The organism is Curtobacterium guangdongense (assembly GCF_049341845.1).
Taxonomy (GTDB): Bacteria; Actinomycetota; Actinomycetes; order Actinomycetales; family Microbacteriaceae; genus Curtobacterium; species Curtobacterium guangdongense.
Genome location: NZ_JBMPIT010000010.1, coordinates 56372 through 141341 on the forward strand (window position 1 = coordinate 56372; position 84970 = coordinate 141341).

Sequence of the window (84970 nt, forward strand, 5' to 3'; positions counted from 1 at the left end):
CCGGCATCGGCGCCGAGCGTGATCTGCGCGCCCGGCTCCGGCTGGTCACCGTCGCCACCGAGCTCGAGGACCACCGAGTCCGGCCCGTGCCACATCCAGATCTCGTCGCTCGTGACCCGGTGCCACGCGGACGCCTCACCCGGGGGCAGCAGGAAGTGGATGAGCGTCGCTGCCGGCCGCTCGCCCGCCGGGGTCGACACCGTCGCGGGCGAGGTCCAGGTGCGGACGTACCAGCCGCCCTCGGGGTGCGGCTCCATCCCGAGTGCCGCGGCCCGCTTCGGGACGTCCAGCCACTCGATGATCTCGCCGTCGACCGTCCGTCGTGCCATCTGCCCGTTCATGCCACCATCATCCCGCGTCCGGCACCCCGGACCCGTCCGGCGCCCGGGACGCCGTCAGGACGCCGACCGCGTCGATCTGACCGGACTGCGCCCGCACCACGCCCCGGATCACCGTCGCCGCGGCCCGTCCGGCGCCGTCCTCGACCAGCTCGGCGAGCGCGTCCGGCACCGTGCGGGCGTCGACGTCGAACACGGCGAGGTCCGCTCGGGCCCCCACCGCGAGGTGCCCGATCCGGTCCGGCCCGACGGCGAGCCCCATCGCGTGCGCCCCACCGAGCGTCGCCGCCGCGAGCAGTTGCTCGTGCAGGTCGTGGTCGCCGTAGCCCTGCGCGCGGGCGATCCGGTGCAGCGCGGTGACGTCGGCCATCAGGTCGAGCGACGGGGACGATGACAACGAGTCCGTCCCGATCGCGATCGGGCTCCCCTCCCGCAGGTAGTCGGCGACGGGCGGCGGGTCGAGGCCGATGACGGCGTTCGAGCGCGGGCAGAGCGCGACGGCGGTGCCGCGGGCGCGGAGCAGGGCCCGGTCGGCGGCGGTCATGTAGACGCCGTGGGCGATGTGGCAGTCCGGCCCGAGGACGCCGAGCCGGTCGACGAACGACGTCGCGCTCGCGCCGAACCCGAGCGCGCGCATCGCCCGGAAGGACGGCACGTTCGCGAGGTGCCAGTCCGACCCGTGCTCCGCTGAGGTGGCGAGACGCTCCCCCTCGAACGCCGCCTCCCCGAGGTGCAGGTGCAACCGGAGGCCGCGCTGCCGGACGATGTCGGGCAGTTCGAGGAGCGGCGCGACGTCGAGCGAGTACGGCGCGTGCGGCGAGAGGCCGGCACCGGGGGACGTCGGGATCCGGGCGAGTTCGTCGAGCACCTGGTCGCGCCCGTGCTCTTGCCACGCCGCGTTCTCCCAGTCCATCACCTCCCAGTAGGCGATCCCGCCGAGGCCGTACGTCTCGAGCGCGGTGGCCGCCTCGATGTCCGTGACGATGTCCGCGATGCTCGTCACCCCCGCCACGATCGACTGCGCAGCGCCCTCCGCGGCTTCGGCCCGCCAGTCGTGCGGCTCCGCGTACTCCTCGTTGAACGCCGCGGCCCAGTCCTCGAATCCGCTGTACTGGCCGCGTCCGACACTGGCCATGCCGGTGTACTGCAGGTGCGAGTGGGCGTTGACGAGCCCGGGGAGCAGTGCGCCCCTCCATCGACGCTCGGTGAACGTCGTGCCGTCGAGCTGGTCCACGACCCAGGCGCGCTCGCCGACGTGCAGGATGCGTCCGTCGCGGACCGCGACCGCGCCGTCGGCGATCGGCGGCGCGGTCATCGGCACGACGATGCGCGCGGAGTGCACGGTGGTCTGCTGGTCGCTCACGCGGGGTCTCCGAAGCGGTGGGTCCGGACGTCCGGCTCGCGTTCGGCGGGCTGCGCGGCGGGGCTGCCGGGAGGCTCGGCGCGCGTCCCGAACGCATCCAGCGCCGCGCGGGCGGTCGCCTCGTCCACCGCGGGGTCGATGGGCACGACGGCGCGCGCCAGCTCGTCGCCGCGCTCGAGCAGCATCCGCACGGCGCCGAGCTGCGCCGCGAACGAGAGGTCCATGATCTCGACGGGGTTGCCCTCGGCAGCGGTGATGTTGATGCACCCACCGTCGTCGAGCACCACGACGCCGTGGCCGTCCGGGAACGTGAACCGTTCCGCCTTCGGCCCGACCGTCAACCGGGTGGCACCGGCCGCGAGCGCGTCGTCGATCGCGATCTCCTGGTCGACGCCGCCGGCAACTGCGACGACCGCGTCGGGAGCGCAGGAGCGGAGGACGTCGACCGTGATCGTGTCGCGGACGCCCGTCGCGCTCATCACGAGGTCCGCGTCCTGCACGGCGTCGGTGAGCGGGGCGACGGTGTGTCCGGCGAACAGCGCCTGCAGGGCGCGGACCGGGTCCGTCTCGGTGACCGTCACGGTGAAGCCGAGCGCGCGGAGCACCAGGGCGACCCCCTCGCCGACGTGCCCGAACCCGGCGACCGTTGCCGAGCCTCCCGACCGGATCCGGTGAGCGATGGCGGACGGAAGCCCGTCGACCAGGTCGAGCGCCGCGAACACCGTCGACTGCCCGGTGCCGTACCGGTTGTCGAAGAACGTCTTCGTGCGGGCGTCGTTCACGGCGACCACGGGGATGCCGAGCCGCCCGCGCTCGGCCATCACGCGCAGGGGCCGGAGGCCGCTCGTCGTCTCCTCGGCGGCGCCGAGCATCGTCGGCAGCAGGTCGGGACGCTCCTGGTGCGCGAGGCGGATCAGGTGCGAGCCGTCGTCGAGCAGGATGTGCGGGCGGGTGTCGAGCATCGCGAGCGCGAGCGTCTTCTGCTCCCCGAGCGTCGCGGTGCTGCCGGCGTGGACCGTCAGTCCCGCGTTGCGGAGGACGTCGGCCACGGCGTCGTCGGTCTCGTCGGCGTGGGCGTAGACGGCGACCTCCGCGCCGGCGTCGCGGAGCAGCAGGCTGAGGACGGCGGTCTTCGGCTCGAGGAACATCGCGACGCCGATGCGGGTGCCACGGAGGAGCCCTCCGTCGCGGAGCTCGGCAGCGACCGCACGGGACACCGGCATCGAGCGGCGGGCCCAGCGCAGGCGGGCCTCGGCGGCGGGATCGGCTTCTGGGTCGCGGCCCGTCGAGACCAGGAACACGTCGTCGGAGGTCATCGGCACGCCGAGCACGCCGGGGCGGGCGGGAGCGACGGGGCCGAACGCGTCCTCGTCGACCGCCGGGGTGTGCCGGCCGGCGTCGATCACGATCAGGGTGGCACCGCGGGGCCGGTCGGACTCCCGCTCGATGACGGGTGTGCTCTGCTCCGGCGTGCCGAGGCACCAGAGGTGGTCGATCGGCTCGTGCTCGTCCGCGCGGCGCGCACCGAGCGCCGTCAGCAGCGCATCCAGCGCGGCGACGTCACCGCGCTCACCCCCGACGATCCGGAAGCGGCGTGCAGCAACGAGCATGTTGGTCGTCCGCGCGAAGTGCCGGACGGCCGAGGACGCCCAGGCCGCCGTGTCGGGATCGGAGCGCAGCGGCATGGTCCCAGGGTAGAGCCGTGCGGTGGCCGGTCGGTCCGTCTCAGCGGTCGCGGTCTCAGCGGTCGCGGTCTCAGCGCTTGCGGTCTCAGCGGAGCGCGTCGGGGCGCGGGGCGTCCGCCCAGCCGGGCGCGGCGGGGGCGCCGAACTGCCGCGTGCGCTTGCGGTAGTGCACCTGGACCCCGATCAGCACGGCGACGCCGATCGCGGAGACGATCGCCAGCCCGACGAGGTACAGCGTCGACGAGAGCCCCACGATCGACGCCGGCACCGCGCCGTTCTGCGCCACGGAGATCGGCGTGCCGGTGATGAGGAACGCGAGGAGGGTCGAGATCGTGGAGTTCGAGTCGTAGAGCCCGTGGAGCAGCGCGACGACGACGTAGGTGACGAGGACGCTCCAGGCCCAGCGGAACCGCGGCCGACCGTGCGCGGCACCGAACAGCACCGCCCCGAGGATCGCGGTCCAGAGCACGTGGCCGACCGGGGAGAGGATCGCGCGGAGGACCTCGGTCTGCAGCAGCGACACCAGGTCGATCCCCCGCGAGGTGATCGCGGCGTTGAAGGCGTACCCGGCGGACTCGAACGCGGCGAACCCGGCGCCGACGGTCGCGCCGAGCAGGGCTCCCTGCCGAGCCGTCTTCGGGCGGACGCGCCACCCGACGACCACCAGGAGCACGCCCTTGACGAACTCCTCCACGAACCCGACCACGACGTAGACCAGCGCGTTCTGCTGCAGGTCCGACTCGAGCAGCGACGCCCCGAGGACCCCGAGGATGCCGCCGACGAAGAACGCCGTGACGAGCTGCATCGTGCTGACTGTGCCGGTGACCCGCTCGATGACGAAGAGGACCACGGTGAAGGGCACGAGGAAGCTGCCGAGCAGGATGATCGTCGGCACCAGGTTGGTGTTGCTCGTGTACACGGTGACGACGATCGTCACCACCCACAGCACGAAGCCGACGAGCAGCGTCTTCCACCACCAACCACGGCGGTGGTGTGGGTGGGCGACGGGTTCGCTGGCCGTGGACATGGGACCATCGTGCATCGCCGGCCAGCGCCGTGCCCGGATCGGCGACCGACCTGAGGAATGTCTCCGGCCCGTCGGACGTAGTGTCTGGGTATGAGCGATGAGACCTTCGACCAGGTGACGATGTTCGGCGCGGACTGGTGCCGCGACTGCCGGCGCTCGAAGGCGCTGCTCGACAAGCTCGGCGTCGAGTACACCTACGTCGACGTCGAGGCGGAGCCGACGGGAGCCTCGCGTGCCGAGGCGATCAGCGGGCGCAAGAACATCCCCGTCGTGGTGCTGCCGAACGGCAGGCACTTCGTGGAGCCGTCCGACGCCGAGCTGCAGGCGGAGCTCGAGGCGTCCGGGGCCGTCTGACCGGGATCCTTCCCACGAAACACGCGGACATCGGATGAATCCGGCATGATGAGCGCGTGATCATCGACGCTCACCAGCACCTCTGGGACCCCGCCGACCGTGCGTACCCCTGGATGGACGACACCGCCGCGCCGATCCGACGCCGGTTCGACGCGTCGGACCTCTCCGCGGTCACGGCCTCGGCGGGCGTCACGGCGACGATCGTCGTGCAGGCCGTGCACGACCCGGGCGAGACCGCGTGGCTCCTCGCACAGCCGGAGCCCGTCGTCGGTGTCGTGGGATGGGTCGACCTGACCGCGCCGGACGTGGCCGATCGGCTGGCGGCGCTCCGCGCAGCCCCAGGAGGGGAGCACCAGCGCGGGTCGCACCCACCACTCGTCGGCATCCGACACCAGGCCCAGGACGAGCCGGACCCGTCCTGGCTCGCCCGCGAGGACGTCGCCCGCGGCGTCCGAGCCGTCGCCGCGGCCGGACTGGCGTTCGACCTCCTGATCCGCGGCGCCCGGGAGCACACGGCAGCGCTCACCCTCGTCGACGCGGTCCCCGACGGCGTCTTCGTGCTCGACCACGCCGGCAAACCAGCCATCGCCGGCGGGCCAGCCATCGGGCACGACGACTCGGACACGGCGATCGCCTGGCGGGCCAGGATGCGGGACTTCGCCGCCCGGCCGAACGTGGCGTGCAAGGTCTCCGGGCTCCTCACCGAGGCCGGCGACGACTGGCGGAACCGCCCCGTCGACCGGTACGTCCGGGACGCGGTGCACACGTTCGGCCCCGACCGCTCGATGTGGGGCTCCGACTGGCCGGTCTCCACCCTGGCCGCGGACTACGGCACGACCCTGCGCACCACGGCCGACGCCCTCGCAGACCTGTCCGAGACCGAACGCACCGCGGTGTTCGGTGGCACGGCGGAGCGCGTGTACCTTGCTGCCGCGCAGCCTCAGACATAGGATGTCTGCACTGCCGCTGCACCGGCGCAGCGCAGAAAGCGAGGAACGATGAAGTTCGCACGACTCGGCCCCATGGGACGCGAGATCCCCGTGGCCATCGACTCCGACGGCGAGGCCCTCGACCTCCGACCGATCACCACCGACATCAGCGGCGCCTTCCTGTCGTCCGATCCCGTCGGCCGCGTGCAGCACGCCCGCAGCGCCGGCGACCTGCAGCCGGTACCCGACGCCGACGGCCTGCGCCGCGGAGCGCCGGTCGCCCGCCCCGGCAAGGTCGTCTGCATCGGCCTGAACTACCGCGACCACGCCGCCGAGACCGGTGCGGACATCCCCACCGAGCCCATCGTGTTCATGAAGGACCCGATGACCGTGATCGGCCCGGACGACGAGGTCCTGGTCCCGCGGAACAGCACGAAGACGGACTGGGAGATCGAGCTCGCGGTCGTGATCGGCACGATGGCGCGGTACTGCGAGTCCGAGGACGAGGCGGCGACGCACATCGCGGGCTACGCCATCGCCAACGACGTCTCCGAGCGGGAGTTCCAGCTCGAGCGCGGCGGGCAGTGGGACAAGGGGAAGTCCTGCGAGACGTTCAACCCCCTCGGCCCGTGGCTCGTCACGCCGGACGAGGTGACCCCGGACGCCATCGCCCTGCGGCTCAGCGTGAACGGCGAGGTCCGCCAGGACGGCACGACCGCCGACATGGTGTTCCGCCCGGCGGAGATCGTCCGGTACCTCTCGCAGTTCATGGTCCTGTACCCGGGCGACGTCATCAGCACCGGGACCCCCGCCGGCGTCGCACTGGCCGGGCACGCCCCGTACCTGCAGCCGGGCGACGTGGTGGAGCTCACGGCGGACGGCCTCGGCTCCCAGCGGCAGACGATCGGGGCCGCCTGATGCCCGGCTCGCACGAGGGGCTCCGTGCGATCGTGACGGGCGGCGCCTCGGGCATCGGCGCGGCGATCACAGCGGCGCTCCAGGACCGCGGCGCGACGGTCGCCGTGCTCGACCTGCAGCCATCGGGCGTCGCCGACGGCACGATCGCCGTCGCGTGTGACGTCGGGAACGACGAGAGCGTCCGCGCGGCCGTCGCCACCGCAGTCGAGCAGCTCGGCGGACTCGACGTCCTCGTCAACAACGCCGGCATCGGCGCGCAGGGCACGGTCGAGGACAACCCCGACGACGAGTGGCGCCACGTGTACGAGGTCAACGTCCTCGGCGTCGTCCGGCTCTCCCGTGCAGCGCTGCCACACCTCCGCGCGTCGGGAAGCGCCAGCATCGTGAACACCTGCTCGATCGCCGCGACCGCCGGACTCCCCCAGCGCGCGCTGTACTCGGCGACGAAGGGTGCCATCGCCGCACTCACCCGCGCGATGGCCGCCGACCACATCCGCGAGGGCATCCGCGTGAACGCCGTGAACCCGGGGACCGCCGACACCCCCTGGGTCGCACGGCTGCTGTCGACCGCCGCCGACCCGGCAGCCGAACGCACCGCGCTCGAGGCGCGCCAACCCCACGGGCGGCTGGTCTCGCCGGAGGAGGTCGCCGAGGCCGTCGCGTACCTGACGAGTCCGCTGGCCCGGTCCACGACGGGCGTCGACCTGGCGGTCGACGGCGGGATGCAGGCACTCCGGCTCCGGCCCGCCTGATGCCGGAGGACACCGGTCGGGAGGCTCGGTGCCGGTATCGTCGAGCCATCCCGACCCAGCGTGGTCGGGTGGAAGGACCGCCATGGCTTCGCTGACCGACGACGCGATCGCGCGCATCCAGCAGATGATCGTGACCGGCGAGCTCAAACCCGGCCAGCGCCTCCCTCCCGAGAAGGAACTCAGCGAGTCCCTCGGGCTGTCCCGGAACAGCCTCCGCGAAGCGGTGAAGGCCCTCGAACTCATCCGCGTCCTCGACGTCCGACGCGGCGACGGCACCTACGTGACCTCGCTGGAGCCCTCCGTCCTGCTCGAGGCGGTGTCGTTCGTCGTCGACATGCACCACGACCGCTCGCTCGTCGACCTGTTGGAGGTCCGTCGCATCCTGGAGCCCGCGTCCGCCGTGCTCGCCACCGCCCGCGCCTCCGAGCAGCAGATCGACGAGCTCGCGACGCTCATGGGCTCGGTCGGCGAGGACACCGGCGTCGAGGACCTCGTCGCCCACGACCTGCTCTTCCACTCCACGATCGCGGGCATCGGCGGGAACCAGTACCTGTCCGGACTCCTCGACGCTCTGTCGAGCAAGACCGTGCGCGTGCGGGTCTGGCGCGGCCTCACCCAGAACGGCTCCGTCCAGCGCACCCTCGACGAGCACGCCGCGATCGTGGACGCGATCCGCCGCCGTGACCCCCAGCTCGTGCAGGCGCTCGTCGTGTCGCACGTCGAGGGTGTCGAGCGCTGGCTCCGCCGTTCCCTCGACTGACCTTTCGTCGGATCAGCCACTCAGCGCATTCTCGGGCGCGTCGAGCGGTTGACGTGTTCGATCGGATGTCGGCCCTGACTCCGGCAACCATGCCGCGGCAACCGCACCCACGAGGAGGAAACCGTGCTCGGTCTCATCATCAGCTTGATCATCATCGGACTCATCGCCGGCGCCATCGCGCGACTGGTCATGCCCGGCAAGCAGCACATCTCGATCCCGATGACCATCCTGCTCGGCATCGTCGGCTCGTTCGTCGGGGGCTTCCTCGGCTTCCTGATCTTCCAGCACGACCCGATGGACGGCTTCTTCCAGCCGGCCGGCATCATCGGTTCGATCATCGGCGCGATCATCGTGCTGTTCATCTACCTGCGCGTCACCGGCCGCAAGTCGGCTCGCAGCTGACCCCAGCGCACATCGCACAACGGAAAGCAGCCCGCACCACGGAATCTCGTGGCGCGGGCTGCTCTTCGTTGTGCGGGAGCGATCGGCGCCGTCAGGCGGGCAGCAGGGCCGCGGCCTCCAGGTCCGCCCAGAGCGCCTCCGGGACGACCGCGGCGACCCGAGCGGCGTTCTCACGCACCTGCGCTGCCGACTGGGCACCGACGGCGACCGTGCGGACCGCGGGAGCCCGGCGCGGGAACGCGAGCGCGGCCTCCGGGAGCGTCACGCCGTGCCGGGCGCAGACCGTGGCGAGTGCCCGAGCGCGCTCGACCAGCGACGAGGGGGCCGGGGCGTAGTCGTACGTGGTGCCCGGCGCGGGCAGCGGGTTGCTGAGCAGCCCCGAGTTGTAGACGCCGACCGCGACCACGTCGACCCCGAGCGACGCACACCTGGCGACGAGCGCAGCTGCCGGCTGCTCGAGCAGCGTGTACCGCCCCGCGAGCATGATCACGTCGCACATCCCCGTGTCCACGGCGGCGGACAGCGCCGACACCGAGTTCGACCCGACGCCGACGGCCTGCACGACGCCCTCGTCCCGCAGGCTCGCGAGCGCCGGCAGCGCCTGGGTCAGCCCCTCCGACAGCGAGTACACGTCGGGGTCGTGCAGGTACGCGACGTCGACGTGGTCGAGCCCGAGCCGAACGAGGGACTCGTCGAGCGACCGACGGACCCCCGATGCCGAGGGGTCCCACTGCCGCACGGGGTCGTCCGGAACCGCGAACCCGTCCGCGTCGACGCCGTCACCCGGGCCGGGCACGAGCAGCCGCCCGACCTTCGTCGACACCCGGTAGGAGTCCCGCGGCCGCCCGGCGAGCGCCGCCCCGAGCCGCCGTTCGGACAGCCCGACCCCGTAGTGCGGCGCGCTGTCGAACCCGCGCACCCCGACGTCCCACGCGGCGTCCACCGTGGCCCGGGCGTCCTCGTCGGAGACCTCCCGGAGCAGGTTCCCGATCCCGGCGCACCCGAGCCAGAACGGACCCGTGTCGAGGTCGAACGGCACGCTCACGGCTGGCTCGCCAGGGTCCACACGAGCGGGATCCCGTCGTCGTTCCCGGAGTAGTCGTCGTCGGCCTCGAGCAGCGGGTTGATGACCGCCTGCCACTCGGCGTTCACGTGGTCGTCCGCCAACGAGCGACGCATCGCCCGGTAGTCGGTCACCTCGATCAGGTGGACGAGGTCCCGCCCGTCGCGCCAGATGCTCCAGTTCGACACCCCGGCGGCGCGGAGCCGATCGGCCAGCGCGGCCGGGATCGCGGCGTGCACGCGTTCGTACTCCGCCTCCGCCCCACTCCGCAGTCGCGTCCGCGAGAGGATCCGCTGCATCAGTCGCGGAAGAACAGCTCGACGACGGGCACCGCCACGTCCGGCCGGACGATCGGCAGCGTCAGGGTCAGCGTCCCGGCCGGCTGCCCGCCGAGCCCGGTGTTCTGCGCACGGGTCCCCGGCGGGATCTCGCGGTAGTGGATCTCGGACGCGTCGTTCAGCAGCTGCGCATACTCGACCCGGCCGGCGAGGTCGGGCAGGTGCACGTGCTCGAACGGCCACGTGAACAGGTGCAGGTACAGCCGGTTGCCGTGCTGCGTGTAGACCGTGCCCGCCGGTGCCCGGAAGGACGAGGGCCCGGCGCCGTACACCGACCGTGCGTGCCGGTCCATCCACGACCCGATCTCGGCGAGCGCCGTCCGGGCGACCCCGTCGAACTCGCCGCGACCGGTCGGGCCGACGTTGAGGAGCATGTTCCCGTTGTTCGACACCCCGTCGACGAGCATCCGGACGAGCAGGTCGGTGCTCTTCACGTTCAGGTTGTCGCGGTCGTACCCCCACGATCCGTTGAGTGTCTGGCAGGCCTCCCACGGCACCTGGACCCCGTCGACCTCCATCGGCTTGTCCGGCTGGTACTGCTCCGGCGTGACGATGTCGCCCGGCAGGTCGAGCCGGTCGTTGACGATGATCCCGGGCTGCAGGCGCCTGGTCAGCGCCAGGAGCTCCTCGGAACCCCAGTCGTCGCGGCCCTTGCCGCCCCAGATGTCCTCGTGGTCGTTGTCCCGGTACGAGAAGTCGTAGAACAGGTAGTCGATCCGCCCGTAGTCCGACAACAGCTCCGTCACCTGGCCGTGCAGGTACTCCCGGTAGCGGGCCATGTCCCGGCCCTCGTTCAGCGCGGCGATCGCGGACTCGCCGTCGTCCCGCCGCGGGTGCACCCCGTCGATGGTGAAGTCCGGGTGGTGCCAGTCGATGAGCGAGTGGTAGAACCCGACCCGGAGTCCCTCGGCCCGGACGGCGTCGACGAACTCGCGGACGATGTCCCGGCCGAACGGCGTGTTCGTGGCCTTGTAGTCCGTCAACGCCGAGTCCCAGAGCGCGAACCCCTCGTGGTGCTTCGTGGTGAGCACGACGTACTTCATGCCGGCCTCCCGCGCACGCCGAGCCCAGTCGGCGGCGTCGAACAGGTCGGGTTCGAAGTGGTCGAAGTACTTCTGGTAGTCCTCGTCGGTGATCCGCTCGCGGTTCTTCACCCACTCGTGCCGGGCGGGCAGGGCGTAGAGGCCCCAGTGGATGAACATGCCGAAGCGGTCGTGGGTGAACCAGGCGGGCAGGCCGCTGGCGTCGGGCTCGACCTGCGGCTCTGCGGGTGCGGTGATGGTCATGGTGGCCAGTGTTCCTTTCAGGAGTGCAGCACGTCACCGGCCGCCGAGGCCGGAGGTGACGATGCCCTTGACGAGGTGCTTCTGGAGCAGGACGAGCAGGATGACGGTCGGCAGCATCGAGATGACCGACGCGGCCATCACGAGGTTCCACTCGGAGCCCTGCTGCCCGAAGAACTGCTGCAGACCGAGCGGGATGGTGCCGTGGGCCTCCACGTCGTTCACGACGACGAGCGGCCACAGGAACGAGTTCCAGTACGAGATGAACGAGAACACCGCGAGGACCGCCATCGTCGGGCGTGCGAGCGGCATCATCACCGAGAAGAAGGTCCGGACGGGTCCGGCGCCGTCCACCCGTGCGGCGTCGTCGAGCTCCTGCGGCACGGTGAGGAAGAACTGCCGGATGAGGAAGGCGCCGAGCGCGGTGAACGCCCACGGGATGATCAGCGCCTGGAACGTGTCGACCCACCCGAAGCCCTGCATCATCACGTACATCGGGATGACGAGGACGTCCTGCGGGATCATCAGCGTGACGAGGAACAGCATGAACACGGTGTTCCGCCCGCGCCAGCGCAGTCGTGAGAACGCGTACCCCGAGAGCACCGCCACGGCGACGTTGATCGCGGTACCGACCGCCGCGACGAACACCCCGTTGAGGATGAACCGCGCGAACGGCAGGTAGGTGAACGCCTGGACGTAGTTGCTCCACTCGAGCGACCGCCCCCAGAGCGTCGGCGGGGTGGTGAACACCTGATCGGCGGGTTTCAGGCTCGTCGCGACCATGTACACGAGCGGCGAGACGAACAGCAGCGCGACGAGGCAGAGCAGGGCATAGCCGATGGCGTGCCGCACCCGGCCCGGCCGCGGTGCGGTCTTCGTCCTGGCGACGGCTCGGGGGTTGACCGCCCGGTTCGACGTGGTGGCGAGGCCGCCCCGGACCGCTTCACTCATAGTGCACCCACCGCTTCTGCCCGAGGAACTGGACGGCCGTGATCCCGAGGATGATGACGAACAGCACCCACGCGCCGGCCGATGCCAGACCGAGCTGCTGGTTCTGGAAGCCCGTGTTGTAGATGTACTGCACGAGGGTCTCGGTCGCGGTGCCCGGCCCGCCCTTCGTGAGGACGAACGGCTGCACGAACACCTGGAACGAGGTGATCAGCGTCATCATCGTCGCGAAGAACACCGACGGCGAGATGAGCGGGAACTTGATCGCCCAGAAGGTCTGCCAGGCGTTCGCCCCGTCGAGCTGTGAGGCCTCGATCTGGTTCTCCGGCACCGCGTCGAGCGCCGCCGAGAAGATCAGCATGTTGTAGCCGAAGCCCTGCCACACGCTCATCGCGACGATCGCGAGCATCGCCCAGTGCTCGTCGGCGAGGAAGTTCGGCGCGTGCACCCCGACGGTGGACTGCAGCGTCGCGTCGATCGCCCCACCCGGCTGGTACAGCATCCGCCACACCACGACGTTCGCGACGATCGGCGTGATGGTCGGGATGAAGAACAGCACCCGGAAGACGTGTCGGCCAGCGATCCTCGGCGTCAGCCAGGCGGCGAGCCCGAGCGACACGACGAGGTTGAGCGGGACGTACAGCACCACGAACAGCGCCGTGTTGAGGGTGACCGTGCGGAACACCGGGTCGCCGAAGAGCCGCGCGTAGTTCTCGATGCCGGCGAACGACCGCGCACCGAGCGTCGGCCAGTTCATGAAGCTCACGACGAGCGACGCGATGATCGGGAACGCCGTGAACACGACGAGGCCGATGGAGTGCGGTGCGGCGAACGCAGCACCCCACCAGGTGCGGCGCCCGACCGGGCCGGGGTCGCCGCCCTGCCGGTTCGGCGTGGCCGTGCCGGCCGCCACGGCGGTCGCGACCGCCGGGACGGCCGCGGCGGCCGGTGGGTCCTGGATGGTGGTCATGCGACGACCTCCTCGTCGTTCGCGCGGTCCTGGGGGTGGGATGGGACGGACTGGAGGCTCGGATCGCGTCGCGAGCACGGCCTCCAGTCCGTCAGCCGGTCACTGGGTGCCGAGCTGGCCGGCGATCGAGGACATGGTCTCCTTGCCGGAGGTCTGCCCGTTCACCGCCTGGAGCGCGTACTGCGTGAACAGCTGGGACAGCTGGTCGCTCTGCTTGTTGCCGAGCAGCGGCGACGACTTCGCGAGCGCTGCCTTGAGGGCGGGCTCGGCGCCCTCGATGCCGGCGCTGGAGTACCAGGCGTCCTGAGCAGCGGTCCGACCGGGGAACGCGCGTCCCTGCTCGGCGAGCGAGGTCAACACCTTCTCACTGGTCATCGTCTGCACGGCCTTGAACGCCTGCTCCGGGTACTTGCACTGCTTCGAGACCCCGAAGCCGGATCCGGCCGCGAACGTCGACGGGCCGGACGTCCCGGCGGGGAGCGTCGTGACGCCGAGGTCGAACTTCACCTTGGCCTTCTGGCTGATCAGCGACCACGGACCGTCGGTGTACATCGCGACCTTGCCCGCGGCGAAGTCGTTGCCGGGTGTCGACGAGTCGGACGACGCCTGCGTCGCGTAGCCCTTCTTCACCAGGCTGGCCATCCAGTCGAGGCCGTCCGCGAACTTCGCGTTCGACGCGTCGAGCTTGCCGCCGGAGGTGATCACCCGGCCGCCGTTGTAGCCGTAGACCATCGACTCCAGGTTGAGGTCGGCCACGGTCGAGCCGTACTCGGTGATGCCCTTCGCCTTGAGCGCCGCTCCGGCCGCCTCGAAGTCGTCGACGGTCCAGCCGGGCTGCGGCTCGGTCACACCGGCCTGCTTGAAGAGGTCCCGGTTGTAGAACATCATGATGGGCCCGGTGTCGTACGGCAGCCCGTAGAGCTTGCCGTCCACCTTCATGCCGTCGAGCGCGGTGCTGTCGAACGCGGACAGGTCGGTGCCGTCCTTCTTGGCGAGGTCGTCGAGCGGCAACAGCGACTCGGTGTAGTTCGCCGCGCGGAGCGACTGCATGCTCACGACGCACTGGGCGCTCCCGGCGCTCAACTGCGTGCTGAGCTTCGTGAAGTAGTTCTCGAACGGTGCGCCCTGGATCGTCAGGGTGATGCCGTCCTCGCTCTTCACGGTGTCGGCGACCTTCTGCCAGGCGGCCTTGTCCTCCTTCCCGGCGATCCACATGGACCAGGTCAGGGCGTCCTTCGACTGGCCCTCGCCGGCACTGCTGCCGGAGGAGCAGCCGCTGAGCACGAGGGCCGCGGCTGCTGCCGCCGCGAGCCCGGCGATGATGCGTCGTCGTTGCATCGGAGTCTCCACTTCGTCGTGGTGATCGGGTGAGGGGGTGTGGTCAGGCGACGCGGACCGCGTCGCGTGGGGAGTCGACGGCCCAGACCGGGCCGTCGGGGAACTCGTACGTGTCGAGGGAGTCGCCGAGCATCTCGGTGCCGGCTCCGGGAGCGGTGGGGGGCCAGTAGCGGCCGTCGTGCACGTCGACCGGGATGACGAAGTGCTCGTGCAGGTGGTCGACGTACTCGATGCAGCGGGTGTCGAGGTCGCCGGAGAGCGCCACCGCGTCGAACATCGAGAGGTGCTGCACGGCCTCGCAGAGCCCGACCCCGCCGGCGTGCGGGCAGACCCGGACGCCGTGCTTGGCGGCGAGGAGCAGGATCGCGAGGTTCTCGTTGACCCCGGCCACGCGGGTGGCGTCGATCTGCAGCACGCGCATCGCCTCGGCCTGGATGAGCTGCTTCGCGATGACCCGGTTCGCCATGTGCTCCCCCGTCGCGACCGGGATCGGGGCGATGCGGCGGGCGATCTCGGCGTGGGCGAGGACGTCGTCGGGGCTCGTCGGCTCCTCGACCCAGGCGATGTCGAACGGTCGGAGTCGATCGATCCAGGCCACCGCCTCGTCGACGTCCCACCGCTGGTTCGCGTCGACGGCGATCCGGATGTCGGGACCGACGACGGCGCGGGCGATCCCCATCCGGCGGACGTCCTCGTCGACGTCCCCGCCGACCTTGAGCTTGATCTGCGTGAAGCCCTCGTCGACGGCCTCCCGGCACAGGCGGGCGAGCTTGTCGTCGTCGTAGCCGAGCCAGCCGGGCGTGGTCGTGTACGCCGGGTAGCCCTGCGCTTCGAGCCTCGCTCGACGGCCCGCGCGGAGCGGCTCGGCCTCGCGGAGCATCGCAAGCGCCTCGGCGGGGGTGATCGCATCGGTGAGGTAGCGGAAGTCCACCAGGTCGACGAGCTCCTCCGGCGCGAGGCCGGCGAGGTGCGCCCACAGCGGCTCCCCTGCGCGCTTCGCCCGGAGGTCCCAGAGCGCGTTCACGACGGCGCCGATCGCCATGTGCATGACGCCCTTCTCCGGGCCGAGCCAGCGGAGCTGCGAGTCGTGCACGAGTTCGCGCCAGGTGCCGCCCATGTCCGCCAGGAGTGCCTCGGCATCACGACCGACGACGTGTCCGTGGAGTGCGGCGATGGCGGCTTCCTGGACCTCGTTGCCGCGGCCGATGGTGAAGACGAAGGCGGATCCCGACAGCCCGTCGAGTGCGTCGGTGGTGATCTCGACGGTCGCGGCGGAGTAGTCGGGCGCCGGATTCATGGCGTCGGACCCGTCGTGTTCCCGAGAGGTCGGGAACCGGATGTCGCGCACGCGCAGACCGGTGATGCGGCTCATCGTGTCTCCTGCCCGTCCGGTCGCCGTCGACCGAACGAGGCAATCAAAACATCCGATGTCTACCGCGTCAAGCGTCTTTTTCGTCACGTTCAGGCGCGATCTCCCCCGCAACCACCCGATGACTGCCGTCCGCCCGCCCTCGTCCCCGCCCCGCGGCCCCGGTCGCGATGCCGTGATCACGGCATCTCGACGCGCTCCCACCGCGAGTCCTGGAACCTCGATGCGGCGCGGGCGGCGAGTTGCGGAACCACGGACGGCACCAGACGACAGACGCCACCAGACGACGGACGGGAGGCTCGTGGCGGCGCCGCCACGAGCCTCCCGTCCGGCGGGTGGTCGCCCAGGGCGACCGTCAGGACGCGGCGAGCCGCCCCATCTCGGCGACGACGCCACGGACCCGCGCGGTGAGCTCGTCCCGCGAGCCGACGGTCACGCGGTGCGCGGTCTCGATGACCGCGGCCATCACGAGGGTCGTGGCCGTGCGGGCGGTGTCCGTGTCGGTGCGCTCGCACGCGACCTCGTACACCGCGAGCCGCGCGTCGGCCATCCACTGCAGCATCGTCGGGACCATCTCGGGGCGGGCCTGGACGAGCGCCTTCATCCGCGAGCGGTCCTCCGGCAGGTCGACCGTGTGGGCGACGAGGGCGCAGAGGTCGTGGACGAGCTGCCCGTCCGAGGCGAGGAACGCCGCGCGCGCGTGGTCCGGGATCGCCGTGCCCGGCAGCCCGAGGGCGGCGTGGCCCTTCGAGGAGAAGTAGTTGAAGAATGTGCGCGTGGAGACGCCGGCCTCGGCGCAGATCTCCTCGACGGTGACGCCGGCGAGTCCGCGGTCGGTGACGAGGGCGAGCGCGGCTTCGTGCATGGACTGTCGGGTGCGTTGCTTCTTGCGCTCCCGGAGGCCGCAGTGGTCGTCGTCGGGAACGGTGGCGTCCGTGGCGGGCGCTTCGGTGGTGCTCACGGGTACTCCTGATGCGGGTCGGGGCCTCCCGCAGTGCTGCGGGAGGCCCCGATGGTGCCTAGTTCGCCGAACGCGGACCCTGGACGGGGATCGAACCGGTGGACGGCGCCGTCGGCGAGCCCATCGTGTTCGCAGCCTCGACGGCCTGGGCCTCGAGGTCGTCGGCGGTGTTGTCGGCGTCCGCCTGCTCCTGCAGGGCCGAGCTCTTGCGGAGCGGCGGCGCCTTGAAGAACCAGCTGAGGACGAACGCCAGCAGGATCACGGCGAACCCGACCCAGTAGACGGTCACGGCCGACGTGTTGAACCCGGTCATGAACGGCCGCGTCAGCGCCGGCGCCGCACCGTTGAGGTAGGACGTGTCGCTGGTGTCGGAGCTGCTGCTGCTCGAGGACGACGAGGCCTTGTCCATCTGCTGCACGACGCCCGGGACGACCTGGTCGACCCAGTACGTGCGCTCGGCATTGTCGGACCAGTCCACGACCAGCGCGCCGTTCTCGACCGTGGCGTGCGCCTTGTCGGCGGCAGCGGCGAGCGCCTGGCTCTCCGCCTGGGGCAGTGCGGCGGCGACCCGCTGGTCGATGATGCCCTGCGCCGCGGCGGCCGGGACGGCGCCCGCTGCGACCTGCTGCTGGACGGCAGCGGTCACCTGCTGCGTGACGGCCTGGTCGGCGGCCTGCTTCGCAGTGCTCGTCGCATCGGTCAACCCGGAGGCGACCTGCTGCTTGATCGGGGTGACGATCGGGTTCCAGATCTGGTCCATGACGCCCTGGTTCGCCTTCGCCGACGCGACGGTCGGGTTGAGCGCGGCGTCGAGCGCACCGGTCAGGTTCTGCTTGTCGGCCGTGGCGTGCACGATGTTCGCCGGCATGATCGAGAACAGGACGCTCAGGAGCACCGCGGTGCCGAGCGTGCCGCCGATCTGGCGGAAGAACGTCGCCGAGCTCGTCGCCACACCCATGTCGCGCGGCTGGACCGAGTTCTGCGAGGCGAGCGTGATGCTCTGCATGAGCTGACCGAGGCCGAGCCCGATGAGGAACATGCCGATCATCAGGAACCAGAGCGGCTTGTCGATCGTCATGAACGTCAGCACGACGTAGCCGATCGAGACCAGCGCGGTCCCGATGACCGGGAACTGGCGGTACTTGCCCGTGCGGGCGACGATCTGGCCGGAGGCGATCGACGCGATCATCAGGCCACCGATCATCGGCAGCGTGGCGAAGCCCGACTCGGTCGGGGTCAGCCCGGTCACGATCTGCAGGTACAGCGGGATGGTCAGCATGGCGCCGAACATCGCGAAGCCCACGAGGAAGCCGAGGATGGTCGCCATCGAGAACACGCCGGAGCGGAAGAGCTTCAGCGGGATGATCGCGTCGTCCTTCATGAGCGTCTCGATCACCAGGAAGGCGACGAGGCCCACGGCACCGGTCACGTAGCAGGCGATCGCGCCTGCAGAGCCCCAGCCCCAGGTGCGGCCCTGTTCGGCCACGAGGAGCAGCGGGACGAGCGTCACGATGACCGAAGTGGCGCCCCACCAGTCGATGCGCGGCTTCGCCTTGGCGTCACCGAACTTCGGGAGGTGCAGGAACGCGATGACCATGAGCAGCGCGCCGACGCCGATCGGGACGTTGATCAGGAACACCCAGCGCCATCCGGTGACACCGAGGATGCTCGACGCACCGGCGAAGAGCCCACCGATGAGCGGGCCGATGACCGAGGAGATGCCGAAGACGGCGAGGAAGTAGCCCTGGTACTTCGCGCGCTCCCGCGGGGCGAGGATGTCGCCCATGATCGCCAGCGGCAGCGACATCAGCGCACCGGCGCCGATGCCCTGGAAGGCACGGAAGGCGGCGAGCATGATCATCGACGTCGACATGGTCGACAGCAGCGATCCGAGGATGAAGACCGCGATGCCGAAGATGTAGAGCGGGCGACGGCCGAATACGTCGGAGAGCTTGCCGTAGATCGGCGTGGTGATCGTGCTCGCGATGAGGTACGCGGTCGTCACCCAGGCCTGCTGGTCGAGTCCGTGCAGGTCGTCGCCGATGGTGCGGATCGCCGTGCCGACGATCGTCTGGTCGAGCGAGGACAGGAACATCCCGGCCATGAGGCCGTAGATGACGAGGAGGATCTGGCGGTGCGTCATGATCGGCTTGCCCGGCGTGCTCGCCGGTGCTGATGATCGCCCGCGCTGCACCTCGACGGGTGCGGTGGCAGTTGACATGGGGGTCCTTCTGGAGTGCTGATGGCGGATCGGTGCGCGTCGGTGCGTGGTGGTCGCGAGGGACGCCGGGGCTTGCGCGGCGGGTCAACCTTGCAGACGCTGCAACTTTACACCAGCAGCACGTTTGCGGCCAATGCAAACTTTCCCATTGCGCACGTTTGGTGAACACACCTTCAGGTAGCGTCGACGGCCATGGGGCGGACAAGCTGGACCGACGTACCGGCGACGTTGCGGGAGCACGTCGAGGAACTGCTCGGGGGGCGGGTGGTCTCGGCCGAGTCGCAGGCCGGTGGGTACTCCCCCGGCGGGGCCGACCGGGTGGCGACCGACTCGGGTCGGCGGGCGTTCGTGAAGACGTTGTCGCGCAGGACGAACCCGGACGGGTACGGCTTCCACGAGCGTGAGGCAACGGTGATGGCGCACATCCCGCCGAGCGTGCAGGCGCCCCGTCTGCTCGGCACGCTGCGCGCCTCGGTGCACGACGACGACTGGATCGCCCTGGTGCTGGACGACGTGGACGGTGCACACCCCGGCAGCGCCGACGTCACCGCCGTGCTCGACGCGCTCGACACCCTGCCCGTCGCGGCCGGCCCGCTCGCCGACCTGCCACGCGCCGCACCGGACCTCGCCGAGGAGTTCGCGGCGTGGGACCGGATGCTGGCGACCGGGCTCGACGCCACGACGGCGGCCGGCGACCCCGTGGTCCCCTCCGACGTCGCCGCCCACGCCGCCCGCTTCGCCGAGGTCGCACGTGCCGGTGCCGCGGCGGTCGACGGCGAGCACCTCGTCCACCTCGACTGCCGTGCGGACAACCTGCTCGTCGACGCCGACGGCATCGTGTGGGTGGTCGACTGGCCGTGGGCGGGGATCGGCGCGCACTGGCTCGACCCGCTCACGTACCTGCTCGACGCCGTGGTGCGGGGCGACGACGTCGACGTCGAACACCACCTGGCGACGCATCCCGTGTTCGAGCGCGCGACACCGGAGGCGGTCGACGCGGTCCTCGCCGGACTCGCCGGGATGTTCTTCGAGAAGGCCGGTCGTCCCGCGCCGCCGAACATGCCGACCATCCGCGCGTTCCAGCGGGCGGAGGGCATCGCCGCCGCACGGTGGTTCCTGCGTCGGGGGCACTGACCGGAACGCGCACCCCGCTGCGCGGTCGTGCCAGAATCGCGGAGCCGGTGACGAGGCAGCACCGATCGGGGTACCTCGAGGACCCAGGAGACACGTCGGGCACGCGCGTACCGTCGCACCGATGAACGACGAGAACGGAAGCGATCGTCCGGAGGACGACGCCGCACGCCTGGGACTCGTCGTTGTCGGCGAGGCAGCAGCGCTGCACTCCGGTGACGAAGCCGCCTTGGACGCGAGCGAGGACAACATCCGCGAGACCGTGGACGACCTGGTCGACGAGCCCTTGACGGAACGTCAGGAGGAGGTCGTCCAGCGCCTCGCCTCCGCGGGCGGCACCATCGCCGCGGGCCTCAGCGGAGCACTCGCCGCACAGACCGACCGCTCGGTGGACGACGTCCTCTCGGGCGCCGCCCGCGCGGTCGTCTGGCAGCAGCGCATGACCGCGGAGCAGGACCGCCGGGTCGAGCGAGACGGCACCGACGAGGCGGCCGCACGCGCCGAGCAGGACGACCAGACCGAACGCGACGCCCACGCCGAGTACGACCGGGACGAGCACGGGGACCGTGGCGGCCGTGTGGACGCCGAGCGGAGCGACGCCGACGACCGTCGACAGGACGGCCGCCACCGCGACGACCGCTGACCAACCGGGCCCGAAACACGGGGTCACGAACGAGCAGTCATCGCGGGCCCTTCCGTAGCGTTGCGCCCATGCCGAAGCGACTCCTGCTCAACGTGTTCGAGATGAACTGCGTCGGACACATCACGCACGGCCTCTGGCGCATCCCGGGCAACAACCGGCACCGCTACAACGACATCCGGTACTGGACCGAGCTCGCACGCACCGCAGAGGCCGGCCAGTTCGACGCGATCTTCATCGCGGACGTCCTCGGCGCCTACGACGTGTACGGCGGCTCCGCTGCGCCCGCACTCCGCGAGGGTCTGCAGATCCCGAACAACGACCCCATGCTCGTCGTCCCCGCGATGGCCGCCGTGACGGACCACATCGGCTTCGGGATCACGTTCTCCACGAGCTACGAGCCGCCCTTCGCCTTCGCCCGGCGGATGTCGACGCTCGACCACCTGACGAACGGCCGCGTCGGCTGGAACGTCGTGACGAGCTACCTGCCGAACGCCGCCCGGAACTTCGGGCTCGCCACGGAGATCCCGCACGACACCCGGTACGAGATCGCCGACGAGTACCTCGAGGTCCTCTACCAGCTCTGGGAGGGCTCGTGGGAGGACGGCGCCGTCGTCCGTGACGCGGAGAACGGCATCTACACGGACCCGGACAAGGTGCACCCGATCGACCACGTCGGCGAGCACTTCAGCGTCGCCGGCCCGCACCTGTCCGAACCCTCGCTGCAGCGCACCCCGACGCTGTTCCTGGCGACGGGCTCCCCCGCCGGGATCGCCCGCGCCGGCAAGCACGCCGAGGTCGTGTTCACCGGCGGGCACGGCGTGCAGCGGACCGCCGACGCCGTCCGCAATGCTGCGCAGGGCGCCGGTCGCGACCGCGGGGACGTCAAGTTCGTCACGCAGGCAGCGGTCATCACGGCACCGACCCAGCGCGAGGTCGAGGACAAGGTCGCCCAGTACAGGGCCTTCGCGAGCGAGGAGGGCCCGCTCATCCACGGCAGCGTCCCCTTCGACGCCCTGTCGCACCCGCGGAGCCGCACGGTCCGCGACGCCCTCGAGGCCGAGGGCGTCGAGGGCGGCGAACGACTCGTCGGCCGGGTCGCGCTCGACGCCACGGTCGGGGAACTCATCGACCGTGTGAACGAGGCGTGGAACGGTGCCTTCTGGGCGGCCGGCGTGCCAGAAGCGGTCACCGAGCAGATCGAGGGGTGGCTCGACGACGACGGCATCGACGGGATCAACCTGCGCCAGTACCACTCGTTCGACACGGTGCGCGACTTCGGCACGTACGTCACGCCGCTGCTGCGCGAGCGCGGTCGCCTCCCCGAGCGCTACACGGACGGCGAGACGCTGCGCGAGCGCGTGACGGGAGGCCCGGCTCGGCTCCCCGCGTCGCACCCGGCCGCCGCGTACCGGCACACCAGCGTCCCCGCCTGAGCAGACCGGCGCGCGTCCGGCGCGGGCCCGGCGGGGTCCGCTCGGTCAGCGGCCGAGCAGCCGTCGGACCCCGTCCGTCACCACCAGCCGGGTGCGCGCACCGTCACGTCGTGCCTTGGCGCGGAGCGCCGCCCCCTCCCAGAGGTCGACGAGCTGCGCACCGACGAGCTCGGCATCCAGCGACCGCGGCACGTCCCCTTGCTCCTGCGCCAGCCGCACCGCCGTCGCGAGCTGCGCGACCCACTCGTCGAAGACCCCGTCGACGTGCGCCGCGACGTCGGGCTCGTCCGTCGCGGTGTCGATCGCGAGGTTCCCGAGCAGGCACCCGTACCGGAACTCGATCCCGGCCAGCCGCTCGAGCATCGCGTCGAAGTAGCCGGTGATCCGGTCGACGGCGCGCGGCACCGAGTCGTCGACGAGCATCCCGATCGGCGACGCCGCTGCGAAACGGTCGGCCGCCACGATCGCGAGGTCGGCCTTCGATCGGAAGTGGTTGTAGAACGAGCCCTTCGGTGCCCCCGCAGCGCCCGTGATGGCGGCGACGCCGGTCCCCGCGTAGCCGTGCTGGTGGAACTCGACGACCGCGGCGTCGACGATCGCGTCGCGGAGACTGGCTCGGGGCATGGGTCGATCTTCTCATCCCGGGAATAAGACGACCGGTCATATTGATCACCTTCACAGCGGCGCCGACCGGTGCCCCGACGGAAGGAACCTCCCATGACCGGACTCAACGGACAGATCGTCCTCGTCACCGGCGCGAACGGCGGACTCGGCACGGAGTTCGTGCGGCAGGCGCTCGAGCGCGGTGCGACGAAGGTGTACGCCGCAGCGCGACGCCCCCGCGACTGGGAGGACGCACGCATCGTCCCCCTGGTGCTCGACGTGGCGGACGAGGCCTCGGTCTCCCGCGCCGCTGCCGAGGCGAGCGACGTCACGGTGGTCGTGAACAACGCCGGTCTGCTGCGCACGGGCGGCCTGGTCGACGGCCCGATCGACGACATCCGCGCGCAGATCGAGACGAACCTGATCGGCCCGCTCCTCGTCACGCGCGCCTTCGCACCCCTGCTCCGCGCGGCGCACGGCACGGTCGTGAACGTCGCGTCGATCCTCAGCTGGCTCGCCGGCAGCGGCGCGTACGGCGTCTCGAAGGCCGGACTCTGGTCCGCGACCGACTCCACACGGCTCGAACTCGCGAGCGACGGCGTGCAGGTCGTGGGCGCCTACCTCGGGTACACCGACACCCCGATGACGGACGGCGTCGACGCCCCGAAGAACACGCCGGAGGACGTCGTCACGGCGGTGTTCGACGGCGTGGAGTCCGGCGAGCACGAGGTCCTGGCGGACGAGCTGACCCGGACCGTGCGCGCATCGCTCGGCGCGCCGATCACCGAGCGCTACACCGCACTCGCCGGCTGACGTTTCCCACCCACAACGCCCGCGATGGGAAGCGAAAACGCGCGTAGGAGGTCGGAAAAACCGACCACCTACGCGCGTTTCGACCTCCTACGCGGGAAAGGGCCCGCCAGAGCACCCGCGGCGAGCGCCCGCTAGCCGCGCCACCAGGTGTCGAAGGGGGTCGCGGGGACCTGGCGCTTGTGCTCGGTGGCGCGGTACCGGGCCTCGATCGCCTCGGCGACCTCGACCGGGACGTCGTGCCCCTGCAGGTACGCGTCGATCTCGGCGTAGCTCATGCCCAGGTTCGCCTCGTCCGTCTGTCCGGGGAGGTCGTCGAGCAGGTCGGCGGTCGGCGCCTTCTCGTACAGCCGGGCCGGGGCGCCGAGGTGCTCGAGGAGCTGCCGCCCCTGGCTCTTCGTCAGCCCGGTCAGCGGCGTGATGTCGACGCCGCCGTCGCCGTACTTCGTGAAGAAGCCGGTCACGGCCTCTGCCGCGTGGTCGGTCCCGACGACGATGAGCCCGCGCTGCCCGGCGACCGCGTACTGGGCCACCATGCGCATCCGGGCCTTCACGTTGCCCTTCACGAAGTCGCTGAGCTCGACGCCGGCGCCGGTCGTGTCCTGGACGACCCCGTCGACACCGTGCTCGATGTTCACGGTGATGCCCGGTTCCGCGGCGATGAACTGCAGCGCGAGCTGGGCGTCGTCCTCGTCCGCCTGCACGCGGTACGGCATGCGCACCGTGGTGAAGGACACGTCGTGCCCCTCGGCGCGGAGCGACTCGACCGCGAGCTGGCACAGACGACCGGCGAGGGTCGAGTCCTGCCCGCCGCTGATCGCGAGGACGAGGCCCTTCGCGCCGGTCGTCGTCAGGTAGTCGCGCAGGAAGCCGACGCGACGCGACACCTCCTCGGCCGGGTCGATGGTCGGCTGGACGTCGAGGGCCGCGGCGATGGCGGCTTGGAGTTCACGCACGTGCCCAGTATTCACCGTTGGGCGCGCGCCTTCACGGCCACGTCCTCCGGCCGCTTCTGCCGCCACATCCGAGCGGGCTGGTCCGGGCCGTCCCAGACCTGCACGGCGCCCCACGCCGCGGCGAGGAGCGGCACGGACATCACGGCGCCGGTGATGCCGGCGAGCACGGTCCCGGCGGTCAGGCCGACCAGGATCACGAGGCCGTGCAGCTTGAGCGTCCGGCCCATCAGCACCGGCTGCAGGAAGTTGCCCTCGAGCTGGTTCACGAGGACCACGATGCCGACCACGACGAGGGCCTGCACCGGCCCGAGCGCGACCAGGGCGACGAGCGCGGCGAGGATCCCGGCAGCGGTGGCACCGACGATCGGGATGAAGGCGGTGATGAAGACGACGACCGCCAGGGGCAGCGCGAGCGGGACGCCGACGATCGCGATGCCGACCCCGATGCCGATGGCGTCGACGGCCGCCACGGCCGCCGTCCCGCGGACGTAGCCGCCGAGCGTCGACACGACACGGTCCCCGACGCGACGGGCGCGCGCGTAGCCGGACCCGGAGAACGGACGGAGCAGGAACTCCCAGATGCGCGGGCCGTCCTTCAGGAAGAAGAAGAGCACGACGATCATCAGGACGAGCCCGGTGAGGAAGTTCGCGGTCGCGGACGCCCCGGCGAGCGCTCCGGAGCCGAACTGGGCGCTGGTGATGAAGTCGGTGACGGTCTTCGTGGCGTCCTGGATCTGCGAGTCCGAGATCGAGATCGGCAGCGACGTCACCCACCCCTGCAGCTGCTTGAAGCCGTCCACGGCGGAGTCCTGCAGGTCGGACCACTGGTTCTCGACGGCGACGACGATGAGCCAGCCGAGGAGCCCGAGCACGACGAGCACCCCGAGGAGCACCGCCAGCGTCGCGAGGACCGACGGCACCCGGTGCTTCCGGAGCCAGGACACGACGGGGTGCATCGCCGACGCGATGATGAGCGCGATCAGCACCGGGATCGTGACGACGCTGAGCGTGCTCGCGGCGAAGACGATCCCGGCGACGATGACGAGCACGATGATCGCTTGCAGGCAGCGCGTCGCGAGCCGGCCGAACGAGTCCGACCACGCCTTCCTGGGGCCGGCCACCGCTTCGACGGGCTCGGGTGCTGACGATCGGAAGAGGGGCATGGTGGTCCTTGTCGGTGACGTCGCTGACGTGCGGCGCGATCGGCGGTCGAACGCTCCCCCGATGATGTCAGGGTGTCGGTGGATACGCTCAGGGTCGTGACGACGACGTTCCCGCGCAGCACCCCGTCCACCCTCGGCATCGACGCCTCCGGCATCGACGCCCTCGTCCGTGCGCTGGAGGCAGCGCCCGACGTCGAGCCGCACAGCCTCATGGTGCTGCGGCACGGACAGGTCGCCGCCGAGGGGTGGTGGACCCCGTACTCCGCCGACCGGCCGCACCTGCTGTACTCCCTGAGCAAGAGCTTCACCGCGGCGGCCGTCGGCATCGCGAGCCGCGAGGGCATCCTCGACCTGGACAGCACCGTGATCAGCCACTTCCCCGAGCTGGACGCCGAGGTCACCGACGCCCGCAGCCGGTCCATGACGCTGCGGAACATCCTGGCGATGTCGAGCGGCCACCGCGAGGAGACCCTCGACCGGGCTCGTGCGATCGACCCGACGAACATCATCCGCGGCTTCCTCCTGCTCCCGCCCGACGAGGACCCCGGCACCGTCTTCGCCTACAACCAGCCCTGCACGTACACGCTCGCAGAGATCGTCCGCCGCGCGAGCGGTACCTCCCTCGTGGAGTACCTGCGACCGCGTCTGTTCGCCCCGCTCGGCATCGAGCAGGTGTCCTGGAAGCACGACGAGCACGGCAAGGAGCTCGGCTTCAGCGGCTGCTACGCGACGACGGAGTCGATCGCGAAGCTCGGTCAGCTGTACCTGCAGCGCGGCGTGTGGGACGGCGAGCGGATCCTCGACGAGGACTGGGTCGAGGCGGCGACCCGAACACAGGTCGCCAACCCGGACGAGGAGAACCCGGACTGGAGCCAGGGCTACGGCTACCAGTTCTGGATGGCCCGGCACGGCTTCCGCGGCGACGGCGCGTACGGCCAGTTCTGCGTCGTGCTGCCGGAGCACGACGTCGTCGTCGCGATGACCGGTCAGAGCAGCGACATGCAGGCGGTCCTCGACGCGGTCTGGGAGCACCTACTTCCCGCGATCGACCGCGACGGCTCGGCGGCCACCGTCGACCTGTCCGCGCTCGCGTTGCCTCCGGTGCGCGGCGGACGGCTCGGTCTGGAGGCTCGTGGCACGTACGCACGCGCGTCCCGTTCCGGGGTCCCCGGCCTGGAGTCGGTGGTGCTCGAGCAGGACGGCGAGCGGTGGGTGGTCACGCTGCACCAGGACGGCTCCGCCGTGCACGCCGTCCTCGGCGAGGGCGATTGGGCCGTCGACGGTTCGACCGCGGCGAGCGCCGCCACCGACGACGACGGACGTGTGCTGGTCGCCGTGCGGTTCGTCGACACCCCACACCTGCTGTGGCTGCGGCTGGACCCCGGGGAGCGGACGTTCGGCGCACGGTGGGCGACGGAGCCGCTGCACGACTCGGTCGCCACCCTGCACCGCCCGACGGCGGACTAGCGCGTCACCAGGGGACGACACCGCCGTCGTCGAAGAACCCGCCACGGGGACCGTCGTCCGGCAGGGTCGCGAGCCGGACGGCCGTCGCGGCACCCTGCTCGGGCGTCCGGTCGCCGGCGAACCCGTTGAAGTCGGTCGCGACGAGCCCTGGGCACGCGGCGTTCACGATGACCGGGGTGTCCTCGAACGCCCGCGCGTACTGCACCGTGATGCCGTTGAGGAACGTCTTCGACGACGAGTACACGCCCATCACCGGACCCGGCTGCCGCTCGAGCGAGCCCATGCTGCTCGACGTGTTCACGATCCTCGGGTGCTCCGATCGACGGAGCATCGGCAGCATCGCGTTCGTCACCCGGATCACGCCGTACACGTTCGTGTCGACGACGGTCCGGAGGTCGTCGAGGTCCATCGTCGTCGGGTCCTGCCCCCACGTGACGGGGTCGAACGGCCCCGAGATCCCCGCGTTGTTGACGAGCACGTCGAGCGTGCCGAACCGTTCCTCGAGCTCGCGTGCCGCAGCCGCGACGCTCTCGTCGCTCGTGACGTCGATCCGCACGCTCGTCGCGTCGATCCCCTCGGCGGCCAACCGGGCCGCGGCGTCCGAGCCGGCCGTCTCGTTCCGTGCGCCGACGACGACACGCAGGCCGAGCCTCCCGAGCGATTCCGCGATCGCGAAGCCGATCCCCTTGTTCGCCCCGGTGACCAGGGCGGTCGTTGCTGTTGTCATGCTCCGATCCTCGGTCCGCACCCACGCACCCGTCCAAGACCCGTTGGGTGTCTGCTGATGCCCGGCGGGTATCGGGCGACGTAGGCTCCGTGGCGTGGACGATCTCGAGACGCGCGAACTCCGGTACTTCGTGACCGTGGCCGAGGAGCTGCACTTCGGCCGTGCCGCCGCGCGCCTCGGCATGTCCCAGCCGCCGCTGTCCCGCGCCATCCGGCAGCTCGAACAGCGGATCGGGACTGAGCTCTTCGAGCGGAACCCCCGCGGCGTCACGTTGACGGCCGCCGGCACGGTCCTGTTCGGCGATGCCGGACCAGCGCTGGCGGCCGTGGCCGCCGCCGGCCGGCGAGCCCAGCGGGCGGGACGCCGGACGCGCCGCCTCGTGCTCGCGGTCAAGGCGGGCGCCGACCACGAGCTCCTGCAGGCGTTCCTCGACGTGCAGGACGCGGACCCGGACGCCCTGCCGATCGAGGTCGTGTTCGGCGAAGTCCACGAGCAGGCGGCGTTCCTCCGCGACGGCACGGCGGACATCGCGCTCATGCACCGGACGTACGACGACCTGACCGGCTTCGACGCCGAGGACCTGCGGACCGAGCAGCAGGTCGCGATCCTGCCGAGGACACACCCGCTGGCGTCACGGCCAGCGCTCTCCACCGCCGACCTGCGCGACCTGCCGGACCTGCCCGCCGCCCGGTGGCCCCGCGTCGACGGCACCTACCCGGACGGCCCGGGTCCGGAGGTCCGCTCGCAGGCCCAGCTCGCGCAGCTCGTCGCCCTCGGCCGGACCGTCATCGTCATCCCGCGGTCGAGCCGCACCCTGCAGTGGCCGGAGCACGTCGCGGTCCCGGTGCTCGACGCCGCGCTCGCGACGACCGTGATCGCGTGGCCAGCCGCCTCGACGTCGCCGGACGTCGCCCGTGCGGTGCGGAACGCGGTCAGTGCTGCGGAGACGTTCGCGGCGTCGCGGACGGCCTGAGCAGGACAGCCCGAGCAGGACGGCCCGAGCAGGCCGTCCCGCGTCAGATCTCCACGTCGCTGCCCATCGTCACGGTGCGCTGCGGCGGGAGCCCGAAGCGGGCTGCCGGGTCCGCCGCGTTGTGGGCGAGCCCGACGAAGAGCTTCTTCCGCCAGGACACCATGCCCCGGTTGCCACGCATCGGCCGCAGTGCACCGCGGGAGATGAAGTACGACGCCTCGGCCATGTCGTCCGGGTCGAGGTCGAGCACCTCGGACAAGCACGCCGCGTGCAGGGCGTGCGGCAGGTCCTGGTCGTCGGAGAACCCGAACTTCACGGTGATGTGCTCGATGCCGTCGTCGGTGTAGCCGAGGTCGTCGCGGACGAAGGCCTTCGCGTGCGGGACGTGCGGCACGTTCGCCGTGATGACGGAGACGATGATGACGTGCTTGTGCACCACGTGGTTGTGCTCGACGTTCGCACGGAGCGCCAGCGGCGTCGTGTCCTTGTTCGGGTGTGGGAAGACCGCGACGCCCCGGACGCGCGGCACGTGCTTCGTGTTGATCTTCTCGATGAACTCGTCGAGGGATCCCTCGCGCTCCTGCCGCTCCTGCTGCACGAGCTGCCGGCCCCGGCGCCACGTCGTCATGACCGTGATCACCGCGAGGGCGATGAGGAGCGGCACCCACCCGCCGTGGATCACCTTCGACAGGTTGCCGGCGAGGAACGTCAGCTCCAGTCCGCCGAACACGACCGCGGCGACGACGAGCTTCCACGTCGCCCAGTGCCAGAGCGGCTTCACCACGAGGAGCAGCAGGAGCGTGTCCGTGACGAGCGCCCCGGTCACCGAGACCCCGTAGGCCGTCGCCAGGCTCGCCGACGACCGGAACGCGAGCATGATCGCCATCACGCCGATGAAGAGCAGCAGGTTCACCGCCGGCAGGTAGATCTGACCGCCCTCCTCCTTCGAGGTCTGGCGGATCGTCAGCGGCGGCAGCAGGCCGAGCTGCACCGCCTGCCGGGTGAGCGAGAACGCCCCGGAGATGACCGCCTGACTGGCGATGACCGTCGCGGCCGTCGCGAGCACCACGACCGGGAGCTGCGCCCAGTTCGGGAAGAGCAGGAAGAACGGGTCCTTCGTCGCCTCCGGGTGCTCGAGCACGAGCGCCGCCTGGCCGAGGTAGTTGAGGACCAGCGCGGGGAACACCACGAAGAACCACGCGCGGCGGATCGGCACCCGGCCGAAGTGCCCCATGTCCGCGTAGAGGGCCTCGGCACCGGTGATCACCAGGACGACGGCGCCCATCGCGACGAACGAGATGAACGGGTGCGCGAAGACGAACGCGATCGCCCACGTCGGGGACAGCCCCTGCAGCACGCCGGGGTGCTGGACGATCATCGGGAGGCCGGCCACCGCGATCACGACGAACCAGAGCAACATCACCGGACCGAACAGCGTCCCGACCTTGCCGGTACCGAACCGCTGCACGAAGAACAGGATCACGAGGATGACCGCCGCGATCGGCACGATGAGGTGCCCGACCGCCGGCGCCGCGGTGCCGAGGCCCTCGACCGCGGACAGCACGGAGACCGCCGGGGTGATCACGGAGTCCCCGTAGAAGAGCGAGACCCCGACGATCCCCACGATGAGGAAGATCGTCGAGCCGCCGCGGCGCTTGGCGTACAGGCGACGGGCCAGCGCGGCGAGCGCCATCACGCCGCCCTCGCCGTTGTTGTCCGCGCGCATGAGCACGAGGACGTACTTGATCGACACGATGATCGTGATGCTCCAGAACATCATCGAGATCACGCCGTAGACGTCCTCGGGGATCGGCTTCACGATCCCGCCGTCGATCGTGAACACGGTCCGCAGCGAGTACAGCGGGCTGGTTCCGATGTCGCCGAAGACGACCCCGAGCGCGGCGAGCGCCAGGGCCGTCATGCCCTTGGGGCCGCCGTGTCCGGTGACGGCGTCGTCGCCGGGTGCGGTGTCCTGACCATGTGCGGCGTCCTCGCCGACAGGAGCCGCGGAGTGGGTGTCCGTCACGCTCGATCTCTCCACAATCCAGTCGCCAGGGAAGCGGCCAGCGATCATCCTGCCACCGCCCGGCGTGAACGCTCGCAGCCACGACCTGAGCGTTCAGCACGGGTGGACGACACCTGTTGTGTAACAGGCGTATCCTGCCGCCATGAAGGCTCTCCAGTACCGCACCATCGGCTCCCGTCCGGAGCTCGTCGACATCCCGAAGCCCGTCCCTGGCGCGTCGGAGGTCCTGCTCCGCGTCACCGCCGCCGGGGCCTGCCACTCGGACGAGTTCATCATGGGCACGTCCGCCGAGGACTACTGGTTCAAGCCCGTCCCGCTGACGCTCGGCCACGAGGTCGCCGGCGTCGTCGAGGCGATCGGCGAGGGCGTGCACGGCGTCGAGGTCGGCGAGTCCGTCCTGGTCTACGGGCCGTGGGGCTGCGGCCGCTGCTACGCGTGCGCATCGGGCGAGGAGCAGAACTGCGAGCACGGCATGCGCGCACCCGGGATCTTCAGCGACGGCGGCATGGCCGAGTACATGATCGTCGACGACGCCCGCCACCTCGTGCCGATCGGCGATCTCGACCCGGTCGCGAACGTCTCGCTGACCGACGCGGCGCTCACCCCGTACCGCGCCGTGAAGTCCGCGCTCCCCCGTCTGACCCCCGGCACCACCGCCGTCGTCATCGGCTCCGGTGGGCTCGGTCACGTCGCGATCCAGCTCCTCAAGGCGCTGACCCAGTCGACCGTCGTGGTGCTCGACGTCGACGACGACAAGCTGTCGTTCGCCGAGTCGGTCGGCGCCGACCACACCTTCCTGTCGAACCCCGACGCGATCGAGAGCGTCAAGGGCATCACGCGCGGCCTCGGTGCCGACGTCGTGTTCGACTTCGTGGGCATCCAGCCGACCGCCGACCTCGCCGCGGGCATGATCCGCGTCGCCGGGGACATCGTCGTCGTCGGTGTCGCGACGGGCGCCGTCCCGGTCGGGCAGACCACCGTGCCGCTCGACGTCAACGCGCGGGCGATCAACTGGGGGTCCCGCACCGAGCTCATGGAGGTCATCGAGCTCGCCAAGAAGGGCGCGATCTCCATCCACGTCGAGGAGTACTCGATGGACCAGGCGACGGAGGCGTACGACCGCCTGCACGCCGGCAAGGTGCGTGGCCGCGCCGTGGTGGTGCCGACCCGCTGAGCCAGGTGACGGACGGGAGGCTCGTGGCGGCGCCGCCACGAGCCTCCCGTCCGTCTGCTGCTCACTCCTCCATCTGGAGCGCCTTGCCGCGCATCACCAGCAGCGGATCGGGCGGTAGCGCGACCGACGGGTCCTTGTCCTCGTAGTCGAACTGCGCGAGGAAGTACCGCATCGCGTTCACGCGGGCACGCTTCTTGTCGTTCGACCGGACGATCGTCCACGGCGCGTACCGCTTGTCGGTGCGGCGGAACATCTCTTCCTTCGCCGCCGTGTAGTCGTCCCACACGCGGAGCGACGCGACGTCGTTCGGCGAGAGCTTCCACCGGCGAACCGGGTCCAGCTGCCGGATGGCGAACCGGGTGCGCTGCTCCTTCCGGGTCACCGAGAACCAGAACTTCGTGACGTGGATGCCCGAGTCGACGAGCATCCGCTCGAACGACGGCGCCTGCGCCATGAACGTCTCGTACTCCTCGTCCGAGCAGTAGCCCATCACACGCTCGACCCCGGCGCGGTTGTACCAGGAGCGGTCGAACATCACGATCTCCCCGGCGCTCGGCAGGTACTCGACGTAGCGCTGGAAGTACCACTGGCCCTGCTCGCGCTCGGTCGGCTTCGACAGCGCGACGACGCGGGACGTCCTGGGGTTGAGGTGCTCGGTGAACCGCTTGATCGTGCCGCCCTTGCCGGCCGCGTCCCGGCCCTCGAAGAGGATGATCGCGCGGCGGCCGTTGTCCTCGAGCCAGTACTGGAACTTCAGCAGCTCGACCTGCAGGCGGTACTTCTCGAACTCGTACTCGTCGCGGCTCATCCGCTCGTCGTACGGGTAGTCCTCTTTCCATGTGTAGATCGGGTTGCCCTGCGGATCGATCAGCTCCGGGTCGGGCGTGTGGGCGTTGTCGACCGTGTACCCGCGGGTCCGCAGGTCCTCGATGTACTCGCGCAGGTCCCCGATGGGGGCGGCATCCAGCACGGCGTCCTCCTCTGCCGGCGCGGGATCGGGTGCGCGGCTCCCACCGGTATAGCAACACGGCGTGAACGGCGGCCGACCGACAGGCGTCAGGTCCCAGCGGGTGTGCCACCGAGGAACGGCACGAGCTGATCGAGGAGCTCGCGCGGCCTGTCCAGGGGAACGATGTGCCCGCTCGTCGGGATCGAGACGCTTCCGAGGTGGTCCGTGATCGACTGCAGCTGCCGCGCGGTGGCGTCGCCGACCACCTGTGCGCCGATGGCCAGCGTCGGGACGCGCAACCGCAGCCGACGGCTCGCCTCGGCGATCTGCTCGGCATTCCGAGGCATCGCGCGGTAGTACTCGAGCCCGCAGCGGAGCGCCTCCCGCCCGCTGTACGCGCGGACGAATGCGTCGCGGATGGTCGCAGCCACGCCCGACTGATCCGCTGTGCCGGCGCGGAGGAAGAAGTCGAGGTACTCGGCTTCGTGGCCTTCGATGACGGTCTCGGCGAGGCCGGGAACCGCATGGAACCCGAACCACCACGGCGCACCGTTCCGGAAGAACCCCTCGGCACCGGGCAGCAGCCCGATGGTCGACTCCATCAGGACGAGCCGTGACACCCGGTGCGGATGTTCGAGTGCGAGCATGAACGCCGGTGGTGCGCCGGCATCGATCGCGACGACAGCCGCAGTGGGCGCGTCCATGGCGTCGAGGAGCCCAGCCATGTCGGCCGCCAGGTTCCGAGCGTCGTAACCCGCACGTTCGCGGTCGCTCCCGCCGAGGCCGCGGAGGTCGGGGGCGATGACCCGGTGCGATCGGGACAGCACGGGGATCACGTCGCTCCAGACCCGCCAGGTGTGCGGGAAACCGTGCATCAGGAGCACAGGAGACCCGGTACCGACGATCGCGACGTTGAGTCGGGTGCCGTTCGTCGCGACCTGGGTCTCGACGGTCGATGGGCTGCTGGTCATGGCGCTCCCTGTGGTTACCATTGGTGACCACATGATGGTAGGAGACCGCCCATGCACGGGAAAGACGGCACTTCGGCGAAACACGGTCACCAGCAGGTGACCGCCCGCTCGCCCCTGCGTCGAGGTGACCTCTTCGATCCGGCCTGCCCGACCCGGCAGCTCCTGGACCGGCTCGGCGGCAAGTGGACGTCCATGGCGGTGAAGGTGCTCGGCGACGAGCATCCCGGTGAGGTCCGCTTTGCCGAGCTGAAGCGTCGCATGCCCGGGATCTCGCAGAAGATGCTCGCGCAGACGCTCAGGAGCCTCGAACGCGACTCGTTGGTCGAGCGACGCGTCGAACCGACCACACCGCCGAAGGTCCACTACCGGCTCACGGCGCTCGGCCAGTCACTCACCGAGCCGATCGCCGCCCTACGGGACTGGGCGGAACGCCACATGGCGCGGATCGATGCCGCGGGACTCGCCTGGGACGCTGCCCGAATGGGACCGGACAACCACGGCGACGCGTGAGGCTTGGTGCCCCTGGAGGGACTCGAACCCCCAACCCTTTCCTTAGGACGGAACTGCTCTTCCATTGAGCTACAGAGGCCGGCCCGTCCACTCTAGCGGGACCGGCGGGCACCTAGTCCCGGAACGGCTCCAGGAACGCGACGAGCTCGGCCGCGTACGACTCCGGCTGCTCGAACGGGGCGAAGTGCCCGCCGCGCTCGGGTTCCGACAGGTACACGAGGTTCGTCGTCCGCTCGAGCCATTCCCTCGGCGCACGGACGAGGTCGCCCGGGTAGAGCGTGAACCCGGACGGTGCCTCCACCCGGCGTGCGGACTGCTCGGGCGGGATCGCCGCGTTCTCGTGGTACATCCGCATGGCGGAGCCGATCGTGCCCGTCGCCCAGTACTCGGTGACGAGCTGGAGCACCTCGTCCCGCGTGTACACCGACCACAGGTCGCCGTCGCAGTCGCTCCACGACCGGAGCTTCTCGACGATCCACGCGGCGAGCCCCGCTGGTGAGTCGTTCAACCCGACCGCCGCGGTCTGCGGCTTCGTCCGGTGCATCGACGCGTACGCGCCCTCGGTGTCCCGCCACCGGAACGTCGCCGCCACGAAGTCGCGCTCGGCGGGCGAGAGACCGCCGACGTCGATGCCGGGCCACGGCAACCCGCCGTCGATGCGGTGCACGGCGACCACGCGGTCCTGGTGGTCGAGCGCGAGGTACCGGGCGACGTGCGTGCCGATGTCCCCACCGGCGACCGCGAACCGGTCGTACCCGAGCTCGGTCATGAGCGTCGCCCAGAGCCCCGCGACCGCCCGCGCGTCGATCGGCGTCGGCGGCGCGTCCGAGAAGCCGTACCCGGGCATGTCCGGCACGACGACGTCGAACCCCGCGTCGACGAGCAGCGGCAGGACCTTCCGGTACCGCCAGGTCGAGTCCGGCCAGCCGTGCGCGAGCAGCAGGGGCGTGCCGCCGTCCCCGGCGTGCAGGACGTTGATGCCGATCCCGTCGATCTCGACGGTGCGGCTCGGGAGCGCGGCGAGAGCGTCGCGATGGGCGTCGAAGTCGAACCCGTCCGCCCAGTACTCGACGAGCTCGCGCAGTTCGGCGACGTCGACGCCGAGCGACCACCCCTGCACACCGGGTGCGTCGGGCCAGCGCGTCGCCCGCAGTCGCGCACGGAGGTCCGTGACGGTGTCGTCGTCGATCCGCATCTCGGTCATGGCCCGACGCTACGCATCCCCTCCGACAACCGTGCAGGATGGGCGGATGACCACGCCGAGGCCCGCTGTGCTCTTCGTCTGTGTCCACAACGCCGGCCGCTCCCAGATGGCCGCCGGCTACCTCCGGCACCTCGCCGGCGACCGGGTCGACGTCTTCTCCGCCGGCTCCGAGCCCGCCGATCGCATCAACCAGGTCGCCGTCGACGCGATGGCCGAGGACGGCGTCGACATCCTCGGTGAAGCACCGAGGATCCTCACCACGGACGCCGTCCGGCAGGCGGACGTCGTGATCACGATGGGCTGCGGCGACGCGTGCCCGGTGTTCCCGGGCAAGCGGTACGAGGACTGGGCGCTCACGGACCCCGCCGGGCTCCCACTCGACGCCGTCCGCCCGATCCGCGACGACATCCGCGACCGTGTCCGGACGCTGATCGCGGACCTGACGCCGAGCGCACGCCGGTGACGACGACGGACGGGAGGCTCGTGGCGGCCCCGCCACGAGCCTCCCGTCCGGAACCGGGAAACGGACACCGCACCACGCGACTGCGCGGTGCGGTGTCCGTTCCGTGGTGCGTGCCGCCGCTACGCGGCGATGAGGAACTCGTCCCACTCGGCCTGCGGACGCTCGACGCCGCGCACGACCCAGCTCGAACCGTGCGGCGCCTTCGGGCGGAACCGCAGGTGCCAGCCCATCTCCCGCGGGGTGCGGTCGCCCTTGGCGTTGTTGCACGCCAGGCAGCACGCGACGAGGTTCTCCCACGAGTCCTCGCCCCCGCGCGACTTCGGCTGCACGTGATCGATCGTGGTCGCGTGCCGGTCGCAGTACGCGCACCGGTTGGCGTCCCGGCGGAGCACACCGCGTCGGGACACCGGCACGAGTCTCGAGTGCGGGATGCGCACGTACCTCGTGAGGATGATGACGGACGGACGGTCGAAGCTCGACGTCGACCCGGTGACGGGGTGTTCGACGTCGGCGGCGACGATGGCGGCCTTCTGGTTCATGACCAGCACGAGGGCCCGCCGGAACGAGATGACCGCGAGGGGCTCGTAACCGGCGTTGAGGACGAGAGTGCGCATGGGTTCCCTTCCGACGTGCCTGGACGGCTTCCAGGCGGTGCGGGGCACCGGACCGGACGATGACGAACGGGTGACCGCGAACCCGGTCCCGGAACGAAGAAGAGCACCACCCCGCAGGGCAGTGCTCTCCATCACGCTGGGGCGTGCAGGTGCACGCAGGTCGTGGTCGACCATATGTCGACGTGCGCGCGCCGACCCATGGTGCGGGTCGTGCGTGACGTTGACATGGGGTCTCCTGTTCGGGCCGTGTCGGGCCGATGTCGCCAGGTTAACCCAGAAACCGGCCCAGCACGAGGAGTGCTGGGCCGGTTCTCCGGTTGTTCAGGTTCGCGTCAGGCCACGCGGGCGGGTCAGACGCCCATCCGGACGATGTGGTAGTCGCTCGTCCAGATCGGACGGATCGACACCGAGCCACCGGGCTTCGGGGCGTCCATGATCATGCCGTTGCCCATGTAGAAGCCGTCGTGCGCCTCGTTGTTGAAGATGACGACGTCGCCGGGCTGCGCCTCGGACTCGGGGATCGTGGTGCCGGCCTGGTCCTGCAGCGGCACGGAGTGCGCGAGGTTGATGCCGTACTGGGCGTACACGAACATGACGTAGCCCGAGCAGTCGAACCCGGACGGGTCCGCGCCGCCGAAGACGTACGGGGTGCCGATGTACTGCTTCGCGGTGGCGACGACGGCCGGCAGCGAGAACGGGGTGTTCGCGGCCGGAGCGGTCGTGGTCGTGGCGGCGGTACTGGACTTCGCGAGGTAGTCCTGCGCGGACGGGCCGGTGTACGACGCGTACTGCTTCGCGGTCGCGGCGCGGGCGGCGGCGACCTCGGCCGCGTGCTTCTCGGACGCGAGGGTCGCGGAAGACGTGGCCGAGTAGCCGTCGCGGCTGGTGTCGGCGAGCGCGGCGGCGTCGGAGACGGACAGCTGCTGGCTCTGGGTCGTGCGGATCGCCTGCTGCGCGGTCGCGGTGTCGGAGGCACCGGACTGCTGCGTCGTGGCGAAGGCGGCGGGGACGGCCATCGTGCCGAACATGCCGGCGGCGACCGTCAGCACGATCGGGGCCATGAACTTGCGCTTGCGCGAGCTCGAGGACGGCTTGTCACTCGGAGCGGCGGCGCGCGTCGCGACGGGCTTGGGCGCGTGGGTGCCGGTCGCGCGCATCGCACGGGTCGGGCTGGAGCGTCGGGAGGTCTTGGCCTCGGCTTCGCGAGCGGCCCGCCGGGTGAGCGGGGCAACTGCGTCGTCAGTCGAGTTCGTCGGGTTCGCGGGCGTCACGTCCGCGGCGGAACCGGTCTGCGTCAAGGTGTGGGGTCTCCGGCGTCTCGTCATCACCCGCCCGACCGGCCGTGGTCCGTGCTGGCCGTCGTGCGTGCGCAACCCCATCCGTTCGTCATCGTTTCCGATCGAGGCAGGAGACGGGTTCGAGACGTCCTGCCACGGGTTCCCGGGTCGCTGTCAGCCCGGGGACTCGTCGAGTGTACGGGCGCACCGTTACCTTGTCGAGACGAAAACGCCGGTTTGTAACGGAATGGTAAAGAAGTCCTGATCAGAGGCGGGATTTTCGCTCCACCCCAATTCGCGGGAGGCTCCTGGCGGATGTCCCCCGCTGACGTACCCCGACGGGCTACGCGGCGTCGATGTAGACGTGCTGCGCAACCTCTGCCGGGAGCTCGATCCCGGCGTCCTCGCCGTCGACACGCACCGCGACGTACGCTCCCGCACGCTGCACACTCGCGAGTCGACCGGGCATCACGCCGGCCGAGCGCAGCTGGTGCAGGAGTTCCGGCTCGAACTGGACGGGCTCGCCCAGACGACGGATCACACCGGTCGCGACGGCGTCGGTGCCCTCGGTCGCGGCGACGATGTTGCGGACGCCGTCGAGGAAACCGCCGGCGTCCGGGCCACCGATCTCGGCGAGACCGGGGATCGGGTTGCCGTAGGGCGACTCGGTCGGGTTGCCGAGCATCTCGAGCAGGCGGATCTCCACCTGTTCGCTCATGACGTGCTCCCAGCGGCAGGCCTCGTCGTGGACGAACGCCCAGTCGAGTCCGATGACGTCGGAGAGCAGGCGCTCCGCGAGACGGTGCTTGCGCATGACGTGGGTCGCTCGGGAGCGCCCCTCGTCGGTGAGTTCGAGGTGCCGGTCGCCGGAGACGACGACGAGGCCGTCACGTTCCATCCGCGCGATCGTCTGCGAGACGGTCGGTCCGGAGTGCCCGAGGCGTTCGGAGATGCGCGCACGCAGCGGGACGATCCCCTCTTCTTCGAGGTCGAGGATCGTCCGGAGGTACATCTCCGTGGTGTCGACGAGATCGGTCACGGTCCGCCTCTCCTGTACTGGGCCCAGCGCAGCCCACCCTACTTGCTCGGGCTGACATGGAATGACCAACACTTGCACGACTCAAGAACTCCGATGGGATACCACCTCGGTAGGATCGGTCCATGGCAGACATCGTCATCCCCGCCGAATTCCTCCCCACCGACGGCCGCTTCGGATGCGGCCCGTCCAAGATCCGCGGAGCGCAGCTCGAGTCCCTCGTGACCCGTGGGGCGACGATCCTCGGCACGTCCCACCGCCAGAAGCCCGTCAAGGACCTCGTCGGCTCCGTCCGCCAGGGCCTCGCCGACCTGTTCGACCTCCCCGAGGGCTACGAGGTCGTCCTCGGCAACGGCGGATCGACCGCGTTCTGGGACGCCGCCGCGTTCGGCCTGATCGAGCAGCGCGCCGAGAACCTGTCGTTCGGCGAGTTCGGCTCGAAGTTCGCCAAGGCCGCCGGTGCGCCGTGGCTCGATGCGCCGCACGTGGTCGAGGCTCCTGGTGGCTCGCTCGCCGCGCTCGAGATCGTCGAGGGCGTCGACGTCTACGCGTACCCGCACAACGAGACCTCGACCGGTGTCATGGCCCCCGTCGTCCGCGCAGCCGGCGACCCCGGCGCCCTGACCGTCGTCGACGCCACGAGCGCCGCCGGCGGTGCGGCGTTCGACGTCAGCGCGACGGACGTGTACTACTTCGCGCCGCAGAAGAACTTCGCATCCGACGGCGGGCTGTGGCTCGCGCTGTTCTCCCCCGCCGCGATCGAGCGCGTGGAGCGGATCGCCGCGTCCGGCCGGTACATCCCGGAGTTCCTGTCCCTCAAGAACGCCGTGGACAACTCCCGCCTGGACCAGACGCTGAACACCCCGGCGATCTCGACCCTGCTGCTCCTCGACGACCAGGTCAAGTGGATCAACGAGTCCGGCGGGCTGGCGTGGGCGGACACCCGCACCAAGACGTCGTCGTCGATCCTCTACGACTGGGCCGAGTCGGTCGACTTCGCGACGCCGTTCGTGACGGACCCCGATCACCGGTCGCAGGTCGTCGCCACGATCGACCTCGACGACTCCATCGACGCGAAGGCCGTCGCCGCGACCCTGCGGGCGAACGGCATCGTCGACACCGAGCCGTACCGGAAGCTCGGGCGGAACCAGCTCCGCGTCGCGACCTTCACGGCGATCGACCCCGACGACGTGCAGAAGCTCGTCGGGGCGATCACCCACGTGGTCGGCGCACTGAAGGGCTGACGCCCGTCGTCGAGACACTTCCGAACACACGAAACGCCGCCGGATCCGGCGGCGTTTCGTCGTTGCGGGGGCGTCTCAGCGGGACGGCGGGGTGTCGTCGAGTTCGTCGACGTCCACGCCCTCGATCTCGTCGTCGTCCGACTCGGCGAGGTCGTCCTCGTCGTCGTCGAAGTCGTCGTCGTCCGACTCGTCGTCGTCCGACTCGTCATCGTCCGATTCGTCGTAGTCGTCGGACTCTTCGTCCGAGTCGTCCTCGTCCTCGTCCTCGTCCTCGTCAGCAGCGTCGTCGGACTCCTCGTCGTGCCCGTCCTGCGCCGCGCGGTACTCGGCGAGCCGCTCGGACCACGGCACCCAGTCCGGCGCCAGGAGCGCCCCGTCGCCGGGCATCAGCTCGACCTCGAGCACGGTGGGTTCGTCGCCCTCGACCTGGGCGATGCTGACGGTCCAGCGCCACCCCGGGTACCCGGGCATCCGGTTGGCGAACAGGTACGAGACGACGCCGTCGCCCTCGTCCGTGGTCCCGGCAGCGCCGCCGACGGTCGACTCGGCGGTCACCTCGAGGAGGGCCGTGCGGGCGAGCGCGCGGAGCTCGGGGACCTCTGGGGGCGCTGGCAGCTCGGGTGGAGCCGGGAGCTCGTGGGGCTCGGTCTGGTCGGTCATGGTCATGCGTCCAATTGGTCTGCGACGTGCCGCAGGATCGCGGCGAGGCGTGTGCCGTTCTTCGGGTAGCGGCCGTGGCGGAGGTCTCCGCTGATCCGGTCGAGTTCCTTCACGAGGTCCTCCACGATGACGGCCATGTCGTCCGCCGAGCGGCGCGACATCTTCGCCAGCGACGGCTGCGGGTCGAGCAGGTGCACGGAGAGCGCCTGCGAGCCGCGCTTGCCCTGCACGACGCCGTACTCGAGCCGTGTGCCGTTCTTCACGGTGGTCACGCCGTCCGGGAGCGACGAGGCGTGCAGGAAGACCTGGTCGCCATCGTCGCCGGTGATGAACCCGAAACCCTTCTGGTCGTCGTAGAACTTGACCTTGCCGGTGGGCATGCGTGGACTCCTCGATAGGTCTGCGGCCGTGGTACGGATATCCTGGGTCGATGGCCAAGCCGACCCGATCCCCCGGGGACACGCGGAACTCCGCTGAACCCCCGGCGACGTTCAATCGTACCGAACGCGCCCTCGCGTTCATGGTGGGCGGCATCATCCTCTTCACGATCCTGTGCTTCGCCGCCATGATCATCGGTTGGCTGACGCTCGGCACCATCCCCGGCACGGGCATCTGGCCCGTCGTCCTGGGCATCCTCTACGTCGGACCGCCGATCGCGCTCGTGCTGATCCTCGTCCTGCTGGGGGTCACCTGGACCCGCAAGGCCCGAGCGAACCGGGAAGCCCGCTGACGTCCGCTCCGGACGCCGGCAGAGGACGATGACGACCACCGCCGACCTGGCCGCCCGGTTGCGGGCGATGCCGGACGACGACCTCGAACGGCTCATCGTCGCGCGCGAGCTCCCGACCGCGGTCCTCGGCGAGACCGGCCCGCAGAGCGTCACGGACTTCTTCGACCTCGCGGAGGCGTTCCGCGCCGACGCCGCGGTCGACGCCGCCGTCGAACGACTCCCCCGACGCACCCTCGTCGCACTCCGCGACGGCGCGGCCGGTCCCGACCTGGCCCCGGCGATCGCACTCGCCCTGGCAGCCGAGGACGGCAGGGTCGACGACGCGGTCGCGGCACGCGTGGCCGCCCACCCCGATCTCGTGGGTCTGATGGGAGGCCCAGTGCCCGTCCGCCCCGCGGGCTCCGGCACGGAGACGGCCGGGTCCACCACCGCGCGCACCACCGGCGCGGAGCACGCGTTCGCCACGATGACGATGCTCGCGGAACTCCTCCGCGCGGTCGACGACGGCGGAGTCCGTGAACTCGTCAAGGGCGGCATCGGCTCACCGCTCGCGCGTGCCCTCGCCGAGCGTTCCGGCGCCGACCCGGACGTCGTCCCCGGACGGCTCGAGCTGCTCGAACGCATCCGCTTCACCAGCACCGCCGACGGCGCCTGGTCCCTGACCGACGACGGGCTGGGCTGGTTGACGACGTCCTGGGCGGGTCGCTGGGCCGGGCTCGTCGCGCGCTGGCACGAGGGGCTCGACCCCGCAGTGGGCGAGGTCATCGCGGTGGCGGACGGCGACTGGCGCGACCTGGTGTCCCTCGGCCGCTGGGCCTACCCGGCCGGCGCGCGGTGGCTCGACGCCGTCCTGCTCGACGTCGCCGGCACGGCCGCTGCGCTGGGCGTGACGGTCGACGGCGTCGTGACGGACACCGGGCGCGTCCTGCTCGGCGACGACCGGGCAGCGGCCGAGCGTACAGCCGAGGCCGACCTGCCCGCCACGGTCGAGGGGGTGTACCTCCAGCACGACCTGACGATCATCGCGCCGGGACCGCTCGCGCCGGTGGACGACGCCGAACTCCGCACCGTCGCCGACCTCGAGGCGCCGGGGCTCGCGGCGCGGTACCGCGTCTCGGAGGACTCGCTCCGCCGAGCGCTCCGGTCGGGCAGCTCCCGGCAGCAGGTCGTCGACCTCTTCGGACGCATCGGACTGACCGGTGTCCCACAGCCGCTGGCGTACCTCGTCGACCAGGTCGCCGCCCGGGACGGCAGCATCGTCGTCGACCGGCAGGGCGACGGTGTCGGCACCGTCGTCCGCGGCACCGCCGACCAGCTCGACCTCATCGGCGTGGACGCCGAGCTGCGCCAGCTGGCGTGGGAGCGTCCGGACCTGACCACCCTCGTCTCCCGCTACCCGGCCCACGTGGTGCACGCAGCGCTGGAGGACCAGCGCTACCCGGCCGTGCTGCAACCCGGCGCTCGCCCCGAGACGCGCCACGAGCCTCCAGGCCGGCGCCGGACCGTCGGCCGGTCCCCGGAAGCCGCGGCCAGGGGGGTCGTCGAGCGGCTCCGGCTGACGACCCAGCGGGGCGACGCCGAGCCGGAGCAGGAGTGGCTGGGGCGGCAGATCGACCTCGCCGTCCGCGGCCGCACGCCGATCCGCGTGGTCGTCCGGATGCCGGACGGCAGCGAGCGCCCGTTCTCGATCGTGCCGACCTCGGTCGCCGCCGGACGCATCCGCGGGAAGGACATCGCGGCCGACGTCGAACGCACCCTGCCGTTGTCGCTCGTCGTGTCCGTCGACAGCGAAGCCTGACCCAGGCGTGCTCGGCTAGGCTAGAAGGTCATGAACGGACCGCTGATCGTCCAGAGCGACCGCACGGTACTGCTCGAGGTCGCGCACCCCGACGCCGAGGACGCGCGCCACGAGCTCGCCGTCTTCGCCGAGCTCGAGCGCGCGCCGGAACACGTGCACACCTACCGCATCACGCGCCTCGGGCTGTGGAACGCGCGCGCCGCCGGGCACGACGCCGAGTCCATGATCGACACGCTCGAGCGCTTCGCGAAGTTCCCGGTGCCGCAGAGCGTCACCGTGGACATCCGTGACACCGTCTCCCGCTACGGACGGCTCGTGATCCGTCGTGAGGACCCCGCGGACGCGCCGGTCATCGCGAACTCCCCCGGCGAGGAACTCGAGCGGCAGCCGACCCTCCTGCTCACGGCGACCGACCCGACGGTCCTCGCCGAGGTGGTCCGCTCGAAGCGCATCAAGCCGCTGCTCGGCGACAAGCGCTCGGACACCGCCATCGAGCTGCAGCAGTGGGCCCGCGGGCAGGTCAAGCAGGAGCTCGTGAAGATCGGCTGGCCGGCGGAGGACCTCGCCGGGTACACACCGGGCCAGCCGCACGCCATCGACCTCGACACCTCGTCATGGAGTCTCCGCCCGTACCAGGAAGACGCCGTGGGCAGCTTCTTCGCCCAGGGATCCGGTGTCGTCGTGCTGCCCTGTGGTGCCGGCAAGACCCTCGTGGGCGCCGGGGCGATGGCGACCGTCAAGGCCACGACGCTCATCCTCGTGACGAACACCGTGTCCGCCCGGCAGTGGCGGTCCGAGCTGCTGCGCCGGACGAGCCTGACCGAGGACGAGATCGGCGAGTACTCCGGCAGCGTGAAGGAGATCCGGCCGGTCACGATCGCGACGTACCAGATCCTCACCGCGCGCCGGAAGGGCGAGTACACGCACCTGTCGCTCCTCGACGCGCTCGACTGGGGCCTCGTGGTCTACGACGAGGTGCACCTGCTGCCGGCGCCGGTCTTCAAGCTGACCGCCGACCTGCAGGCCCGACGACGCCTGGGCCTCACCGCCACCCTGGTACGCGAGGACGGCCGCGAAGGCGACGTGTTCTCCCTCATCGGCCCGAAGCGGTACGACGCACCGTGGAAGGAGATCGAGGCCCAGGGCTACATCTCGCCCGCTTCGTGCTTCGAAGTACGGATCGACCTGCCGCACGAGGACCGGCTCGAGTACGCGGCGTCCGGCGACGACGAGCGCTACCGGCTCGCGGCGACGACCCCGGCGAAGACCCCGGTGGTGCGCTCGCTCATCGAGCAGCACCGCGGTGAGCAGATCCTCGTGATCGGGCAGTACATCGACCAGCTCGACTCGTTGGCCGCGTCGCTCGACGCCGCCGAGATCACCGGCGCGACGCCCATCGACGAGCGGGAGCGGCTGTTCCAGGCGTTCCGGACCGGTGCGATCGACGTGCTCGTCGTGTCGAAGGTCGCGAACTTCTCGGTCGACCTGCCCGACGCCACGGTGGCCATCCAGATCTCGGGGTCGTTCGGGTCGCGGCAGGAAGAGGCGCAGCGACTCGGGCGACTCCTGCGGCCGAACAAGGACGGGCTGCCCGCGTCGTTCTACACGCTCGTGACACGGGACACGGTGGACCAGGACTTCGCGCAGAACCGGCAGCGGTTCCTCGCGGAGCAGGGGTACTCGTACACGATCCTCGACGCCGACCAGGTGACGTCTGCTTCGCTCTCAGGAAACGTTTAGCCAACGGTCAGAGGATGGGGTCATGACCGATGGCCCCAAGATCCTGATCGTCGACGACGAGCCGAACATCCGCGATCTCCTCACGACCTCGCTCCGCTTCGCCGGGTTCGCCGTGCGTGCGGTGGGGAACGGCGCACAGGCGATCTCCGCCGTGCTCGAGGAAGAGCCGGACCTGATCATCCTCGACGTCATGCTCCCCGACATGAACGGGTTCGGCGTCACCAAGCGCCTCCGCTCCTCCGGGTACACCTCGCCGATCCTGTTCCTCACGGCGAAGGACGACACCGAGGACAAGATCACCGGCCTCACCGTCGGCGGCGACGACTACGTCACGAAGCCGTTCTCGCTCGACGAGATCGTCGCGCGCATCAAGGCGATCCTCCGTCGCACGATGAACGACGAAGAAGACGCGATCATCCGCGCCGGCGAGCTCACGATGGACCAGGACACGCACGAGGTCACCATCGGCGACGCGCAGATCGAGCTCTCCCCCACCGAGTTCAAGCTGCTCCGCTACCTCATGCTGAACCCCAACCGCGTGCTGTCGAAGGCGCAGATCCTCGACCACGTGTGGGAGTACGACTTCAACGGGGACGCCGGCATCGTCGAGTCCTACATCTCGTACCTGCGTCGGAAGCTCGACCAGTACTCGACCGAGCCGATCATCCAGACCAAGCGTGGATTCGGCTACATGCTGAAGGCGTCCAAGGCCTCCTGAGGTCCTGGTCTCCGGTTTCTCCGGGGTCTTCTCGGTGTCTTTTCGGGGTCGTCAGACCTGGTCGTTCTCACGGCGCTCGTCCGGTTTCGCCGGACGGGCGCCGTCTACCGTTGAGGCAGCATGCACTCCAGAATGAACCGCTGGTGGGACGGCATCTCCCTGCGCACCAAGATCACCGGGATCACGGTGCTCCTGGTCGCGCTCGGGCTGCTCGTCGCCGGCCTCGGCACCATGACTGTGCTGTCGACGTACCTGGTCTCGCGCCTGGACAACCAGGTCACGACGACGACGTCGCAGCTCGAGGGGCAGAACATCAGCGACGGTGAGCAGTACTGCAAGCTCACCATGGTGCTGGAGAAGAGCTCGTACGTCGCCGCCTACGACGGGGACGGCAAGCAGATCTGCGACACCCAGTCGACGTCGCAGCCGGACATCTCGTCGGTGAACTTCTCCGCGGCGACGAAGGCGAACACCCCGTTCAGCCTCTACGACAAGCAGCACAACCACGAGTGGCGCGCGCAGGTCATCCCCGCGAACCTGCAGAACCTGTCCACCGGCGCCACCGAGACCGGGTACGTCCTCGTCGCCGTCTCCAGCGCGGACACCGACCAGACCATCGCGCGGTTCACCGTCATCTTCCTGGGCTTCGGCATCTCGGTGATCCTGCTCGGGGCAATGCTCACCCGGCTCCTCGTGACCGCCACCTTCGACCCGCTGCGCGACGTCGAGGACACCGCCGCCCGGTTCGCCGCGGGTGACTTCAACCAGCGTCTCGAGGACGACACCCCGAACACCGAGGTCGGCCGACTCAACCGCTCGTTGAACGCGATGCTCGAGCGGATCGACAGCGCGTTCGAGGACCGTCAGCGCACCATCGACCAGATGCGCCGGTTCGTCGGGGACGCCTCGCACGAACTCCGCACGCCGCTGGTGTCCCTCCGCGGGTACGCCGAGCTGTACCGGATGGGGGCGCTCCGCAAGGAAGAGGACGTCGCTCAAGCGATGGGCCGCATCGAGAAAGAGGCCCAGCGCATGGGGCTCCTCGTGCAGGACCTCCTCCAGCTCGCACGCATCGACGAGTCGAAGCCGCTCGAGCTCGGCCCCGTCGACCTCGTCGCCATCGCCCGCGACTCGGCGCTCGACACCATGGCGTCGAATCCCGACCGCGAGATCCAGGTGCTCGTCGAGGACGTCCCGCAGGCCGTGCGCGCACCCTCCGCGTTCGGCCCGGCCGCGGTCTCCCCGTCGTCGGATTCCGCTCCGGTGTCGCCGTCCGCCAACACCACCGGTCCGATCGCGTTCTCCCGTCAGACGCTCGCACGACTCCGCGCACGCCGGAACCGCGCGATGAACCTGGACGCACCGCCCACGGACGAGACGACGCCGCTGCCCACCGTCGTCATGCCGAAGCGTCCGCCGATCGTCCTGGCGGAGGAGAACAAGATCCGGCAGGTCGTGACGAACCTGATGGGCAACGCCATGCGGTTCACCGAGCACGACGACCCGATCGAGATCGGCATCGGCGTGGATGACGACCGTGGGATGGCGCACATCGACGTCATCGACCACGGCGAGGGCATCCCGCCACAGCTCCGCGACAAGATCTTCCAGCGCTTCTGGCGTGCGGACACCTCTCGCGCTCGGGACACCGGCGGATCGGGGCTCGGCCTCGCGATCGTGTCCGGGATCGTCGCCGCGCACCAGGGTTCGGTGGAGGTCATCGACACCGAGGGCGGTGGTGCCACCTTCCGCATCTGGCTCCCCCTGCTCCCCCGCGACTACACCCCGCCCGCCCCGGAGTCCCCCGCCGCGTCCTGACGCCCGGGCGCTCCGCGCCCCGCGCCCGGCCTCCCGTGAGATCGCAGTTCGTGTCGGAACGGCGGCCCTGACACCGACACGAACTGCGATCTCACGGGAAGCGCAAGCCCTCCACGAGGCAGGATCGCCCCTGCCCGTCCACGACATCACGGGTGCAGTGTCGGGAGCAGCGCTCGATCGACACGCTGGCCAGATGCCTCGATCACCAACGCCATTGCCCGCAGCACTGTCCCGTACGCCGTTCACCGTCGCATCAGCGGTCGCACAGGGGGTCGACCGCGAGCGACTTCGTCGTGCAGACCTCTCCACGCCAATGCGCGGCACACGCCTGCCCGCGGATCGTTCGGAGTTCGTCGACGTGGTGATGGCACTCGGTCTGGTGTTGCGACCGGACCAGCAGCTCAGCCACGTGAGTGCGGCACAGCTCTGGGACTGTCCGCTCCCTCGACGCTGGACGGCGTCCGTCCGACCGATCCACGTCACGACGATCGGCCGAGGGCCTGTTCTCCGGCGGGACGGCGTCGTCGGGCATCGAGTGGCGGCCGACCGCAGCGCCACGACGACGCGCTACGGTATCCGCACCAGCACCCCGGCTGCCTTCTGGTACGAATGCCGGACGTTGCTGAGCGTGCGTGAGCTCGTCGTACTCGGTGATCACATCGTCGGTATCGGCAGGCTGGCGTCGGTCCAACACCTGCGCCAGACGCTCCACCCCGGGGACCGCGGCGCAGTGGCGGCCCGAGCTGCTCTCGAGTACATCCGACCGGGTTCCGAGTCACCGATGGAGTCGGTCGTCCGTCTCATCGTCGTCGACGCCGGCTTCCCGCCACCCGAGTTGAACGTGGATGTCCGGGACGAATCCGGCCGGTTCATCGGTCGCGTCGACATGGCCTGGGTGGGGCTCCGCATCGCGATCGAGTACGACGGAGACCACCACCGGACCGACAGGAACGCCTTCCAGCGCGACAGAGCGAGGGGGAACGACTTCACCGTCGAGGACTGGCTGACCATCCACGTCACGGCGACCGACGTCGGCCGTCCCACCCGCTTCCTCGAGCGACTCCGCCGCGCGTTCGCGATCCGTCACGGGGGCTTCCAGACGCCGTGAGATCGCAGTTGGTGGCGGTTCGCCGTGGCGCGATGCGACACGGAATGCGATCTCACGCGCCAAGGCGCCCCCGCCCGCCCACGCCCCCGCCCCAGCACGCGGAAGGCCCCCGCACGCGCAGCGTGCGGGGGCCTTCGGAACGACGGACTAGAAGTCCATGCCACCCGTCGGGTCGCCGGCCGGAGCAGCAGGGGTGCGCTCGGGCTTGTCGGCGACGACGGCCTCGGTCGTGAGGAACAGACCGGCGATCGACGCGGCGTTCTGCAGCGCCGAGCGGGTCACCTTGGCCGGGTCGATGATGCCGGCGGCGATCAGGTCGACGTACTCACCGGTCGCGGCGTTGAGTCCCCAACCCGACTCGAGCTCGCGGACACGAGCGGCGACGACGCCCGGCTCCATGCCGGCGTTGAGTGCGATCTGCTTGAGCGGCGCGTCGATCGCCACGCGGACGATGTTCGCACCGGTCGCCTCGTCACCCTCGAGCGAGAGGGAGTCGAGCGCCACGGCCCCGGCCTGGATCAGGGCGACGCCACCACCGGCGACGATGCCCTCTTCGACGGCTGCCTTCGCGTTGCGGACGGCGTCCTCGATGCGGTGCTTGCGCTCCTTGAGCTCGACCTCGGTCGCGGCACCCGCCTTGATGACGGCAACGCCACCGGCGAGCTTCGCGAGGCGCTCCTGGAGCTTCTCGCGGTCGTAGTCGGAGTCGGTCGCCTCGATCTCGGAGCGGATCTGACGGACGCGGCCGGCGATCTGCTCCTCGTCGCCAGCACCCTCGACGATGGTGGTCTCGTCCTTGGTGATGATGACCTTGCGGGCCTTGCCGAGCAGGTCGAGCGTGGCGTTCTCGAGCTTGAGGCCGACTTCTTCCGAGATGACCTGGCCGCCGGTGAGGATCGCGATGTCCTGCAGCATGGCCTTGCGACGGTCGCCGAAGCCCGGTGCCTTGACGGCGACGGACTTGAAGATGCCGCGGATCTTGTTCACGACGAGGGTCGCGAGCGCTTCGCCGTCGACGTCCTCGGCGATGATCAGGAGCTGCTTGCCCGCCTGGATCACCTTGTCGACGACCGGCAGGAGGTCCTTGATGTTCGAGATCTTCGAGTTGACGATCAGGATGTAGGCGTCCTCGAAGACGGCTTCCTGACGCTCGGGGTCGGTGACGAAGTACTGCGACAGGTAGCCCTTGTCGAAGCGCATGCCCTCGGTGAGCTCGAGCTCGGTGCCGAAGGTGTTCGACTCCTCGACGGTGACGACGCCTTCCTTGCCCACCTTGTCGATGGCCTCGGCGATGAGCGCGCCGATCGTCGGGTCCGCGGCGGAGATCGACGCGGTGGCGGCGATCTGGTCCTTGGTCTCGATGTCCTTGGCGTTCGCGAGCAGCTGGTCCGAGACGGCCGCGACGGCCTTCTCGATGCCGCGCTTCAGCGAGACGGGGTCGGCACCGGCGGCGACGTTGCGGAGGCCTTCGCGGACGAGGGCCTGGGCGAGCACGGTCGCGGTGGTCGTACCGTCACCGGCGACGTCGTCGGTCTTCTTGGCGACCTCCTTGACGAGCTCCGCACCGATCTTCTCGTACGGGTCGTCGAGCTCGATCTCCTTGGCGATGGAGACACCGTCGTTCGTGATCGTGGGGGCGCCCCACTTCTTCTCGAGGACGACGTTGCGGCCGCGCGGGCCGAGCGTCACCTTCACGGCGTCAGCCAGCTGGTTCAGGCCGCGCTCGAGGCCACGGCGGGCCTCCTCGTCGAAAGCAATGATCTTAGCCATGTGAGTTTCTCGTCCCTCCCGGACGTCGTGGGGGTCTTCCGGCACGCGGCGTGAGCCCGTGCGCTTGGCACTCAGTACGACCGAGTGCCAACCCGATTCTGGCACTCGCCCCCTGGGAGTGCAACACACACGACGACACCGGCACCCCACACGAACGAACGCGCCGCCCCCGACGGGACGACGCGTTCGCGAGTGGTTCGGCGACTAGGCCGGACGCACCGACTCGGCCTGCGGGCCCTTGGACCCCGTGCCGACGTCGAACGTCACTGCCTGACCCTCTTCGAGGACCTTGTAGCCACTCATGTCGATGGCTGAGTAGTGGACGAACACGTCCTGGCCCCCTCCATCGACGGTGATGAAGCCGAAGCCCTTTTCAGCGTTGAACCACTTGACGGTTCCGTTGGCCATGATCTGTTGCTCCCTGCGGTACTGCTGTTGCGATCGACGGCACCGTCGGGAGGCGCCGCGGGTCCGAGTCCCGGGCTTTCCTGGCGTGCGTACCGAGGTGCGACGACATTCCGATCACGGGGTGACCACTTGTGACTCTAATCAGGAAGCGCGATTCGGCAAGAGGTGTGACGCGTATTTCATGCCGATTCCGCCGGAACTCAACGTGCCGGAAACACAGTTGTTACAAAAGGCAGACTCAACCGCTGAAGTCAGCACCGAGCACGACACTGATGTCGGCATTCGGGAACGCCGCGGACTGCTCCACCGCGGTGACGCCGAGGGACTGCGCGATCCCCTTCGCGAGCGCGGCCTGCGACTCCTGCTGGTAGTACACGATCGTCGACGCGGTCCCGGTCGAACCGGCGTTCCCGCTCGAGGTCACCTTCCACCCCGCGGCGGTCAGCTTCGACGTGCCCGAGGCAGCGAGCCCGGGCGTCGACGTGCCGTTCAAGACGACGAGCGTCGTGCTGCCCTGGTCCGACGGCGACGCCGCGGCGGCCTCCGACGACGAAGACGACGAGGAACCGTCAGACGGCGCCGAGGACGACGACGACGAAGCGGACGACGACGCTGACGCCGACGGCGAGGACGACGAATCGTCGGTGAACGAGAAGCTGCTGTTCAGGAGCGCGAGGACGAGCACTCCGATGCCGACCAGCACACCGGTCGCGAGCGCCGCCCACGCGAACGCGACCCAGCCGCGTCCACGCCGGTGCATGCCGCGGTGCGCACCGACACGCGGCCCGTCGGTCACGTCGTCGAAGCGGTCATGGGGGAATCTCGTCATCGTTCCTCTTCGGTTCCGGTGGCGGTCGCCGGCTGGACGAAGCTGCGGTTCGCCCGCGCGCTGGTCCGCGCACGACGCAGTCGCTGCAGTCGCCCGACGAGCTGCGGGTCGTACGCCAGCGCCGCCGGGGAGTCGATCACCCGGTTGAGCACCTGGTAGTAGCGCGCCGGCGACATGTCGAACTCGACCCGGATCTCGGCTTCCTTCGTCCGGTCGTGCCGCGCACGCTCGTGCTCGAAGGCGAGCACGTGCTTGGCGAGCTCGCTGAGCTCGTCCGCGGGGATGGTGGTCACGACGGTCCGATCACATTCGGGTAACGGGTCTCGCACATCGTAGGGGTGCCGTCGATGTCGACCCTGGCATGGCGCTGGACTGTCGCGGAATCGGCCGCCGACCCTCTCAGAACCAGCGGATCGCCGTGCCGAACGCGTCGGAGACCGCGACCGCGACGCCGTCGACCGACAGGGTCGCGAACGCTCCGGGAGCCGCGGCGTCGACGTCGGGCGGCAGTGTCGACGCGACACCCGTCAGGATGCCGGTCCGCTCGAGGGCGATCCAGCGCACGCCACGTTCGACGACGCGGTCGACGAACCGTTGCCGCTCGGCTCCCGGGACGTAGACCAGGGTGCCGGTGGTCAGCACGACCGGCTCGCAGTCGTCCGGCAGCAGGTCGAGCGCGCGGTCCAGGTCGTCCGGCACGCGGCCGGCGACCCGGACGGGAGGCACGGCGAGCGTCGCACGCGCCGCCGCACGCATCAGGGCGGTACGGTCCAGAGCCTCCGGCGGCACCGCCTCCACCAACCGGTCGAACGCGTGGGGCGCGGCGAGGTCGATCGGGTTGGGGTCGAGGGCGACGCGCGCCGCGATCCGGATCGGCGCCGTGGCCGGCGCCGGGACCGCTCCCGACGCGTCCGCGACGAGGGACACCGACGGCTCCTCGGGTGCGGTGTGCATCCGCACCGTCCCGTCAGGCGTGCGGTAGTCGAGCGTCACACGGTCGGGGATCGAGCACAGCCCGGCGGATGCGCCGACGTCGACGAGACCGATCGGCCGCGAGACGGACGCGGCGAGCGCCGAGAACAGCGGGACGACCGGACCGAGCCGCCGCGGGTCGTTCGCCTGCACCGTGGCGGAGGCGAGGGCCGCGACGAGCGTGGGGCGAGCCTCCCGTCCGAGGGCGCCGAGCGCTCCCGGATCCGACGGATCCGCGCCCAACCGACGTGCGACCGCGAACAGCAGCTCCGGTTGCCGCTGGGTCGCCGGGACCTCGTCGAGGAGCCCGACCAGGTGGTCGTCGAGCGACCGTGCCCACGCGGCGTAGGACGGCGAGACCGGGGCGATCCGGTCCGCGTACGCGGCGTAGCGGGCTCGGGTGCTCACCCGCGGTACATCCCGAGGTGGCGGATGCCGGCCTCCACGTACGGTTCACCGAACCGCACGAACCCGTGCCGTTCGTAGAGTGCCGCGACGTACTCCTGCGCGTGCAGGACGAACGGTTCGTGACCGTGGGCCTCGAGCACCGCTGCGACCAGCCGTCCCGCGATCCCGGCGCCGCGGTGGTCCGGGTGCGTCGCGACACGACCGATCACCCACGCGGGGGCTGCCGTGCCCGCCGGGTGCACCTCACTGGACGCCGGACGGATCAGCCGGAGGTACCCGACCGCTTCGACGTCGGTTCCGAACCACCAGTGCTCGGTCTCGGGTTCGCGGTCGCGGCCGTCGAAGTCCTCGTCCGAGACGCGTTGCTCGAGTGCGAACACGCGATTCCGCAACCGGACGATGCCGTACAGTTCGTCCGTCGTCAGACGGTCCCACGAGGCGCGTTGCACGGAATGCTCGGACACCCGGGCGAGTTTACTGACAGTGGCTGCATCCCTGAAGCCAGAAGCAGGAGGCACATCAATGGCTTACAACGTCGAGAAGTCCGACGCCGAGTGGCGCGAGGAACTCTCCCCCGAGCAGTACGCCGTCCTCCGGCAGGCCGGCACCGAGCGCCCCTGGACGGGTGAACTCCTGGACGAGGAACGCGCCGGGATCTACACCTGTGCGGCGTGTGGCGCCGAGCTGTTCAAGAGCGGCACGAAGTTCGACTCCGGCTGCGGCTGGCCGTCGTTCTACGAGTCGGTGAACCCGGAGGCCGTGACCCTGATCGAGGACAACTCCCTCGGCATGGCGCGCACCGAGGTCCGTTGCGCGAACTGCGGCTCGCACCTCGGGCACGTGTTCCCCGACGGCTTCGGCACGCCGACCGGCGACCGGTACTGCATGAACTCGCTCTCGCTGAACTTCTCGGAGCAGAGCGAATGAGTCACCGACGCGCTCACCGGTAAGATGATGCGCGTCAGCCGGCATGGCGCAATTGGTAGCGCACCGTACTTGTAATACGGGGGTTGCGGGTTCAAGTCCCGCTGCCGGCCCCAGAACTCGCCTCTAGGTGTAGCCAAGAGTGTAGCCATCGGTGGTGACCACCCCAGATCGGGGCACCTTGATCGGGGCTCACAAAGCCTGCCGCCTCCGTATCCCGGGAGTTCTGACGCACGCGGACTCGAGCTCTGCGCAGGACACGCAGCCGACCCGCGCTCGGATGACACCCTTTCGACGAACGTTGGTCTACCATCACATTCATGCTCCCCAACCTGACCCTTGTTCGCCCGGAGGCGACCAGTCAGGACGTCGGCAGCGACGGACTGACGGACGACGAGCGCTCGGCTTACGCAGCCGACTATCACGCGACCATCGCCCGCAAGACGCTCAAGGCGGTCGAGAAGGATGTCATCGAGCGTTGGCTCGCGTCGCGTGGAGCCGTCTAGCCTTTCCTGGCAAGGCGCGGGTCCCGAGCACCTAGCCGCGTTACAGGGGTTCACGTGTGCCGATCCCCCGAGGGCTCACTGGGATCGCATCCGACGTGAGCAGTTGCATCCGCGCCAGTGGCAGCTCTCCGTACAGTCAGCCGTTCGCAGCATGACTCCGCCCCTCCCGCCCGACGAAAACGCACTCCTCGCTTTCGCCGGCAACCATCTTGCTGGCTTGTCGCGGTTCGGATGGACGGACGGAGGTGAGCAGTTGCTCGTGATGACTGTCGCCCGGGACGTGCGGTACAAGGGCGAGGGGCTTGGCCTCCTTGTCCTCGAGCAAACGCTCACTCTCCTGCGCAACGCTCGTGATGCCGCGGGCAGTGGCTGTGGTGCGTTCGCCCGGATCGATCACCGCAACGACTCGAGCAAGCACATGTTCGAGGCCGCCGGATTCGTCTACCTCGAGGACGACTACGAAGAGCCGAATCTTGAGTACTGGATGCACGACCTGCTCTGACGAGTGTCGGCGTGGAAGATCGGATGAGCGTGCACTTCAGCTGCTCCGTCGATGCCGAACTCGGCGAGCGCCGACACGACCCCCTGGATGCGAGTCGCGATCTCCCGGGTCTGCAGCGCATCCGCGACGACGGCGCCGAATCTGTACAGGTCGTCCTTGAACGACTCGTCGACGAGGCGCAGCAGCACACTGGAATGCTGCCGTACACCGACGATCGGGGTCGAGCCCCGACGGAGCGAGAGCCCCGGCGACCGTGTCGCTCGGGGCTCTCGGCGTGTGTGGAACACGGATCAGGGGTGTTCCTCATCGCTCGGCACGGTAACCAGCCGTCCGTACCGGGATGATGACACCTCACCCGATCGCCCGTCCAGACTCGCTGAGCGACCTCGCGGGTTCCCGCAACCTCCCGCTCAGCGACCGCCGCGGATCTTGCGCTCCCGCTGTGCGACACCGGCGGTGCCGTAGGGGTAGTCGTCGATCCGCGGGGCACTCGCATCCGTCAGCGCCTGCAGTTCGTCGTCGGTGAGGACGAGGTCGGCCGCACCGAGGTTGTCCTCGAGCTGCGACACCGTCCGAGCGCCGAGGATGACGCTCGTGACCGCCGGGCGGGCGAGGAGCCACGCGAGCGCGACCTGCGAGCGCGATGCACCGTGCGCATCGGCCACACCGGAGAGCACGTCGAGCACCTCCCACGTCCGCTCGTCGCCGTTCCGGGCCTCCCACGCCTCCATGCCGCGCTCCGGGTTCTCGCCGAGGCGGGTCGACCCCGTCGGGGCCTCGTCGCGCTGGTACTTGCCGGAGAGCCAGCCACCGGCGAGCGGCGACCACGGCAGCAGTCCGATGCCGGCGTCGAGGCACGCGGGGACGACCTCGTGCTCGATGTCGCGGACGAGCAGGTTATACTGCGGCTGCAGGGTGACCGGCGGCGCGAAGTGGTGGGCGCGGGCCTCGTACACGGCCTTCGTGACCTGGTACCCGAGGTAGTTCGAGAAGCCGTACGAGCCGATCTTGCCCGCGGACACGGCGTCGTCGAGGAAGCGCAGGGTCTCCTCGATCGGGGTCAGGGCGTCCCACGCGTGCATCTGGTACAGGTCGATGTGGTCGACGCCGAGCCGCTCGAGGGAGGCGTCGAGCGCGACCCGGAGGTGCCGCCGCGACAGCCCGAGGTCGTTCGGACCGTCGCCCTGCGGGAAGCGCCCCTTCGTCGCGATGACGACCTGCTGCGCTTCGGTCGGGTGGGCCGCGAGCCACCGGCCGATGATGCGCTCCGACTCGTTGCCGGAGTACACGTCCGCCGTGTCGACGAGCGTGCCGCCGGCCGCGACGAAGGCGTCGATCATCGCGTGCGAGGTGGGTTCGTCGGCTTCGCTGCCGAACGTCATGGTGCCGAGGGTCAGGGTGGACACCGCTGTCCCGCTGTTCCCGAGGAGTCTGTATTCCATGCGGCGGACGTTACGCCGCGTCGCCGCCAGGCCGAGAGGCCCTGCGAGTACCGGTCAGGACCCCGAGGCCGTGCGGTCCAGGAACGCGATCGCCGCCTGCCGGAACGCTCGGCTCGTCGGGGCATTGAAGTGGTTGCGTCCCGGGATCTCGAAGAACGCTGCGTCCGGAGCCGCCTCCGCCAGCCGCACGGCACTGTCCCTGATGCCGTCCTCACTACCGGCCGCCATCAGGATCGGCTGACCGGGTGCGTTCGCCGGCGTCGGCTCGATGCTGTTCCGCATCCCCTCGACCATCGCCACGAGCGCGCCGAGGTCGTTCCCCTCGACGTTCCCCGCCATCGTCAGGTAGCCGTTCGTCACGCGGTCCTCGATCGGCGTGCCGTCGGCGATGAACGCCCTGGCCTGGTCGACCTGCACGCGTCGCATCGGGTCGGCGTCGGGGATCCCGCCGAACACCGCGCGGGTGATCCGGTCCGGGATGCGCTCGGCGGTGTGCCACCCGACCCGGGCGCCGAGCGAGTAGCCGAGGAACGCCACGTCGTCGAGCAGGTACGTGTCGATGACGGTCGTCACGTCGGCCACGAGCAGGTCCATCGAGTACGCACCCGGCTCGTGCGGCTTCGACGAGGCACCGTGCCCGCGCTGGTCGAGCGCGACGACGCGGTAGCCGGCACGGACGAGGTCGCGGGTCCAGCCGGAGGCGTGCCAGTTGAGCAGCGCGCCGGAGGCGAACCCGTGCACCGCGACGACGGTCGGAGCGTCGGGGTCGCCGAAGTCGTACGTGGCGATGCGCTGCCCGTCCGGGGACATCACGGCGCGGGGTCGGGGTGCTTCGGGGACGAGTGACATGTCCCCTCCAGGGTATCGGGGCACTGTGGTCGCCATGGACGGCTACGGCGGCGATCAGATCCGGGCGGCGGAGCGGCCGCACCTCGACGCGGGCGAACCGCTGATGCAGCGGGCAGCGGCGGGGCTCGCCGAGCACGTGGGTCGACTGCTCGACGACCCGGCCGAGCGGCCGGGTGACGGCCCCGGGTCGGTCCTGCTGCTGGTGGGCAGCGGCGACAACGGCGGCGACGCCCTGTTCGCGGGTGCGCTGCTGGCATCGGACGGGAGGCACGTGGAGATCCTGCGCGTCGGCTCGCGCACCCACGAGGCGGGCTGCAGGGCCGCGCTGGACGCCGGTGCGGTCCTCCTGTCCGACGGTGGCGACCCGGCCGCGACCGCGTCCGACGCGGCGCTGCGCGCCGACCTGGTCCTCGACGCGATCCTCGGCATCGGGGTGCACGGCGCGTCCGCGCTGCGCTCCCCCGCGCGGGAGGTCGTGCAGGCGATCCGGGAGCTCGCGCGCGACCAGCGCGCCCCGTTCGTCGTCGCGGTCGACGTCCCGAGCGGCATCGACGTGGACACCGGCGCGATCGCCGACGACCACGTGCTGCAGGCCGACGTCACCGTGACGTTCGGCGGCGTGAAGGCGGGCCTGCTGACGGGCCCCGGCGCGACGCTCGCCGGGCGCATCGAACTCGTCGACGTCGGGATCGGCGCCGAGCTCGCGCGGACGGAGCCGCTCATCCGTCCGTAGGTTCGATGGCATGACGTTCAACGACGACTCCCAGCTGCAGGGCGGCAAGGTCAAGCGGCGTGGGCGCACCACGGCCATCGCCGGGGGTGGTGTGGGCGCGGCGGCCATCGTCGTGTTCCTCATCGCGCAGTTCACCGGCGTCGACCTCAGCGGGCTCGTCGGGACCGGCGGCGGCGTGACGCAGATCCAGGAGGCCGGGTCCGAGGCGTCACCGGTGGCCGAGTGCCGCACGGGTCGGGACGCGAACCTCAGCATCGACTGCCGCATGGAGGGTGCAGCGGAGTCGCTCGACGCCTACTGGACGACCGAGAGCCGGCAGCTGGGGATCGCGTACACGTCGCCGGACTTCTACCTGTTCGACGGGTCGACGAACACCGGGTGCGGGACGGCCTCCGCCGCGACCGGCCCGTTCTACTGCCCGCCGGACCGGGCGATCTACCTCGACACCGCGTTCTACGACGACCTGCAGTCGAAGTACGGCGCGTCGGGCGGCCCGCTCGCGCAGATGTACGTCGTCGCGCACGAGTGGGGCCACCACGTGCAGCAGCTCCAGGGAACGTTCGCCGACACCGACCGGAGCGGCACCGGCGCCTCGTCGGGCAGTGTCCGCGTCGAGCTGCAGGCGGACTGCTACGCGGGCGCCTGGGTCGGCGACGCGGCGAACACGAAGGCCGCGAACGGGCAGACCTTCTTCAAGCCGATCACCCGGGCCCAGATCGCCGATGCGCTGTCAGCGGCGAGCGCGGTCGGCGACGACAGCATCCAGCGGAAGAGCAGCGGTCAGGTGGACCCCGACTCGTTCACGCACGGGTCGAGCGCCCAGCGGCAGCGGTGGTTCGAGCGGGGCTACGAGCAGGGCGCGACGTCCTGCGACACGTTCAGCGTCCCCGGCTCCTCGCTCTAGGACGCGCTCGCGCTGGCGCTCGGCGTGGGCGTCGGGGTCGTGTCGCCGGACCCGGCGGCCGTGATCACGAACGTGCGGAACTCGTCGTTGGTGAACGGCTGCGAGTACTCGTACCGCTGCCCGTTCACGAGCACGAGCGGCGTCCCCGGGAAGTCGGCGAGGTCCGAACCCGGGATGTCACCCCCGGTCACCGCGGTGGTCCGTTCGTCGACCCACTTGCCGAAGCGCTGGTCGTCGATGCACGTCGTGATCGCCGACTTGCCCTGCACACCGGGGACCCCCGTGACGATCTTCGTGAGCTGGGCGTCGGTGAGCCCGGCGGTGCCCTCTTCCGGCTGCTTCGCGAAGAGGGCCCGGTTGACGGCGAAGAACTGGTCGGGCGACGAGTCCGCGACGCAGGCGGCGGCGTTGGCCGCGCGGAGCGAGTACTTCGTGCCCTGCGATCGGTTCGACAGGATCGCGATCGGGTGGATGTCGACCGTCGCAGCCCCGGAGTCCACGAGCCCCTCGATGTAGCTGCTGTTCGTCTTCTCGAACGCACCGCAGATCGGGCAGAGGTAGTCGACGTACATGGTGATGCGGACGGGTGCCGCACCGTCGGAGGCGGACGGCTGCGGGGAGGCCGAACCGGACACGGCCTCGAGACCCTGCCCGATGGTGATGCCGCCCTGCGGCATCGACGACGGTCCGGGGCCGGCGGGCTTCGTCGAGTCGACGAGCACGAGCGTGACGACGGTCGCCGCGGCCAGCAGCACGACGCCGAGGCCGACCTGCAGCCCGAGCCGGAGGCCGCGCTGGCGGCGCTTCTGCTGGAGGCGGGCGCGCTGGGCACGCTCGCGGGCCGCTGCTCGGCGTTGGTTCCGCTCGGCGCGGGCGTCACCCTCGGGGCGGTTCGTCATGCTCGGTGGTCCTCCTGATCGGTGTCCGCTCGCGCTCACCCCCGCACGGCGGACGGACCCGACCGATGGTAGTGGGACGCTCTGGGAAGCGCCCAATCCCGCAAACTGGCACTGGCGCACCACAGGGAAGTCGTGTTGTATGAACCTCGATGGTCGACGGCGACCATCCGGGGCCCCCACGGGCACACCGCTTCACTCGGATCGTCCGGCACGTACCTGCCGGTGGAGAAAGGACCGAACGCTCATGGCGTCCGTCACCTATGACAAGGCAACCCGTCTCTACCCCGGAGGCAACCGCCCCGCGGTGGACTCCCTCGACCTGGACGTCGCCGACGGCGAGTTCCTCGTCCTCGTCGGCCCGTCGGGCTGTGGGAAGTCGACCTCGCTGCGCATGCTCGCGGGCCTCGAAGAAGTCAACTCCGGCGCGATCCGCATCGGCGACCGCGACGTCACCGACGTCCCGCCGAAGGACCGCGACATCGCGATGGTCTTCCAGAACTACGCGCTGTACCCGCACATGACGGTCGCCGAGAACATGGGCTTCGCCCTCAAGATCGCCGGCGTCGGCAAGGAAGAGCGCGCCACCCGCGTGCAGGAAGCCGCCAAGCTCCTCGACCTCGAGCAGTACCTCGGCCGCAAGCCGAAGGCGCTCTCCGGTGGTCAGCGTCAACGCGTCGCGATGGGCCGTGCGATCGTCCGTCAGCCGCAGGTGTTCCTCATGGACGAGCCGCTGTCGAACCTCGACGCCAAGCTCCGCGTCCAGACCCGCACGCAGATCGCCTCGCTGCAGCGCCGCCTCGGTGTCACCACGGTCTACGTCACGCACGACCAGACCGAGGCCCTCACCATGGGTGACCGCATCGCGGTGCTCAAGGACGGCATCCTGCAGCAGGTCGGCACCCCGCGCGACCTGTACGAGAAGCCGAACAACGTGTTCGTCGCCGGCTTCATCGGCTCGCCGGCCATGAACCTGCTCCCGGCCGGTGTGGTCGAGGGCGGCATCTCCTTCGGTTCGCTCAACCACCCGATCGACCGCGACACGCTCTCCAACGCGCGTGCCGGTCAGGTCACCGTCGGCGTCCGCCCCGAGGACATCATCGTGTCCCAGTCGGGCGAGGGCCTCCCCGTCACGGTCGACGTCGTCGAGGAGCTCGGCGCCGACGGCTACCTCTACGGTCACGCCGACGTCAACGGCACGCGCACCGACATCGTCGCGCGTGTGGACGGCCGCGCACACCCGTCGATCGGCGACACGATCGTCGTGAGCCCCAAGCAGGGCCACGTGCACGTGTTCGACGCCGAGTCCGGCGAGCGCCTCGACGACAAGGCCGTCGTCAGCGCGTAAGCAGCGCACCCCTCGGGAGCCCGCGCCCGCCTCACAAGGGCGGGTGGCGGGCTCCCGTCGTTCCATCCACCGGACGGGAGGCTCGTGGCGACGCCGCCACGAGCCTCCCGTCCGGCACACCGCACCACAGGAGCAACCGTGCCCGACTCGATGTCCATCACCGCAGCCACCGTCGACCCCGGCCTGCTCGACCTGCCGTGGGACCTGCCGCTCGACGCGTGGCCGGACGAGACGATCGTCGCGCTCCCGAAGGGCATCTCGCGGCACCTCGTCCGGTTCGTGCACCTCAGCGGGTACGTCGTCGCGGTGAAGGAGACCGGCGAGGAGATCGCCCGCTCCGAGTACGAGATGCTCAGGACGCTGCAGCGCATGGACGTCCCGTGCGTGGACCCGGTCGCCGTCATCACGAACCGGGTCAGCGCGGACGGAGAACCCCTGCACCCGGTGCTCGTCACCCGGCACCTGCGCTTCTCGCTCCCCTACCGCGCGCTGTACTCCCAGACGCTCCGACCCGACACCGCGACCCGGCTCGTGGACGCGCTCGCCCTGCTGCTCGTGCGTCTGCACATCCTCGGCTTCTACTGGGGCGACGTGTCGCTGTCGAACACCCTCTTCCGCCGGGACGCCGGGTCCTTCGCCGCGTACCTCGTGGACGCCGAGACCGGCAAGCTCTACCCGGGCGGACTGTCGAACGGCCAGCGCGAGAACGACCTCGAGGTCGCACGCGTGAACATCGCCGGGGAGCTCCTCGACCTCGAGGCCGGCGGACGCCTCGACGAGAACGCCGACGCGGTGGACGTCTCGAACCGCATCGTCGCCCAGTACCGGACGCTCTGGAAGGAGCTCACCGGCACCGAGCAGTTCGACGCCAAGGAACGCTGGCGCATCAACGACCGGGTCGAGCGCCTCAACGCGCTCGGCTTCGACATCGAGGAGCTCTCGATCAACGCGGCGCCGGGCGGCGGGGAGGTCCGCATCCAGCCGAAGGTCGTGGACGCCGGACACCACCAGCGACGCCTGCTCCGGCTCACCGGGCTCGATGCCGGCGAGAACCAGGCACGCCGGCTGCTCAACGACCTCGACGCCTACCGCGCGCGGAACGGTCGCGACGAGCTCGACGAGGAGATGGTCGCGCACGAGTGGGTGTCCCGCGTGTTCGAGCCCGTCGTGCGGGCGATCCCGCGTGACCTCCGTGGACGGCTCGAGCCCGCCGAGGTGTTCCACGAGCTGCTCGAGCACCGCTGGTTCATGTCGCAGGAAGAAGAGCGCTCGGTGTCCCTCCCCGAGGCGACGACGGCGTACATCAACGACGTGCTGCGGCACCGTCGCGACGAGCGCCTGCTGATCAACCCGCCGACGTCGTCGATGACGCTGCCGATCCCGCTGGTCGAGAACGACGCCGACGTCGACGAGGCCGAGGACGTCGAGGACTGGCGCGCGAACGTCTGACGCGCGGCCGGCGCGCACGCGCGCACGCGGCGAGATCGCACTTCGCGTCGGTTCCGCCAGTCGCGTTACGACACGGAACGCGATCTCACCAGCGCACGTGCCGCACCCTACTCCGCGCGACGGCGGCGGGCGACCTCCCACAGGGTGACGCTCGCGGCGATGCCCGCGTTGAGGGACTCCGTCGCCGACGAGATCGGGATGGACACGATCGCGTCGCACGTCTCGGTGACCAGGCGCGACAGGCCCTTGCCCTCGGAACCGACGACGATGACGATCGGCCGGTCGGCGAGCTCGAGGGCGTCGAGCTGCACGTCGCCGTCGCCCGCCAGCCCGAGCACGAACAGCCCCATCGACTTGAGGGACTTGAGCGTCTGCGTGAGGTTCGGCGCCATCGCGACGGGGGTGCGGGCGGCGGCACCGGCGGAGGTCTTCCACGCCGAGGCCGTCACGCCGACCGACCGACGCTGCGGCACGATCACGCCGTGGCCGCCGAACGCCGCGGTGGACCGGATGATCGCGCCGAGGTTGCGCGGGTCGGTGATGCCGTCGAGCGCCACCATCAGCGGGACCTCGTCGCGGGAGAAGGCGCGCTCGACGACGTCCTCGGCCACGGCGTACTCGTACGCGGGGACCTTGAGCGCGACGCCCTGGTGCACGCTGTCGTGCCCCGTGATGCGGTCGAGCTCCGGACGCATGATCTCCATGATCGGCACGCCGCGGTGGTTGGCGAGCGCCAGGATCTCCTTGACGCGGTCGTCGACCTCGATGCGGGCGGCGATGTAGAGCGTCGTCGACGGGGTCTTCGTGCGCAGGGCCTCGAGCACGGAGTTGCGCCCGGTCACCAGCTCCGAATCGTCGCTCTTGCGCTGGGGCGGACGCCCGGTGCGGTTCGACGGCGCGCTCGACGCACCGTGCCGGCCACGAGCGGCGTCGTACCGTTCCTTCGCGGCCTTGCGCTTGCCGGCGGGGTGGTACGGACGGTCCTCCGCCTTCGGCGTGGGCTTGCGCCCCTCGAGCGCCTGCGCGCCCTGGCCGCCGGAGCCGACCTGCTTGTTGCCCTTGCGCCCGGAGCGCACGGCACCGGGACGGCCCTTCTTGTTGCCCGAGACGTTCTTCATGGTTCTCTCCTGTTCGGCACTGCCGTGGTCAGGCGATGCTCCAGCGTGTTCCGGCCGAGGTGTCCTCGATCGTGATGCCCGCGGCCGCGAGGTCGTCGCGCACACGGTCGGCCGTGGCGAAGTCCCGGGACGCCCTGGCGTCGGAACGCTCTTGGACGAGACGTTCGACGAGGGCGGCGAGCGGTGCAGCGGAGGGGTCCTGACCGGCACCGGACCAGTGAGTCGCTCGCGGGTCGATGCCGAGCACCTCCACCATCGCAGCCACCTGATGGTACGCGGTCCCGAGCGCATCCGCATCGTCGGCGTCCAGCGCGGCGTTCCCGGCGCGGACGGTCTCGTGCAGGACGGCGAGCGCCTGCGGCACCGAGAGGTCGTCGTCCATCGCTGCGGCGAACGCGTCGGGGACGTCCGGGGCGTCGGCGAGCGTGACGCCCTCGAGTCGCGACGCCGCTCGCGAGAGGAAGCCGTCGATCCGGTCGAGCGCTGCCTCGGCTTCGGCGAGGGACCCGTCGTGGTGGTCGATCGTCGACCGGTAGTGCGCGGCGCCGAGGAAGTAGCGGACGACGATCGGTCGCGCCGACCCGAGGAAGTCGGCGGCGAAGATCGAGTTGCCGAGCGACTTCGACATCTTCTGTCCGCCGACGGTCACGAGGCCGTTGTGCAACCAGTACGTCGCGAACGGGTCGCCCGCGGCCGTGGACTGGGCGAGCTCGTTCTCGTGGTGCGGGAACCGGAGGTCGAGCCCGCCGCCGTGGATGTCGAACGCGGGCCCGAGGTAGCGCCGGGACATCGCGGAGCACTCGATGTGCCAGCCCGGTCGGCCTGCTCCCCACGGGGAGTCCCAGCTCGCCGTCGTGGGCTCGCCGTCCTTCGCGCCCTTCCACAGTGCGAAGTCACGGGCGTCCCGCTTGCCGCGGGGGTCGGCATCCGCTGCTTCGACCATGTCCTCGCGACGCTGACGGGTCAGGGCGCCGTACGACGCCCAGCTGCCGGTGTCGAAGTAGACGTCCCCGGAGCCGTCGGCGGCCGGGTAGGCGTGCCCGCGCTCGATGAGCCGGGCGATGATGTCCTGCATCTGCGGGATGCTGGCGGTGGCGCGGGGCTCGTACGTCGGCGGCAGGATGCCGAGCGCGGTGTACCCGGCGGTGAACTCGAGCTCGACGCGGTACGCCCGCGCCCACCAGGGCTCGTCGGTGCCGGCGGCCAGGTCCAGCACCTTGTCGTCGACGTCCGTGACGTTCCGGACGAGCGTCACGCGGTACCCGCGGTGCGTGAGCCAGCGGCGCCAGATGTCGTAGACCAGGGCGGAGCGGAGGTGCCCGATGTGCGGCGACGACTGCACCGTCGGTCCGCACACGTACATGCTCACCTGTCCGTCGACCAGCGGGACGAGGTCGACGACGTCTGCGGCACGGGAGTCGTAGAGGCGAACGGTCACGCCCTCAACCCTAGACGGAGCGGTCGGCCCGGACGAGTGCCGTCGCGATCGCCGCGAGCCCCTCACCACGACCGGTGAACCCGAGCCCGTCCGTGGTCGTGCCGGACACCGCGACGGGTGCCCCGACGACGGCCGACAGCGCCGCTTCCATCTCGGACCGTCGCGCACCGATCCGCGGACGGTTGCCGATGACCTGCACGGTGACCGAGGTCGGGACGAGGCCCTCGGATGCGAGCGCGGACACCGCACCGCGGACGAAGACGTCACCGGTCGCGCCCGCGTACGCCGGGTCCGACGTCCCGAAGCGACCGCCGATGTCCCCGAGTCCGCCGGCGGAGAGCAGCGCGTCGCACACCGCGTGCGCCACGGCGTCCCCGTCGCTGTGCCCGGCGAGCCCCTGCTCACCGGGGAACTCGAGCAGCCCGACCCGGCAGACCGCATCGGCGTCGAACGCGTGCACGTCGACGCCGAGTCCGACCCGGACGGCACCGACGGCTCCGGCGCGCTCCGAGACCACGGCAGCGGCCCGGCGCAGGTCCCACGGCGTCGTGATCTTGAACGCATCCGCGTCGCCGGGGACGAACCGCACGGTGCCGCCGGCTGCCTGGAACACCCCGGCGTCGTCGGTCTCGGACTGCGTCGACACGGCATACGCGTCCCGGAGCGCGGCGAGCGGGAAGCCCTGGGGGGTCTGCACCCCGACGAGCGCCGACCGGTCGACGGTGGACACCACGACGTCGCCGGACACCTGCTTGACCGTGTCCGTGACGGGCAGCGCGGGGATGATGCCGTCCCCGGTCGCGGCCACCGCGGCGAACACGTCCTCGAACTGCGCAGCCGGCGTCAGGCAGCGGGCGGCGTCGTGCACGAGCACCGTCTCGACCGACGACGGCAGCGCCTCGAGACCCGCCTGCACCGACGCGTGCCGATCGGCCCCGCCCGCGACGACGGCGGTGTACCCGACGGCGGGGCCGGCCACCGCGGCGACCACGTCCGAGCACTCGGAGAGCAGCGCGGCCGGGGCGACCACGACCACGAACGTCGGTGTCGCCAGCGTGAACAACGGCGCCAGTGCCCGCTCGAGCATCAGCGACCCGGCGACGGGGACGAAGGCCTTCGGCGTCTCGAGCCCGAGCCTGGTGCCGGAGCCCGCCGCAACGACGACGACCCCACGGACCGTGTCGGTCAGCGGGGTCGTCGAGGGGCTGTTGCTCAAGCCGGGGCGATCAGGACGCGAGGACCTCGTCGAGGACGGTGGATGCCTTGTCCTCGTCGGTCTTCTCCGCGAGCGCGAGCTCGGAGATCAGGATCTGCCGGGCCTTGGCGAGCATGCGCTTCTCACCGGCCGAGAGACCGCGGTCCTGGTCGCGGCGCCACAGGTCGCGGACGACCTCTGACACCTTGATGACGTCACCGGACGCGAGCTTCTCGAGGTTCGCCTTGTAGCGGCGAGACCAGTTCGTGGGCTCTTCCGTGAACGGTGCGCGCAGCACTTCGAAGACCTTGTCGAGGCCTTCCTTGCCGATCACATCCCGGACGCCGACCAGGTCGACGTTGTCCGCCGGCACCTCGATCGTCAGGTCACCCTGCGTGACACGCAGCTTCAGGTAGACCTTTTCCTCGCCCTTGATGACTCGCGTCTTGACTTCAGAGATGGTTGCCGCCCCGTGATGGGGGTAGACGACGGTCTCGCCGACCTCGAATTGCATGTATCAAGCTCCGTTCCGCAACACCCAGTTTACCACAAGGAAAATTCGGGTAAGGGGCGCCTAACCGCGAGCACTCCCAGGTGATCGGTAGGATGGAGGCCGCGCGAGCCGCTCGGTTGGCGCATCGTGATCTTCGGAGGAATCTCTTGCGAGCTCGGGTACTCGTGTCCGTCGCCGTTGCGGCAACCATCGCGATCGGTGCATCCGGCTGCGCGTTCTGGACGCCGCAGGACACCAAGACGATCAAGCAGATCACCGACGGCGTCAACGTCACCACGGGCAAGATCGACGTCCGCAACGCGCTGCTCATCTCCGACTCCGGCGACGACGCACGCTTCATCGGCACGCTCATCAACAACAGCGAGACCGACGACATCACCGTCTCGGTCGAGATCGGCGGCGACACCGAGACCGTCGACGTCCCGGCGAGCTCGCACGTCGACCTCGCGAACGACGAGAAGCACGACACCCTCGACTTCGCCGACGCCAAGGTCACCCCCGGGTCGCTCGTGAAGGTCTACTTCTCGTACCCGGGCGCCGAGGGCGTCTCCGGCAGCGTCCCCGTCCTGACGAGCTCGCAAGAGGAGTACCAGACCCTCGCCCCGACCTCGACGCCGACGTCGGAGATCACCCTGCCGGTCGAGACGCCGTCGGCGACGCCGACGGACACCCCGATCAACCCGTGACGCCGTCGCGTCACGAACCGACGCGCCTGCGCACGCACTGGAGGCCCGGTGCCGGTCCGACGGACCGGCACCGGGCCTCCAATGCGTTGCCGGCCTTCAGGCCTCGATCCGGTACCCGAGCCCACGCACCGTGACCAGGACCTCCGGCGCCGACGGCACCCGCTCGATCTTCGAGCGGATCCGCTTGATGTGCACGTCGAGGGTCTTCGTGTCGCCGAAGTAGTCCGAGCCCCACACCCGGTCGATGAGCTGCCCACGGGTCAGGACACGGCCGGCGTTCCGGAGCAGCAGCTCGAGGAGCTCGAACTCCTTGAGCGGCATCGGCGTCTCGGACCCGTCCACCGACACCGTGTGGCGTTCGACGTCCATCTTGATGCCCCCGACCTGCAGGATGCCGCTGTCGGCGGGGTCGTCCTCGGTGCGACGGCGGAGCACCGCGCGGATGCGGGCCAGGAGCTCGCGGGTCGAGTACGGCTTCGTCACGTAGTCGTCGGCGCCGAGCTCCAGCCCGACGACGATGTCCACCTCCGAGTCCTTCGCCGTCAGCATGATGATCGGGGCGTTCGACCGCGTGCGGATCTGTCGGCAGACCTCGGTGCCGGAGAGCCCCGGGAGCATGAGGTCCAGCAGGACGAGGTCGGGGTTCTCCGCGTCGAACTTCGACAGCGCCGTCACGCCGTCCGCTGCGACGGAGGTCTCGTACCCCTCGCGCTGCAGGAGGAACTCCAGGGGTTCGCTCAGGGCCGGCTCGTCGTCGACGATGAGGATCTTGGTCACGATGGCTGCTCTTCCAGTTGCTCTTCGAGTGCTGTTGTCAGTTCGGTGTCCGCCTCGGGCAGGCGGATCGTGAAGGTCGAGCCCTTGCCGGGCTGCGACCACACGCGCACGTCGCCGCCGTGGTTGCCGACGACGTGCTTCACGATCGCGAGCCCGAGGCCGGTGCCCCCGGTCGCCCGCGATCGTGCTGGATCGACGCGGTAGAACCGCTCGAACACCCGGTCGAGATCGGCCTCCGGGATGCCGACGCCCTGGTCGGTCACCGCGATCTCGACGAATCCCTTGCTGCTCCGGACACCGACGCCGACGCGGGTGTTGTCCGGGGAGTACTTGATCGCGTTCGCGATGAGGTTCGACACCGCGACCTGCAGGAGACCGGGGTCGCCCATCACGCGGAGCTTCGACTTCTTCGCCCGGACGAGCTCGATGTCGCGGGCTCGGGCGACGACCTCGTTCGCGTCGATCGAGGCCTGCACGACCTTGTCGATCGACGTCTCCTCGCTCGTGTCCAGCGTGTCGACGGACTGCAGTCGGGACAGCTCGATGATGTCCTTCGTGAGGGCACCGAGCCGCTCGGACTCGGTCACGAGCTGCGCGGCGAACTTCTTCACGTGCACCGGGTCGTCGGCCGCGGCGATGAGGGTCTCCGACAGCAGGCCGATCGCGCCGATCGGGGTCTTCAGCTCGTGCGAGATGTTGGCGACGAAGTCACGGCGGACCTCGTCGATGCGCCGGGACTCGGTCAGGTCGTCCGCGGTCACGAGCACGTAGCGGTTCCCGAGCTGGGCGGCCCGGAAGCTGAGGTACCCGACGAGCTCCCCGCGGCGGCCACGCGGGAGCTCCATGTCCTCCGAGCCCATCTCGCCGCTCGAGCGCACGCGGTCGACGAGCGCGCGGAGCTCGTCGTGCACGAGTCGACGCCGCACGACCAGTCCGATCGTCAGTGCCTGGGGCGACGCGGCGACGACGGTGTTCGACGGGTCGACCACCACCGCGGGGTTGTGCATCGTCGCGATGACCGCCGCGACGCCGTCCGGCAGGGTGCGCTCGGCGACGTCGGCTGCCCGTGCCGTGCGCTCGGCGGTGATGATGAGTCCGACGACTCCCGCGCCGAAGACCCCGCCGAGGAGCATCGACAGTGGCACGAGCCACGCGTTGTCCATGCCGTCAGTGTAGGAGTGGTCACGAGGGGTTCCGGTGCCGTTCACCCGCGTTCGCGGGCCTTCGCCCGGAGGATCGCGAAGCGTTCAGTCGCAGGTCACCGTTCGTTCACCTGGGCGCTCGACACTCTCCCGGTACGCATCAGAGAGGCAATCCCCCATGCGCGAAGTGTTCCAGCAGGAGCTCCAGGACGTCCAGGAGCGTCTGACCGAGATCGCCGGGCTCGTCGAGTCCGCGATCACCCGGGCCACCGAGGCCTTCACGGAGTCGGACGTCGCCCTCGCGGAAGAGGTGATCGCCGACGACGCGAAGATCGACGAGGCGGCGAACAACCTCGACGAGGTCGCGATCGACATTCTCGCCCGCCAGGCTCCCGTCGCCCGTGACCTCCGCGTCGTCGTGACCGCCCTCCGTGTGAGCTCGTCGCTCGAGCGCATGGGTGACATGGCCGAGCACATCGCGCAGCTCGCCCGCCAGCGCTTCCCGGAGAAGGTCGTCCCGAAGGGCCTGCGCGGCACCTTCAAGAAGATGGGCCAGCACGACGTCGCGATGGCGCAGAAGCTCACGCGCCTGCTCGCCACCGAGGACATCCAGCTGGCCGAGGAGATCCGCGACGAGGACGACGCCGTCGACGAGCTGCACGCCAGCGTGTTCGACTTCGTGCTCGGCGAGACCTGGAAGGGTGCGCCGATCGACACGGTGGACGCGACCCTCGCCTCCCGCTACCACGAGCGATTCGCGGACCACGCGGTGTCGATCGCGAAGAAGGTGCAGTACCTGGCGACGGGCGACTGGGCCGGCGCGAACGCCAACGTCTGACCCCGGGTTCTCTGCCAGGATCGAGGCATGGCCCAGGTCGCGATCATCGTCAACGGCATGCCCGGTTCCGGCAAGTCCACCCTCGGGGCAGCACTCGCCGAGATGCTCGACTGCCCGTTCCTGTCGAAGGACCGGATCAAGGAGCCGCTCGCGGACATCGTCGGTCCGATGATCGCCTCGCCCCGGCTCGGCGCGATCGCGATGCAGACGATGTGGGAGATGGCCGGAGCCGTCGAGAACGGGGTCGTCCTCGACGCCGTCTGGCTGCCGTCCCGCGACCGGGCCTTCCTGGAGGCCGGGCTCGCCTCCGCCGGGTCACCTCGCGTCGTCGAGGTGTGGTGTGACGTCGACCGGGAGACCGCCATGGAGCGGCTCGCGGACCGGTACGACCCCGGTTCGCCCGTGCGGCACGAGGTGCACGGCGACCTGACGGACATCATCGGGTTCTGGGACGAGCACGGGGCCACGGCGGAGCCGATCGGGCTCGGTCCCGTCGTCCGCGTCGACACCACGAAACCGCACGACGTGGCAGCGCTCGTGCAGGAGATCGCGTCGCACTTCGTCTGAACCGACAGGGGCCCCGACACGCACGCGAAAGCGACAGTCTGCCGCGGGAGTTCCGCGGCGGACTGTCGCTTTGGCGGTGAGGAGCGGCTGCTACTTCTTGGCGCCCTGGGCGGCGACGGCAGCAGCGCCGGCCGCAGCGGCCTCGGGGTCGAGGTAGCGCGACGGGCCGGTCGGGCGGAAGTCGTCGTCGAGCTCGTACACGAGCGGGATGCCCGTCGGGATGTTGAGCCCCGCGATGTCGTCGTCCGAGATGCCGTCGAGGTGCTTCACGAGCGCACGCAGCGAGTTGCCGTGGGCCGTCACCAGCACGGTCTTGCCCGCGCCAAGGTCCTTCGTGATGTCCGACTCCCAGTAGGGCAGCAGCCGGTCGATCACGAGCTTCAGCGACTCCGTGCGGGGCAGCGCGTCACCGAGCTCGGCGTAGCGACGGTCGCCGAACTGCGACCACTCGGCGTCGTCGGCGATGGGGGGCGGCGGGACGTCGAACGAACGGCGCCACTCCATGAACTGCTGCTCGCCGTACTGCTCGAGCGTCTGGGCCTTGTCCTTGCCCTGCAGGTCGCCGTAGTGGCGCTCGTTGAGCCGCCAGTCGCGCTTGACCGGCAGCCATGCCAGGTCCGCTTCGAGCAGGGCGATGTCGGCGGTCTGGATCGCTCGGGTCAGGAGCGAGGTGTACAGGACGTCGGGGACGATGCCGGACTCGGCGATGAGCTCGCCGGCGCGCTTCGCCTCCTTCTCACCGAGCTCGGAGAGCCGGACGTCGACCCAACCGGTGAACAGGTTCTTCTGGTTCCAGTCACTGTTGCCGTGACGGAGCAGGACGAGCGTGGAGGTCATGCTCCGATCCTACCGAGCGCCGTGCTCCCCGTACCCTTGACGCATGCCGATCGGGAACGTCACGCGCGGGACGACCGGGTACAACCGGCTCCGTCGCGTCGACCGGTGGATCGCGTCGCTGCCGGCGTTCCGCAAGGCGTCGGACCCGCTCGTCGCCGACGTCGGGTACGGCGCCAGCCCGACGACGACGCTCGAGCTCCGGGACCGTCTGGCACGCGTCCGCCCGGACGTCGAGGTCACCGGGATCGAGATCGAGCCCTCCCGGGTCGCCCTGGCGAACGCCGGCACGCGCGACGGGGTGACGTTCCGGCTCGGCGGCTTCGAGACCCCGACGCCCGGTGGACGTCGGCCTGCGGTGATCCGGGCGTTCAACGTGCTCCGGCAGTACGACGAGTCCCAGGTCGTGGACTCGTGGCGGATCATGCAGGACCGCCTGCAACCGGACGGCGCACTCGTCGAGGGGACCTGCAACGAGGTCGGCCGGGTCGCGTCGTGGGTGACGCTCGACGCGCTCGCACCACGGACGTTCACGGTCTCGCTCCGGCTCGCGGGGCTGGCCGTCCCGAGCGTCGTGGCCGAGCGACTGCCGAAGGCGCTCATCCACCGGAACGTCCCCGGCGAGCGCGTGCACGACTTCCTGCAGGACCTCGACCGGTCGTGGGCCGTCGCCGCTCCCCTCGGCACGTACGGGCCTCGGCAGCGGTGGCTCGCGGCCGTCGGCGGCATGCGCGACCGCGGCTGGCCGGTGCTGCACGGCACGTCGAGGTGGCGCCTCGGCGAGCTCAGCGTCCCGTGGTCGGCCGTCGCCCCGCGCTGACAGGATGGTCGCATGAACGTGCGCACCGCTCACTTCCTCGCCGTCGCCGGACTCGTGATCGGAGCCGTCGCCCTGACGGGGTGTTCGGCTGCTGGACAACCGGACGTCCAGCGCCGCACGGCCTCGGCGAGTCCGACCCCGACCGTCTCGGCGCCGCCGAGCACCCCCGTCACCGCGGACACGCTGCGCGACGACGTGAGCGGGACCGTGGTGCGACCGCTGGCCATCGTGACGGACTTCCCCGTCCCGGCCGATGCGCCGGCCGGGGATCTGAAGCCGGTGCTCGTGGAGATCCGCGTCACCGCCGGCACGAAGTTCTCGAACGACGTCATGGAGTCCGCGGTGTCGATCACCCGGCGCGACGCGAACCTGGACCTCGTCAGCCTGGGACTGTCGAACCCCGACGACCTGACCCCCGCGATGGCGGAGGCCGGGTACACGCCGATCGGCACCGTCCCGAACGGCACCACCGCCACCGGCTGGATCGGCGCCTGGATGAACCCGGACACGACGGACTACGACCTGGTCTACGACCGCCCGGCGGGCACGCTGCTCCACGTCGGCGGCTCGGACAACGGCAAGGAGATCGCCGGCAGCCGCTCGATCGCGAAGCTCACCGTTGGCTGACGCGGCGGCGCGGATCGCTCCCGCACAACCGGAAGCACCTCGCGCCGCGGTATCGCGTGGCGCGAGGTGGTTTCGGTTGTGCGGAAGGCCGGACGCGGGCGAGCCGGAAGCGGGCGAGCCCGACGCGGGCGAGCCCGAGCCCGGTCCCGACCCGCGCCTACGAGCGGCGGACGGCGCCGAGGCGGGGCAGGCGCGGGACGTTCGCGGTGGCGCCGGCGCCCGGCGGGACGATGGTCTCCTGCGCCGCGGTCACCACGACGTCGTCCGTCGCGAGTGTCAGGACGGCCGAGGGGTCCAGGGAGCGCTTGACCACGGCGAGGCCGATCGGCCCGAGCTCGTGGTGCACCGCCGATGCCGCCAACCTGCCGACGACCACGCCGTCGAGCGTCACCGGTGTGCCCGGCGCCGGCAACACGGCGTCCGACCCGTCGAGGTGCAGCATCACGACACGGCGCGGTGGGTGTCCGAGGTTGTGGACCTTCGCGACGGTCTCCTGCCCGCGGTAGCAGCCCTTGGTCAGGTGCACCGCGGACCGGAGCCAGTCGAGCTCGTGCGGGATCGTCCGCTCGTCGACGTCGGTCAGCGCGGGACGCCACGCGGCGATCCGCAGGGCCTCGAACGCGAGGAGCCCCGCGACGGGCAGGTCGGACGCGGCCAGGGCATCGGCGGCCGTGGTGTCGAGCACGGCGATCCGCAGCGCCCAGTCGGCGCCGGGGTGCCCCTGTTGCTCGGCGTAGCTCCACCCACCCGGCGTGACCGTGCTCCACGGGTCGACCCACTCGACCGCGGCGTCGGGGACGAGCCCCGGGGCGAACGACCCGACGGTGACGAAGTCGGACGAGACGTCTGCGACCTCGACCCGGAGCATGAAGCGCATCGACGACAACCACGCGGCGAGCGGTGCGGCATCGACCGGCTCAGTGAGGAGCCAAGTCGTGGTGCCGTCGTCCACCACGCGGGCGGCGTGCTCGACACGACCGGACTGGTCGAGCACGAGCGTCTCGGTGCTGGTCCCCGGCGCGAGGCCGAGCAGCAGCTGGGACGTGATCGAGTTCAGCCAGGACAGCCGATCCGGCCCGGTGACGGTCACGACACCGAGCCCGAGCTCGACGACGGCGGATCCACGGGCGAGCAGGCGCTGCTCACCGAGGGGGTTGCCGAAGTGCGCGGCCGGACCGTGACCGGAGGCGACGAACCCCGCGCGCTCGGCGAAGGCCGGCATCAGTCGACCTTCGCGAGCTGCCCCGAGGCGTGGGAGGTGAGCCCCTGGCCGAGCGCGGCGATGTCCCACGCCCAGAAGAGCTTGCCCTCGACGAGCCCGTACATGCGGGTCGCCGCGGAGTAGTCCTTCGCGTTGGCCGAGCGCATCACGGCGTCGGTCGCCAGGTCGATGCGGCCCTTGCGGACCTGCCCGACGTAGAGCTCGTTGACGCCGGTCGGGTGGATGATCGCCGCTTCGATGTCGAAGCCGTCGTTGGCGTTGCGGAGCGCCTCGACGCTCTGGGTCGTGGTGAACGGCACCGTTCCCTCGCCCATGAGCATCGCGGGGCCACGGTCGCCCGGCTCGGACGGACGGTCGAGCCGCCAGTAGCCCATCTCGGCCGCGAGCGGGGTCTGGTCGTCGTCGAGCAGCCACGTCGTGGACGAGTAGTTGAGGTACGGCAGACCGTCGTGGCTGAAGCTCACGCGCTGGCCGAACTCGTACGTCCTGACGTCGGGTTCGTCGGCGTCGGCGGGGCCGACCGGGTACTCGACGACACCCGTGCCCTCCCAGACGCCGACGAGCCAGGACAGGGGGACGAGTTCGGGAGCGAGGCCCTCCGGCAGTTCGATCAACGCTGACCCTTGAACAGCTTCACGACGACGGTCACCGAGACGAACGCGATCGCGAGCGATGCCAGACCCAACAGGCCGACGTAGAACAGCTCGAGCGCAAGCAGCGAATCCATGCCAGGAGTCTACGCGGCCACCGTCGGAGCGCACTGGCTCAACGCGCGAGGAGCGCCGTGTTCACCGCGCCAGGAGCACCACAGCGGTGACGAGCACGACGACGAAGGACCCGGACGACGCGATGCTGATCCGTTCGACCAGGCCGTCCTTCGTCGCGGTGATGAGCTGCAGGACGAAGCTCACGAGCACGGACGCCACGAAGACGAGCAGCAGCCAGGCGAAGGAGTCCTTCTCGGTGAGGGTCAGGACGAGCACGGCACCGACGATCGACAGCAGCCAGACGGGCAGCACGGACGTGAGCTTCAGGCGGCGCTGGTCTGCTGGCTGGACGGGCTCGGTCACCACCCCATCATTGCAGGCCGGGTCGGGGACGCTTGTCGAGCATCACTAGGATGTCCGCACGACGTCTCATCCGTTCTGGAGGTCCTGTGGCACAGCTCCTGGTACTCACTTCGGCCGCGCCCGGGGACGTGCTCCCGAGCCTCGGCCTCCTGAGCCACCGGATCCGCCACGTGCCGGCGGAGGCCGCGCAGCTGGTGAACGCCCCGCAGAGCGACCTGATGTTCGTCGACGCCAGGACCGACCTCGTCAGCGCCAAGGCCCTGTGCAAGATCCTCTCCACGTCCGGCTCGACGACGCCGATCGTGCTCGTCGTCACCGAGGGCGGGCTCACCGCGGTCAACAGCGAGTGGAACATCGACGACGTCGTGCTCGAGAGCGCCGGCCCGGCAGAGGTCGACGCCCGCATCCGACTGAGCGCCGGCCGTGCCGCGAAGAACCAGACCGGCTCGAAGATCCAGGCTTCCGGCGTCGTCATCGACGAGGCGAGCTACTCGGCGAAGGTGCGCGGCAAGCCGCTCGACCTGACGTTCAAGGAGTTCGAGCTCCTGCGCTTCTTCGCCACGCACCCGTCGCGCGTGTTCACCCGCGAACAGCTCCTCTCCGAAGTCTGGGGCTACGACTACTTCGGCGGCACCCGCACGGTCGACGTGCACGTGCGACGCCTCCGCGCCAAGCTCGGCGACCTCGAGTCGCTCATCGGCACCGTCCGGAACGTCGGCTACCGCTTCAACGTCTACGACGACGAGGCCGATCGGCTGATGGGCCAGTAGTGGTGGACCCCGCCCGGTTCACCGTCCCCGGCGAACCACCGCCGTTCTCCGACCAGACCCTCGTCGACGTGCGCGCGGGGCGCGCGATCGTGCTGCAGGAACCCGACGGGGTCGCGGTGGTCAGGAACGGCGAGCTGGAACTGGTCGTCGGACTGGAGGCTCGTGGCCGCGGCGTCGGGACACGGCTCGTCGAGCAGGCGCTCGCCCTGGGCGGCGGGGCCGCTCCCCGGCTCGCCTGGGCGCACGGCGACAGCCCGGCGGCACGCGCGATCGCGACCCGGCACGGCTGGGCCGCCACCAGGACCCTGCTGCAGCTGCGCGCCCCGGTGCCGACGTCGGGACCGGATCCGAGCCTCCCGGGCGGGTTCATGCTGGCCGCCTTCCGGACGGGGACCGACGAGGCCGATTGGCTCGCCCTCAACGCCGCGGCCTTCGCGTCGCACCCGGAGCAGGGCTCGATGACGCTCGACGACCTGCGCGCGCGGGAGGCCGAGCCGTGGTTCTCGCCGGACGACCTGATCCTGCTGCGCGACGCCGACGGGGAACTCGCGGGGTCCTGCTGGCTCAAGGTCGAGGACGGGATCGGCGAGTTCTACGCCGTCGCCGTCCGCCCCGACCTGCAGGGGCAGGGGCTCGGCGGTGTGCTCATGCGTGCCGGGTACGCCCGCTTGGCCGGTCGCGACCTGACCGCGGCCGCGCTCTACGTCGAGGGCGACAACGAAGCCGCACTGGCGCTCTACCGGCGGTCCGGGTTCACGCAGCACGCGATCGACGTGCAGTACGCCGCTCCCTGAAACGTCCGGGTGGCAGGATGTGGGCATGGACACCGAACCGCAGCTCGACGGCGACTCCGTCGCGCCCGACCTCGACGACTTCGACGAGGTCGTGGAGATCGAGCACGAGTCCCTCCCCTCGGATCGATACTTCGACCGTGAACTGAGCTGGCTCCGGTTCAACCAGCGCGTGCTCGAGCTCGGCGAGGACCGCACGGTGCCCCTGCTCGAACGCGCCAACTTCCTGGCGATCTTCGCGTCCAACCTCGACGAGTTCTTCATGGTCAGGGTCGCCGGCCTGAAGCGCCGCATCGACACCGGGATCGCCGTCCCGACCAACGTCGGCCGCGCCCCGTTCGACGTCCTCCGCGACATCGCCACGAAGGCCCATGAGCTGCAGGACCGGCACGCCGCGGCCTTCACGGAGTCGCTCAAGCCGGACCTCGACGCCGCCGGCATCCACATCGAGCACTGGTCCGACCTCGACGAAGCCGACCGGCTCCGGATGCGCGAGTACTTCAACGAGCAGATCTTCCCGGTGCTCATGCCGCTGGCGGTCGACCCGGCGCACCCGTTCCCCTACATCTCCGGGCTCTCGCTGAACCTGGCCGTGCGGGTCCGGAACCCGAAGTCGCAGCGGCAGGAGTTCGCGCGCCTCAAGGTGCCGCAGAACTTCTCCCGACTGATCAAGCTGCCCGACGACAACTCCGGCCGCATGCGCTTCATCCCGCTCGAGGACCTCATCGCGAACCACCTCGACGACCTCTTCCCCGGCATGGAGGTGCTCGAGCACCACGTGTTCCGGGTCACCCGCAACGAGGACGTCGAGATCGAGGAGGACGAGGCCGAGAACCTCATCCAGGCCCTCGAGCGCGAGCTGCTCCGTCGTCGGTTCGGCCCGCCCATCCGCCTCGAGATCACCGAGGACATGGACCCGGTGACGCTCGACCTGCTCGTGCGCGAGCTCGACATCACCGAGCAAGAGGTCTACCGGCTGCCGTCGCCGCTCGACCTCGGCTGCCTGTTCGAGATCTCGAAGATCAACCGCCCCGACCTGCACTACCCGAAGCACGTGCCGACGACACCGGTGCAGTTCCAGCCCGGCGAGCCGAACACCAAGCCCGACCTGTTCCGCGCGATCGCGTCGCGTGACGTCCTCGTGCACCACCCGTACGAGTCCTTCGCGACGAGCGTCCAGGCGTTCCTCGAACAGGCCGCCGCCGACCCGAACGTGCTCGCGATCAAGCAGACGCTGTACCGCACCTCCGGCGACTCTCCCATCGTCGAAGCCCTCATCGACGCCGCGGCCGCGGGCAAGCAGGTCCTGGCGCTGGTGGAGATCAAGGCGCGCTTCGACGAGCAGAACAACATCACGTGGGCGCGCAAGCTCGAGAAGGCCGGCGTGCACGTCGTGTACGGCCTGGTCGGGTTGAAGACGCACTCCAAACTGGTGCTCGTCATCCGGCAGGAGGGCGGAACGCTCAAGCACTACAGCCACATCGGGACGGGCAACTACAACCCGAAGACCTCGCGCATCTACGAGGACATGGGGCTGTTCACCGCGGACGACACCGTGGGCAAGGACCTCACCCGCCTGTTCAACGAGCTCTCCGGGTACGCGATCGAGAAGAAGTTCAAGCGGCTGCTCGTCGCGCCGCTGCACCTGCGGAAGGGCCTGCTCAAGCGCATCCAGGTCGAGACCGACAACGCAGCGGCGGGCAAGCCGTCCGGGATCCGCATCAAGGTCAACTCGATGGTGGACGAGCAGATCATCGACGCGCTCTACCTGGCGAGCCAGGCCGGGGTGCCCGTGGACATCCTGGTGCGCGGCATCTGCTCCCTGAAGCCGGGCATCGAGGGGGTCAGCGAGACGATCCGCGTCCGCAGCGTCGTCGGCCGGTACCTCGAGCACTCCCGCGCATTCGCGTTCCACAACGAGGGCGACCCGTACGTGTTCATCGGCAGCGCCGACATGATGCACCGCAACCTGGACCGCCGCGTCGAGGCACTCGTGCGGATGTCGGACCCCGCCCACGTCAACGAGATCCAGGAGATCTTCGACCTGGCGATGGCCGAGACGACGAGCTCCTGGCACCTCGAGTCGGACGGCGAGTGGACGCGCCACTCCACCGACGACGACGGACGCCCCCTCGACGACGTGCAGAATGTCCTCATGCGGAAGATCTCTGCGCGGAAGCGTTCCACTCGGTGAGCGGCGGTCCCACGGGTCCCGTCATAGCGGCGGGAGCGGTGGTCTGGCGTGAGCAGGACGGCGTCCCGCTCGTGCTGCTCATCCACCGCGAGCACCACAAGGACGTCTCCCTCCCCAAGGGCAAGGTCGACCCGGGCGAGGCCGTCCCGACGACAGCCGTGCGCGAGATCGACGAGGAGACCGGCTACCGCGTGCACCTCGGCGCACCGCTCGGCGTCGCGGAGTACGTGCTCCCGAACGGCCGCGACAAGGTCGTGCACTACTGGTCCGCGCGGGTCTCCGACAAGGAGTACGAGCGCGCAGGGCAGTTCCGGCCGAACGACGAGGTCGCCGCGCTCGAGTGGGTCACGATCGACCAGGCCCGCACGCGCCTGACGTACGCGCGTGACGTCGAGATCCTCGACCGCTTCGCCGCGCGCGCCGAGATCGGGCACCACCGGACGTTCGCACTCATCACGCTCCGGCATGCCAAGACCATCCCCGGCTCGGACTGGCAGGGACCGGACGCCACCCGTCCGCTGCTGCCCGTCGGCCGTTCGCAGGCCAAGGCCGTGGCGTCACCCGTCGCCGCCTTCGGGCCACGCAAGATCCTGAGCAGTACGGCCGCACGGTGCCTGGCGACCGTCGAGCCGCTCTCGGACACGACGAAGCTCGGCGTCTCCAGCACGCCGGACATCAGCCAGGACGCCCACGACCAGGGTGCGGCCGACGTCAAGGGCGTCGTCCGCAAGCGGCTCGAGAAGGGGAAGACCGCCGTGCTGTGCTCGCACGGGCCGGTCGTCCCGGACATCATCGCGCGCATCGCCACCGCGACCGCCGACGACAGCGGCCGGTTCGACCTCCGTCGTGCGGCGATGCTCTCGGTCGGGGACTTCTCGGTGATGCACATCGCCGACGGGCAGCTCGTCGCCGTGGAGACGCACCGCAACCCGGTTTCGCCGTAGCGAGCAGGACCTGCGACCCCGGCCACGTGCCGGGGTCCTGCGGTGCGCCCGGCCGAGTCGGGCCTCCCGTCCGGTCCTGCGCTCGTCCGCTCCTGGGCACGCTGTTCCCGAGCATGCCCCCGGATCCGCGCCCGTGTGCGCGTTCCGCGCGGGGACAACCCGTCGTTCACCTTCCGTTCACCAGTGGGCGTGATCCCGGTCACTTCGCGTCCCTACAGTCGCTCCCGGGTCGGCACCGGCCCGGGGACCAGCAGCGGTCCCACCTGCACTCCACATTCCCGAAGGGACCCCTGTGAACATCAAGCGAATCGGTACGGTCGCGGCAATCGCGATCGCCGGCGCGGTCGTGCTCTCCTCGTGCGCGGCGAACGAAGGCGGCGCGGGCAGCACCTCGTCGGCTTCGGCCTCGGGTGTCGACTACTCGAAGCTCTCCGGCACCCTCACCGGATCGGGCTCCTCCGCCCAGCAGACCGCCGAGGCCACCTGGGCCGCCGGCTTCCAGGACCAGGCATCCGGCGTCACGGTGAACTACTCGCCCGACGGCTCCGGCGCCGGCCGCAAGAACTTCATCTCGGGTGCCGCGGACTTCGCCGGCTCCGACGCCGCGCTCTCCGACGAGGAGCTCTCCGGCTCGTTCGGCCTCTGCGCTGCGGACTCCAAGGCCATCGACGTCCCGGTCTACATCTCCCCGATCGCCATCGCCTACAAGGTCGACGGCGTCAAGGACCTGACGCTCGACGCGAAGACGATCGCCGGCATCTTCTCCGGCAAGATCACCAAGTGGAACGACCCGGAGATCACCGCGATCAACAAGGACGCGAAGCTCCCGGACGCGAACATCACGGTCGTGCACCGCTCCGACGACTCGGGCACCACGCAGAACTTCTCCGAGTACGTCTCGGCGAACGCCAGCGACGTCTGGACCGAGGCTCCGAGCCAGACCTACCCGTACCAGGTCGGCGACAGCGCGAAGGGCACCTCGGGTGTGGCCTCGGCCATGCAGGGCGCCTCGAACGCGATCACCTACATCGACGACTCCGGCGCCGGTGACCTCGACAAGGCCAAGCTCATGGTCGGTGACACCGCCACCACGATCTCGGCCGAGGGTGCCGCTCAGGTCGTCGCCGACTCGAAGACCGTGTCGGGTCGCGAGACCAACGACCTCGCGATCGACATCGACCGCAAGGACACCGCCAAGGGCGCATGGCCGCTCGTGCTCGTCTCCTACGCCATCGCGTGCCAGGAGTACAAGGACTCGGCCAAGGCCGACCTCGTGAAGTCCTACCTGACCTACGTGGTCTCGGACGACGCGCAGAAGGCCGCCGCGACGGAGGCCAAGTCGGCCGCCCTCTCGAGCGACCTCGCGAAGAAGGCCGCTGACGCGGTCGCGTCCATCAAGTAGCACCTCCTGAACGCCCGGGTGCCGGTCAACCGACCGGCACCCGGGCACTTCCCCGTCACCCGACAGGAGCCCCACGTCCCATGACGACAGCACCGGCCCACCCAGGGTCAACGACCACCCCGAAGCCGAAGGCCGTCGTCCGCGTCGGCGACCGGGTCTTCTCCGCCGCATCGGTGATCTCCGGCGGACTCATCCTCGTCGTGCTCGCGCTCGTCGCGGCCTTCCTCGTGTGGCAGAGCATCCCCGCCTTCTCCGCGAAGGTCGGCGAGCTGCCGAACCAGGCAGCGAACTTCTGGGACTACGTCGGGCCCCTGGTCTTCGGCACCGTCTGGTCCGCGCTCCTCGCGCTCGTGATGGCCGTGCCACTCTCCATCGGGATCGCACTCTTCATCTCGCACTTCGCACCGCGCCGCATCGCGCCGGTGCTCGGCTACGTCATCGACCTGCTCGCCGCGGTCCCGTCGGTCGTCTACGGCCTCTGGGGCATCGTGGTGCTCGCCCGGTTCGTGCAGCCGTTCTACTCGTTCCTCAACGAGTACCTCGGGTGGTTCCCGCTGTTCTCCGGGCAGATCTCCGGCACCGGACGCACCATCCTGACGGCGTCGATCGTGCTCGCGGTCATGGCGATCCCGATCATGACCGCCGTCATGCGGGAGATCTTCCTGCAGGCGCCGACCCTCAACGAAGAGGCCGCACTCGCGCTCGGGGCCACGCGGTGGGAGATGATCCGCCTGTCGGTCCTGCCGTTCGCCAAGTCCGGCATCGTGTCCGCGATCATGCTCGGCCTCGGTCGGGCGCTCGGCGAGACGATGGCGATCGCCCTGGTGCTGTCGGTGTCGACCAACGTCACCTTCCAGCTGCTCACGTCGCTGAACCCCTCCACGATCGCGGCGAACATCGCCCTGCAGTTCGCCGAGGCTTCCGGAACCGCCCTGAACGCGCTGATCGCATCGGGTCTGATCCTCTTCGTCATCACCCTGGTCATCAACATGCTCGCGCGGTACATCGTGCGCAAGCGCGTCAGCTGAGAGGTCGCACCCCGATGTCCCTCGCACTCCGTCAGTCCCCCGGCAACGTCTTCGCCAACGGGAAGCTCCACAAGTCCGTCCCGTGGCTGCTCCTCGGCGGCAGCTGGGTCGCGCTCGCGCTCGTCTTCGCCCTGCTCAACGCCGGCGGCGCTGTCAAGGACTTCAACATCGTCGCCGCCCTGTTCCTCGGCACGGTCCTCTTCGACGTCCTCATCGTGGTCGTCTCCCGGATCGTCGAGGGCGGGCGCAAGGCGGTCGACCGGCTGATCACCTCGCTGGTCGTCACGGCCTTCGTGATCGCCGTCCTGCCGCTCGTCTCGCTGCTGTACACGGTGCTCGCCGACGGTCTCGCCCGCTTCGACGCGACGTTCTTCTCGTACTCGATGCGCGGCGTGATCTCGGTCGGCGGCGGCGCGCTGCACGCCCTGATCGGCACGCTCGAGATCACGCTGTTCGCGGCGCTCATGGCCGTGCCGATCGGCCTGCTCACCTCGATCTACCTGGTCGAGTACGGCCGAGGACCCCTGGCCCGCGGCATCACGTTCTTCGTCGACGTCATGACCGGCATCCCCTCGATCGTCGCCGGTCTGTTCGCCTACTCGCTCTTCGCGCTCTTCCTCGGCCCCGGAGCCCGGTTCGGCCTGGTCGGCTCGGTCGCCCTCGCCGTCCTGATGATCCCGATCGTCGTCCGCTCCACCGAGGAGGTGCTGAAGATCGTCCCGATGGAACTCCGCGAGGCGTCCTACGCCCTCGGTGTGCCGAAGTGGCTCACGATCATCAAGGTCGTCCTCCCCACCTCGCTCGCCGGCATCACGACGGGTGTCATGCTCGCCATCGCCCGCGTCATCGGTGAGACTGCTCCCCTGCTGGTCACCGCCGGCTTCACGACGAGCATGAACTACGACCTCTTCAAGAACCCGATGATGACGCTGCCGGTGTTCGCGTACACGCAGTACTCGCAGCAGGGCGCCAACCCGGTGCCGTTCGTCGACCGGGCCTGGACCGCAGCACTCGTGCTCATCCTCATCGTGATGGTGCTCAACCTGCTGGCCCGCTTCATCACCCGCCTCTTCGCCCCCAAGCTCTCCCGCTAGAACCTCCGGAAGGTCCACTGTGTCCAAGCGCATCGAGGTCGACGGCCTCAACGTCTACTACTCGAAGTTCAAGGCGGTCGAGGGCGTCGACATGACGATCGAGCCCCGCACCGTCACCGCGTTCATCGGCCCGTCCGGTTGCGGCAAGTCCACGTTCCTCCGCACGCTCAACCGCATGCACGAGGTGATCCCCGGCGCCTGGGTCGAGGGCTCCGTGAAGGTGGACGGCGACGACCTCTACGCCCCCGGCGTCGACCCGGTCATCGTCCGCCGTCAGGTCGGCATGGTGTTCCAGCGTCCGAACCCGTTCCCCACGATGTCCATCAAGGACAACGTGCTCGCCGGCGTGAAGCTCAACAACAAGCGCATCTCGAAGTCCGAGGCCGACGACATCGTCGAGCGGTCCCTGCAGGGCGCGAACCTCTGGAACGAGGTCAAGGACCGCCTCGACAAGCCCGGCATGGGCCTGTCCGGTGGGCAGCAGCAGCGTCTGTGCATCGCGCGTGCGATCGCGGTGCAGCCCGACGTGCTCCTGATGGACGAGCCGTGCTCGGCACTCGACCCGATCTCCACGCTGGCGATCGAGGACCTCATCGAGGAGCTGAAGAAGGAGTTCACGATCGTGATCGTGACCCACAACATGCAGCAGGCCTCCCGCGTGAGCGACAAGACGGCGTTCTTCAACATCGCCGGCACGGGCGCCCCCGGGAAGCTCATCGAGTTCGACGACACGGCGACGATGTTCTCGAACCCGTCCGTGCAGGCCACCGAGGACTACGTCTCCGGCCGCTTCGGGTGAGCGAGCGGGTTCTCGGGTCGCTCTCGCGCTGACTCGGAACGACAACGCCGATGTCGTACGACATCGGCGTTGTCGTCGTTTGCGGGCGCTCGGGGACGGCGCACGCAAGGAACGACGAAGTCGCTGGGTGGATTCAGGTGGTGGTTGCAACACCTGTTTCTGTTGGTCGTGAGAGTAGTTGCTTGAGTGCTTCGG

General features: G+C 70.2%; 88 protein-coding genes and 2 tRNA genes (1 of these 90 only partly in view). 43 read left to right on the forward strand and 47 right to left on the reverse strand.

Annotation, left to right across the window (positions count from 1 at the left end):
- The 4 genes from ACO0E1_RS15830 to ACO0E1_RS15845 all read right to left on the reverse strand — a co-directional run.
- A protein-coding gene (locus ACO0E1_RS15830) for a cupin domain-containing protein (RefSeq protein WP_422875047.1) crosses the window boundary here: on the reverse strand, window positions 1–341 show its 5' portion. It extends 139 nt beyond the left edge of the window; only the first 341 of its 480 coding nucleotides appear in the window; its start codon is at window positions 339–341; its stop codon lies beyond the left edge, outside the window.
- Between the two features lie 7 nt (window positions 342–348).
- Window positions 349–1701, reverse strand: a complete 1353-nt coding sequence (locus ACO0E1_RS15835; RefSeq protein ID WP_422875048.1) for an amidohydrolase family protein — start codon at window positions 1699–1701, stop codon at window positions 349–351.
- Window positions 1698–3386: an adenosylhomocysteinase gene (locus ACO0E1_RS15840; protein WP_422875049.1), complete on the reverse strand. Its 1689-nt coding sequence runs from the start codon at window positions 3384–3386 to the stop codon at window positions 1698–1700. Before ACO0E1_RS15840 ends, ACO0E1_RS15835 begins: the two co-directional genes overlap by 4 nt.
- A gap of 85 nt (window positions 3387–3471) precedes the next feature.
- Entirely contained in the window at window positions 3472–4413 is a 942-nt protein-coding gene (locus ACO0E1_RS15845; RefSeq protein ID WP_422875050.1) for a PrsW family glutamic-type intramembrane protease, read from the reverse strand.
- 90 nt (window positions 4414–4503) lie between these two features.
- Between ACO0E1_RS15845 and ACO0E1_RS15850 the strand changes: the two genes are divergently transcribed.
- From ACO0E1_RS15850 to ACO0E1_RS15875, 6 genes are all read left to right on the forward strand, one after another.
- Window positions 4504–4767 carry a glutaredoxin family protein gene (locus ACO0E1_RS15850; RefSeq protein WP_422875051.1) on the forward strand — a complete coding sequence of 88 codons (264 nt, stop codon included), beginning with the start codon at window positions 4504–4506 and terminating at the stop codon, window positions 4765–4767.
- Window positions 4768–4823: 56 nt separating this feature from the next.
- Window positions 4824–5717: an amidohydrolase family protein gene (locus tag ACO0E1_RS15855; RefSeq protein WP_422875052.1), complete on the forward strand. Its 894-nt coding sequence runs from the start codon at window positions 4824–4826 to the stop codon at window positions 5715–5717.
- Between the two features lie 48 nt (window positions 5718–5765).
- Window positions 5766–6614, forward strand: a complete 849-nt coding sequence (locus ACO0E1_RS15860) for a fumarylacetoacetate hydrolase family protein (RefSeq protein WP_422875053.1) — start codon at window positions 5766–5768, stop codon at window positions 6612–6614.
- Window positions 6614–7366 carry an SDR family NAD(P)-dependent oxidoreductase gene (locus ACO0E1_RS15865; protein ID WP_422875054.1) on the forward strand — a complete coding sequence of 251 codons (753 nt, stop codon included), beginning with the start codon at window positions 6614–6616 and terminating at the stop codon, window positions 7364–7366. The genes ACO0E1_RS15860 and ACO0E1_RS15865 overlap by 1 nt, the downstream gene beginning before the upstream one ends.
- 82 nt (window positions 7367–7448) lie before the next feature.
- Entirely contained in the window at window positions 7449–8126 is a 678-nt protein-coding gene (locus tag ACO0E1_RS15870; protein ID WP_402727089.1) for a FadR/GntR family transcriptional regulator, read from the forward strand.
- Between the two features lie 123 nt (window positions 8127–8249).
- Window positions 8250–8528, forward strand: coding sequence for a GlsB/YeaQ/YmgE family stress response membrane protein (locus ACO0E1_RS15875; RefSeq protein ID WP_422875055.1), 279 nt, complete (start codon window positions 8250–8252; stop codon window positions 8526–8528).
- A gap of 91 nt (window positions 8529–8619) precedes the next feature.
- Here the strand turns inward: ACO0E1_RS15875 and ACO0E1_RS15880 are convergent, their stop codons facing one another.
- From ACO0E1_RS15880 to ACO0E1_RS15920, 9 genes are all read right to left on the reverse strand, one after another.
- Window positions 8620–9573: an aldo/keto reductase gene (locus ACO0E1_RS15880; protein WP_422875056.1), complete on the reverse strand. Its 954-nt coding sequence runs from the start codon at window positions 9571–9573 to the stop codon at window positions 8620–8622.
- Window positions 9570–9890 (reverse strand): L-rhamnose mutarotase, encoded by a 321-nt coding sequence (locus ACO0E1_RS15885; RefSeq protein WP_422875057.1) that lies wholly within the window; start codon window positions 9888–9890, stop codon window positions 9570–9572. Before ACO0E1_RS15885 ends, ACO0E1_RS15880 begins: the two co-directional genes overlap by 4 nt.
- Window positions 9890–11215: an alpha-L-fucosidase gene (locus tag ACO0E1_RS15890; RefSeq protein ID WP_422875058.1), complete on the reverse strand. Its 1326-nt coding sequence runs from the start codon at window positions 11213–11215 to the stop codon at window positions 9890–9892. Before ACO0E1_RS15890 ends, ACO0E1_RS15885 begins: the two co-directional genes overlap by 1 nt.
- 33 nt (window positions 11216–11248) lie before the next feature.
- On the reverse strand, window positions 11249–12163 hold the full coding sequence (locus ACO0E1_RS15895) for a carbohydrate ABC transporter permease (RefSeq protein ID WP_422875059.1): 915 nt from the start codon (window positions 12161–12163) through the stop codon (window positions 11249–11251).
- A complete protein-coding gene (locus tag ACO0E1_RS15900) occupies window positions 12156–13130 on the reverse strand; it encodes a carbohydrate ABC transporter permease (protein ID WP_422875060.1) in 975 nt (324 codons plus the stop codon). Before ACO0E1_RS15900 ends, ACO0E1_RS15895 begins: the two co-directional genes overlap by 8 nt.
- Window positions 13131–13229: 99 nt before the next feature.
- Complete coding sequence (locus tag ACO0E1_RS15905) at window positions 13230–14468, reverse strand: ABC transporter substrate-binding protein (RefSeq protein WP_422875061.1); 1239 nt, start codon at window positions 14466–14468, stop codon at window positions 13230–13232.
- 43 nt (window positions 14469–14511) lie between these two features.
- On the reverse strand, window positions 14512–15840 hold the full coding sequence (locus ACO0E1_RS15910) for an enolase C-terminal domain-like protein (protein ID WP_422875062.1): 1329 nt from the start codon (window positions 15838–15840) through the stop codon (window positions 14512–14514).
- Between the two features lie 352 nt (window positions 15841–16192).
- Entirely contained in the window at window positions 16193–16798 is a 606-nt protein-coding gene (locus ACO0E1_RS15915; RefSeq protein WP_422875063.1) for a TetR/AcrR family transcriptional regulator, read from the reverse strand.
- A 58-nt stretch (window positions 16799–16856) separates the two neighbouring features.
- The gene (locus tag ACO0E1_RS15920) at window positions 16857–19019 is read right to left on the reverse strand and encodes an MDR family MFS transporter (RefSeq protein ID WP_422875064.1); all 2163 of its coding nucleotides are present in this window, start codon (window positions 19017–19019) and stop codon (window positions 16857–16859) included.
- 192 nt (window positions 19020–19211) lie between these two features.
- Between ACO0E1_RS15920 and ACO0E1_RS15925 the strand changes: the two genes are divergently transcribed.
- From ACO0E1_RS15925 to ACO0E1_RS15935, 3 genes are all read left to right on the forward strand, one after another.
- Window positions 19212–20153: a phosphotransferase gene (locus ACO0E1_RS15925; RefSeq protein WP_422875065.1), complete on the forward strand. Its 942-nt coding sequence runs from the start codon at window positions 19212–19214 to the stop codon at window positions 20151–20153.
- A 121-nt stretch (window positions 20154–20274) separates the two neighbouring features.
- Window positions 20275–20793: a hypothetical protein gene (locus ACO0E1_RS15930; protein WP_422875066.1), complete on the forward strand. Its 519-nt coding sequence runs from the start codon at window positions 20275–20277 to the stop codon at window positions 20791–20793.
- A gap of 68 nt (window positions 20794–20861) precedes the next feature.
- Window positions 20862–22226 carry an NtaA/DmoA family FMN-dependent monooxygenase gene (locus tag ACO0E1_RS15935; RefSeq protein WP_422875067.1) on the forward strand — a complete coding sequence of 455 codons (1365 nt, stop codon included), beginning with the start codon at window positions 20862–20864 and terminating at the stop codon, window positions 22224–22226.
- Window positions 22227–22271: 45 nt separating this feature from the next.
- Here the strand turns inward: ACO0E1_RS15935 and ACO0E1_RS15940 are convergent, their stop codons facing one another.
- Window positions 22272–22850, reverse strand: a complete 579-nt coding sequence (locus ACO0E1_RS15940; RefSeq protein ID WP_422875068.1) for a TetR/AcrR family transcriptional regulator — start codon at window positions 22848–22850, stop codon at window positions 22272–22274.
- Between the two features lie 93 nt (window positions 22851–22943).
- Here ACO0E1_RS15940 and ACO0E1_RS15945 point away from each other — a divergent pair, with 93 nt between their 5' ends.
- Window positions 22944–23642: an SDR family oxidoreductase gene (locus ACO0E1_RS15945; RefSeq protein ID WP_422875069.1), complete on the forward strand. Its 699-nt coding sequence runs from the start codon at window positions 22944–22946 to the stop codon at window positions 23640–23642.
- A gap of 131 nt (window positions 23643–23773) precedes the next feature.
- Here ACO0E1_RS15945 and nadE read toward each other — a convergent pair whose 3' ends face one another.
- Both nadE and ACO0E1_RS15955 read right to left on the reverse strand, forming a co-directional pair.
- Window positions 23774–24595, reverse strand: a complete 822-nt coding sequence (gene nadE, locus ACO0E1_RS15950; RefSeq protein WP_422875070.1) for an ammonia-dependent NAD(+) synthetase — start codon at window positions 24593–24595, stop codon at window positions 23774–23776.
- Window positions 24596–24606: 11 nt separating this feature from the next.
- The gene (locus tag ACO0E1_RS15955; RefSeq protein WP_422875071.1) at window positions 24607–25758 is read right to left on the reverse strand and encodes an AI-2E family transporter; all 1152 of its coding nucleotides are present in this window, start codon (window positions 25756–25758) and stop codon (window positions 24607–24609) included.
- Window positions 25759–25854: 96 nt separating this feature from the next.
- Between ACO0E1_RS15955 and ACO0E1_RS15960 the strand changes: the two genes are divergently transcribed.
- Window positions 25855–27225 carry a serine hydrolase domain-containing protein gene (locus ACO0E1_RS15960; protein ID WP_422875072.1) on the forward strand — a complete coding sequence of 457 codons (1371 nt, stop codon included), beginning with the start codon at window positions 25855–25857 and terminating at the stop codon, window positions 27223–27225.
- Window positions 27226–27229: 4 nt separating this feature from the next.
- On the opposite strand, the gene ACO0E1_RS15965 is transcribed toward ACO0E1_RS15960, so the two are convergent.
- The gene (locus tag ACO0E1_RS15965) at window positions 27230–27952 is read right to left on the reverse strand and encodes an SDR family oxidoreductase (RefSeq protein ID WP_422875073.1); all 723 of its coding nucleotides are present in this window, start codon (window positions 27950–27952) and stop codon (window positions 27230–27232) included.
- Window positions 27953–28046: 94 nt separating this feature from the next.
- Between ACO0E1_RS15965 and ACO0E1_RS15970 the strand changes: the two genes are divergently transcribed.
- Window positions 28047–28925 carry a LysR family transcriptional regulator gene (locus tag ACO0E1_RS15970; protein WP_422875074.1) on the forward strand — a complete coding sequence of 293 codons (879 nt, stop codon included), beginning with the start codon at window positions 28047–28049 and terminating at the stop codon, window positions 28923–28925.
- Window positions 28926–28968: 43 nt separating this feature from the next.
- Here ACO0E1_RS15970 and ACO0E1_RS15975 read toward each other — a convergent pair whose 3' ends face one another.
- A complete protein-coding gene (locus ACO0E1_RS15975) occupies window positions 28969–30951 on the reverse strand; it encodes a potassium transporter Kup (protein ID WP_422875075.1) in 1983 nt (660 codons plus the stop codon).
- Between the two features lie 142 nt (window positions 30952–31093).
- Between ACO0E1_RS15975 and ACO0E1_RS15980 the strand changes: the two genes are divergently transcribed.
- On the forward strand, window positions 31094–32125 hold the full coding sequence (locus tag ACO0E1_RS15980) for an NAD(P)-dependent alcohol dehydrogenase (protein ID WP_422875076.1): 1032 nt from the start codon (window positions 31094–31096) through the stop codon (window positions 32123–32125).
- Window positions 32126–32186: 61 nt separating this feature from the next.
- Here the strand turns inward: ACO0E1_RS15980 and ppk2 are convergent, their stop codons facing one another.
- A complete protein-coding gene (ppk2, locus tag ACO0E1_RS15985; protein WP_422875119.1) occupies window positions 32187–33092 on the reverse strand; it encodes a polyphosphate kinase 2 in 906 nt (301 codons plus the stop codon).
- 89 nt (window positions 33093–33181) lie between these two features.
- Entirely contained in the window at window positions 33182–34045 is an 864-nt protein-coding gene (locus ACO0E1_RS15990) for an alpha/beta fold hydrolase (protein ID WP_422875077.1), read from the reverse strand.
- A gap of 51 nt (window positions 34046–34096) precedes the next feature.
- On the opposite strand from ACO0E1_RS15990, the gene ACO0E1_RS15995 reads away from it, so the two are divergent.
- The gene (locus ACO0E1_RS15995) at window positions 34097–34555 is read left to right on the forward strand and encodes a winged helix-turn-helix transcriptional regulator (RefSeq protein ID WP_422875078.1); all 459 of its coding nucleotides are present in this window, start codon (window positions 34097–34099) and stop codon (window positions 34553–34555) included.
- Between the two features lie 4 nt (window positions 34556–34559).
- Here ACO0E1_RS15995 and ACO0E1_RS16000 read toward each other — a convergent pair.
- A tRNA-Arg gene (locus ACO0E1_RS16000) sits at window positions 34560–34634 on the reverse strand.
- A 33-nt stretch (window positions 34635–34667) separates the two neighbouring features.
- On the reverse strand, window positions 34668–35759 hold the full coding sequence (locus ACO0E1_RS16005) for an alpha/beta fold hydrolase (protein WP_422875079.1): 1092 nt from the start codon (window positions 35757–35759) through the stop codon (window positions 34668–34670).
- 46 nt (window positions 35760–35805) lie between these two features.
- On the opposite strand from ACO0E1_RS16005, the gene ACO0E1_RS16010 reads away from it, so the two are divergent.
- A complete protein-coding gene (locus ACO0E1_RS16010) occupies window positions 35806–36222 on the forward strand; it encodes an arsenate reductase ArsC (RefSeq protein WP_422875080.1) in 417 nt (138 codons plus the stop codon).
- Window positions 36223–36341: 119 nt separating this feature from the next.
- On the opposite strand, the gene ACO0E1_RS16015 is transcribed toward ACO0E1_RS16010, so the two are convergent.
- The 3 genes from ACO0E1_RS16015 to ACO0E1_RS16025 form a co-directional block, all read right to left on the reverse strand.
- Window positions 36342–36836, reverse strand: coding sequence for an HNH endonuclease (locus tag ACO0E1_RS16015; protein WP_281265840.1), 495 nt, complete (start codon window positions 36834–36836; stop codon window positions 36342–36344).
- A 350-nt stretch (window positions 36837–37186) separates the two neighbouring features.
- Window positions 37187–38134 (reverse strand): C40 family peptidase, encoded by a 948-nt coding sequence (locus tag ACO0E1_RS16020; RefSeq protein WP_422875081.1) that lies wholly within the window; start codon window positions 38132–38134, stop codon window positions 37187–37189.
- Between the two features lie 322 nt (window positions 38135–38456).
- Window positions 38457–39152, reverse strand: a complete 696-nt coding sequence (locus ACO0E1_RS16025) for an iron-dependent transcriptional repressor DtxR (RefSeq protein WP_422875082.1) — start codon at window positions 39150–39152, stop codon at window positions 38457–38459.
- A 122-nt stretch (window positions 39153–39274) separates the two neighbouring features.
- On the opposite strand from ACO0E1_RS16025, the gene serC reads away from it, so the two are divergent.
- Entirely contained in the window at window positions 39275–40393 is a 1119-nt protein-coding gene (gene serC, locus ACO0E1_RS16030) for a phosphoserine transaminase (RefSeq protein WP_422875083.1), read from the forward strand.
- Window positions 40394–40468: 75 nt separating this feature from the next.
- Here the strand turns inward: serC and ACO0E1_RS16035 are convergent, their stop codons facing one another.
- Window positions 40469–41059, reverse strand: a complete 591-nt coding sequence (locus ACO0E1_RS16035; protein ID WP_422875084.1) for a DUF3027 domain-containing protein — start codon at window positions 41057–41059, stop codon at window positions 40469–40471.
- Entirely contained in the window at window positions 41056–41433 is a 378-nt protein-coding gene (locus tag ACO0E1_RS16040; protein ID WP_281265845.1) for a cold-shock protein, read from the reverse strand. The genes ACO0E1_RS16035 and ACO0E1_RS16040 overlap by 4 nt, the downstream gene beginning before the upstream one ends.
- 50 nt (window positions 41434–41483) lie before the next feature.
- Here ACO0E1_RS16040 and ACO0E1_RS16045 point away from each other — a divergent pair, with 50 nt between their 5' ends.
- From ACO0E1_RS16045 to ACO0E1_RS16070, 6 genes are all read left to right on the forward strand, one after another.
- The gene (locus ACO0E1_RS16045) at window positions 41484–41783 is read left to right on the forward strand and encodes a multidrug ABC transporter ATPase (RefSeq protein ID WP_422875085.1); all 300 of its coding nucleotides are present in this window, start codon (window positions 41484–41486) and stop codon (window positions 41781–41783) included.
- A gap of 28 nt (window positions 41784–41811) precedes the next feature.
- On the forward strand, window positions 41812–43581 hold the full coding sequence (locus ACO0E1_RS16050; RefSeq protein WP_422875086.1) for a helicase-associated domain-containing protein: 1770 nt from the start codon (window positions 41812–41814) through the stop codon (window positions 43579–43581).
- Between the two features lie 30 nt (window positions 43582–43611).
- A complete protein-coding gene (locus ACO0E1_RS16055) occupies window positions 43612–45321 on the forward strand; it encodes a DNA repair helicase XPB (RefSeq protein WP_422875087.1) in 1710 nt (569 codons plus the stop codon).
- Between the two features lie 22 nt (window positions 45322–45343).
- On the forward strand, window positions 45344–46039 hold the full coding sequence (locus tag ACO0E1_RS16060) for a response regulator transcription factor (RefSeq protein ID WP_056120555.1): 696 nt from the start codon (window positions 45344–45346) through the stop codon (window positions 46037–46039).
- 120 nt (window positions 46040–46159) lie between these two features.
- Window positions 46160–47857, forward strand: coding sequence for a sensor histidine kinase (locus ACO0E1_RS16065; protein WP_422875088.1), 1698 nt, complete (start codon window positions 46160–46162; stop codon window positions 47855–47857).
- A 313-nt stretch (window positions 47858–48170) separates the two neighbouring features.
- A complete protein-coding gene (locus ACO0E1_RS16070; RefSeq protein ID WP_422875089.1) occupies window positions 48171–48965 on the forward strand; it encodes a hypothetical protein in 795 nt (264 codons plus the stop codon).
- Window positions 48966–49112: 147 nt separating this feature from the next.
- Here ACO0E1_RS16070 and groL read toward each other — a convergent pair whose 3' ends face one another.
- The 6 genes from groL to ACO0E1_RS16100 all read right to left on the reverse strand — a co-directional run bounded on the left by groL (window position 49113) and on the right by ACO0E1_RS16100 (window position 53816).
- Window positions 49113–50735 carry a chaperonin GroEL gene (groL, locus tag ACO0E1_RS16075; RefSeq protein WP_422875090.1) on the reverse strand — a complete coding sequence of 541 codons (1623 nt, stop codon included), beginning with the start codon at window positions 50733–50735 and terminating at the stop codon, window positions 49113–49115.
- 204 nt (window positions 50736–50939) lie between these two features.
- Window positions 50940–51143 (reverse strand): cold-shock protein, encoded by a 204-nt coding sequence (locus ACO0E1_RS16080; protein ID WP_022903461.1) that lies wholly within the window; start codon window positions 51141–51143, stop codon window positions 50940–50942.
- 238 nt (window positions 51144–51381) lie between these two features.
- Window positions 51382–51972, reverse strand: coding sequence for a LytR C-terminal domain-containing protein (locus ACO0E1_RS16085; protein ID WP_422875091.1), 591 nt, complete (start codon window positions 51970–51972; stop codon window positions 51382–51384).
- Window positions 51969–52265, reverse strand: a complete 297-nt coding sequence (locus ACO0E1_RS16090; protein ID WP_402727139.1) for a DUF3263 domain-containing protein — start codon at window positions 52263–52265, stop codon at window positions 51969–51971. The genes ACO0E1_RS16085 and ACO0E1_RS16090 overlap by 4 nt, the downstream gene beginning before the upstream one ends.
- A 106-nt stretch (window positions 52266–52371) precedes the next feature.
- Complete coding sequence (locus ACO0E1_RS16095) at window positions 52372–53352, reverse strand: DUF2332 family protein (RefSeq protein WP_422875092.1); 981 nt, start codon at window positions 53350–53352, stop codon at window positions 52372–52374.
- Window positions 53349–53816, reverse strand: coding sequence for a GNAT family N-acetyltransferase (locus ACO0E1_RS16100; protein WP_422875093.1), 468 nt, complete (start codon window positions 53814–53816; stop codon window positions 53349–53351). Before ACO0E1_RS16100 ends, ACO0E1_RS16095 begins: the two co-directional genes overlap by 4 nt.
- Window positions 53817–53874: 58 nt before the next feature.
- Here ACO0E1_RS16100 and msrB point away from each other — a divergent pair, with 58 nt between their 5' ends.
- The 4 genes from msrB (at window position 53875) to ACO0E1_RS16120 (ending at window position 55284) form a co-directional block, all read left to right on the forward strand.
- Window positions 53875–54279: a peptide-methionine (R)-S-oxide reductase MsrB gene (gene msrB, locus ACO0E1_RS16105; RefSeq protein WP_281265856.1), complete on the forward strand. Its 405-nt coding sequence runs from the start codon at window positions 53875–53877 to the stop codon at window positions 54277–54279.
- Window positions 54280–54316: 37 nt separating this feature from the next.
- Window positions 54317–54392 (forward strand) — tRNA-Thr (locus tag ACO0E1_RS16110).
- Window positions 54393–54596: 204 nt separating this feature from the next.
- A complete protein-coding gene (locus tag ACO0E1_RS16115; protein ID WP_422875094.1) occupies window positions 54597–54782 on the forward strand; it encodes a hypothetical protein in 186 nt (61 codons plus the stop codon).
- 151 nt (window positions 54783–54933) lie between these two features.
- Entirely contained in the window at window positions 54934–55284 is a 351-nt protein-coding gene (locus ACO0E1_RS16120; RefSeq protein WP_422875095.1) for a hypothetical protein, read from the forward strand.
- Here the strand turns inward: ACO0E1_RS16120 and ACO0E1_RS16125 are convergent.
- The 3 genes from ACO0E1_RS16125 to ACO0E1_RS16135 form a co-directional block, all read right to left on the reverse strand.
- Window positions 55239–55472 (reverse strand): hypothetical protein, encoded by a 234-nt coding sequence (locus ACO0E1_RS16125; protein WP_422875096.1) that lies wholly within the window; start codon window positions 55470–55472, stop codon window positions 55239–55241. The genes ACO0E1_RS16120 and ACO0E1_RS16125 overlap by 46 nt on opposite strands.
- A gap of 222 nt (window positions 55473–55694) precedes the next feature.
- On the reverse strand, window positions 55695–56726 hold the full coding sequence (locus ACO0E1_RS16130) for an aldo/keto reductase (protein ID WP_422875097.1): 1032 nt from the start codon (window positions 56724–56726) through the stop codon (window positions 55695–55697).
- Window positions 56727–56780: 54 nt separating this feature from the next.
- Window positions 56781–57575, reverse strand: coding sequence for an alpha/beta fold hydrolase (locus ACO0E1_RS16135; protein WP_422875098.1), 795 nt, complete (start codon window positions 57573–57575; stop codon window positions 56781–56783).
- Between the two features lie 34 nt (window positions 57576–57609).
- Here ACO0E1_RS16135 and ACO0E1_RS16140 point away from each other — a divergent pair, with 34 nt between their 5' ends.
- Entirely contained in the window at window positions 57610–58308 is a 699-nt protein-coding gene (locus ACO0E1_RS16140; protein WP_422875099.1) for an NAD(P)H-hydrate epimerase, read from the forward strand.
- Between the two features lie 10 nt (window positions 58309–58318).
- Complete coding sequence (gene ypfJ / locus ACO0E1_RS16145; RefSeq protein WP_422875100.1) at window positions 58319–59212, forward strand: KPN_02809 family neutral zinc metallopeptidase; 894 nt, start codon at window positions 58319–58321, stop codon at window positions 59210–59212.
- Here ypfJ and ACO0E1_RS16150 read toward each other — a convergent pair.
- The gene (locus ACO0E1_RS16150; RefSeq protein ID WP_422875101.1) at window positions 59209–60111 is read right to left on the reverse strand and encodes a DsbA family protein; all 903 of its coding nucleotides are present in this window, start codon (window positions 60109–60111) and stop codon (window positions 59209–59211) included. The genes ypfJ and ACO0E1_RS16150 overlap by 4 nt on opposite strands.
- 244 nt (window positions 60112–60355) lie before the next feature.
- Between ACO0E1_RS16150 and ACO0E1_RS16155 the strand changes: the two genes are divergently transcribed.
- The gene (locus tag ACO0E1_RS16155) at window positions 60356–61456 is read left to right on the forward strand and encodes an ABC transporter ATP-binding protein (protein WP_281265864.1); all 1101 of its coding nucleotides are present in this window, start codon (window positions 60356–60358) and stop codon (window positions 61454–61456) included.
- Window positions 61457–61606: 150 nt separating this feature from the next.
- On the forward strand, window positions 61607–62905 hold the full coding sequence (locus tag ACO0E1_RS16160; RefSeq protein WP_422875102.1) for a DUF4032 domain-containing protein: 1299 nt from the start codon (window positions 61607–61609) through the stop codon (window positions 62903–62905).
- A gap of 107 nt (window positions 62906–63012) precedes the next feature.
- On the opposite strand, the gene rlmB is transcribed toward ACO0E1_RS16160, so the two are convergent.
- The 4 genes from rlmB to ACO0E1_RS16180 are packed head-to-tail and all read right to left on the reverse strand — an operon-like array spanning window position 63013 to window position 67170.
- On the reverse strand, window positions 63013–64023 hold the full coding sequence (rlmB, locus tag ACO0E1_RS16165; RefSeq protein WP_281265866.1) for a 23S rRNA (guanosine(2251)-2'-O)-methyltransferase RlmB: 1011 nt from the start codon (window positions 64021–64023) through the stop codon (window positions 63013–63015).
- A gap of 28 nt (window positions 64024–64051) precedes the next feature.
- On the reverse strand, window positions 64052–65461 hold the full coding sequence (gene cysS / locus ACO0E1_RS16170; protein ID WP_422875103.1) for a cysteine--tRNA ligase: 1410 nt from the start codon (window positions 65459–65461) through the stop codon (window positions 64052–64054).
- Window positions 65462–65471: 10 nt separating this feature from the next.
- Complete coding sequence (ispD, locus tag ACO0E1_RS16175; RefSeq protein ID WP_422875104.1) at window positions 65472–66677, reverse strand: 2-C-methyl-D-erythritol 4-phosphate cytidylyltransferase; 1206 nt, start codon at window positions 66675–66677, stop codon at window positions 65472–65474.
- 10 nt (window positions 66678–66687) lie between these two features.
- Window positions 66688–67170 (reverse strand): CarD family transcriptional regulator, encoded by a 483-nt coding sequence (locus tag ACO0E1_RS16180; RefSeq protein ID WP_017888066.1) that lies wholly within the window; start codon window positions 67168–67170, stop codon window positions 66688–66690.
- Window positions 67171–67334: 164 nt separating this feature from the next.
- On the opposite strand from ACO0E1_RS16180, the gene ACO0E1_RS16185 reads away from it, so the two are divergent.
- The gene (locus tag ACO0E1_RS16185; RefSeq protein ID WP_422875105.1) at window positions 67335–67856 is read left to right on the forward strand and encodes a hypothetical protein; all 522 of its coding nucleotides are present in this window, start codon (window positions 67335–67337) and stop codon (window positions 67854–67856) included.
- Window positions 67857–67952: 96 nt separating this feature from the next.
- Here the strand turns inward: ACO0E1_RS16185 and ACO0E1_RS16190 are convergent, their stop codons facing one another.
- Together ACO0E1_RS16190 and ACO0E1_RS16195 are read right to left on the reverse strand one after the other, a co-directional pair.
- Window positions 67953–68633 (reverse strand): response regulator transcription factor, encoded by a 681-nt coding sequence (locus ACO0E1_RS16190; protein WP_281265870.1) that lies wholly within the window; start codon window positions 68631–68633, stop codon window positions 67953–67955.
- Window positions 68630–69796 carry a sensor histidine kinase gene (locus ACO0E1_RS16195; RefSeq protein WP_281265871.1) on the reverse strand — a complete coding sequence of 389 codons (1167 nt, stop codon included), beginning with the start codon at window positions 69794–69796 and terminating at the stop codon, window positions 68630–68632. The genes ACO0E1_RS16190 and ACO0E1_RS16195 overlap by 4 nt, the downstream gene beginning before the upstream one ends.
- A 157-nt stretch (window positions 69797–69953) precedes the next feature.
- On the opposite strand from ACO0E1_RS16195, the gene phoU reads away from it, so the two are divergent.
- Both phoU and ACO0E1_RS16205 read left to right on the forward strand, forming a co-directional pair.
- Window positions 69954–70613 (forward strand): phosphate signaling complex protein PhoU, encoded by a 660-nt coding sequence (phoU, locus tag ACO0E1_RS16200; RefSeq protein ID WP_422875106.1) that lies wholly within the window; start codon window positions 69954–69956, stop codon window positions 70611–70613.
- 27 nt (window positions 70614–70640) lie between these two features.
- A complete protein-coding gene (locus ACO0E1_RS16205) occupies window positions 70641–71180 on the forward strand; it encodes a P-loop nucleotide/nucleoside kinase family protein (protein WP_422875107.1) in 540 nt (179 codons plus the stop codon).
- Between the two features lie 90 nt (window positions 71181–71270).
- Here the strand turns inward: ACO0E1_RS16205 and ACO0E1_RS16210 are convergent, their stop codons facing one another.
- Window positions 71271–72017, reverse strand: coding sequence for a phosphoglyceromutase (locus tag ACO0E1_RS16210; protein ID WP_402727151.1), 747 nt, complete (start codon window positions 72015–72017; stop codon window positions 71271–71273).
- Window positions 72018–72060: 43 nt separating this feature from the next.
- On the opposite strand from ACO0E1_RS16210, the gene ACO0E1_RS16215 reads away from it, so the two are divergent.
- Both ACO0E1_RS16215 and ACO0E1_RS16220 read left to right on the forward strand, forming a co-directional pair.
- On the forward strand, window positions 72061–72834 hold the full coding sequence (locus ACO0E1_RS16215; protein WP_422875108.1) for a class I SAM-dependent methyltransferase: 774 nt from the start codon (window positions 72061–72063) through the stop codon (window positions 72832–72834).
- A gap of 12 nt (window positions 72835–72846) precedes the next feature.
- A complete protein-coding gene (locus ACO0E1_RS16220; RefSeq protein WP_422875109.1) occupies window positions 72847–73461 on the forward strand; it encodes a hypothetical protein in 615 nt (204 codons plus the stop codon).
- A gap of 157 nt (window positions 73462–73618) precedes the next feature.
- On the opposite strand, the gene ygfZ is transcribed toward ACO0E1_RS16220, so the two are convergent.
- From ygfZ to ACO0E1_RS16235, 3 genes are all read right to left on the reverse strand, one after another.
- On the reverse strand, window positions 73619–74683 hold the full coding sequence (gene ygfZ / locus ACO0E1_RS16225; protein ID WP_422875110.1) for a CAF17-like 4Fe-4S cluster assembly/insertion protein YgfZ: 1065 nt from the start codon (window positions 74681–74683) through the stop codon (window positions 73619–73621).
- Window positions 74683–75297 (reverse strand): heme-binding beta-barrel domain-containing protein, encoded by a 615-nt coding sequence (locus ACO0E1_RS16230; RefSeq protein WP_422875111.1) that lies wholly within the window; start codon window positions 75295–75297, stop codon window positions 74683–74685. Before ACO0E1_RS16230 ends, ygfZ begins: the two co-directional genes overlap by 1 nt.
- A gap of 174 nt (window positions 75298–75471) precedes the next feature.
- Window positions 75472–75753 carry a hypothetical protein gene (locus ACO0E1_RS16235; RefSeq protein WP_281265879.1) on the reverse strand — a complete coding sequence of 94 codons (282 nt, stop codon included), beginning with the start codon at window positions 75751–75753 and terminating at the stop codon, window positions 75472–75474.
- A gap of 86 nt (window positions 75754–75839) precedes the next feature.
- On the opposite strand from ACO0E1_RS16235, the gene ACO0E1_RS16240 reads away from it, so the two are divergent.
- The 8 genes from ACO0E1_RS16240 (at window position 75840) to pstB (ending at window position 84775) form a co-directional block, all read left to right on the forward strand.
- Window positions 75840–76523, forward strand: coding sequence for a response regulator transcription factor (locus tag ACO0E1_RS16240; protein ID WP_281265880.1), 684 nt, complete (start codon window positions 75840–75842; stop codon window positions 76521–76523).
- Window positions 76523–77317: a mycothiol synthase gene (gene mshD / locus ACO0E1_RS16245; RefSeq protein WP_422875112.1), complete on the forward strand. Its 795-nt coding sequence runs from the start codon at window positions 76523–76525 to the stop codon at window positions 77315–77317. The genes ACO0E1_RS16240 and mshD overlap by 1 nt, the downstream gene beginning before the upstream one ends.
- A 25-nt stretch (window positions 77318–77342) precedes the next feature.
- The gene (locus tag ACO0E1_RS16250) at window positions 77343–79508 is read left to right on the forward strand and encodes an RNA degradosome polyphosphate kinase (protein ID WP_422875113.1); all 2166 of its coding nucleotides are present in this window, start codon (window positions 77343–77345) and stop codon (window positions 79506–79508) included.
- A complete protein-coding gene (locus ACO0E1_RS16255) occupies window positions 79505–80452 on the forward strand; it encodes an NUDIX hydrolase (protein ID WP_422875114.1) in 948 nt (315 codons plus the stop codon). The genes ACO0E1_RS16250 and ACO0E1_RS16255 overlap by 4 nt, the downstream gene beginning before the upstream one ends.
- A 292-nt stretch (window positions 80453–80744) precedes the next feature.
- The gene (locus ACO0E1_RS16260) at window positions 80745–81854 is read left to right on the forward strand and encodes a phosphate ABC transporter substrate-binding protein PstS (RefSeq protein WP_422875115.1); all 1110 of its coding nucleotides are present in this window, start codon (window positions 80745–80747) and stop codon (window positions 81852–81854) included.
- Window positions 81855–81934: 80 nt separating this feature from the next.
- Window positions 81935–82882, forward strand: a complete 948-nt coding sequence (gene pstC, locus ACO0E1_RS16265; protein WP_413600874.1) for a phosphate ABC transporter permease subunit PstC — start codon at window positions 81935–81937, stop codon at window positions 82880–82882.
- A 14-nt stretch (window positions 82883–82896) separates the two neighbouring features.
- Complete coding sequence (pstA, locus tag ACO0E1_RS16270) at window positions 82897–83976, forward strand: phosphate ABC transporter permease PstA (RefSeq protein WP_422875116.1); 1080 nt, start codon at window positions 82897–82899, stop codon at window positions 83974–83976.
- A gap of 19 nt (window positions 83977–83995) precedes the next feature.
- The gene (pstB, locus tag ACO0E1_RS16275) at window positions 83996–84775 is read left to right on the forward strand and encodes a phosphate ABC transporter ATP-binding protein PstB (RefSeq protein WP_422875117.1); all 780 of its coding nucleotides are present in this window, start codon (window positions 83996–83998) and stop codon (window positions 84773–84775) included.
- Window positions 84776–84970: the final 195 nt, after the last annotated feature.

Coding starts and splice junctions, on each gene's coding strand:
- ACO0E1_RS15840 (WP_422875049.1), bottom strand. CDS start 3,386: ATGCCGCTGCGCTCCGATCCCGACACGGCGGCCTGGGCGTCCTCGGCC.
- ACO0E1_RS15845 (WP_422875050.1), bottom strand. CDS start 4,413: ATGTCCACGGCCAGCGAACCCGTCGCCCACCCACACCACCGCCGTGGT.
- ACO0E1_RS15850 (WP_422875051.1), top strand. CDS start 4,504: ATGAGCGATGAGACCTTCGACCAGGTGACGATGTTCGGCGCGGACTGG.
- ACO0E1_RS15860 (WP_422875053.1), top strand. CDS start 5,766: ATGAAGTTCGCACGACTCGGCCCCATGGGACGCGAGATCCCCGTGGCC.
- ACO0E1_RS15865 (WP_422875054.1), top strand. CDS start 6,614: ATGCCCGGCTCGCACGAGGGGCTCCGTGCGATCGTGACGGGCGGCGCC.
- ACO0E1_RS15870 (WP_402727089.1), top strand. CDS start 7,449: ATGGCTTCGCTGACCGACGACGCGATCGCGCGCATCCAGCAGATGATC.
- ACO0E1_RS15885 (WP_422875057.1), bottom strand. CDS start 9,890: ATGCAGCGGATCCTCTCGCGGACGCGACTGCGGAGTGGGGCGGAGGCG.
- ACO0E1_RS15890 (WP_422875058.1), bottom strand. CDS start 11,215: ATGACCATCACCGCACCCGCAGAGCCGCAGGTCGAGCCCGACGCCAGC.
- ACO0E1_RS15895 (WP_422875059.1), bottom strand. CDS start 12,163: ATGAGTGAAGCGGTCCGGGGCGGCCTCGCCACCACGTCGAACCGGGCG.
- ACO0E1_RS15900 (WP_422875060.1), bottom strand. CDS start 13,130: ATGACCACCATCCAGGACCCACCGGCCGCCGCGGCCGTCCCGGCGGTC.
- ACO0E1_RS15905 (WP_422875061.1), bottom strand. CDS start 14,468: ATGCAACGACGACGCATCATCGCCGGGCTCGCGGCGGCAGCAGCCGCG.
- ACO0E1_RS15910 (WP_422875062.1), bottom strand. CDS start 15,840: ATGAGCCGCATCACCGGTCTGCGCGTGCGCGACATCCGGTTCCCGACC.
- ACO0E1_RS15920 (WP_422875064.1), bottom strand. CDS start 19,019: ATGTCAACTGCCACCGCACCCGTCGAGGTGCAGCGCGGGCGATCATCA.
- ACO0E1_RS15925 (WP_422875065.1), top strand. CDS start 19,212: ATGGGGCGGACAAGCTGGACCGACGTACCGGCGACGTTGCGGGAGCAC.
- ACO0E1_RS15930 (WP_422875066.1), top strand. CDS start 20,275: ATGAACGACGAGAACGGAAGCGATCGTCCGGAGGACGACGCCGCACGC.
- ACO0E1_RS15935 (WP_422875067.1), top strand. CDS start 20,862: ATGCCGAAGCGACTCCTGCTCAACGTGTTCGAGATGAACTGCGTCGGA.
- ACO0E1_RS15940 (WP_422875068.1), bottom strand. CDS start 22,850: ATGCCCCGAGCCAGTCTCCGCGACGCGATCGTCGACGCCGCGGTCGTC.
- ACO0E1_RS15945 (WP_422875069.1), top strand. CDS start 22,944: ATGACCGGACTCAACGGACAGATCGTCCTCGTCACCGGCGCGAACGGC.
- ACO0E1_RS15955 (WP_422875071.1), bottom strand. CDS start 25,758: ATGCCCCTCTTCCGATCGTCAGCACCCGAGCCCGTCGAAGCGGTGGCC.
- ACO0E1_RS15965 (WP_422875073.1), bottom strand. CDS start 27,952: ATGACAACAGCAACGACCGCCCTGGTCACCGGGGCGAACAAGGGGATC.
- ACO0E1_RS15980 (WP_422875076.1), top strand. CDS start 31,094: ATGAAGGCTCTCCAGTACCGCACCATCGGCTCCCGTCCGGAGCTCGTC.
- ACO0E1_RS15990 (WP_422875077.1), bottom strand. CDS start 34,045: ATGACCAGCAGCCCATCGACCGTCGAGACCCAGGTCGCGACGAACGGC.
- ACO0E1_RS15995 (WP_422875078.1), top strand. CDS start 34,097: ATGCACGGGAAAGACGGCACTTCGGCGAAACACGGTCACCAGCAGGTG.
- ACO0E1_RS16005 (WP_422875079.1), bottom strand. CDS start 35,759: ATGACCGAGATGCGGATCGACGACGACACCGTCACGGACCTCCGTGCG.
- ACO0E1_RS16010 (WP_422875080.1), top strand. CDS start 35,806: ATGACCACGCCGAGGCCCGCTGTGCTCTTCGTCTGTGTCCACAACGCC.
- ACO0E1_RS16015 (WP_281265840.1), bottom strand. CDS start 36,836: ATGCGCACTCTCGTCCTCAACGCCGGTTACGAGCCCCTCGCGGTCATC.
- serC (WP_422875083.1), top strand. CDS start 39,275: ATGGCAGACATCGTCATCCCCGCCGAATTCCTCCCCACCGACGGCCGC.
- ACO0E1_RS16035 (WP_422875084.1), bottom strand. CDS start 41,059: ATGACCATGACCGACCAGACCGAGCCCCACGAGCTCCCGGCTCCACCC.
- ACO0E1_RS16040 (WP_281265845.1), bottom strand. CDS start 41,433: ATGCCCACCGGCAAGGTCAAGTTCTACGACGACCAGAAGGGTTTCGGG.
- ACO0E1_RS16045 (WP_422875085.1), top strand. CDS start 41,484: ATGGCCAAGCCGACCCGATCCCCCGGGGACACGCGGAACTCCGCTGAA.
- ACO0E1_RS16050 (WP_422875086.1), top strand. CDS start 41,812: ATGACGACCACCGCCGACCTGGCCGCCCGGTTGCGGGCGATGCCGGAC.
- ACO0E1_RS16055 (WP_422875087.1), top strand. CDS start 43,612: ATGAACGGACCGCTGATCGTCCAGAGCGACCGCACGGTACTGCTCGAG.
- ACO0E1_RS16060 (WP_056120555.1), top strand. CDS start 45,344: ATGACCGATGGCCCCAAGATCCTGATCGTCGACGACGAGCCGAACATC.
- ACO0E1_RS16065 (WP_422875088.1), top strand. CDS start 46,160: ATGCACTCCAGAATGAACCGCTGGTGGGACGGCATCTCCCTGCGCACC.
- ACO0E1_RS16070 (WP_422875089.1), top strand. CDS start 48,171: ATGCGCGGCACACGCCTGCCCGCGGATCGTTCGGAGTTCGTCGACGTG.
- groL (WP_422875090.1), bottom strand. CDS start 50,735: ATGGCTAAGATCATTGCTTTCGACGAGGAGGCCCGCCGTGGCCTCGAG.
- ACO0E1_RS16080 (WP_022903461.1), bottom strand. CDS start 51,143: ATGGCCAACGGAACCGTCAAGTGGTTCAACGCTGAAAAGGGCTTCGGC.
- ACO0E1_RS16085 (WP_422875091.1), bottom strand. CDS start 51,972: ATGACGAGATTCCCCCATGACCGCTTCGACGACGTGACCGACGGGCCG.
- msrB (WP_281265856.1), top strand. CDS start 53,875: ATGGCTTACAACGTCGAGAAGTCCGACGCCGAGTGGCGCGAGGAACTC.
- ACO0E1_RS16115 (WP_422875094.1), top strand. CDS start 54,597: ATGCTCCCCAACCTGACCCTTGTTCGCCCGGAGGCGACCAGTCAGGAC.
- ACO0E1_RS16120 (WP_422875095.1), top strand. CDS start 54,934: ATGACTCCGCCCCTCCCGCCCGACGAAAACGCACTCCTCGCTTTCGCC.
- ACO0E1_RS16130 (WP_422875097.1), bottom strand. CDS start 56,726: ATGGAATACAGACTCCTCGGGAACAGCGGGACAGCGGTGTCCACCCTG.
- ACO0E1_RS16135 (WP_422875098.1), bottom strand. CDS start 57,575: ATGTCACTCGTCCCCGAAGCACCCCGACCCCGCGCCGTGATGTCCCCG.
- ACO0E1_RS16140 (WP_422875099.1), top strand. CDS start 57,610: ATGGACGGCTACGGCGGCGATCAGATCCGGGCGGCGGAGCGGCCGCAC.
- ypfJ (WP_422875100.1), top strand. CDS start 58,319: ATGACGTTCAACGACGACTCCCAGCTGCAGGGCGGCAAGGTCAAGCGG.
- ACO0E1_RS16150 (WP_422875101.1), bottom strand. CDS start 60,111: ATGACGAACCGCCCCGAGGGTGACGCCCGCGCCGAGCGGAACCAACGC.
- ACO0E1_RS16155 (WP_281265864.1), top strand. CDS start 60,356: ATGGCGTCCGTCACCTATGACAAGGCAACCCGTCTCTACCCCGGAGGC.
- ACO0E1_RS16160 (WP_422875102.1), top strand. CDS start 61,607: ATGTCCATCACCGCAGCCACCGTCGACCCCGGCCTGCTCGACCTGCCG.
- rlmB (WP_281265866.1), bottom strand. CDS start 64,023: ATGAAGAACGTCTCGGGCAACAAGAAGGGCCGTCCCGGTGCCGTGCGC.
- ACO0E1_RS16180 (WP_017888066.1), bottom strand. CDS start 67,170: ATGCAATTCGAGGTCGGCGAGACCGTCGTCTACCCCCATCACGGGGCG.
- ACO0E1_RS16195 (WP_281265871.1), bottom strand. CDS start 69,796: ATGGACAACGCGTGGCTCGTGCCACTGTCGATGCTCCTCGGCGGGGTC.
- phoU (WP_422875106.1), top strand. CDS start 69,954: ATGCGCGAAGTGTTCCAGCAGGAGCTCCAGGACGTCCAGGAGCGTCTG.
- ACO0E1_RS16205 (WP_422875107.1), top strand. CDS start 70,641: ATGGCCCAGGTCGCGATCATCGTCAACGGCATGCCCGGTTCCGGCAAG.
- ACO0E1_RS16210 (WP_402727151.1), bottom strand. CDS start 72,017: ATGACCTCCACGCTCGTCCTGCTCCGTCACGGCAACAGTGACTGGAAC.
- ACO0E1_RS16215 (WP_422875108.1), top strand. CDS start 72,061: ATGCCGATCGGGAACGTCACGCGCGGGACGACCGGGTACAACCGGCTC.
- ACO0E1_RS16220 (WP_422875109.1), top strand. CDS start 72,847: ATGAACGTGCGCACCGCTCACTTCCTCGCCGTCGCCGGACTCGTGATC.
- ygfZ (WP_422875110.1), bottom strand. CDS start 74,683: ATGCCGGCCTTCGCCGAGCGCGCGGGGTTCGTCGCCTCCGGTCACGGT.
- ACO0E1_RS16250 (WP_422875113.1), top strand. CDS start 77,343: ATGGACACCGAACCGCAGCTCGACGGCGACTCCGTCGCGCCCGACCTC.
- pstC (WP_413600874.1), top strand. CDS start 81,935: ATGACGACAGCACCGGCCCACCCAGGGTCAACGACCACCCCGAAGCCG.
- pstA (WP_422875116.1), top strand. CDS start 82,897: ATGTCCCTCGCACTCCGTCAGTCCCCCGGCAACGTCTTCGCCAACGGG.